The sequence below is a fragment of the Micromonospora sp. CPCC 205739 genome (assembly GCF_036906795.1).
Taxonomy (GTDB): domain Bacteria; phylum Actinomycetota; class Actinomycetes; order Mycobacteriales; family Micromonosporaceae; genus Micromonospora.
Genome location: NZ_JBAKHS010000002.1, coordinates 1 through 113,211, shown reverse-complemented (window position 1 = coordinate 113,211; position 113,211 = coordinate 1). Strand labels below are relative to the sequence as shown.

The following is a 113,211-nucleotide window of genomic DNA, read 5'->3' as shown; positions in this document are numbered from 1 at the left end:
CGTCCAGGCCGAGCCCGCCGGAGGCGCCGGCGACGGTGCCCGGGGCGGTGCGGCTGCGCGCCTGCAACCGGGCGCCGAGTCGTGCCGACGGGCGTTGCCACCAGGAGGGCAGCAGCACCCCGAAGCCGGCGGCGTGCAGCACCGGGGCGCCGTCGCGCAGGAACCGGTGCGCGCCCTCGACGTCCAGCTCCAACTCCTCCGGGGCCGGGGTCCGCAGCGCGGCGTCCAGCTCCGGCCAGAGCCGGCCGGCCCGGCCCAGCTCGGCCAGGAGCGTCTCCTGCGGGTCGTCGCGCCGGCCGGCGAGCGCGGGTACGGTCTCCGGCGCGCGCCAGACCTGGCCGGCGTCGACGTGCAGGCTCGGCTCGTCGGCGGCCTGCAGGCCGAACTCGACCCGCCAGCGACCGGCGGGCCGGACCACGGTGGCCGGGTCGGCGGGGACCACCACCAGCGGGTCGACGATCTCGTCGGGCGGCGGCTCGACCAGCCGGAAGCTGGCCCGTACCGCACCACCGGCGGCGTCGCGCTGCCAGTTGTCCAGCTCGGTGCGGAGGGTGGCCAGCGCGTCGGGGTCGGTGGTGAACTCCCGGTCCGCCTCGGACAGCGCGGTCAGCCAGTCGGCCACCACCCCGTCGCGGCGGCCGCCCCGGGCCAGGTCGGTGTCGGCCAGCGCGGCCCGGGCGGCGGCGTCGGTGAGCGCGTCCAGCGCGTCGGCCACCAGCCCGCCCGCCCCGGGATCCGCCGACCCGGGACTACCGGACGCATCGGTTCGCCCGGGTCCGCGCCCGTCGGTGAGCACCGGGCGGGCACCCTGCGACGCCGGTCCGGGGTCGACGGACAGCGGCCCGTCGGCGGACCGGGCGGCCGGGGGCAGGGCCAACGCCAGCGACCGGGCCCACCCGGCGTCGGTGCCGGTGAGCAGCGGCCGCCAGAGCGCCCGGGCCACCGTCACCGCCCCGCCGTCGGGCGGAGCCGACTCGGCCAGCCCGGGCAGGACCCGGCCCCGGGACACCAGGTCGACCGCGAACTCGGCCAGCTCGGCGAGGTGGCGCAGGGTGGCGCCCGGTACGGCGGCCGGCCCGTCGAGGGCGCGCAGCAGGGTCAGCGCCGCGTCCGGGCCGTACGTCAGGACGGGCACCCGCCAGCGGGCCAGGGTGACCGGGCCGCGGACCGGCTCGGCGACGGTGGTCCGCACCAGCTCGGGCGAGTCCAGCGGGGAACCGGCCCGGGTGGGCAGGGTGAGCGGCAGGGAACCGGCCTGGGCCGGGACGTCGCCCAGCGCGGTGGCGAGCGTGGCGTGGTCGGCGGCGAACGGGTGGGCGCGCTCGCGCGGGGCCCTTCCGGGCCGGCGGGGCGCCCGGGCGGGCGCGGCGCTGTCCTCCGCCCAGACGGCGAGACCGGCACCGACCAGCCACAACCCGTGGATGACCAGCAAAGCTCCCCCTCGTCGACGCCCGGGCCCAGGATAGGCCGCGCCCACCGGCTACCGTCGGCGCCATGTTCGACCTGCTCGTGATCGGCGGCCTGGGGGTGGATGTGCGGGTCCGGGTGCCCGCGATCCCGCCCCCCGCCGCCGACTCACTCATCGTCCCGGCGATCGAGTCGCGGATCGGCAACACCGGCGCGGGGGTGGCGCTCGCCGCACACGCGCTCGGGCTGCGGGTCGCCCTGGTGGACGTGCTCGGCACCGATCCCGCCGGTCAGGTGGTGCGCGCCGCACTGGCCCGGACCTCGGTGCACACGGTGCTGGTCGACAACCCGGGCGGCACCCGGCAGTCGGTGAACCTGGTCGACCCGGCCGGGCGGCGGATGTCCCTGCACGACCCGTCCCCGTGGACCGGCGCGGCGGCCCCGTTCACCGACGACGAGCTGACCAAGCTGGTCCGGGACGCCGCCCACGTGCACGTCTCGATCATGGACTGGGCGCGGGACGGGCTGCCGGTGCTGCGCGCGGCGCTGCCCGACGGGGTGTCGCTCTCCACCGACCTGCACGACTGGGACGGGGAGCAGCCCTACCACCGTCCGTTCGCCGAGGCCGCCGACCTGGTCCTGGTCAGCGGGGTACGGCTGGGCGACCGGGCCCCGGCGGTGGCGGCCGGGCTGGCGCCCCGCACGGTGGTGGTGACCCGGGGCGCGGACGGCGCCGACCTGCACCCGTGCGGCGGCGCGCCGGTGCGGGTGCCCGCCACCGTGCCGGCCGCGCCGGTGGTGGACACCAACGGCGCCGGGGACGCCTTCGCCGCCGGGCTGGTCGCCGGTCGGCTGCGCGGCGCGGCGCTGCCCGAGGCGGCGGCGTACGCGGCGGCGGTGGCCGCCGCGGCCTGCACCCACGACGGCATGGAGTACCCGCCGGGGCTGCTGCCGCGCGCCTGAGTCAGAGCACGCCGGTCTCGCCGTCGGTGAGTTCGCGGAGGATGTCGGCGTGGCCGGCGTGCCGGGCGGTCTCCTCGATCAGGTGCACCAGGATCCAGCGCAGCGACACCTCGCCGAGCTGGGGGTGCGGCACGACGTGTTCCAGCGGGAACCGGGCGGCCACCCTCCCGGGACCGCGCGCAGGCCCGCTCGTACGCCTCGACGAGGGCGCCCAGGGTCTCCCCCTCGGCCACGGCGAAGCTGGCCGCCGCGTCCTCTTCGGTGGTCGGGAAGACCTCGCCCGGGGCGGGGTCGAGCAGGATGGGGAACCAGTTCCGCTCGATCAGGGCCAGGTGCTTCAGCACCCCGGCGAGGGTGGTCGCGGAGGGCACCAGCCGGCGGCGGGCGTCGCCGTCGGCCAGGCCGCGCACCTTGCGCAGCACGATCCCCCGGTGGAAGTCGAGGAACGCCTCCAGCACGGCGCGTTCGTCACCGGTGCGGGCCAGGACCGGCGCGAGCGTCGGGTCGATCTCGATGTCGGCCATACCTGCACCGTAGTGCCGGTCCGGCAATTCCTGCGGGCCGGCGATCTCCGGGGCAGGATGGGCCCATGGCATCAACGGTGCGGATTCCCCTGGCGGACGGCCCGGCGGACGGCGAGACGGTCGACGTGGAACTGGACAGCAACAACCGTCCGCCGCTGACCCATCACCACCTCGGTCCGGAGGGGCTGATCGACGCGCAGATCTACGAGCTGGAGTCCGTCGGGGGCGAGTACTGCTACCGCTGGCGCGGCCCGGCGATTTGAGCCGTCCTGGCGGCGCGGTCAGGCGTCCATCCGGGCCAACGCCCGGGACCGCAGGCTGTCCAGCACCGCCCTGGTGACCTGGGAGGTGCCCCGGGCCTGGTCGCAGACCTCGGCGACCCGGCGGGCGGTGGCCTCCGCCCGGGATTCGCGTTCGTCCCAGAGCCGGTCGACCTCCGCGAGCAGCGGGCCCTCCACCTCCCGTTCCACGCCGCGCAGCGCCGGCACCCCGAGCCGCTGGGCCAGGTCGAAGACCTTTCCCGCGTACGGCAGGGGAAGGAACGGCGTGCCCACCATCGAGGCGAAGATCAGGAAGTGCAGCCGCATGCCGACCGCCAGGTCGAAGTGCTTCATCAGGCCGAGCACCTGCCGGGGCGAGTAGTCGCCGTGCAGGATCCGGCCCCGGTCGGCGGCGACCATGTGGGACAGCACGCCGTGCGAGTGCCGGATGTCGTCGCGTTCCATCGGAACGAAGAGCACGTAGGCGTCGATCCGTTGGACCAGGAAGTCGCCGATCTGGGCGAGCAGCCGGTGGTACCCGTCGACGTCGAGCCGCTCCGCGGCCCGGCCCGGCTCGCGGACGCTGAGGCCGATCAGGCGCTTACCGGCGGGCACGCCCTCCTCGCGCAGCAGCCGGTCGGGAAAGTCCTCGGGCTCCAGCAGGAACGCCGGGTCGGCGGTGACGGTGATCGGGTTGAGCAGCCCCGCCTCCTCCAGCACCATCCGGGACTCCTGGTCCCGTACGGTCACCTCGATGGCGCTGGCCAGGGTCTCCCGGACCATGCCGGTGTCGACGTTGTCGCTGAGCGGCCCGACCCCCACCGCGTACGTCAGCAGCGGCAGGCCCCGCTCCTGGGCGACCCGCACGACGCGCAGGTAGCGGCGGGCCTCCCGGTCGTACAGGATGCCGCCGCCGCCGAGGATGAGCAGGTCGAGCTGGGCGAGCACCTCCGCGGAGTCGACCCGGCTGACCCCCTCCCAGGGCACCGCCTCGACGTCGGGGTGGGCGAGCGCAGTGTGCGCCGGGTTGCGGGAGAAGACGATGATCCGGGCGTGGGGTTCCTGTTCGCGCAGGTCGGCCAGGAGGCCGGTGAGGATGGCCTCGTCGCCGAGGTTGCGTCCGCCGTACGAGCCGAGCACACCGATGGTCAGGCCGGCGCCGTCTCTCATCCGTCACTCCTCCCGGGGGTTCGTCCCGCAGGCGGTTTCCCGTTGCGGCCGGTGGCATACCTCGGGCCGGGCCGGGCGGCGGGTGCGCTCAGGCGCGGGCGACCAGCCGGGACACCAGGGCGGAGACCACCTCGTCCGGGTCGAATCCGGCGTCGATCGAGGTGGTGAGCAGGTCGAGCAGGAGGCCGTCCAGCGCGTAGTGCAGCAGGGCCACCTCGAACGCCCCGCCGGGCAGCCCGGCGGCGACGTGGAACGCGACGTCGTCGCGGTAGCCACGGCGCAGCGTGTCGCCGAGGATCCGGGCCAGCTCCGGCCGGCGCACCGCCTCCAGCCGCAGCTCGATCAGCGCCCGGGTCAGCTCCGGCTGGGCGGTGGTGCGCTCGACGATGTAGCGGACGTAGTCGGTGAACAGGTCCAGCGAGGGCTCCCGAGCGCCGAGTTCGGCGAGGGTGCCCTCGTCCGGGGCGAACCGTTCCATGATCCGTTCGCCGAGCGCGCCGAGCATGGCGTCGCGGGACCGGAAGTAGTTGGAGGCCGTACCGACCGGGACACCGGCCTCGGCGTCGACGGCGCGGTGGGTCAGGCCCCGCGCCCCGGTCGCCGCCAGCACCCGCAATCCGGCGTCGGCCAGCGCCGCCCGCCGTTCCACGTTTCTCGCCACGGATTCACCCTAGCGGAACCACGACAGGTGTTGTAGTTTCTCAACCACGACAGCAGTAGTGATTGGGGAGTTCGTTTGCGCAAGCTCGTGTACTACGTCGCCAGCACCGTCGACGGCTTCATCGCCGCCCCCGACGGGTCGGCCGACTTCTTCCCGCTCGACCCCGACGTGCGGGAGCACCTGGCGGCGACCTGGCCCCAGACGTTCCCCACCTTCACGCACGAGCGGTTCGGCATCGACCGGCCGCAGGGCCGCTTCGACGCGGTGGTGATGGGGCGCGCCACCTACGACCCGGGGCTCGCCATCGGTGTGACCAGCCCGTACGCCCACCTGACCCAGTACGTCTTCTCCCGCTCGCTGCCCCCGGCGGACTACCCCGACGTGCAGCTGGTCGACGCCGACCCGGTCGAGTTCGTCCGTGAGCTGAAGCGCCGCGACGGCGGCGACATCTGGCTCGCCGGCGGTGGACAGCTCGCCGGCCAACTGCTGCCCGAGGTGGACGAACTGGTGGTCAAGCTCAACCCGTTCCTGGTCGGCCGGGGCGTGCCGATCGTCGACCGGGAGTTCGACCCGCGCCGGTTCCGGCTGGTGGAGACCCGGCCCTTCGCCAGCGGCGTCGTCGTGCTGCGCTACCTCGCCACGTAACGCGGTTGCCCGCCGGCACCGCCCCGCACCACCCTGGACGGATGGATGAGCTGGTCAGGACCCGGATCGGCTGGGCGGACCTGCCCGGTGAGGTCCGCTCCGGCGTGCAGGACGTCCTCGGCGGCCGGGTGGTCGAGGCGGTGTCCCAGCCGGGCGGCTTCTCCCCCGGCACCGCCGACCGGGTCCGCACCGCCGACGGTCGACGCGCCTTCGTCAAGGCGGTCAGCCGGACGCGCAACGCGCACAGCGTCGCGCTGCACCGGGCCGAGGCGGCCGTCGCCGCCGCGCTGCCGGCGTCCGCCCCGACGCCCCGCCTGCTCGGACGGTACGACGACGGCGAATGGGTGGCGCTGATCTTCACCGACGTCGAGGGCCGGCACCCGGCCACCCCGTGGCGGACCGACGAGCTGACCGCCGTGCTCGACACGCTGGCGGCGATGGCCGCGGCGCTCACCCCCGATCCGGTCCGGCACGCGCCGACCGCTGCCGCACGCCTGGCGTACGACTTCCGCGGCTGGGAGCGGATCGCCGCCGACCCGCCCGCCGACCTCGACCCGTGGGCACGGGCGCACCTGGACGACCTGCGCGCCTCGGCCGCGCGGGGCCTGGCCGCCCTCGACGGGGACACGCTGTGCCACCTCGACCTGCGGGCCGACAACCTGCTCGTCGACCCGGCCGGCACCGTGACCGTGGTCGACTGGCCGCACGCCTGCCGGGGCCCGGCCTGGCTGGACACCGCGCTGCTGCTGGTCAACGTCGCGCTGCACGGCGGGCACGACACCGAGGCGCTGCTGCGCCGGCTCCCGCTCACCGCCGGCGTCGACCCGGACGCGGTGACCGGCGTATACGCCGGGCTGGCCGGCTTCTTCACCGACGGCGCCCGGCAGCCACCCCCGCCCGGCATTCCCACCGTCCGGGCGTTCCAGCAGGCCCAGGCGGACGCCCTGCTGCCCTGGGTACGCCGCCGGCTGCACTGACGTCGCGCCACGGATCGTCGGCCGCCGCTGCGGACCGCCGCCGTGACACCATGACGTGGTGATCTACCAGGGAGGTGCCGTCAGGTGAGCGACATGGACATCCCCCGGGCGGCCGGTGCGCCGGCCCGGCGCGCGCTGAGTGCAGCCGGCTGGATCCGGCTGGACCAGCTGACCGCCGTCACCGAGCGGGAGCTGCTGGCCCTGCACGGCGTGGGACCGAAGGCGATCGGCGTACTGCGGGCGGCGCTGCGGGATCGCGGCCTGAGCCTCGCCGGGGAGGAGACCGGCGCCTGACGACCGGGCGCCACGCACCGAACGAGGTGTCGACCCGGCGGTCGACCGCCCCGGGCGGGCCCGCCGCTTCCCGTCACTGCGGTGGGCGGACCTGGTGGGTGAGGAACGGCAGGACGGCGGCGGGCAGGGCCGGCGAGGCGACGATGTCGTAGTGGGTGAGGCCGGGCAGCACCGCCAGCCGGGCCGCCGGCCGGTCGGTGCCGTCCCAGCCGGCGTCGCGGTGGCCCCCGCCGAGCAGCCCGAAGAACTCGGCCATGTGGGTGACCGGGATCGAGTCCGCGTCGGCGTAGACCAGCATGGTCGGCACACTGAGCGCGGCGACCTCGGCCGACCAGTCGTACTCGTGGCGCAGCAGGTCACCGGTCCTGGCCCAGAGCCCCGGCCAGTCCCCGGGCCGGGGCGCGACCCGGGCGTAGAGCTCGTGCGCGGGCGTGCCCCGCATCTGCTCGCCGACCCGCTCGTCCTGGGCGGCCGTCGCGGCCAGCACCTCGGGATACCAGCCCCGCCGCCGGCACGGGGTGGAGACCAGCACCAGCCGCCGGACCAACGCCGGATGCTGGATCGCGGTACGCAGGGCCACCCCGCCGCCGAGGGAGTAGCCGAGCACGTCCGCCTCGGGCAGGTCGAGGTGCCGCAGCAACGCGACGATGTCCTCGGCCATCGTCTCGTACCGCAGTGGACGGTCCACGTCGGCGGTGCGCCCGTGACCCTGCAGGTCCACCGCGATCACCCGCCGCCGCCGCGTCAGGGCGGGCAGGATCGGGGCGAACGTCTCCACCGCGCCGTACCCGCCGTGCAGCAGCACCAGCGGGAGGCCGTCGCCGTGGACCTCGTACCAGAGGCGCAGCCCGTCGACCTCCGCGTAGCTCACGGTGCTGCCTCCCGGTTCGTCGCTGCCCACGCCTCACCCGTACAACGGGGGAACGGGCACGCCGGCGCGTGCCGCGCCCTCCCATCACGGGCAGGGCGCGGCGCTGGACGTCCCGCGCCGCTTCAGGGCAGATCCACCGGCCCGTACCGGGTCCGGGCGGCCCCGGTGCTCAGCGCCCAGTAGCGGTCGCCGAACGACCAGTGCCACCATTCGGTCGGGTAGTTGACCATGCCGGCGGACGACAGCGCCCGGCCCAGGATGCCGCGATTGGTGCGGGCCCGCGGGGAGATGTCGGGTGATCCCGTGAAGCAGGCGTCGGCGCTGTCCACCGGGCTGGCGTTGACGATCGTGCCCAGGTCCAGTTCGATCCCATCGGCCGTACAGAGCGTGAGGTCGACCGTCCCGCCGGTACTGTGCGGAGCCACCTCGGGCGGAGAGATGTACTTGCTGGCCTCCACGTGCCGGCGCGCCGAGTCCCACTCCGGGTACCTGCGGCGCAGTTCGTCCTGGTAGCTCTCGAAGTAGGTCGTCTGCAGGCTGAGCGGCCGGTACCCCTCGATGACCAGCAGCCGCAGCCCTCCGGGCAGGGTCCGCTGGGCGGCGAGCAGACGCTGCACCGTCGCCTCGCGCAGGTGCGCGTACGCGCCGGCCTCGTCGGCCAGCCGGTCGTCCACCCGGAGGTCCGCGACCTGGCGTAGGTCGACCATGGCCTCCCCGTTGTCGCCGAGCGGGATGGCCGAGATTCGCCGATCAGACAGCAGGATCATGACCGGTATCGCCCAGCGGCGTCGATGATCGCGCTGGCCACGGCGGTGGCCGCATGGGGCCGGCCGTGTCGACGGGCGGCGTCGGCCAGCTCCTGGCGTCGTTCCGGGTGGTCGAGCAGCACCATGATCTCCTCGTAGAGGCGGTTGGCGGAGGCGTCGGGCCCGGCGAGCATGCGGGAGGCACCGGCGTCGGCGAGGTGCCGTGCGGTCCGCCGTTGTTCGTCGCCGCCGGTGGGGATGAGCGGGATGAAGACGCATGCCTTGCCCAGGGCGGTGAGTTCGGCGACGGTGCCGGCGCCGCTGCGCGCGACGACGATGTCCGCGGCGCTCAGGACGTCGGGCAGCTCGCCGTGGACGTAGTCGACGACCCGGTACCTGCTGCGCAGGTGTTCCGGGAGGGCGGCCGCGACCTGCCGCATCCGGTCGAGGGAGTAGTCGCCGCACTGGTGCAGCACCTGACATCTCTGCAGGAGTCCCGGGAGGATGTCGGCGATCAGGTTGTTGACTTGGACGGCGCCCTGGGCGCCGCCGGTGACGTACACCAGCGGCAGGCGCGGATCCAGGTGGTACGCGGCGAGCGCCCGGTCGCGGTTGCCCGTGAGGATCTCGGGCCGGATCGGGTTGCCGGTGACCACCGCGCGGGTTCTCGCTCGGGCGGGCAGATGGTCGATGGAAGACTCGTGACTCAGCAGGACTCGATCGGCGAGGCGGGCGAGGATCCGGTTCGCCAGCCCGAGCGTGAGGATCTGCTCGTGCATGACCAGCGGGCGGCGGGTCATCCAGGCGGCGATCCCGATCGGGACGGAGACGTATCCGCCGGTGGAGAAGACCACCTCGGGCCGGGTGCGCACCACGATCCTGATGGCCTGGAAGATGCCGAGCGGCACCCGGAAGGCGTCGGCGAGGTTGCGGCCCCACTCGTGCAGGTTCGGCGAGCGGCGCAGCTTGCCGGTGGTGATCGCCGTGAAGGGAATGCCCTCCTGCCGGGCGATGCCGGCCTCCAGTCCGTGGGCGACGCCCACCCAGCGGACGTCCGGTGCGGTGCCGGCTGCCGCCAGCCGCTCGCGGAGCGTACGGATCGTGGTCAGCGCCGGGTAGGTGTGCCCGCCCGTTCCCCCGCCCGTGACGATCATGCGGAAACCACGGAGGTGTTCCGCGGTGTAGACGGCCATCAGCAGGGACTCGGGCAGAGGGAGACGGCGTCGCGTCGATGCAGTGCGCCCTGGATGAGGATGTCGAGCAGTGCCGAGTAGCCGACGCCGGCCCGCTGCCAGATCTGCGGGTACTGGGAGGCGGCGGTGAATCCGGGGAAGGTGTTGACCTCGTTGATCACCGGCTCCCGGTGGTCTCCGGTCCACCCGGTGCCGTGGTCGGCGTCCGGATCCGGGAGGAAGAAGTCGACGCGGAGCAGCCCACGGCAGCCGAGCGCGTGGAACGCCCGCACCGCCCGGTCCTGCAGTAGCCGGGTGGTGCCGGGGTCGAGCTGGGCCGGAATGTGGAAGACGGCACCGCCGTCGTACTTGGCGTCGTAGTCGAAGAAGGCGGCGTCCGCCACCCGTATCTCCAGCGGCGGCCCGGCCTCGACGCGACCGTCGGGGTGCTGAAGGACGCCGACGTCGATCTCGCGCCCGCGCACGGCGCGTTCGACGAGAACCTTCGCGTCGCTCTCGCGCGCGAGCCGCAGGGCGGCGGGCAGCTGCGCCCATTGTTCGACCTTGGAGACTCCCAGGCTGGAGCCGGCCCGGGCCGGTTTGACGAAGACGGGCAGCCCCAGCCGCTCCTGATCCCGCGACGACAGCTCCTCGTCGGGCCGCAGCGTCACCCCGTCGGCCACGCGCAGGCCGTCGGCGGCGAGGAGTTTCTTCGTGACCGGCTTGTCCATCCCCGCGGCGCTGGCGAAGACACCGTTTCCGACGAACGCGACGCCGAGCCACTCCAGCATCGACTGGACGGTGCCGTCCTCACCGTACGGCCCGTGCAGCGCCGGGAGCACCACGTCCTGGTCGCCGAGGGTCCGCAGCGCCTGCGCGAACGTGGCCCGGTCTCCGTTCACCCGCCACTGGCCGTCCCGCTCGATCAGCACCTCGGTCACCTGGTAGGCGGCGGGGTCGAGGTGAGCCAGGATGCTCTCCGCCGAGCGCCGGGAGACGTCGTGCTCCCCGCTGCGCCCACCGAACAGCACCGCCAGACGAACAGTCATGATGTTGCCGCTTCCGCGTGTAGGTGTACGCGCGCCACTCGCGCGCCGATTCCGGTCAGGACTTCGTGCGGGTTGGTGCCGGCCCACCGCGCCCACTCGGCGGCCGTCGGCTCGGCCGGGTCGGGCGAGCCGGGCTCGGCGCCGGGACCGAAGACGACCACCGGGTCGCCGAGCGCCACCGGCAGGTCGCCGACATCGACGACGCACTGATCCATGGCGATGCGCCCGACGATCGGGCAGCGCCGACCCGCGAGCCAGACCCACGCGCGGCCCTCGGCGGTGCGCGACAGGCCGTCGGCGTACCCGAGCGGCAGCAGGGCGAGCGTGGTCGGCCGATCGGTCACCCGATCGGGACCGTAGGACACGCCGGTACCGGCGGGCACCCGCTTCAGGTTGATCACCCTTGACCGCAGGGTCATGGCGGGTCGCAGGCCGTAGCGGCGGGGACCGGTCGCGCCGAACGGGTCGACGCCGTACATGGCCAGGCCGATCCGGCAGAGACCGAACCGGGTCTGCGGGGCGGCCAGTGCCGCCGCCGAGTTCGCCAGATGCACCACTTCGGGGTCGAGCCCGGTCTCCCGAGCGATCCGCAGCGCCTCCTGGAACGTCGACAGCTGCCGGGCGATGCTCGGGCAGCCCGGCACGTCGGCGTTCGTCAGGTGGGACCACACCCCGCGTACCCGGACGCTGCCCTCCGCCTCGTGCTTGCGGGCCCAGGCGGCCAGCTCGGGCCATTCGTCGCCGCCGGCACCGTTGCGGGACAGGCCGACGTCCGCCTTGAGCTGGACCGTGGCGGGCACCCCGAGATCCGTGGCCGCGGTGGCGATCGCGCGCAGGTGGGTCAGGGTCGACACCGCGATGTCGACGTCCGCGGCGATCAGGCGGGTGAAGTCCTCGTCCGGCCGGTGCAGCCAGCTCAGGACGGGCGCGTCGATGCCCGCCGAGCGCAGCGCCACCGCCTCCGTCGCCGAGGTCACACCCAGCCAGGCGGCGCCGGCGCCCAACGCCGCCCGCGCCACCGGCACCGCGCCGTGCCCGAAGCCGTCGGCCTTCACCACGGCCATCAGCCCGGTACGTGCGATCGCCGCGATCGTCCGGATGTTCTCCGCGATCGCCGCAAGATCGATCACGGCCTCGGCCAACGGGACAGTCTCGTTGCTCACACCGGTCCCCGCGCGCCGACCACGCGTACCCGGCGTCACCCCGGCAGCCCCGGGCTCGACGCGCGGTTCGTCCAGCGGTTCGGCGGCCCCGTGCCCGCCGACCGTGGCGGCCCGGCGCACCGCGAGCGTCTCCCGGATCCGCCGCCGGGCGGCCCGCCGCTGTTGCTCGTCGCGGCGGCCCGATTGTGCTGGTTCGAAGATCATGTCCGGCTCCTGACTGACACGAAGAGCACCGTAGGCAGCCGGTGGTGAAGAACCCTTGAAGAAGCCGTGGGCCGGCTGTGCGGATATCCCGCTCGCCGCTCTCCGAAGCCCGCCCACATCAGTTCTTCACGGGTTTCGGGTTTACTTGACCCCCGCCACCACCAGGCAGAATGGGGAAACATGAGCGCGCGGATCCTGGTCGCCGAGGACGACCCCAAGCAGGCCAACCTGGTACGGGTCTATCTCGAACGCGAGGGGCACAGCGTGCTGCTGGTCGGCGACGGGCGGGCCGCGCTGGACCAGTGCCGCTCCCGCCGGCCGGACCTGGTGGTCCTCGACGTGATGATGCCGGTCCTCGACGGCCTGGACGTGTGCCGGATCCTGCGCGCCGAATCGGAGATTCCGATCCTGCTGCTGACCGCCCGCACCACCGAGGACGACGTCCTGCTGGGCCTCGACGTCGGTGCCGACGACTACCTCACCAAGCCGTACAGCCCGCGGGAGCTGGCCGCCCGGGTACGGGCGCTGCTGCGCCGGGCGCGGGTGGTGAACGCCGACAACCGGGCGGTGCTACGCGTCGGCGATCTCGAGGTGGACGCCGGCCGGTTCGAGGTACGCGTCGGCGGGCGGCCGGTCGCCCTGACGGCCAAGGAGTTCGGCATCCTCGAGGTGCTCGCCGGCGAGCCCGGGCGGGCGTTCACCCGGGCGCAGATCATCGACCGGGCCTTCGGATTCGATCGTTTCGTGCTCGAACGCACCGTCGACGCGCACGTGATGAACCTCCGCCGCAAGATCGAGGACGACGTTGCCGAGCCGCGGTACGTGCAGACCGTCTACGGCCGCGGCTACCGGCTCGCCGAACCGGAGCAACTGGCGGCGGCGCCGACCCCCGAGGGCACGCCCGGAGCCGGCCGGTGAGTTTTCGGCTACGGGTGCTCTGGCTGGTCGTCCTCGTCGCGGTGAGCGCGACCGCGGCGACCGCGTGGCTGACCCTGCGGCAGGCCTCGCAACAGATCAGCGACTCGGCCACCACCGATCGGGCGCAACTCGATGAGGTCGTCGGCCGACTCACGACGTACGGCAGCCGGCACGGCACCTGGGAGGGCGTGCCCGACCTGGTTCGGGACCTGCGCGCCCAGACCGGTCAGCGGATCCACCTGGTCGCCGACACGGGCCAGGTGATCGTGGACACGGACACCCAGGAGGACCGCACCGCCCGGCCGCTCGGCACGATGGTCGGGGTCGTCGATCCGCGGCCGGTGCTGAACCTGGCCGCACTGCCGGCGGAGCCGGCGAGCCGGCAGAAAGGTGTGGCCGGTGCGATCGCCGGCTACCGCACCGGCGTGCGGTTCGCGGCCTGCCTGACACGGGCATCCGTCCCTGTTGTCGCTGCACCCACCAGCACGGGAGTTCCGCAGTTCGACGCCGACCTGAGCGCGGTCGACGTGCGCGATCGCCCTGGTGTCGCTGAGATCGTCGACGGCTGCGCCGACGTCGCGGCAGAGCCGGGCCGGAACCTGGCAGACGCCGCCTCGGTGCAGGTGTGCGGCGCCTCGACGGTGGAATCACTGGATTCCTGCCTGGCCCAGGCCTTCACCAACGACATCAGTGACGTCGCGCCGGTACCCGCCCGGGTCTATCTCGGTGCTCGCGGCGATCCGGCGTCCGTGTTGGCCGCCGGTCCACTGCTCGCCGCGGCAGCGGGCGTTGCGGCGGTCGCGGTCATCGGCACCGTGCTGCTGAGCCGGCGGGTGCTGCGCCCCATCGACACGCTCACCGCGGCCGCTCAGCGGCTCGGCCGGGGCGACCTCACCGGACGGGTTCCGGTGCGGGGCAACGACGAGTTGGCGGAGTTGGCCCGGTCGTTCAACCGGATGGCCGACTCCCTGCAGCGCGGGGAGGAGCGGCAACGCCGGCTGGTCGCCGACGTCGCCCATGAACTGCGCACCCCGCTGGCCAACCTGCGCGGCTATCTCGAGGCGCTCTCCGACGGCGTGATCACGCCGGACCAGGATCTCTTCGCGTCACTGCACGAAGAGGCGGTGCTGCAACAGCGCATCGTCGATGACCTGCAGGACCTGGCCCTGGCTGAGGCCGGCAGCCTGGCGTACCACCGGGTCGCCGTGGATCTGGCCGAACTACTGGAGACCTGCCGCACCGCCCACCACGCCCGGGCGGAGTCGGCCGGGGTGTCGTTGCGCGTGGCGGCCGAGCCGGTCGCGGTGCACGCTGATCCCGACCGGCTCCGCCAGGTGGTCGGCAACCTCGTCACCAACGCCCTCCGGGCGACCGCTGCGGGCGGCAGCGTCCGGCTGGTCGCGAGCCGCACCGACACGCAGGCGATCGTCCAGGTCGTCGACACCGGCTCGGGAATCGCAGCGGACGCGCTGCCGCATGTGTTCGACCGGTTCTGGCGGGCCGACGCCGCGCGCGGCCGCCGTACCGGGGGCAGTGGCCTCGGCCTCGCCATCGCCCGGCAGATCGTCACCGATCACAAGGGCACCATCACGGTCGCGAGTGAGGTCGCCGTCGGGACGACGTTCACCATCACGCTTCCCCGCGTCGACCAGCTTGACCGTCAGTTGAGCTGAGGTTCCCGCTGCTAAGACGAGGCAGGGGGCTGATCTTGTGATCGGCTCCCCTGCTGGTCATGGGTGGTGGGCGCGGCAGGTTTCGAACCTGCGACCCCTCGCTTGTAAGGCGAGTGCTCTCCCACTGAGCTACGCGCCCGGAACGCCCGTACGGCGGGCCGGAGGGTGGCAAGCTTACCTGCCGGCCTCCGGCCCGGTCGAACGGTGTGCCCGGTTCGGGCGTCAGGCCGCGACGGCCTCCGCGAGGGCCTTGCGCCAGCCCTCCTGGTCGCGCGCCTCGCCCGGCATGTTCATCTCGGCGAACCGGACGACACCGGCCTTGTCGATGACGAAGGTGCCCCGGTTGGCGATGCCGGCGACGTCGTTGAAGACGCCGTACGCCTGGGCGACCGCCCCGTGCGGCCAGAAGTCGGCCAGCAGCGGGAACTGGTAGCCCTCGCGCTCGGCCCAGATCTTGTGGCTGTAGACCGAGTCGACGCTGACCGTGAGCACCTGGACGTCGTCGTTGACGTACTCGTTGAGGTTGTCCCGCACCTCGCACAGCTCGCCCTGACAGATGCCGGTGAAGGCGAGCGGGTAGAAGACCAGCAGCACGGTGCGCTTGCCCTGGAAGTCCGAGAGCCGGACCTCCTGGTTGTTCTGGTCCTTGAGCACGAAGTCCGGCGCCTGGGCGCCAACCTCGATCGGCATGCGAGCTCCCTGGGTTGAGTCTGGAGGTGGCAACAGCGTGCCACACCCGGCGGCGGCAGCCGCCGGGTCACGGGGGGGACGGCTACTTCTTGCCCTTGGAGCCGCGCCGCAGCACGAGGCGGGCGCCGCTCCAGTCCCGGCCGGCGTTGACCGTCGAGGTCTGCTGCAGCCCTGCGGTCTGCGCCGACTCGGCGACCTCGCTCGGCTCGACGTGCCCGTCACGCCCGGCCTTCGGGGTCAGCAGCCACACGACTCCGGCGTCGGCCAGCGGGCCGAGGGCGTCGACGAGGAGTTCGAAGAGGTCACCGTCGCCGTCGCGGTACCAGACCAGCACCGCGTCGACCACCTCGTCGGTGTCCTCGTCGACCAGATCTCCACAGCGGTCGGTCAGGGCGTCCCGGAGATCCTGGTCGACGTCGTCGTCGTACCCCATCTCCATGACGACCATCCCCGGCTCGATCCCGAACCGGTCCGCCAGGCTGCGTACCCCGTCGGCGGCCTGACCTGCGGTCGCGCTCACTGTCGCGTGCCTCCTCATCTCATCCCTGCTCGCGACGTCGGGTGACGCCGTCAGGCAAAGTCCACACAGTTGCGGGCCCACGCGCAAGTGGCGCACCGGGTGGAACGGAATTTACCGTGCCAGCAGCGTACGGGCACCCTGGGTAATGGCTTCCTCGGAGACCAGAACCTGACGTGCCGCCGGACCTAATGGTACAAACGAGTCGACTCCGGCTACTCTCCGCGCGGCGCCCACATATCCGGCGTCCACCAGCGCCGCGATGATCCCCTCGCCGACCCCGCCGGACCGGCGTGTCTCGTCCACCACCAGCACCCGGCCGGTCGCCGAGGCCTCCCGGATGATGTCCGCCACCGGCAGCGGGGCCAGCCAGCGCAGGTCCACCACCCGGGTCCCGATCCCCTCGTCGGCGAGGACGGCGGCGGCCCGCAGCGACATCCGCACCCCGTTACCGAATGTGAGGATCGTGACGTCCTCGGCCGAGCCGACGCCGTAGACCCGGGCGCGGCCGATCGGCACGTGCTCACCCGCCCACGCGCCCGGTTCCGCGTACTCCCCCAGCCACTCGCCGTCGCCCGGTTCGTAGAGGTCGCGGGTGTGGTAGAGCGCGATCGGCTCCAGGAAGACGCAGACGGCGCCGTCCACCGCCGCGGCGGCCAGGCAGGTGCGCAGCAGCGGCGCGGCGTCGTCCGGCCGCGCCGGCACCGCGACCACCAGGCCGGGCACGTCCCGGAGTACGGCCACCGAGTTGTCGTTGTGGAAGTGCCCGCCGAACCCCTCCTGGTACGCCAGCCCCGGCACCCGCACCACCATCGGGTTGCGGAACGCGCCGGAGGAGAAGAACTGCATGGTGGCCGCCTCGCCGCGCAGTTGGTCCTCGGCGTTGTGCAGGTACGCCAGGTACTGGATCTCCGGTACCGGCAGCAGCCCGGCCAGCCCGGCGCCCAGGCCCAGCCCCAGCACCGAGGTCTCGTCGAGCAGCGTGTCGAAGACCCGCGCCGGGCCGAACTTCTCGCGCAGCCCCTTGGTCACGCCGTAGACCCCGCCCTTGACGGCGACGTCCTCGCCGAAGACCGCCAGCTGAGGGTGGGCGAGCATCCCGTCGGCCAGGGCGGCGTTGATGCTCTGCGCCAGGGTGAGCGGGCCGGCCAGCTCCGGCGGCTTCCCGCCGAACGCCTCGGCCCTGGCCCCCGCGCCCGGCCCGCCGGCCCGGGCCGCCGCCTCCGCCACCGCCGCGGCGATCCGCGCCGGCCGGCGGGGGGCGAGCGGGGCGACCACCTCCGCCGCCGTGGCGAGCTTGGGCTCGTCGAGCACCTCCTCGGCGATCCGGCGGATCTGCCAGCCGCGCTCGTCGTACCGGGACAGCAGCTCCTCGCCGGTCGCCAGTCCCGCCTCGACCAGCAGCCGGGCGGTGGCCAGCACCGGGTCGCGCGCCTCGTCGGCGGCGATCTCGGCGGAACTGCGGTAGGCGGTCTCCGCGTCGGCCCCGGCGTGCCCCATCAGCCGTACGGTGCGCAGGTGCAGCACCGCCGGCCTCCGGTGCCGGCGCACCCAGGCCGCCGCCTCGGCCGCCACCTCGTACGTCCCGACCGGGTCCGTACCGTCGGCGGAGAAGTAGCGCAGCCCTGGCCGGGCCCGCAGGCTCCGCTCGACCCAGCCCTGCGGTGAGCGGACGCTGATGCCCAGCCCGTTGTCCTCGCAGACGAAGAGCACCGGGATGCGCAGCCCGGTGTGGTCGTACCAGCCGGCGGTGTTGAGCGCGGCGGCGGCGCTGGCGTGGTTGACCGAGGCGTCGCCGAAGGAGCAGACCACGATGGCGTCCCGGGGCCACGGCGAGCGCGGCGGCACGTCGGCGCCGTCGCGGCGGCCGGCGGTCTCCACCCGGCGCAGCCGCTCCAGGGCCAGGCCCAGGCCGACCGCCCGGGGCAGGTGCGAGGCGATCGTCGAGGTGGTGGGCACGACGGCCAGGTCGGCCCGGCCGAAGACCTTGTGCCGGCCCCCGGCGATCGGCTCCCGCGCGGAGGCGACCATCCCGCGCAGCACGTCCCGCGCGGCGGCGGTATACGCGTCCGGCTCGGCTCCGCCGCTCGCCTGGGCTTCGAAGGCGGCGTCGGGTGCTGCGTCGTGGCCGACGCCGACGGGGTCCGGGGCGGGTACCGCCTCGGCGGTACCGTCCGCGCCGACCCGGTAGGCGGCCGCGCCCGTGCTGCCGGTGGAGGGTGCCGGGGAAGCTGCCTCCGGCGTCTGCCCGCCGCCCGCGACGGTCGAGGCACCGGAGCTGGCGGGGCTGTCGACGGGGTCGGCGTCGTCGGCGGAGGCGTCCGGAACGTCGGTGGAAGCGGCACCGCCATCGGAATCGCTGGGAACCCCGACGCCGGCTCGATCGCCGGGGACGCCGGGAACCCCGACGGGCTCGGCACCGCCACCGGAGAGGTCCGGGAAGCCGCTGGGGGCCACGCTGTCAGCGGGGTCGTCGGAGGTGGGCGTACCCCCGTCGGTGCCGGCGGCCGGGAACTCGCCGGCGGCGAGGGCGGCGCGGGCGCAGTAGAAGGCGCCGGAGCGGTAGTGCAGCAGCGCGGGATCGGTGGGGCGCAGTGCCGCGGCGACGGCGGCGTTGGCCTCGTGCCCGGCCGAGCCGATGGTGTAGAAACCCTCCCCGAAGCTGCGCAGCCAGCGTCCGGCCAGGTCGAGCTGGCGGCTGGTGACCTGGGCGTCGAAGAGGGCGAGCAGTTGCCGCCCGGTCAGCGCGGCGCCGTCGCGGACCGGCTCGGCCGGGTCACGCCGCCGCTCGGGCTCGGGCAGCGTCGCCCAGGCTCTCCCGGAACCGGTCGTCGAGATCCTGCGGGGTGGTCACGTCGATCAGCATTACCGACGAAGGCCAGGGTCGCCCACTTGGACACGATCCGCCCGGCCGGGCTCACTCCGGGGCGCACTGCTCCGGGCAGCCGCCGTCGGAGACCTTCCACACCAGCTCGCGCAGGGTGGCCAGCTCGTCGGTACTGAGGCCGGCGAGGAGCCGGGAGTCGGTCATCACCCGGTCCACCCGCTCGCGCATCCGGCGGCCGGCCGCGGTCACCACCAGCGTCTTCTGCCGCCGGTCGGCCGGGTCGACGCGGCGTTCGACCAGGCCGGCCTGCTCCAGCTTGTCGACCAGGGCGGTCACGTTGGACCGGTCGCAGCGCAGCTGCTCGGCGAGGTCGCGGGCGGGCAGCGGCCGGTCGGGGTCGAGTTCGTGCAGCGCGCGGGCCGCCGCCGGAGTCAACCCCAGCTCGGCGATCTCGACGTCCTGGTAGTGCCGGATGGCGGACGCGACGTGCATGATCCGGCGCACCGCGTCCCCGGCCAGCCCGGAGCGGTCGCCCAGGTCGGAGCCGGTGGGAGCGGTGCTCTGCGTCATGTCTCACATCCTACTTGCCAGCAGATAGTTGAGTAGCTCTACTATTGGCGAACTCAAGCATCTCCGATCGAAGGGTTTTCCCATGTCCGACTTCACCGTCCTGGCCATCTCCGGCAGCCTGCGCGAGGCGTCGTTCAACACGGCGCTGATCCGGGCCGCGCAGCGGCTCGCCCCGGCCGGCCTGACCATCGAGCAGTACACCGGCCTCGGCGCGATCCCGCCGTTCAACGAGGACGTCGAGCCCGAGCCGTCGGCGGCCGTGGTGGACCTGCGGGAGCGGATCGCCGCCGCGGACGCCCTGCTCATCGCCACCCCGGAGTACAACTACGGCGTCCCCGGCGTGCTGAAGAACGCCCTCGACTGGGCGTCGCGCCCGAGCTTCCCGATCACCTCGTGGGTCTCCCCGCTGGCGCACAAGCCGATCGCCATCGTCGGCGCCGCGCCGACCGGGATGGGCACCGTCCGCGCCCAGCTCCAGCTGCGTCAGCTCTTCCTCTGGACCGACTCCGCGGTGGTCACCAAGCCGGAGATCATCGTCACCAACGCCCACGAGAAGCTCACCGAGGACGGCTCGGTCAAGGACGAGACGACCGAGACCCTGCTGCGTGCCCTCCTCGACGCCCTGGTCACCAAGATCCGCGTCACCCAGCTCGCCGCCGCCTGACCCGGCGCCCTCGTCACCCCGAGCCCGCACTTTCCGCGAAGGAGTGGCTGTTCGGCGCGCAACAGCCACTCCTTCTCGTAAACAGGGGGCGGGGGTCAGGCGGGGAGGAAGGAGAAGCGGACCTGGCGGGTGGGGTTGTCGCCGTTGGGGTCGACCAGGGTGAGGGACTGCCAGGTGCCGAGCGCCAGGCGGCCGTCGAGCACCGGAAGGGTCGCGTACGGGGGGACGAACGCCGGGAGCACGTGGTCGCGGCCGTGCCCCGGCGAGCCGTGCCGGTGCCGCCACCGGTCGTCGGTGGGGAGCAGGTCGTCCAGCGCCCGCAGCAGGTCGTCGTCGGAGCCGGCGCCGGTCTCGATGATCGCCAGGCCGGCGGTGGCGTGCGGCACGAAGACGTGCAGCAGCCCGTCGCCCTGGCCGGCGACGAAGCGCTCGGCCTCGGCCGTGATGTCCTGGACGGTCGGCCGGGACCCGGTCCGGACGGTGATCACCTCACTGCGCATACCGCGCATTCTGCCGCACCGGCTCAGTAACTGCCGCCGCCACCGTCCGAGCCGCCGCCCCAGCTCGACCCGCCGCCGTCCGAGCCGCTGTGCGAACCCGAGCCACCGTCGGAGCCGCCCCAGAAGCCCGAGCCGCCGCTGCGGCCGGAGTCCGACGGAGCGGGGTCCGGGACGGCGCAGCCCGGGTCCGCGCCGGCGTCCGCGTACGGCGCCATCGAGTACCAGCCGACCGCGGCCTCGTCCGGGCGGGACCGGCGGCGGGGACGGCGGGCGTCCCGGGCCAGACCGGCGACGAGCAGCAGCGCGAACGCGCCGAGGACCAGAAAGCCCACCATCTCCGGTTTGCCCTTCATCAGGCCGGCGACCCCCACCGCGATGCCGGCCACGCCGGCGACGGTCGTCACGAGCCCCAGGAGCACCAGATGCCTTCGCATGCCCGAAGGGTAGGGACGGCGGACAAGCGTGAGTCGACTAGCGCATCCGGCGGTCGCGCAAAGTTACTGGTGGGTACCTGTGTTGAGCGTCGCGTCTGGGGGAGCTAGACGTGACGACCGGTGCCACCAGGGGGCAGGATGGCGCTAGAGACCTATCCCACACACACCCGAGGGAACGCCTGTGGCTACGGAACGCAAGCGCCCGGTGATCACCGCTGGTCTGCCGAGCCAGCTTCCGGACATCGACCCTGAAGAGACCGGCGAATGGGTCGAGTCGCTCGACGGTGTCATCGACGAGCGCGGAACCAAACGCGCCCGCTACGTCATGCTGCGCCTGCTGGAGCGGGCCCGCGAGCGCCAGGTCGGGGTGCCGTCGCTGACCACCACCGACTACATCAACACCATCGCTCCGGAGCGCGAGCCGTGGTTCCCCGGTGACGAGCACGTCGAGCGGCGGATCCGGGCGTACGTCCGGTGGAACGCGGCGATGCTCGTGCACCGGGCGCAGCGCCCGGAGATCGGCGTCGGCGGGCACATCTCCACCTTCGCCAGCTCCGCCTCGCTCTACGAGGTGGGCTTCAACCACTTCTTCCGGGGCAAGAACCACCCCGGCGGCGGCGACCACATCTACTACCAGGGTCACGCCTCCCCTGGCATGTACGCGCGGGCGTTCCTGGAGGGGCGGCTGACCGAGCACCAGCTCGACGGGTTCCGCCAGGAGCTGTCCCACCCGGGCGGCGGCCTGCCGTCGTACCCGCACCCGCGGCTGATGCCGGACTTCTGGGAGTTCCCCACCGTCTCGATGGGGCTCGGCGGCCTGAACGCCATCTACCAGGCCCGGTTCAACCGGTACCTGCACCACCGGGGCATCAAGGACACCTCCGACCAGCACGTCTGGGCTTACCTCGGCGACGGTGAGATGGACGAGCCGGAGACCCTCGGCGCGATCGGCGTGGCCGCCCGCGAGGAGCTGGACAACCTCACCTTCGTGATCAACTGCAACCTGCAGCGGCTGGACGGCCCGGTCCGGGGCAACGGCAAGGTCATGCAGGAGCTGGAGGCCTTCTTCCGGGGCGCCGGCTGGAACGTGATCAAGGTGGTCTGGGGCCGGGAGTGGGACCCGCTGCTCGCCGCGGACACCGACGGCGCGCTGGTGAACCTGATGAACACCACGCCCGACGGCGACTACCAGACCTACAAGGCGGAGTCCGGGGCGTACGTCCGGGAGCACTTCTTCGGCCGCGACCCGCGGACCCGCAAGATGGTCGAGCACCTCTCCGACGACGAGATCTGGAACCTCAAGCGGGGCGGCCACGACTACCGGAAGCTCTACGCCGCGTACAAGGCGGCGACCGAGCACACCGGGCAGCCGACGGTCATCCTGGCCAAGACGATCAAGGGCTGGACGCTCGGTTCGCACTTCGAGGGCCGCAACGCCACCCACCAGATGAAGAAGCTGACGCTGGAGGACCTGAAGACCTTCCGCGACCGCCTCTACCTCGACATCCCGGACAAGGTGCTGGAGGAGAACCCCTACACGCCGCCGTACTACACCCCGGGCGAGAAGTCCGACGAGATCGCGTACCTCAAGGAGCGGCGCCAGCAGCTCGGCGGCTACCTGCCGTCCCGGCGGACCAGCAGCAAGCGGCTGACCATCCCGGGCCCGGAGCGGTTCGCCGACGTCAAGCGCGGCTCGGGCAAGCAGAAGGTGGCCACCACGATGGCCTTCGTCCGCCTGCTCAAGGACGTGATGAAGGACAAGGAGTTCGGCAAGCGCTGGGTGCCGATCATCCCGGACGAGGCGCGCACCTTCGGCCTGGACTCGATCTTCCCGACCGCGAAGATCTACTCGCCGCACGGCCAGCGGTACACCTCGGTCGACCGGGAGCTGTTCCTGTCCTACAAGGAGTCGACCGCCGGGCAGATCCTGCACGAGGGGATCAACGAGGCCGGCTCGGTCGCCTCGTTCACCGCGGCCGGCACGTCGTACGCCACCCACGACGAGCCGATGATCCCGATGTACATCTTCTACTCGATGTTCGGGTTCCAGCGCACCGGCGACGGGATCTGGGCGGCCGCCGACCAGATGGCGCGGGGCTTCCTGCTCGGCGCGACCGCCGGCCGGACCACGCTCAACGGTGAGGGTCTGCAGCACGAGGACGGTCACTCGCTGCTGCTCGCCGCCACCAACCCGGCGGTGGTCGCGTACGACCCGGCGTTCTCGTTCGAGATCGCGCACATCATGGAGAACGGCCTGCACCGGATGTACGGGGACGCTCAGGAAAACGTCCTCTACTACCTCACGGTCTACAACGAGCCGATCCTGCAGCCGGCGGAGCCCGCCGGTGTGGACGTCGAGGGCCTGCTCAAGGGCATCTACCGCTACTCCCCGGCGCCCGAGGTGGGCGGGGACGCGCCGAAGGCCAACATCCTGGCCTCCGGCTCCGGCATGCAGTGGGCGCTGCGGGCGCAGGAGCTGCTCGCGCAGGACTGGGGGGTGGCCGCCGACGTCTGGTCGGTGACCTCCTGGAGCGAGCTGCGCCGCGACGCGGTGGAGTGCGAGGAGCACAACCTGCTCAACCCGGGCAGCGAGCCGCGGGTGCCGTACATCCAGCAGAAGCTGGCCGACGCCGACGGGCCGAAGGTCGCGGTCAGCGACTGGATGCGCGCGGTGCCGGACCTGATCGCCCGCTGGGTACCGGGCGACTACACCTCGCTCGGCACCGACGGCTTCGGCATGTCGGACACCCGGCACGCGCTGCGGCGGCACTTCCACGTCGACGCCGAGTCGGTGACGGTGGCGACGTTGCGGCAGCTCGCGCTGCGCGGCGTGGTGCCGGCGACCGTGCCGGCCGAGGCGGCCAAGAAGTACGCCCTCGAGGACGTCACCGCCGCTCCGGTCGGCGAGACCGGCGGCGACAGCTAGTCCCCGCGTACGACGGAAGGGCCCGGCGCACGACGCGCGCCGGGCCCTTCCTCGTCTGCGGTGGTGTCGCGGGCGACCGTGCCGTGGTGCGGCGGACCGGCCGGCCGGGGTACGAAAGCGGCGGTGGTCCGGAGCCCCTGGCGGGGACGCCGGGCCACCGCCGTCGCGGGTGACGCCGCAGGACGCGCCCGTCTCAGCCGACGGCGGCCAGGTCGGTGAGGCGGGCCAGCGAGTCCTCCAGGTCGGCGCCGACCCGACGCAGCCCGAGCCGGAGCAGGGCCGCCTTGACCGGACCGGCCGGCCACCGTACGACGATGAGCCGCACGATCGTCCCGCCCTCCTCCTCGTCGGGAGTGAGCTGGACGTAGATCTCGGTGCGCGCCTCGGCTCGGGCGCCGGCACCCCTGGCCCGCTCCCGCCACCCGATCAGGGTGGGTTCCTGATAGGCGATCACCTCGGCCTCGTGCGCCGCGCCGCGGCCGGCCTGCACGAGCTGTCGCCGGCCGAAGCCCTCCCCCGAGAGGACCTCGGCCGCGCGGACGCCCGCCAGCCAGGCCGGCAACTGCTCGGCCCGCTGCACGACGTCCCAGACCGCTTCCATCGGCGCCATCACGTGCGCACTGCGTTCGACGAGGATCATTTCTGTCTTCCCCCACTGAGGACATCCGCGATATTCCGCACTGTATGCGCAAATTCGGACGTACTGGGACGGGTTCGGAAAAGACACGCCGAAAACCCTTGTGCTGGCATCGCCGTGGGCCTATGGCACTTCCCGGGCCTGCGCCCTAGAGTCCCGAACACGCTTCATGTTTCTGGGAGGGTGACTGTGACGACCGCGCCGATGCCCGCGTTCCCCGCCGGCTTCCGCTGGGGGGTCTCCACCTCCGCATTCCAGATCGAGGGCGGCGCCGACGCCGACGGGCGCGGGCCGTCCATCTGGGACACCTTCGCGCACACCCCGGGGCAGATCGCCGACGGCAGCACCGGCGACGTCGCCTGCGACCACTACCACCGGCACCGCGAGGACGTCGCGCTGATGGCCGGGCTGGGCGTCTCGGCGTACCGGTTCTCGATCGCCTGGCCCCGGGTGCAGCCCGGCGGCAGCGGCGCGGCCAACCCGGCCGGTCTCGGCTTCTACGACCGGCTCGTCGACGACCTGCTCGCCGCCGGCATCGACCCGGTGGCCACGCTCTTCCACTGGGACCTGCCGCAGCCGCTGGAGGACGCGGGCGGCTGGCTGAACCGGGACACCGCGCACCGCTTCGCCGAGTACGCCGACCTGGTCGCCGCCCGCCTCGGCGATCGGGTGAAGCTCTGGATCACCCTGAACGAGCCGTTCATCCACATGAGCCTCGGCCACGGCACGGGCGTGCACGCGCCGGGCCGCTTCCTGCTCTTCGACGCGCTGCCGGTCGCCCACCACCAGTTGCTCGGGCACGGCCTCGCGGTCGCCGCGCTGCGCGCCCGCACCACCAGCCCGGTCGCCATCGCCAACAACTACTCGCCGGTGCGGCTGCTCGGCGGCACCGACGCCGACCGGGCCGCCGGGGCGGCGTACGACGCGCTGCACAACCGGCTCTTCACCGACCCGCTGCTCGGCCGGGGCTACCCGCCGGGGTTCACCGACGCCCCGGTGCGCGACGGGGACCTCGACATCATCGCCGCGCCGATCGACGTGCTCGGGGTGAACTACTACAACCCGACCGGGATCCGCGCGCCGGAGGAGGGCGCGCCGCTGCCGTTCGAGCTGGTGCCGCTGGAGGGCTACCCGAGGACGGCCTTCGACTGGCCGGTGGTCCCCGAGGGGCTGCGCGAGCTGCTCACCTGGCTGCGCGACACCTACGGCGAGGCGCTGCCCCCCATCCAGGTCACCGAGAGCGGCTGCGCCTACGACGACGTACCCGACGCCGACGGCCGGGTGCACGACCCGGAGCGGATCGCGTACCTCGACGGGCACCTGCGGGCCGTCCGGGCGGCCATCGACGACGGCGTCGACGTCACCGGGTACTTCGTCTGGTCCCTGCTGGACAACTGGGAGTGGGCGGAGGGCTTCACCAAGCGCTTCGGCCTGGTGCACGTCGACTTCGACACCCAGGTCCGCACGCCGAAGTCCTCGTACGCCTGGTACCGGGACCAGGTCGTCCGGCGATGACCACGGTCGACCCGACGCCGACCTCGCTGCCGGCGGCGCTCGCCGAGCCCGTGGTCCCGGTGCGTCGGGGCTGGATCGCGTTGATCTTCGCCGCCAACCTCGGCGTCTGGATGGCCTTCTTCACCCCGATCCAGGTGCTGCTGCCGCAGCAGATCGAGCGGATCGCGCCGGGCGACAAGGAGGCCATGCTGGCCGTCGTCACCGGCGTCGGCGCGCTGGCGGCGGTGCTGGCCAACCCGCTCGCCGGGGCGATGTCGGACCGTACCTGCCTGCGCATCGCCGGGCGGGAGTTCGGCCGCCGGCACGCCTGGACCGCGGGCGGTGCGGTGCTCGGCGCGCTCGCCCTGGTGCTGCTGGCCCGGCAGGACACCGTCGCCGGGGTGACGCTGGCCTGGGTGGCCGCGCAGGTCTGCTTCAACGCGATGCTGGCCAGCCTGACCGCGGCCGTCCCGGACCGGGTGCCGGTCGTCCAGCGCGGCGGTGTCTCCGGCTGGGTGGGCATCCCGCAGGCGCTCGGCCTGGTCCTCGGCGCGGTGCTGGTCACCGCCGTGGTCAGTGGCACCACCGCCGGGTACGCCGCCGTCGCGGTGGCCGTCCTGGTGCTCTCGCTGCCGTTCGCGCTGCTCACCGCCGACGACCCGCTGCCCCGGGCGCACCGGCCGGCGCTGCGCTGGCGGGCGCTGGCCGCCTCGATGTGGATCAGCCCGCGCCGGCACCCGGACTTCGCCTGGGCCTGGATCACCCGGTTCCTGGTCCAGATCGGCAACGCGCTCGGCACCCTCTACCTGCTGTACTTCCTCACCGACGGGGTGCGCCACCCCGACCCCGAGGGCGCGCTGCTGGTGCTGATCCTGCTCTACACACTGGGGATGATGCTGACCGCCGTGGTCGCCGGCCGGCTCTCCGACCGCTCCGGCCGGCGCAAGGTCTTCGTGATCGCCGCCGGGGTGATCATGGCGGTGGCGGCGCTGCTGCTGGCCGCCGCGCCGGTCTGGTCGACGGCGGTGGTCGCGGCGCTGCTGCTCGGCGCCGGCTACGGGGTCTACCTGTCGGTGGACGCCGCGCTGATCACCGAGGTGCTGCCCCGCGCCACCGACCGGGCCAAGGACCTCGGGGTGATCAACATCGCCAACTCCGCGCCGCAGGTGCTCGGCCCGGCGATCTCCGCCCCGATCGTGGTCCACCTGGGCGGCTACCCGACCCTCTACGCCGCCACCGCGGCCGTCACCCTCCTCGGCAGCGCCCTGGTCCTCAAGATCCGCACCGTCCGCTGACCCCTCGGCAGGGCGGGGCGGACCCCTGGGGGAATGGGGTCGCGGGCGGCCGTAGGCTGGAGGACGTGACGGTACGTGTGCGCTTCGCCCCTTCCCCGACCGGTATGTTCCACGTCGGCGGCGCCCGCTCGGCGCTGCAGAACTGGATCTACGCCAAGCAGCAGGGCGGGGTCTTCGTGCTGCGCATCGAGGACACCGACGCGGCGCGCAACAAGCCCGAGTGGACCGAGGGCATCCTCTCCGCGCTGGAGTGGATCGGCATCGCGCGGGGCAGCTACGAGGGCCCGTACTTCCAGTCGCAGTACGCCGGTGAGCACCGCGCCGCCGCCCAGCGGCTGTTCGAGGCCGGCCGGGCGTACTACTGCGACTGCACCCGGGAGGCCGTGCAGGCCCGCACCGGCTCGCAGTACCAGGGCTACGACGGCTTCTGCCGGGACCGGGGCCTGACCCCGGGCGAGGGGCGCGCGCTGCGCTTCCGCACCCCGGACGAGGGCGAGACCGTGGTGGTCGACCTGATCCGCGGCGAGCCGACCTTCGAGAACAAGCTGATCGAGGACTTCGTCATCGCTCGCGGCGACGGCTCCCCGGTCTTCCTGCTGGCCAACGTGGTCGACGACATGACCATGGGGATCACCCACGTGGTCCGGGCCGAGGAGCACCTGCCCAACACCCCGAAGCAGCAGCTGCTCTGGGACGCCCTCGGGGTCAAGCCGCCGATCTGGGCCCACGTGCCGGTGGTGGTCAACGAGAAGCGGCAGAAGCTGTCCAAGCGCCGCGACAAGGTGGCCCTGGAGGCGTACAAGGACGAGGGCTACCTCGCCGACGCGATGCGCAACTACCTGATGCTGCTCGGCTGGGCACCCTCGGGCGACCGGGAGATCGTGCCCTGGTCGGTGATCGAGGAGGAGTTCCGCCTGGAGGAGGTGAACCCCTCCCCCGCCTTCTTCGACGAGAAGAAGCTGCGCGCGTTCAACGGCGAGTACATCCGGGCGCTGCCGGTCGACGAGTTCGTGGCCGCCTGCCAGCCCTGGCTGACGGGCACCGACACCATCGCGCCGCCGCCGTGGCAGCCGGCGGAGTTCGACGCCGAGGCCTTCGCCGCGGTGGCGCCGCTGGCCCAGACCCGGATCGCGGTGCTCAGCGAGATCGTGCCGAACGTCGACTTCCTCTTCCTGGCCGACCCGCTGATCGACGAGGCCGCCTGGGCCAAGGCGATGAAGGAGGGCGCGGCCGAGCTGCTCGACGCGGCGATCGCCGCGTACCAGGGGCTGGAGTCGTGGGACGCCGAGTCGCTGAAGGCGACCCTGGAGGCGGTGGGCGCGGAGCGCGGCCTGAAGCTGGGCAAGGCGCAGGCGCCGGTCCGGGTCGCGGTCACCGGCCGCACCGTCGGGCTGCCGCTGTTCGAGTCGCTGGAGGTGCTGGGCCGGGAGCGCACCCTGAACCGGCTGCGCGCCGCCCGGGTCCGCCTGGTCTGAGCCGTACCCGCGAAAGGGCCCGCCGGCGAACCGGCGGGCCCTTCGCCGTACGCACACCGGGCCGGCGCGGCCCGGACGGCTCAGCCGCGGCTGGCGCGGCGGCGCAGCACGGCGGCGGCCAGTCCGGCCACCACCAGCCCGGCGACGAGCAACCAGGGCCAGACCGGCGCGCCGTCGTCGCCCGCGTCGGCGGCGGGGACGGCCGGCCCGGCCGTGGTCGCGGCACCCGGCGACGGCGAGGCGGACCCGGTGGACACCGACGGGGACGACGACGGCGGCAGGGCCGAGCCCGCGGGCGCCGACGGCGGTGACGCGGACGCCGACTCGGCCGGCGTGCCGGTGGTCAGGGTGAAGCGCACCTCGCCCTTGATCGGGTGGCCGTCGCTGGACGAGAGCTGGTAGCCGACGATGTAGAGGCCGGCCCGGCCGGGCTTGAACGGCACGGCGACCCGGCTGCCGGTGAAGCTCGGCGCGCCGCCGGCGGCCGGCACGTTGTCCGGTCCGACCACTGTGATCTTCGTCGTAGCCGGGTCGACCCTGGCCAGGAAACGCAGCTCGATCCGGGCGGGCGCCGCGGCGATCCGGGCGCCGTCGGCCGGATCGCTGCCGGTCAGCGAGTTGTGCGCGGCCGCCGGCGTCGCCGGCAGCAGCAACGACACACCGAGCGCCACGCCCATAACGGCTAGCGAGGTACGCGCCACCCGTGCGACCCTGCCCCCCATGAACCCCTCCGCAAAGATAAGATCCGCCCGCTGATCAACGGCTGATCCATTAGTCGGGCCCGGATCACAGATAGTTCCAGATAATGGTTCAGCAGCTGCAACCAAGCGCCGTTCTGCGGAGTCTTTGAGGTGGGGAACCCGCGATTCGCGGGCACGGTCACCGCCATCGACCGATCAACGCGTGACCTGCAGCACAGCCACCCATCGAACGGGGCGAGGAGGCGGCGATGGTCGGAAAGGTGAGGCGGCTGCTCGGCATGGTGGTCGCCGTGACGGCGGCGGCGGTGCTCAGCGTCGGGATGGCCGCACCCGCGGGGGCGAGCCGCTCGGGACGGGCCGCTCCGAAGCCGCCCCCCGCCGGGGTGGACATCACCGGCGACGGGCTGACCGAACCGCTGCGGCTGCGCGCCGACAGCCAGCCCGCCCACGTGCTCGCGGTCATCGACCAGGTCAACTGGTTCGGCCGCACCGGGGCCGCCTCCGGTCCCAAGCCCGCCGACCTCGGTCCGAAGTACACGATCGTGGTGCTCGCCGGCGACGCGCCGAAGCAGACCTTCGACCTCTACCCGCTCGCCAAGGGCGGGCCCCGGGCGTACCGGCCGGCGAAGCAGCCGGACTCCCGCAAGACCAGCGCCGGCTGGTTCCTCGGCCGGCTCAACATGTCCGAGACGCTGCGGACCGCCGGGGTGCCGCTGGAGCGGCAGTTCGACACGGTCAGCGGCGGCGTCGGCGGCGGCGAGCGGGTCATCCCGGAGGACTCCCTCAACCCGGGCCGGGACATCGACGCCGCGATCAGCGAGCTGCAGCGCCTGCTGCTGCTCAACGCCGGGGTGCTGCTGGTGATCACCGCCGGGCTGGCCGGGATCGCGCTGCTGATCCGCCGCCGCACCCGCTGACCCACCGCACCGGGCGGCTCAGACCTCCAGCACCACCTTGCCGCGGACGTGCCCCGCCTCCACCAGGCGCTGCGCGTCCGCGGCCTGCGCCAGCGGGAACGTCCGTGCAACGTGCACGGTCAGCCGGCCGGCATCGACCAGCCCGGCCAGCAGGGTGAGGTCCTGGGTGGACGGTTTGACGAAGACGTAGCTGCCGCCGAGCCGGGTCACGTGCTCCGGGTCGGCGGTGGAGACCAGGCGGGCCGCACGGGCCAGCAACGCGGCGGAGACGTCCAGCGCCTCCCCGCCGAAGAGGTCCAGCGCCACGTCCACCCCGTCGGGCGCGACGGCGCGGAGCCGGTCGGCCAGGCCGGCGCCGTAGCCGACCGGCTCCGCGCCGAGCGCGCGGACGAAGTCGTGGTTGGCCTCGCTCGCCGTGCCGATCACCCGGTCGGCGCCGAGCGCCCGGGCCACCTGCACGGCCAGGTGTCCCACCCCGCCCGAGGCCCCGTGCACCAGCACGGTGTCCCCCGCGCCGGTGCGGGCCAGCTGCAACGCCTGGTACGCGGTGAGCCCGGCCAGCGGCAGGCCGGCGGCCTCCGCCCAGGTGGCCTGCGCCGGCTTGTCGGCCAGGCAGCGCTCGGGGGCCGGGACGAGTTCGGCGTACGTGCCGTACTGGAGGTGGTCGCGGCGGACGTACCCGATCACCTCGTCACCCACCGCGAACCCGGCCACCGCCGGCCCGACCGCCACCACCTCGCCCGCCGCGTCCCAGCCGGGCACCAGCGGGAAGTGACCGGGGATCGCGGCGGCCAGGTGGCCCTCGCGGACCTTCCAGTCGACCGGGTTCACGCCGGCCGCGCGGACCCGCACCAGCACGGTGTCGGGGCCGACCGGTGGGTCCGGCAGGTCCCGCAGGGCGAGCTGCTCGGCCGGGCCGTACGCGTCGATCGCGATCGCCTTCACCCTGCTCACGCTAGCGGCCGGACGGCCGTCAGGTGGTCAGCACCAGCGGTGCGGGGGCCGTTCCCGGCGATCGGGGCGGCGGCTGGGGCGGACCGGGCCGTGCCGGTGCGCGCCGGCCCAGCCGGCCAGGTCGCTGCGGCAGGCCCGGGGGGCCGGCGCGACGGGCTCGGCCGACGGGTCCGGCTCGGCGCCGCGCGGGCGGGAGGTCGCCGGCTCCGGCGCGGCCGGCTCGGCGGACCGCTGCCGGGGCACCGCCACCTCCTCGTCGGCCCGCTCCGGTGCCCGGCCGGCCTGCTCGGTCGGGCAGGGCACCGCCGCGAGCCGGCGGTGGGGCCGCACCGGCCCCTGCTGCTCGTGGTGGCTGAGCCGGCAGGGCTCGCCCTGGGCGCAGCCGTGTTCGGCCTCCCCGTGCGCCATCCCCGGTCTCCTCACGCTCGCGTCGTGCGCCGGGAGGTCGCCCCGGCGCCCACGCCACCGTACTGGCCGGGACCGACGCCCCGTGCAGCGCGTACCCGGGAGTCAGCTCTTGGGGCGGCGCGGGAAGATCGTCTCCCAGACCGGGAAGGCGACCAGCCAGACCAGGATGGCCACGGTGAGGTTGCGGATCCAGTTCACCAGCTCGCGGGTGCGCTCGGCGTCGTCGACGTAGACGATGGCCGCGCCGAGCAGGGCGCAGGCGATCGCCCAGCCGAGCAGCGCCTTGCCCCACTCCCGCCACTCGTGCCGGGTGCGGGCCCAGCCGTGCCGGGGCGGCCGGACCGGCGGCGGCCCGCCGGCGAAGCGGTGGGCGAAGCGCTGGTCGGCCCAGCGGACCAGCGAGTGGCCGAAGGCCACCGAGAAGCCGAGGTACGCCGCCGCCAGCCCGTGGGTGACGTTCGCGGTCGCCCCCCGGCGCAGGTCCAGCACCGTCGCCACCAGCAGCACCAGGTCGACCAGGGGCACACAGACCAGCAGGGCCGCACCCAGCCGTGGCCGGCGCAGCAGGTACCGGGCGACCAGCCCGGCACCGAGCACCACCCAGAACCCGATCTCGCACGCGGCGATCACCGCCAGCAGCATCCGTACCTCCCCGTCGTCGGTCTCCAGCGTCCCCGGCGACGGGCGGCACCGCCTCGACGGCGGGAACGAGATCCGGGTCCATCCTTCGACGGACCCGGGCACGGCGACGCCGGACCGCGTACCTCCTTCGGCGGAGGCTCACGGTGCCGGGCTCCTCCCGCGGACGGAGGGCGGGCGGCGCCGGGTGTGGTGGGATCGGGTCATGCGGACGCCGGCCTGGATCGGCTCCGGCACGCCCGGGCGCGACCTGGCGCTGGCCGGGGTCGCGCTCGCCGGTGGTCTGGTCCTCTACGGCGTCGGGTTCCAGCCGCAGTTCCCCTGGCACCCGCCGACGCCGGAGGCGCTGTTCCTGGCGCCGCTGGCGGTGATCTGCGTCGCCGTCGGGCTGCGCCGGGCTGCTCCCCGGACCGGCCTGGCCCTCGGCACCGGCGCGGTGCTGGCCGACACGGCGCTCGGGGTCTCGCTGGGCACCCCGCTGGTCTACACCCAGGTGCTCTACGACGCCTGCGTGTACGGCCCGGCCCGGCTGTGGCGCCGGCTGGTGCGGGCCACGGTCGGGCTCAGCGCGGCCGGCGCGGTGGCCGGTGCGCTGCTGTGGGGCTGGCGCGGCGTCGCCCTGGGGGTGCCGTTCGTGCTGGCCGGCGTGCTGCCCGTGCTCACCGGGGTCAGCGTGCGCCAGTACCGGGACCAGGCGGCGGCGGAACGGGCCCGGGCCGAACAGACCGCCCGACTGGCGGAGCTGGACCGCCGCCAGGCGGTGCTGGCCGAGCGGGCGCGGATGGCCCGGGAGCTGCACGACGTGGTGGCCAACCACCTCAGCGCGGTGGCCCTGCACGCCACCGCGGTGCTCTCCGCGCCCGGGCTGAACCGAGACCGGGTGGACGCGGCGCTGCGGGTGATCCGGGAGAGCAGCGTGCAGGGCATGGCGGAGATGCGCCAGCTCATCGGCCTGCTCCGGGGCCCGGCCGGCGAGGACCCGACCGATGGCCCCACCCGGGTACGCCTCGACGAACTGGACCGGCTGATCGCGCGGATGACGGCGGCGGGCCTGACGGTGCGCGCCACCGTCACCGGGACGCCACGGCCGCTGCCGGTGGGGGTGGACCTGGCGGCGTACCGGATCGTGCAGGAGTCGCTGACCAACGCGCTGCGCCACGGCGCGGGCGCGGCGGAGCTGAGCGTCGCGTACGAGCCGGCGGAGGTCGTGGTGACGGTGCGGAACCCGATCGGCGGCGGGAACGGGCGGCTGCCGGGCGCGGGCGCCGGGCTGATCGGCATGCGGGAGCGGGCGGCGCTGCTGGACGGGCGGTTCTCGGCCGGGCCGGAGGACGGGCAGTGGCAGGTCCGGGCCGCCCTGCCCACCGGGGCGTCCGGATGACCGCCCCGGTCCGGGTGGTGCTCGCCGACGACCAGGACGCCGTCCGGGCCGGCCTGGCGCTGATCCTGTCCACCGCACCGGAGATCGACGTGGTCGGCGAGGCCGCCGACGGCGAGGAGGCGGTGCGGCTCTGCCGGGACCTGCGCCCCGACGTGGCGGTGCTGGACGTCCGGATGCCCCGGCTGGACGGGATCTCCGCCACCCGGGAGATCGTCGCCGATCAGCTGGCCGACGTGCTGGTGCTCACCACCTTCGACCTCGACGAGTACGTCTTCGCCGCGCTGCGGGCCGGCGCGGCCGGCTTCCTGCTCAAGGACACCGACGCGCCCGGACTGGTCGCGGCGGTGCGGACCGTCGCGCGGGGCGAGGGGATCATCGCCCCGGCGGTCACCCGGCGGCTGATCACCGCGTTCGCGCGCAGCGCTCCGGCCGCGCCGGCGGCGGCCCGGTCGGCGGTGGCGGCCCTGACCCCCCGGGAGCGCGACGTCCTGGCCTGCCTCGGCGCCGGGCTGTCCAACCAGCAGATCGCGCAGCGGCTGGCGATGGCGGAGAGCACCACCAAGACCCACGTCAGCCGGATCCTGGCGAAACTTCAGCTGCGCAGCCGGGTGCAGGCCGCCATCCTCGCCCAGGAGCTGGGGCTGACCGCGCCCCGCTGACCGCCCGCCGGGAAGGGCCAGGTCAGCACGTGTCAGGCTGGACCGGTGAGCGAGCCGAGCGGGATGGAGCTGTCGGCCACGCTGCGCCGGATCGAACGGGCGGCGGGGGCGTTGGCCACCGCCAGCGTGGCCCGGATGGACGAGACCCTGCCCTGGTTCCGCGAACTCCCCGCCGACCAGCGCTCCTGGGTCATGCTGGTGGCGCAGGCCGGCGCCCGGTCCCTGGTGCAGTGGCTGCGCTCCGGAGGCGGCAGCGCGGACAGCACCCAGGAGGTCTCCGACGAGGTCTTCGCCACCGCGCCGGAGGCCCTCGCCCGGTCGATCAGCCTCCAGCAGACGGTGGCGCTGATCAAGGTGACCATCGACGTGGTCGAGGAGCAGGTGTCGCACCTGGCCGCCCCGGGCGAGGAGCAGCAGCTGCGCGAGGCGGTGCTGCGGTTCTCCCGGGAGATCGCCTTCGCCGCCGCCCGGGTGTACGCCCGGGCCGCCGAGTCCCGCGGGTCCTGGGACGCCCGGCTCCAGGCGCTGCTGGTCGACGCGCTGCTGCGCGGTGACTCCCCCGACGTGCTGGCCAGCCGGGCGGCGGCGCTGGGCTGGACCGACGCGCCGCCGGTGTCGGTGGCGGTGGGCCGCTCCCCCGGCGGGGAGGTGGCCGCCGTGCTGCACACCGTCTACCGGCAGGCCCGACGCATCGGCGTGGAGGTGATCGGCGGCGTGCACGGCGACCGGCTGGTCATCGTGCTCGGCGGCGCGGCGGACCCGGTGGCCGCCACCGAGAAGCTGCTGCCCGCGTTCGGGGAGGGGCCGGTGGTGGTCGGGCCGGCCGTACCCAGCCTGGACGAGGCGACGGAGTCGGCCCGGGCGGCGCTCGCCGGGTTCCGCGCCGCACCGGCCTGGCCCACCGCGCCGCGCCCGGTGCCGGCGGCGGAGCTGCTGCCCGAGCGGGCCCTCGCGGGCGACGCCGAGGCCCGCCGGAGGCTGCGACACGACGTGTACGCGACGCTGGTCCGGGCCGGCGGCGAGCTGCTGGAGACCCTGGACGCCTTCTTCACCGCGGGCGGGACGCTGGAGAGCGCCGCCCGGTCGCTCTTCGTGCACCCGAACACGGTCCGCTACCGGCTGCGCCGGATCTCCGAGGTGACCGGCTTCTCGCCGCTGTCGCCGCGGGACGCGTTCGCCCTCCAGGTGGCCCTGACCGTCGGGCGGCTCGACCCGATCGTCCCGGGGGTCACTGCCGTCCCGACCCAGACAATGACCCCAGGCGTCAGGAAAACATCACAGACAGGTGATGATCGCCGTTGATTTTTGTAGGATCCCTCCAAAGGTCCTAGTGCGGTTTGGTCGGTGCCGACACAGCGCTACCCACAGGTATCCGGGAGAGTCATAGACGTGCTCGCCGTACTCTCTCCCGGCCAGGGTTCCCAGAAACCCGGCTTCCTGACTCCCTGGCTCGACCTGCCCGGCACCGAGGCCCGCCTGCGCTGGTGGTCCGCGCTCGCCGGCGTCGACCTGGTGCGCCTCGGCACCGTGGCCGACGCCGACGAGATCAAGGACACCGCCCGTACGCAGCCGCTGCTGGTCGCCGCGGCCCTGCTCGCCGCCGAGCACCTGCCGATGTACGACGTGGCGGTCACCGCCGGGCACAGCGTCGGCGAGCTCGGCGCGGCCGCGCTCGCCGGGGTGCTCCCGGCCGAGGCGGCGATCACCCTCGCCGGGGTACGCGGCCGGGAGATGGCCGCCGCCTGCGCCCTCGAGCCCACCGGCATGGCCGCCGTGCTCGGTGGCGACCCGGACGAGGTGCTCGCCGCCATCGCGGCGCACGGGCTGCACCCGGCCAACCGCAACGGCGCCGGTCAGATCGTCGCCGCCGGCGCGCTCGACGCGCTGGACAAGCTCGCCGCCGAGCCGCCGGCGAGGGCCCGGATCACCCGGCTCAAGGTGGCCGGCGCGTTCCACACCCCGTACATGGCCCCGGCCGAGGCCGCGCTGGCCGGCGTGGCCGCCGGGATCACCCCGGCCGACCCGGTCCGGATCCTGCTGTCCAACCTGGACGGCTCGGCGGTCAACCACGGCCGCGAGATGGTGCAGCGGCTGGTCCGCCAGGTCACCGCGCCGGTCCGCTGGGACCTGTGCATGCGTACCCTGGCCGACCTCGGCGTCACCGGCGTGGTCGAGCTGCCCCCGGCCGGCACCCTGGCCGGCCTGGTCAAGCGGGAGCTGAAGGCCACCGGCCTGCCCGAGATCGTCACCCTCAACACCCCCGACGACCTGCCCGCCGCGCGCGACCTGATCGCCCGGCACAGCGGGCTGCGCGGCCACGAGCCGGTGATCCAGTTCCGGGTGGTGGTCTCCCCCGCCGCCGGGATGTTCGCACCGGCCGCGGAGCTCGCCGAGGGCGCCGACCTCCGCGCCGGCCAGGTGATCGGCCACATCGACACCCGGCAGGGGCCGGTCGAGGTGACCGCGCACGACAGCGGCCTGCTCACCGAGTGGCTGGCCCACCACGACGACCCGGTCGCGCCGGGCCAACCCCTCGCCCGCATCGGAGGCCCCGCATGACCGGCAGTCGGATCCTCGCCATGGGCCACTACCAGCCCTCCCGCGTGGTCACCAACGACGACATCGCCCAGCTGGTCGACACCAACGACGAGTGGATCCGGGACCGGGTCGGCATCGTCACCCGGCGGATCGCCGACGGGGAGACCGTGGCCGACATGGCGACCGCCGCCGCCGGCAAGGCGCTGGCCAACTCCGGCCTCACCGCCGCCGACATCGACCTGGTCGTGGTGGCCACCTGCACGTCGGTCGACCGCAGCCCGAACGTGGCCTGCCGGGTCGCCGCCAAGCTGGGCATCACCGCCCCGGGCGCGTACGACATCAACACCGCCTGCTCGGGCTTCGCCTACGCCCTGGGCACGGTGGACCACGCGATCCGGGCCGGGGCGGCGCGCAACGCGATCGTCATCGGCGCGGAGAAGCTCTCCGACTTCACCGACTGGACCGACCGCTCCACCTGCATCATCTTCGGCGACGGCGCCGGGGCCGCGGTGGTCACCGCCACCGCCGAGGGCGAGCCCGCCGGGGTCGGCCCGGTGGTCTGGGGCTCGGTGCCGGAGAAGAGCGACGCGGTACGCATCGAGGGCTGGCGCCCGTACATCGCGCAGGAGGGTCAGGCGGTCTTCCGCTGGGCCACCACCGCGCTGGCCCCGCTGGCCCTGCAGGCCTGCGAGCGGGCCGGGGTCGACCCGTCCGAGCTGGCCGCGTTCGTGCCGCACCAGGCCAACGCCCGGATCATCGACGGCATCGCCAAGCGGCTGAACATCCCGCAGGCGATCATCGCCAAGGACATCGTCGAGTCCGGCAACACCTCGGCGGCGAGCGTGCCGCTGGCCCTGTCCAAGCTGATCGAGCGGCGGGAGGTGCCCTCGGGTGCCCCGGTGCTGCTCTTCGGCTTCGGCGGTGGCCTGACCTACGCCGGTCAGGTCGTCCGCTGCCCCTGATGACCCCCTGCGGCGCGCCAGCGCCGAGGAGCGGCGGTCGGCGTCGCCGGCCGTCGAGCAACCCCCGATGAAAGGAACCAACCGCAATGACCCGTGACGAGATCACCACCGGCCTCGCCGAGATCCTCGAAGAGGTTGCCGGGGTGAACCCGGACGACGTGGCCGAGGGGAAGTCCTTCACCGACGACCTCGACGTCGACTCGCTCTCCATGGTGGAGGTCGTGGTGGCGGCCGAGGAGAAGTTCGGCGTCAAGATCCCGGACAACGAGGTGCAGAACCTCAAGACCGTCGGGGACGCCGTCACCTACATCGAGGCGCAGTCCTGATATGAGTCGCACCGACGTCGTCGTCACCGGGCTCGGCGCGACCACCCCGCTGGGCGGGGACGTCGCGTCGACCTGGGACGCCATGCTCGCCGGCCGCTCCGGGGTGAGTGCGCTCACCCAGGAGTGGGCCGGGCAGTTGCCGGTCCGGATCGCGGCCCAGCTGGCGGTCGACCCGGCCGGCCTGCTGGACCGGGTCAAGCTGCGCCGGCTCGACCGTTCCGAGGCGATCGCGATCATCGCGGCGCAGCAGGCCTGGGCGGACGCCGGCCTGGCCGACTCCGGGCTGGACCCGGACCGGCTGGGCGTCAGCGTCGGCTCCGGCATCGGCGGCGCGCTGACCCTGCTCGCCCAGGACGACATCCTGGAGGCCTCCGGCCCACGCCGGGTCTCCCCGCACACCATCCCGATGCTGATGCCGAACGGCCCCGCCGCCTGGGTGGGGCTGGAGCTGGGCGCCCGGGCGGGCGTGCACTCGGTGGCCAGCGCCTGCGCGACCGGCGCGGAGGCCATCGCGCTCGGCATGGACATGATCCGTGCCGGCCGGGCCGACGTGGTGGTGGCCGGCGGCACCGAGGCGGTCATCCATCAGCTGCCGATCGCCGGCTTCAGCTCGATGCGGGCCATGTCGACCCGCAACGACGAGCCGGAGCGGGCCTCCCGCCCGTGGGACAAGGGCCGCGACGGCTTCGTCCTCGGCGAGGGCGCCGGCATCCTGGTGCTGGAGCGCGCCGAGCACGCCGCCGCCCGGGGCGCCCGGGTGTACGCGCGGCTGGCCGGCTCGGGCATCACCTCCGACGGCTACGACATCGTCCAGCCGCACCCGGACGGTGCGGGCGCGATCCGGGCCATCGCCAAGGCGATCGCCGACGCGGACGTGGCGAAGTCCGACATCGTGCACGTCAACGCGCACGCCACCTCGACCCCGGTCGGCGACATCGCCGAGATCAAGGCGCTGCACGTGGCGCTCGGCGACCACCCGGTGCTGACCGCCACCAAGTCGATGTCCGGGCACCTGCTCGGCGCGGCGGGCGCGCTGGAGTCGATCGCCACCATCCTGGCCATCCGCGACGGTGTCGTACCTCCGACGATCAACCTCGACGACCCGGACGACGGCCTCACCCTGGAGGTGGCCGCCAACAAGGCGCGCCACATGGACATCCCCGCCGCGCTGAACAACTCGTTCGGCTTCGGCGGACACAACGTGGCTCTCGTCTTCACGCGGGCCTGAGACCACAGCCTTGGAGGCTCACGTGACCACCACCGCCGTTGGTGCGGACACATCCACCGTGGACTACCGGGATCCGGAGCTGCGCCTCCGGGCCCTGTTCGACGCCGGCTCGCTGCGCCTGCTGGCGCCGCGGGACACCTCCGGCGTGCTCTGGGCGCGGGGTGAGATCGACGGCACGCCGGCGATCGCGTACGCCACCGACGCCACGAAGATGGGCGGCGCGATGGGCACCGAGGGGTGCCGGCACATCGTCGACGCGATCGACACCGCCGTGCGGGAGCGGGTGCCGGTGCTCGGCCTCTGGCACTCCGGCGGGGCCCGGCTCGCCGAGGGCGTGGTCGCGCTCGACGCCGTCGGGCAGGTCTTCGCCGCCATGGTCCGGGCCTCCGGCCGGGTGCCGCAGATCTCGGTGGTGCTCGGCCCGGCGGCCGGTGGTGCCGCGTACGGGCCGGCGCTGACCGACATCGTGGTGATGAGCGGCGCGGGGCGGATCTTCGTCACCGGTCCCGAGGTGGTCCGCAGCGTCACCGGCGAGCAGGTCGACATGGAGCGCCTCGGCGGCCCCGAGCCGCACGGCCGGCGCTCCGGCGTGGTGCACGTGACCTGCGCCGACGACGAGGCGGCGATGGTCGAGTCGCGCAAGCTCGCCGCGCTGCTCGGCCGCCAGGGTCGGCTCTCCCCGGACGACGTGCCGACCGGCGGCGAGGACGGGCACGACCTGACCGCCAAGATGCCGACCGAGACCAACCGGGCGTACGACGTCAAGCCCGTGGTCAAGGCGCTGCTGGACGCCCCCGGCGTGGAGCTGCACGCCAAGTGGGCCCCGAACGTCGTCACCACGCTCGGCCGGTTCGCCGGCCGGACGGTCGGCGTGATCGCCAACAACCCGCTGCGGCTGGGTGGCTGCCTCGACGCGTCCAGCGCCGAGAAGGCGGCCCGCTTCGTGCGGATGTGCGACTCGCTCGGGGTGCCGCTGATCGTGCTGGTCGACGTGCCCGGCTACCTGCCCGGCCTGGGCCAGGAGTGGGACGGCGTGGTCCGGCGTGGGGCGAAGCTGCTGCACGCCTTCGCCGAGGCGGTGGTGCCGCGGGTGACGCTGGTGACCCGCAAGGCGTACGGCGGGGCGTACATCGCGATGAACTCCCGCTCGCTCGGCGCGACCGCGGTCTTCGCCTGGCCGAACGCGGAGGTCGCGGTGATGGGCGCCAGCGCGGCGGTGAACATCCTGCACCGCAAGAAGCTTGCCGCCGCCCCGGCGGAGCAGCGCGAGACGCTGCGCGCGCAGCTGATCGAGGAGCAGACCCGGGTCGCCGGCGGGGTGAACCGGGCGCTGGAGATCGGCGTGGTGGACGACGTGATCAAGCCGGAGGAGACCCGGCGCCGGATCGCCGAGGCGCTCGCCGGTGCGCCGGCCGCGCGCGGCGCGCACGGCAACATCCCGCTGTAACACCGGTCGTACCCGTGGGGGCCCGCGCTCGTGCAGCGCGGGCCCCCACGGCGCGTCTGGGCTCCGGTTGCGGGGCTGCTGCGGGCGGCACCGGCCGGCGACCGCGCGGGCCGTTAGGGTGAGGGCCGCCGAACCCGCGAGGAGCACGCCCTGGAAGCGACAGAGATCCGCAAGCTCGCCGCGCTCGAGGACACCCACTGGTGGTACCGCGAGCGGCGGGCCCTGCTGGCCCGGTCGCTGCGCCGGTTGGCCGCCGCCGGGACCCGCCCCGGACGGGCCCTGGACGTGGGCGCGGCCGGCGGCGGCAACACCCGGGTGCTGCGGACGCACGGGTGGCGGCCGGTGGCGCTGGAGTACAGCGCCGAGGGCGCCGGGGTGGCCCGGGAACGCGGGCTCGACGTGATCCGGGCCGACGCCCGGCACCTGCCCGTCGGTTCGGCGAGCCTCGGCCTGGTGGTCGCCTTCGACATCCTGGAACACATCGACGAGGACCACCTGGCCGCCGCCGAGATCCGTCGCACGCTGCGCCCCGGCGGGACGGCCCTGATCGCGGTGCCCTGCGACATGGCGCTCTGGTCGGCCCACGACGTGGCGGTCGGGCACGTCCGCCGCTACGACCGGGAGTCGCTGCGGGCGGTGGTGGAGAAGGCCGGCCTGGTGGTCGACGAGCTGTGGAGCTGGAACGTGCTGCTGCGCCCGGTCGCCGCCTGGCGGCGCCGGACGTCCACCGGCAGCGACCTGGGTGACCTGCACCCGCTGGTCAACCTGGGGCTGCGCACGGTCGTCACCGCCGAGCGGTACCTGCCGGTGCGGTCGCTGCCCGGGGTCTCGCTGATGCTGCGCGCCCACCGCCCGGCCTGAACCGCCCACCCCCGCTGCCGGAGTAGTCGCCGCCGCGGGACACCGCCGGGTCCGCCGGTCGACTAGCATCGGCCGGCCGTCGCGCCGACGGCGCGAGATCCGACGGGGGACGTGACGCATGATCCGACGGGTGGCCGTACTGGCCGCGCTCACCCTGACCGTGGCGACCGGTTGCGGCGAGGACGGGAAGGCGCCCGCCGCCGCGCCGTCGCCGTCGCCGTCGGCGAGCCCGACCGCCTCGCCGGTCGCGGCCGGTGAACCCTGGTACGACGAGGTCGCCCCGGCCGCCGCCGCCACCACGGTCGGCCCGAAGGGCAGCACCTGCCCGCTGCCGATCACCTTCTCCGTGCCGGCGAAGTGGAAGGTCGAGGCGGTCACCTCCGGTAAGGACTTCCAGATCGGACCGGCCGTGCCGCTCTGCGAGATCGACGCGAAGCCGGCCGGGCACATCGGTTTCCTGCGGGTGTGGCGGATCGAGGGGGCGGCGCCCCGGACGCCGCAGATCACCCTGGACAAGTTCATCGAGGACTACGGCCCGGCCGAGGAGCGGCAGGAGCGGCAGTACCGGCGCACCAAGGCCGGCCCGCTGGACTCGTTCGAGGCGACCTGGACCGGTGACGACGGACGGAAGCGGGCGCTCCTGGTGTCCAGCCTCTACGGCAAGATCCTGATCACCCTCGGTGGGTCGGACGACGAGGAGTTCACCGCGATGCTCCCGGCGTACCAGCTGGTCAAGTCGAGCACCAACCTGCCGAAGTGACCGCCGGACGCCCGGCCCGCCGACGGGGCGGGTCGGGCGTCAGCGCAGGCGGTAGACGGCCATCCGGGCGTTCTCGTGGCGCAGATCGGCCAGCCCGGCCAGGTCCGGCGACTCCGGAGCGACCGCGCGGTCGACGACCAGCCAGCGGACGCCGTACCGGTCGCGCAGCTCGGCCAGGCCGGCCGCGGTGGGCGCGCTGAACGCGACGTCGTTGGCGCGCAGCCGCTCGGCGTCCCAGAACGGGGCGTACGGACCCTCGGGGAGCCCGACCATCCGGGGCGCGAACGCCCACCCCTCCACCAGCACCGGCCGCTCGGCGTAACCGCTGAGCCAGAACGACCGGGCGTCGCACCAGCCGCTCACCACCACCCTGCAGTGCACGTTGGTGGCCAGCACGTCCTGCGGCGCGGAGTGCGCGCGCACCCAGCGGGCCGCCTGCACCCGGGAGGCCGGCATCGCCTCCACCGCGTACGCCCCGCCGTTGGTGAAGTACCGGGCCGCCGCCGCGTCGAGCACCAGGCCGGGCGCACCGGCCACCAGCAGCGCGGTGAGCAGCACCAGCGGGCCCCGGCCGGCCAGTGCGGGCCAGCGGTCGACCAGTCCCGGCCAGAGCAGGGCCACCAGCACCACCGCCACCAGCAGCGCCCCCGCCCAGCAGAGCAGCGGCAGCACCGCGGCGTACGGCCGGTCGGGCGGCACGGTCGCCGGGAAGCGCAGCTGGTACGCGGTCAGCGCCACCGCCAGGCCGGCCGCGCCCGCGCCGAGCAGCGCCCGACCCCGGGCCGACAGGGCGGCCCGGTCCAGCAGCTCGACGAAGCCCCAGCCGGAGAGCAGCACCCCGAAGGCGAAACCGGTCCGGGTGAAGTACTGGTTGCTGCTGCCCGGGTGGGCGACCAGCAGGTATACCGCCGGACCGGCCAGCGCCCCGCCGAGCAGGAAGACCTGCACCGGCTCCAGCCGCCCCCGGCGCAGCCCGAGCAGCGCCACCACGCCGGCGAGGCGGAGCTGGAGGTTGAGCAGGAAGGCGACCAGCACCGCGGCCCAGAGCAGCGCGGTCAACGGACCGGAATGCCCCTCACCGACGTACGGGCGCAGCCCGGAGAACGGCTCCACGGTGACGCCGTGGCTCTCGAAGGCGAAGAGCACGGCGGTCGCGAACACCTGGGCCGCCAGGGCCAGCGCGCCCGCGAGCAGCACCGCCCGGGGCAGCCGCCGCCGGGTCGTCAGGGTCACCGCGGCGGTGAACGCCAGTGCGGCCAGCACCACCGGCACCGAGCTGGCCTTGGCGCCGGTGGAGGCGGCGAGCAGCAGAACCGCCAGCACCCAGGCGCCTCGCCCCACCGGTGGGACGGTGCTGCCCCGGGCCCGGCCGACGATCTCGGCGAGCACGGCGATCAGCGGCAGCAGCAGCACCCAGCTGTACGTCATCGACGGGCTGCCCCAGACGATGAAGGTGACCTGGCTGCCGAAGAGCTGCCGCAGGCCGTTCTCGAAGCCGAACTCGCCCACCGTGAACATCAGCCCGGCGGCGACCACCCCGGCGTACGGCCGGCCGGTGACCCGCCAGCCGACCACCGCCACCAGCACGACGGCGAGCGCGCAGAGCGCCGGCACGGCGAGGCGGAAGAAGACCGTGGGCAGGTCGACGCCGCTGACCAGGCTCGCCGCCGCGAGGTGGGCGAAGCCGAACCAGTGGTAGTGCAGCGGTTCCCCCGCCACCTGGGGGACCTCCGGCGGCACCTGGTGGGTGGCCGCCCCGGCCAGCGAGAGCTGGAACGCCAGGTCGATGTACTGGGCCTGCCCCTCCTCGGTGGGGAGCACCGGGTTGACCCGCAGGAACGACTCATAGAGATAGAGCGTGAACCCGGCGACCACCGCGGCGACCGACCAGGCCCAGCCGGTCGGCACCGGGGTCGTCGCGCCGGCCCGCCAGTGCCGACGCAGCCGGGGCAGGGCGGCGTACGGTGCCAGCACCGCCACCGGCCAGAGCCGCAGCCAGCCCGGCAGGCCGGCGGCGGTGCAGGCGGCCCAGGCGGCCAGCTCCAGCACCAGCCCGAGGGCGGCGCCCATCGCGACGTCCTCGACCAGGGTGTGCGGGCGGCGGCGCAGGGTGCGCCAGAGCAGCGTGCCGGGCAGCGCCACGGCGAGCGCGCCGTAGAGCGTGTACCGGATGAGGTCGGGCGCGGGCGTGCCGGTGGCGAGCAGGATGACCGCGACGAAGGCGTAGCCGAACAGTGCCGGCGCGAAGCGGGCCGGGGCCGGCTGACGGCGGGGCGTGGCGGCGGCCGGGGTGGCGTCGCCGGTGGCGAGGGCGGTCACCGCAGGCTGTCGGCCAGCTCGCCCGCACCGGCCGGCCCGGCGGCCTCCGCCGACCCGGCGGTCCCGTCGCCGGCTCCGTCGGCGCTGTCGGCGGCGGGTCCGTCCGCGCTGTCGGCGGCGGGTCCGGCGGGTCCGTCGGCGCTGTCGGCGGCGACGGAGTACGTCGGCCGGCCCTGCACGGCGGTGTAGATCCGGGCCACGTACTCGCCGAGCAGGCCGAGGCAGAGCAGCTGCACCGCGCCCAGGAAGAGGACCGCCACGTAGAGCGAGGGCCAGCCGGAGACCGTGGACCCGGCCAGCCAGGCGAGCACGGCCACCACCACCAGCACCCCGCAGACCGCCACGCCGGCCAGCCCCAGCCAGGTGGCGAAGCGCAGCGGCGCGGCGGAGAAGCTGGTCACGCTCTCGGCGGCCAGCCCGGCCATCCGGGACAGCGGGTACTTGGTCCGCCCGGCAGCCCGCTCCCCGCGCTGGTAGCCGACCTCGCCGCTGGGGAAGCCGAGCCAGGGCACCACCAGTCGCAGCACCGGGCTGCGCTCGGGCAGCTCGCGCAGCGCCTCGACGGCGGCGCGGCTGAGCAGCCGGAAGTCGCCGGCCTCGGCGGGGACCTGCTTGCCGACCAGGCGGCGCATCAGCCGGTAGTAGCCGGTCGCGGTCCACCGCTTGAACGCGCTGTCGGTGCGGCGGTCGGCCCGGACGCCGTAGACGACGTCGAGGTCCTCGGCGCGGGCGAGCCGGAGCATCTCGACGATCGTCTCGGGCGGGTCCTGGAGGTCGGCATCGATGCTGACCACGTACCGGCCGCGGGCCCGGAGCACCCCGGCGACCAGGGCCGCCTGGTGACCGCTGTTGCGGCGCAGCCGCAGCACCCGCAGCTCGGGCCAGGAGGCGCGCAGCGCGGCCAGCCCGGCACCGGTGCCGTCGGTGCTGCCGTCGTCGACGGCCACCACCTCGTACGCCTCACCGAGGCCGTCGAGGACCGCGCGCAGCCGCCGGGCGAACAGCGGCAGGACGCTCTCCTCGTCGAACATCGGCACCACCACCGAGAGAGCCGGCTCGGGTCGCGTCACGGCGCTCGCCCCTCCCCTGCGTCTTTCCCCTGGTGGACCACCGCACGCTATCAGCCGGACGGGCGCCGTCCGGGCCGGTCGCGGGCGGACCTCAGGTCGCGCAGGTGGTGGCCGGCAGCCCCGGCACCCGTACCGGCGACCGGCCGCCCGGGCGCTGCCGCCCGGCGAGCACGTCGGCGAGGGCGGTCATCGAGGTACGGCTGGAGGAGTAGGTGGCCAGCAGGGTCGGCGAGGTCGCCTTCTCCAGCACGTACGGGGTGTCCATGGCCACCGTCACCGCCGCGTCGGCGCTCAGGTCGCCCGCGCCGTCGCCGTACCCGACCAGGTGCACCTTGGTGCCGCCGCTCGGCACCACGGTCACCCCGGCCGCGGTCAGCGCCTCGGTCAGCGCGGCGCGGGTGCGGTCCCGGCCGGCGGAGGAGGTGACGGTCACCGGGCCACGGACCGGGCCGCCGCAGGAGCCGCGCAGCACGGTCACCGCCGCCGCCGCGAGATCCTGCGCCGCCTTGCGGTGCTCGGCGCTGTTCAGAGTGGACATCGCCGGGGCCGGCCGGTCGGCGAGCTGGAACTTCATGGTGAGCACCCGGGTGGCCGCCTCGACCAGCCGGGGCCGGGGCAGCGACCCGTCGCGCAGCGCGGCGAGCAGCCCGTCGTACGCCTGGCCGACGTGCGGCGTCATCAGGATCAGGTCGTTGCCGGCCAGCAGCGCCCGGACCGCGGCCTCGCCCGGGGACCAGCGCTTGGCCGGCGCCATGTTCATGCCGTCGGTGATCACCACGCCCCGGAAGCCGAGCTGACCGCGGAGCACGTCGGTGAGGAGCTTGCGGGAGAAGGTGGCCGGGGTGCCCGGGTCGACCGCCTTGACGTCGAGGTGGGCCGACATCACCGCCATCGTCCCGGCGTCGATGCCGGCGGTGAACGGCGGGAAGGCGGTGGCGTCGAGCTCCTTGCGCGGCTGGCCGATCACCGGCAGGTCCTTGTGCGAGTCGGCGGCGCTGAGCCCGTGCCCGGGGAAGTGCTTGACGCTGGCCGCGACGCCGGCGCTCTGCAGACCCTTCACCGCGCCGGCGACCTGGGCGGACGCCCGCTTCGGGTCGGCGCCGAAGGACCGGGAGCCGATCACCGTGCTGCGGGTGGCCAGCACGTCGGCGACCGGGGCGAAGTCGAGGTTGATCCCCATCGCGGCCAGCTCGGTGCCGGCGGCGCGCCAGGCGGCCTCGGTCAGCGCCGGGTCGTCGGCCGCCCCGGCGGCGAGCGAGCTGGGCAGGGCGGTCACCCCGTCGGTGATCCGGGTCACCACGCCGTACTCCTGGTCGGTGCCGACCAGGAAGGGCGCCGCTCCGGCGGGGAGCTTCGCCGCGGCGGCGCGCAGCCCGGTGGTGAGGTCGCGCACCTGTGCCGGGTTGTCGACGTTGGTGGTGGCCTGGTTGCCGGCGGTCGGGTCGTCGGCGCTGAAACCGACCAGGATCAGCCCGCCGAGGCGGTACTTCGCGATCATCTCGGCGGGGGTGTCGACCCCGGCGAGGGCGCGGTTGCCGGCGGCGGAGGCGGGGGTGACCTTCGTCGCCGAGCTGCCGTACGCGTAGGGCATCAGCACCTGGCCGACCAGGTCCTCGTCGGCGAGCGTGCCGACCAGCGCGGCGGCCCGCGCGGCCGGGTCCGCCGCCGGCGTGCCGGCCGGGCTCGGCGCGGTGGAGGCCGACGGGCTCGGTGCCGGGCGCGACCGTTCCGGTTCCGCCGAGCACCCGGAGACGAGCAGCGCGGTCAGGGCGGCGAGGGCGACGCCGGCACGTCGCGGTGAGGTCGACACGGGCCCATCAAACCCGTTGCCGACTTATCGGGGCAACCTGGGCCCGGCACCCGGCGAGTCGGCTGTGCCGGTCCACCCCCGGGTGTCCGGGTGCGCCGCCGGGCTCAGCCGACCCGGGTGAGCAGCGTCACCGGGGCGCCGTCCCCGGCGTACCGGTAGGGCTCCAGCTCGGCGTCCCAGGCGGTGCCGAGCGCCTTGTCCAGGGCGTGCGCCAGCGCCTCCGGGGCGCGGGCGGTCGCCATGATGCTGCGCAGCCGGTCCTCGCCGAGCTGGATGTCGCCGGCCGCGCCGACGGTGGCCCGGAACAGGCCACGGCCGGGGACGTACATGAAGCGTTCACCGTCGGCGCCCGGACTGGGCTCCTCGGAGACCTCGAAACGGATCATGGGCCACTGCCGGAGGGCAGCAGCCAGCTCGGCGCCCGTCCCCGGGCGACCGGTCCACCCGCACTCGGCCCGGCGGGCGCCGGGATCGACGGGCTGGGCCGTCCACTGCAGGTTGACCGGCGCGGCGAGGACGCGCGCGATCGCCCACTCGACGTGTGAGCACACGGCGAGCGGGGTCGAGTGGACGTATACGACGCCACGCGTTGGCACGGTGACCTCCCGGAGACCGAGGTGCGTCTTCCCCTACGACCTCGACCACCCGAGTGGTTCCTGCAACACATGATGACTGGTGGGGCGGATGGTGCGCCAGGGAATCGGAAAATTCGCCGGGCGGAAATACCCGGACCGGTGAACCCGGTTGTGCTCTCCGACAGGCACGGTGGCCAGCAGGTCATCCTGTTCGTGTACAGTTCTCTGGGCGGTTCTGCGCCGTCGTACATCTTCGCGGGCCGAGGCTCAAACGGGCGTCTCCCGCACAGCCCCCGGACGTTTCCGTCCTCCCGTACGTCTTGCAAGGAGTACCTCCGTGGCGAGCAACACCTCTAAGACCGCGCGCGCGTCAGTCCGGGCCGGCCAGGCTGGCCAGGGTGGCGCCCTCAGCGTGCTGGGCGAGTTCAAGTACCTCATCCCGCTCAACGGCGGCAAGCACGCCTACGTGCGGAACCTGACCAACGGCAAGACCGCGCACCTGCGCACCGACTCGGACGCCTTCGTCGAGGAGATCCGCGTGCTGGCCGCTGCCGGCCACGCCGCCAAGATCCGCGCCGAGATCAACAACCTCGCCGCCGCCCACCCGGGCGACGGCTGGGACAAGACCGAGAAGCGCCTCGTCGAGGCCGGCGTCTTCGAGGGCTGAGCCCTCCCCCCAAGCGCCACCTGGAACCGCCCGTCGGGTCACCCCGGCGGGCGGTTCTGTCTGTCCCGGGCACCGCGCCGGCCTTGATCGACACCGTTTGCGGCGTGTCGGGGTGTCCCAGCGGCGGGACACCCCGACACGCCGCAACTTGCGTTGATCTTGGCGGGGCCCGGGACCGGCGGCCCGGTCAGTGGTCGAGCAGGGCGACCTCGCCGGTCGCCAGGTCGTAGAGGGCGCCGACCACGTCCACCCGGCCCTCGGCGACCGGCCCGGTGAGCAGGTCGTCGGCGCGCAGGGCGGCCACCGTGCGCAGCACGTGCCGGCGTACCGCCATCGGATGCGCCTGCGGATCGTCCACCCCCACCTCGGCCACCGCCGGGGCGATCTGGTCCACCACGTACGCCAGCGAGCCGCCCGGCCGGTCCCCGGTGCGCAGGCTCTGCACCGCCGAGGCGACCGCCCCGCAGCGCTCGTGCCCGAGCACCATCACCAGCGGCACCCCGAGCTGGCCCACCACGTACTCGATGGAGCCGAGGACCGCCCGGTCCAGCACGTGCGCGCCGGTGCGGATCACGCAGATCGAGCCGAAGGTCTGGTCGAAGATCGCCTCCAGCGGCACCCGCGAGTCGATGCAGCCGAGCAGCACCGCGTACGGCTGCTGGTCGCCGGAGGCGACGGCCGCGGCGGCGGTGACATCGTGGCCGTGCACCGGCTGGCCGCTGACGAAACGGCGATTGCCGGCCAGCAGGTCGGCCAGCGCGGCCCGGGGCGTCCGCCCCGCTCCCGTGCCCGCACCGGTCATGTCTCCCAGCCTGGCCACGGATCCGACCTCGCGGGGCGGGATGCGAATCTTCTCACCAGCACGGTTCGCGTGGTGTCATGACGGGTAGCCGGTGTTACCGCCGGGTCAACCCGGTGTCAGGGGACCGGGCGGCCCGGGGAGGTAGCGATGCCGGAGCACCAGCAGGTACGGCTTCCCGACGACGTGCGCCTGCACGTCGAGGCGACCGGGCCGCCGGACGCCGAAGTCACCGTGGTCCTGCTGCACGGCTGGACGCTGGACGGGCGGGCCTGGCACCGCCAGCTCGCCGACCTGACGGCCCGCTTCGGCGAGCGGGTCCGGGTGGTCACCTACGACGCCCGCGGGCACGGCCGCTCCAGCTGCATGGCCCTGCGCACGGCGACCCTGGCCCAGCTCGGCGACGATCTCGCCGCGGTGCTGGACGCGGTGGCGCCCACCGGCCCGGTCGTGCTGGTGGGGCACTCGATGGGCGGGATGACCGTGATGGAGTACGCCCACCGCCACCCGGAGCACTTCGCCGCCCGTACCGCCGGGCTGGTCTTCGTCTCGACCACCGCCGAGGGGCACACGCACACCGCCTACGGGCTGTCGCCACGCATCGCCCGGCTGATCCGCCTCGCCGAGACCACCGGCGCCGGGGTGCTGGCCCGCTGCGGCTCCTGGCGCCCACCCCGGGCGCTGCTGCGCGCGCTCCGACCGAGCATCCGCTGGATGCTCTTCGGCGACCGCTGCGACCCGTCCGACATCCGCCTGGTCACCTCCGCCGTGGCCCGCGCCTCGCTGCGCTCGATCGGCGGGTTCCGCGCCTCGATCGGCACCCAGCACCGGCTGGAGACCCTGGCCGAGCTGGCCCACCTGCCGGCGGCGGCGCTGGTCGGCGACCGGGACCGGCTCACCCCGCCGCCCTGCGCCGAGTCGATCGCCGCCGCGCTGCCGGCGACCGAGCTGACCGTCTGCCCGGGAGGCGGGCACATGCTGATGATGGAGCGGCCGGACGAGGTGAACGCCGCACTGGCCGGAGTGCTGGGGAGGGTGCTGGCCGACGCGGCGGAGATCGGTGCGACCGCCCCGGGGACGACCGAGACCACACCGACGAAGACGGGCGCGACGGAGCCGACGCCGGCCGGCTGACCGGCCGGTGGAGGGTGTCCGACGTCGCGGTACGCGGCATGGCCCCGACAGGGGGTGGCAGGCTGCCCGTACCCTCATTCCGCCCGGCGTGCGCCCGCGCCCGGCCGCCGCCGTCGCACAGGAGTCCTCACGTTGACCGACCAGACCACCCTGGAGCAGGAGATCGCCGCCGAGCAGCGGCATCTCGACCGGGTGTACGCCCGCCTGGCCGAACTGCGCCGTTCCGCGGCCCAGGCCGAGAAGGAGGGCTACCGGCTGGCCCGGGTGGGCAACTTCGGCGCGCTGGTCGAGCGGGACGCGATGGTCTTCCACGCCGCGCAGCGGCGGCACGTGCTGGACGCCGAGCACGAGGGGCTGGTCTTCGGCCGGCTCGACCTGCGTACCGGGCAGGTGCTGCACGTGGGCCGGCTCGGCGTGCGCGGCGAGAACGCCGAGACGCTGGTGGTGGACTGGCGGGCCCCGGCCGCCGCCGCGTTCTACCAGGCGACGCCGGCCGAGCCGCTGGGCGTGGTGCGGCGGCGCACCATCCAGTCGTCGGCCGAGAAGGTCACCCGGATCGAGGACGACCTGCTGGACCCGGAGGCGGCACCGGCCGACATGACGGTGGTGGGTGACGGCGCCCTGCTGGCGACCCTGTCCCGGGCCACCGGCCGGGGGATGCGCGACATCGTGGCCACCATCCAGCGGGAGCAGGACGAGGCGATCCGCTCCCCCGGCTCCGGGGTCACCATCGTCTCGGGCGGCCCGGGCACCGGCAAGACGGCCGTCGCCCTGCACCGGGCGGCGTACCTGCTCTACTCCGACCGCAGCCGGTACGCCGGCGGCGGCATCCTGGTGGTCGGCCCGTCCTCGGTCTTCGTGGAGTACATCGCCTCGGTGCTGCCCTCGCTCGGCGAGGAGGCCGCCACCCTGCACTCGCTGGGCTCGCTCTTCCCGGGCATGTCGGCGACCCGCACCGACCCGCCGGACGTGGCCGCGGTGAAGGGCTCGCTGCGGATGCGGAAGGTGCTGGAGCGCGCGGTCCACGACGCGGTGCCGGACGGCCCCGACGAGCTGCGCCTGCTCTACCGGGGCACGCTGCTGCGGCTGGAGCGCCGCGAGCTGGACGGCATCCGGGACCGGACGCTGTCCCGGGGCGCCCGGCGCAACGAGGTGCGCCGGATGGCCTTCGACGCGGTCCTCGGGGCGCTGTTCACGCAGGCCCGCCGGCTGGCCGTGCCCCGCCTGCCCGAGCAGCGCGCCTTCGAGGACGAGATCATCGAACGGTCGGAGTTCCGGGAGTTCCTCAAGGCGTGGTGGCCCCGGCTGCACCCACGGCACGTGCTGGGCTGGCTGGCCCGGCCGGAGCGGCTGCGCCGGTACGCCGGGGGCATCCTGTCCCGGGCGGAGACCGCGCTGCTGGCCGAGGCGTACCGGACGCTGGACGCGCAGGGGCCGACGGTGGCCGACATCGCCCTGCTCGACGAGTTGGACGCCCTGCTGGGCAAGCCGGTGCGGCCGGCGAAGGCGAAGCGCGACCCGTACCAGCTGGCCGGCGGCGTCCGCGAGCTGAGCACGTTCGCCGATCGGCAGCGCGCCGCCCGGGCGGCGGCCCGGGAGCGCCCCGAGGACTACCGCGACTACGCGCACGTGGTGGTCGACGAGGCGCAGGACGTCTCGCCGATGCAGTGGCGGATGGTCGGCCGGCGCGGCCGGCTCGCCTCCTGGACGGTGGTCGGTGACCCGGCGCAGACCGCGTGGACCGGCGACCCGCAGGAGCTGGACCGGGCCCGGGAGCAGGCGCTGGGCCGGCGTCGGCGGCACCGGTTCGCGCTGACCACGAACTACCGCAACTCGGCGGAGATCTTCGCGGTGGCGGCGGCGGAGATCCGCCGGCTCTACCCCGACCTGGCGCTGCCGACGGCGGTCCGCTCCACCGGCGTGGAGCCGGTCGCGCTGACCGTCGACGCGGACCGGCTGGCGGCGACGACCGCCGAGGCCGTCGACACGCTGCTCGGCGAGGTGGAGGGCACCGTCGGCGTGATCACGCCGGTGCCGCGCCGCGACGAGGTCGCCGGTTGGCTGGGCGGGCGCGGCGGCGGCCGGCTCCAGGTGGTGACCAGCCTGCAGGCCAAGGGGATGGAGTACGACGGCGTCGTGCTGGTCGCCCCCAGCGAGATCCGCGCCGACCCCGGCTCGGGCGTCCGCACCCTCTACGTCGCCCTCTCCCGCGCCACCCAACGCCTCACCACCATCGACCCCACCCCCTGACCCCCACCCCCTCCCGCACCCCCGCTCCGGATCGCGCAGTTTCGGAGAAGGAGGGGCCTCCGCGCGCGGAACAGCCACGCTTCTTCTGAAGGTGCGGCCCGACGGGGTGGGTGAGGTGGACCGGTCAGTTGCACATATAGCGATGTGAGCATAGGTTGGGCTCGGGGCGCGGTGGCGACGGAAGGTGTGGGCGTGGGCGCAGGTCATGACCACCACGGGTCGGTGGCGAACGCCGCGCACCGCCACCGGGGCCGGCTCTGGGCGGCCTTCGCGCTGCTCGCCGCGCTGATGGTGGTCGAGGCGGTCGCCGCGTTCGCCACCGGTTCGCTGGCCCTGCTCTCCGACGCCGGGCACATGTTCACCGACGTGCTCGGCATCGGCATGGCGCTGGCCGCCATCACCGCCATCCGGCACGGGGACCGGGACCCGCAACGCACCTTCGGGCTCTACCGGCTGGAGGTGCTGGCCGCGCTCGCCAACGCCGTCCTGCTCAGCGGGGTGGCGGTCTACGTGCTGGTCGAGGCGGTACGCCGGTTCGAGGATCCGCCGGAGGTACGGACCGGGCCGATGCTGGCCGTGGCGGTGCTCGGCCTGCTGGCCAACCTCGTCGCGTTCGCGCTGCTGCGTCCGGGGGCGCAGGAGAGCATCAACCTGCGCGGGGCGTACCTGGAGGTGCTCGGCGACCTGCTCGGCTCGGTCGGCGTGATCGGCGCCGCGCTGCTCATCGCCGGCACCGGCTGGTGGTGGGCCGACCCGGCGGTGGCGGTCGCGATCGCCCTGTTCATCCTCCCCCGGACCTGGCGGCTCGGCCGGGCGGCGGTCCGGATCCTGGTCCAGGCCGCCCCGGAGCACCTCCAGGTGACCGCCGTGCACGACCGGCTGATCGCCGTCCCCGGCGTCGCCGAGGTGCACGACCTGCACGTCTGGACGCTCACCTCCGGCATGGACGTCGCCTCCGCCCACCTCACCATGGCCCCCGGCGCCGAGGTCGGCACCGTGCTCGCCGCCGCCCGCACCGCCCTGCACGAGGACTTCCACATCGACCACGCCACCCTGCAGATCGAGCCCGGCGCCGCCCCCGGCGCCTGCGGGCAGGTCGAGTGGTGACGAAATCGGACACCTATTGTCCTGTTGTGCCACCTACACCAGGATTCACTCCCGTACCCTGAGTCACGAACCGGGCGGGCGTCACTTCCGTACCGGTAGGCTCGGTCCCGGCCTCCGCCAGGCGGCACCCACCGGTGCCGGCGGTGGCCGCCGCCTAATCGCCCGCCAGGGCGAGCCGGGGAACCAAGTTCGTGGGGTGCATCCGCGTCAGCGGTAGGGATCTTCCGTCCCGAACCCGTCAGCTAACCCGGTCGGCGGCTGACGGAAGGACATGTGCATGCACGTACGACGTACCACTGCCCGGCTGGCGGCCGCGGTCGTCGCGGCGCTCGCCCTCGGCGTGTCGTCCGCGCCGCTCCCGGCGACCGCCGCTCCCCCCGCCACCCGGCTCGCCGCCCCCGGCGACCCCGAGGGCGGCACCCCCGCACTGCGCGCCCAGCTCGACGCGGCGGGCAAGGGCTGGATCGACGCCAAGGCGGCGCTGGAACGCTCCACCAAGCGGCAGCGGGAACTGAACGACCAACTCAAGAACATCGAGTCGGAGCTGACCGTCCGGCACGGCAAGGTCGGCGAGATCGCCGGCGTGGCGTACCGGACCGGGCGCCTCGGGCCGGTGTCGGCGCTGCTCAACAGCACCAGCCCGGAGGGCTTCCTGGACCGGGCGGCGGCCCTGGAGACCGTCGCCAGCAACGAGGACCGGGAGCTGCGCAACCTGATCCGCACCCGCGACGAGGCCAGCCGCACCCGGGCCGCGCTCGACAAGGAGATCGTCGAGGAGCGCAAGCAGGTCGCGGTGATGGCCAAGCGCAAGCAGCAGGCCGAGCGGGCGCTCGCGGTGGCCGCCGCCGACAAGCCCGCCGCCCGTGCCGGCGGCGGCGCCAACCGGGGCACCTCCACCGCCAACGCGCGGCCGGCGCCGCGCAACCCCGACGGGTCCTGGCCCTCGGAGTCGTGCAGCGTCAACGACCCGACCCCGGCCAACGGCTGCATCACCCCGCGCATGCTCAACGCGCTCAAGCAGGCCCAGGCGGCCGGCTTCACCCGGTACGTCTCCTGCTACCGCCCCAGTGGCGCCGGCGAGCATCCCAAGGGCCGGGCCTGCGACTTCGCCGCCCAGAAGAACGGCTTCGGCGGCGACGCCACCGGCGGCGACCGGACGTACGGCAACAACCTGTCCGCGTACCTGATCCGCAACGCCGACCGGCTCGGCGTGCTCTACGTGATCTGGTACCGGCAGATCTGGCTGCCCAGCAGCGGGTGGAAGTCGTACAGCGGGGCGGGCGGCGACCCGTCCAGCGACCACACCAACCACGTGCACCTGTCGGTCTACTAGACCGACCCGGCGGGGCCCGTCCGGCACGGACGGGCCCCGCCGTACGCGCGCCGACGTACGCGCGATGTCGTCGGTCGGCCCACGACGGACCGCGGCGGCCGGACGAGCATCGGGGGCATGAGCCGACTCTCCCCCCACGCCCGTAAGGCCCTGCTCACCCTGCACCTGGTGACCGCGCTGGGCTGGCTCGGCGCGGACCTCGTGCTGCTCACCCTCGGCGTCGCCGGGTTGCGCGGGGCCGCCCCGGGGGTGGTCTACCCGGCGGCGGCGCTGGTGGTCACCTGGCTCTTCGCGCCGCTGAGCGTGCTGGTCTGGCTGGTCGGCGTGGCCAGCGCGCTGCTGACCCCGTGGGGGCTGCTGCGCTGGCGCTGGGTGGTGGTCAAGCTGGTGCTCACCACGGTGATGACCGGCCTGGTGCTGTTCGCGCTGACGCCGAACGTGCGCGCGGCGGCCGGACCGGACGCCACCGCACACCAGCGGATCGACGTGGTGGTCGCGCCGGCGGTCTCCACCACCCTGCTGGTCACCATGGCCGTGATCTCCACCTGGAAGCCGTGGGGCCGGACCCGCCGCGCCGTCCCGCCCCGCCGGACGGCGGCGGCCACGCCGGCCGGCCGTCGCTGAGCGGGGGTCGGCGGCTCAGTTCGGCACCGGGCCCCCGTCGGCCTCCCGGTCCAGCGCCGCGCCGAGCCGGCTGGCCAGGCCCAGGTGCGCGGCCCGGGCCTGGCGGAACGCGTACCCGAACAGGGGCGCCGGCGCGGAGAGAGTGATCTCCACGTCGATCCGCAGCAGGTCGCCCTCCGCTCGCAGCCGGGTGTGGTTGCGCACCGTCGTCCCCGGCTGCTGCCGGGCCACCGTGACGATCTCGCCGTCGGAGACCACCAGGACGTCGGCCTGGTAGGTGACCGGGAAGCGCAGCGGCCCCAGCTCCAGCCGGTCGGTGATGGCGTAGCTGGCCCGCGCGCCGGGACGGGTGGGCAGCCGGCGCACCCGGACGATCAGCGGGTGCAGCTCCCCCTGCCGGGCCGGATCGCTCAACAGCGCCACCGCGTCCGCCCGTGAACAGCGCGCCTGCACCGTGTAGCTGAACGACTCCCGCCGGACCACTCCACCCTCCCACCCCTCGTCGGTCGCCCGATCGTCCCGTACGGCGGCCGGGCTGGCAACGCCAGGCGGCATGACGCTGCTCCGGCGGGGAACCCGGCCCGCGACGGCGCACGGGAGGCGGGGCATGGACGGGTACGAAGGATGAGCGGGCACGTGATGGTCTTCGCGCCGACGCCACGGCTGACGGTGACCGTGGAGCAGCCCAGCGAGCAGCCGGAGCTGCACCTGCATCCGGGTGGGCAGGGCGTCTGGCAGGCCCGGATGATCCTGTCGCTGGGGGTGCCGGTGGTGCTCTGCACGACGCTGGGCGGCGAGATCGGCCAGGTGCTGGAGCCGCTGCTGGCCACCGAGGGGGTGGACCTGCGGGTGGTACGGCGGGACTCGGGCAGCGGCGGCTACGTGCACGACCGCCGCGACGGCGCCCGGCACGAGATCGTCGACGTGGCCGGCGCGCCGCTGAGCCGGCACGAGCTGGACGAGCTCTACAACCTCTCGCTCGGTGAGGGGCTGCGCGCCCCGGTCAGCGTGCTCAGCGGCCCGAACGAGCCCTCGCTCGTCCCGGCCGAGCTCTACCGCCGGTTCGCCGCCGACCTCGGCGCCAACGGCGGGCGGGTGGTGGTGGACCTGGCCGGCGAGCACCTGACCGCGGTGCTGTCCAGCGGGGTGTTCTTCCTCAAGGTCAGCCACGAGGAGCTGATCGCCGACGGGCGCGCCACGGGCGCGGAGGAGGACGAGCTGACCCGGGCCATGTACGACCTGCACGCCTCCGGCGCGGAGAACGTGGTGGTGAGCCGGGCCGACCGGCCGGCGTTGGCGCTGGTGGACGGGGAGGTGTTCGAGGTGGAGATGCCCCGGCTGGAGGCGGCCGACCCGCGGGGGGCCGGCGACTCGATGACCGCCGGGGTGGCCGCGGTGGTGGCCCGGGGCGGCGACGTGCGGACCGCGATCCGGACCGGCGCGGCGGCCGGGGCGCTGAACGTCACCCGGCACGGCCTCGGCACCGGCCGCCTGGACACCATCACCGGCCTGGTGGACCGGGTCCGCCTGGTTCCCGCCGGCAGCCGGCCGCAGGAACGGACCACCCCGGACGAGTTGGCCGGGCGGGCGGTGGAGCGGTGACGCTGCGGGTACTGGTGACCAACGACGACGGGATCGCCGCGCCGGGCATCCTGGCGCTGGCCCGGGCGGCGGTCGACCGGGGCCTGGACGTGGTGGTGGCCGCCCCGCTGGAGGAGGCGAGCGGCACCAGCGCCTCGATGACCGCGATCGAACGCGAGGGGCACGTCGTGGTCCGCGACCATCCGCTGCCGGAACTGCCCGGGGTGCCCGCGTACGGGGTGGGCGGCTCGCCCGGCTTCATCGTGCTGATCGCCGTCCACGGGGCCTTCGGGCCGCCGCCGACGGTGGTGCTCTCCGGGATCAACCGGGGCGCCAACGCCGGCCGGGCGGTGCTGCACTCCGGCACGGTCGGTGCGGCCTTCACCGCCGCCGCCAACGGCTGCCGCGCCATGGCCGTCTCGCTGGACGTGCTCTCCGTCGGTGAGGCCACCGCGGCCAGCGGCGGCGCCGCGGTCTCCGCCGCCGCCCGGGTACGCGACGCGGAACGGCACTGGGACACCGCCGCCCGGGTCGCGCTGGATCTGCTGCCCCGGCTGACCGCCGGGCCGGTGGAGAGCGTGCTCAACGTCAACGCGCCGGACGTGCCGCACGGGCGGCTGCGCGGGGTGCGCCCGGCCACCCTGGCCAGCTTCGGCCAGGTGCAGATGACGGTGGCCGAGTCGGGGCACGGCTTCGTGCGGACCTCGCTGGAGGAGCCGGGGCAGGCGGTGCAGCCCGGCACCGACCTGGCCCTGCTGGCCGACGGGTACGCCTCCGTCACCGCCGTCCGGGCGGTCACCGAAGTCGCCGACGTGGACCTCTCCGGGCTGGCCGGGGACCGGAGCTGACCGGAGCGCGGCGGTGCCGGTGTCGGCACCGCCGGGTGGCGGTCGCCACGTCGACGGGCGGTGGCCGGCGACCAGCGCCGCACCGGCAACAGCAGCGGTGGGGGCGGGCAGGGCGGTCAGGCGCCGGGAAGGACCTCGGGGGTCGCGGCGCCGGCGAAGTAGGGCTCCGGGGCGCCGAAGAGGCCGAGCAGGCCGGTGACCCAGAGCTGCCGGTGGACGAACCGGCTGGGCTCGGTGACCACCAGCTTGACGCCGCTGACCTCGGCGGTCTGGAACCCGGCGACCATCGCGCTGATGCCGACGGAGTCGATGAAGGTGACGAGCCGCATGTTCAGCTCAATCCGGGACGGAAGCCCCTTCGCGAGCACCTCGGCGATCGCCTCACGCACCTCGTACGCGGTGTCGACGTCGATCTCCCCTCGCGGAGCGATCTCGATGACACCACCCGGCAGAACCGACTTCACGATCGACAGGCTCACGCGAGCACCTCCACTCGCCCGTCCACGGGCGCCTCATCAGTACGCGGGCCGCGACCGAGAGTATTCCTCCGACGGCCTCGGTCGCCACCCCCCGGGATGAGCAATTCGCGGAACCGGACGGACCGGACCGCCCTGCCCCGCGTTCTTCCTGGTCCCGTTCACTCCAACGAGCGACCGGGGTCGGCCGCTCCAACCGCCCAGAGTACCGACCCCCGTCCAGTCCGACCGGTACCCGGTTCGCCGGGAGCCTCCCGGCCGCGCGGCGGGCGGGCGGAGTTGCCCGCGCCGCCTAGGGTCGGCGGGCGAGGGGTTCCACCACGACGGAAGGAACGATCGATGCTCAAGAGACTGCTCGGCCTGGCCGGTGTCGGCGCGCTGCTCGCCCTCGTACTGGCCTGCGGCTTCGGCGGCGGGGGCGGCGACGACGATGACGACGACGACGATTTCGCCCGCGGCGTCGCGGTGGTCATGGTCCGCTGAGCCTGCGCCGCGGGTTTGCGGCGCGTCCCGGCTGGGCACTGGCGGGACAGGCGGACCGTGACGCGCCGCAGACGTCGACGTCCGAAGTGGCCGCAGACTTCGGCACCCCCGAGGAGGTACCCATGTTCGGCAGCAACCTGCTGGAACGCCGCAGCAAGCCGGAGCGGATCGCCGACCAGGCCTGGCAGCAGCTGGTTTCGGCGGTCGGTTCCGCCGGTGACAGCGTCCGCGACACCGCCCGGTCGGTCCGCGGCGGCGCCCATCTCTCCGATGCCGGGGACCTGGTGGGCTCGGCGGCGGACGAGGCCCGGCGTCGGGCCACGCTCGCCTTCGACGCGCTCGCCGGGCGCCGGCCGGCTCTGCCGTGGACGCTGCTGATCGGCGCGGCGCTGGTCGGGGCCGCGATCGGCTGGGCCGCCGGTACGGCCGCGCGCGCCGCCGGCAGCCGGGACTCTCGGACGGTCGACGACATCGAGTTCGTCGACGTGGACCGGCCGAACTCCCCGGTCGGCCTCGACGGCTGACCGACGCACACCCGGGGAACGGTCCCCGGCGGATCGACACGCGTGGCGGTGTCCGGGAACTCCCGGACACCGCCACGTCGCGCGTGCGGGGTCGGCCACGACGACCGACCACGACCGGCCCCGCGGGGGTCAGCGGCTGGTGCAGGTGACCGCCGGTACGCCGTTGCCGCCGCTGACGCTGCCGAGGAAGCCGACGCTGGTGGTGGCCCCGGCGCCGAGCGCGCCGTTCCAGCCGGCGTCCCGCACCGACACGCTCGCCCCCGTCTGGGTGTACGAGCCGCCCCAGAGCTGGGTGATCCGCTGCCCGTCGGCGAAGGTCCAGCCCAGCGTCCAGCCGGCGATCGACGCGGTGCCGGAGTTGCGCACCACCACCTCGCCCTGGAAGCCGCCCTGCCACGACCCGGTGACCCGGTAGGTGGCCGCGCAGCCGCTCGACGGCGGTGACGTCGGGGTGGGCGTCGGGGTGGGGCTGGGTGAGGTCGGGGCCGGCGTCGGGCTGGTCGGCGTCGGGCTCGGCGTGCCGCCGAGCCGGTCGGCGACCAGGATGCCGCGCCCGTTGGTGCCCAGGTACACCCGGCCGTGGACCCGGGGGTCGCCGGTCAGCGCCTCGCCCGCGTTGCCGTACTGGTGCCGGTCGTCGTTGATCCGCACCCAGCTGCCGCCGGCGTCGTCCGAGCGGTACACGCCGTGCCGGCCGTCCACCGTGCCGATCACGAACACCGCCGGGTACGGCTGCCCCGGTGCCGCCTTGCCGAAGCCGACGTTGCCCGCGGTGGTGACGCCGCCGAGCCTGGTGAAGCTGGCCCCGGCGTCGGTGGAACGCCACAGGCCGCCCTCGCCGGCCAGCCAGATGTCACCCGCGCGGCCGGGCACCGCCTTGAACTTGACGCCGCCGCTGGGCAGCCCGGTGGCGGAGGTGGCGGTGAAGCTGGCCCCGCCGTCGGTGCTGACGTGGAAGCGCCCGCCGGCGACACCGTAGAACCGGTTCGGGTCGACCCGGTCGGACTCGATGACCGCGTTGGCCGGGATGCCGGTGGCGGCGGTCCAGGAGGTGCCGAAGCCGACCGAGCGGACCACCTGCTGGCCGGGGTCGCCCGGCGCCCAGACGAACCGGCTGCCGTCGGCCGACGCGGCGACCGTGCCGCCACTGTCGATCCCGGACGGCTCGGTGCCCTGGAACCAGTTCGCCCCGCCGTCGGTGGAGAAGGCGACGTGGCTGTCGCCCGGCCGGTCCGCGTCGGTGAAGTTGCCGGCCCGCACCATGACGGCCGGCCTGGTCTCGGCGTAGTCGAGGCTGGTGGTGCTGGTGAAGTGCGGCTGGGTGAACATCATCGGCGGCACGGCGGCGAGGTCGGTGTGGCGGAAGCCGCCGATGTCGCCGAGGGCGCTGACCAGCGGCGCGCCCGAGGGCGGGCTGATCAGGTCGAGGACGGCGGTCTCCTCCAGGCCCTTGACCATCGGCTTGATGGTGAACTGCGCGCCGCTGTCCCACCTGGTGAGGTCGGTGCTGCCGTAGATGGTCGCGCCGGTGCCGTACAGGAAGCGGTTGGAGTCGAACGGGTCGATCTCCACCGACTCGTTCATCCAGCCCAGCTTCGGGGTCTCCTCCGGCGGGGAGGGGTTGCCGCCGAAGGTCAGCCACGGCACCGAGCTGACGTCCATGGTGTAGCGCTTGGTGCGGTTCGGGTAGCTGCCGAACTCCCAGATCCGGGTCCAGGTGGCGCCCCCGTCGGTGCTGCGGAAGAAGATCGCGTCCGGCCACCAGGAGACCTGGGTGGCGACCATCAGGGTGTTCGGCCGCTGCCGGTCGATGGTCAGGCCGGAGTAGCCGAAGTAGTTGTCGGTGCTGGTCGACGGGATCGGGCTGATCCGCGTCCACGCGCCGGTCGCCCGGCTGAACTTCCACACGTCGCCCTTGCCGCCGTCGTACGGGCCGCCGGTGTCGCTGGTGGCGATGTAGAGGTGGCCGCCGACCGGGTCGACCACGCCCTTGTGGGCCAGGTAGCCGGTGGGCTGGCCGGCGATCCGCTCCCAGGTGGCGCCCGCGTCGGTGCTGCGGTAGACCGGGTTCTCCTTGTCGGCCACGCCGACGTAGATGGTCTTCGTGGCGGTGCCGGGGGTGCCGGTGCTCTTGTCGAAGCTCACCCAGGTCAGGCCCTGGTTCTGGCCGTTGTAGCCGCCGGGGTCACCAGGGTCGGCCCGGTAGTTGCCGACGTTGGGGAAGTTCGCCACCTTCGCCCAGGTCGCCCCGAAGTCGGTGCTGCGCCACAGCCCGTTGCCGCCCTCGGCGCCGTAGTACAGGACGCTGTTGCGGTTGGGGTCGACGGCCAGCCGCTCCCCCATGCCCCGGCCGGGCATGTTGCCGCCGTTCTTGAAGGGCAGTTCGGTGACCTGCCAGGTGGCGCCCTTGTCCGACGAGCGCAGGATCGCGCCGTTGTTCGGGTCCCAGTCGTTGGTGTACATCCCGACCGCCGCGTACACCCGGTTGGTCTGCACCGGGTCGGTGGCCATGCTGACCACGCCGTTGTAGCCCCACCGGGCCGGGCCCACCCAGTCCAGCAGCGGCGTCCACGACTGGCTGGCCTGCTCCCAGCGGTACGCCCCGCCGATGTCGGTGCGGGCGTAGATCAGGTTCTTCTCGGTCTGGTTGAAGATGATGCCGGGGACGAAGCCGCCACCGTCGATCCGGACGTTGCGCCAGTGGTACGGCTCGGCGGCCGCCGCGGCGGCCGGGGTGGACGGTGCGACGGTGACCTGCACGGCCACGACGGCGGTGGCGGCGGCGAGCACGGACGTGACCGCGCCGGCGAGACTTCTCCGCATCTGCGGTTCCTCTCGGGGATGCCAGGTGGGGACGCGACGGCCCGAGGGGGACGTCGACGGGTGCGGGAAGCTGCCCTGGCTTCCCGCCGGCACGCTGGCTCCCGCGGCCGAGGAAGGCATTCACCCTAACCGCTGCGACATCCTCTGTGGAAGCGCTCCCAGTCACTCCGTCGGGTCGAGCCGGTAGACCACCCCGTCGGCCGCCGGCTCGCGGCTGATCCCCAGCCCGTCGACCGGCCGGGCCGCCGCGTCCTGCCAGGGAGTTCCGGCCGCGTACCCGGGCAGCAGCACCACCGTGCGCACCCCGACCGCCCGCAGGTACGCCACCGACGCCGCGTCCGGGAAGCCCGTCGCGGCATCCCGGATCCGCTGCTGACTCTCCGGCGTGAACGAGGCGAGCCCGTTGACCGTGCGCGGGAAGCCGTCGGTCGACCAGAGCATCACGTGGTACTCGCGGATCCCACCCAGCGGCAGCACCAGCACCGGCCCCGCGACGCCGCGCAGCGCCGCCGGCTGCGCCGGCACCGGCACGTGCGGGGTCCGGTTCACCCCCTCCACCAGCACCAGCAGCACCGGCAGCACCGGCAGCACCAGCGCCACCCGCGTCCACCGGCGCCAGCCCCTGGGACTCGTCCCCGTCGGCGACCGGTCCTGAACCGTCAGCACCCCGGCGGCCAGCACGCCCAGCAACAGCGTCGTCCAGAGCACCAGCCGGCCCGGGGTACGCAGGGCGTCCCAGCCCGGCAGGTGCCGCATCAGCGTCAGATAGCCGGGGTGGCCGTCGCCGCCGAAGCTGCTGCCCGCCGCGAGGGCGAGGCTGACCAGCACCCCGACGGCCAGCGCGATCCGCTGCCGCAGCCGCCAGACCGAGAAGACGAGCCCGGCCGCGGCCAGCGCGATCAGCACCACGCCGGGCAGCAGGGTCATCTCCCCCGGGAAGCCGAGCGTCGCCCGGGCCGCCCCGTGCCGCTCGCCCCAGAGCCAGGACTCGGGCGGGGCGATCAGGAAACCCCGGGCCGGCGGGGAGAACATGTCGACCTGCGCGGCCGTCCGCCGGCCGGCCGGGTGGCGGGCCACCACCTCCAGGTACGGCGCCGCCATCAGCAGGGTCACCCCGGCGAAACCGCTGACCCCGGCCAGGTCGGCCAGGAACAACCCGCGCGGGACCGCCGGCCGCGTCCGGCGCCGCCACCAGGTCACGCCGTACGCCACCGCGACGGCGAGGCAGAGCAGGACGAGGACGTACGCGAAGGGCAGGCCGATGCCGAAGCCGAGGGTGATCTGCCAGGCGGCGACCGCCCAGCCCGCCGCCGCCCAGCCGGGGCGGACCCGGTCGGGCCGGTGTCCGTGCCGCAGCGACCAGCCGTGCCCCCGGGCCAGCATGGCCAGCGCCAGGGCCACCCCGCCCACGCTCAGCACGTGCAGGTGCCCGGCCTGGGCCAGCTTCCACGGCGCGTACGCGAACGACGCCCCGGCCACCGCCGACCCCGCCCGCCCGGCCCCCAACTGCCGGGACAGCGCGTACGCCCCGACGAAGGCCAGCGCGTGCACCAGCACGTAGAGCAGGTTGTACCGGACGACGGCGGCCACCGGCCCCTCGCCGACGAGGCCGAACGGGGCGAAGCCGAGCAGGGTGTCGGAGTAGGCGTAGGTGTACGGCTCGGGGAAGAACGTGTTCGAGTGCCACAGGTGCGCCGGGTCGGTCCGCAGGGCGTGCCCGCCCCAGGCCACCTGCCACGCCTGCAACGTCGGGTCGCCGGTGTCCTGCGGGATGGTGCCGGCCGGGTCGCGCAGCGTCGGCCAGGTCAGCGCGGCGGCCAGCGCCAGCGACCCGAGCACGACGACGGTCCATTCGTGCCGGGCCACCCGCCACAGCGCCCGCGCCGCCCGGCGCATCCCGTCCATCGCTCCCGCCCCTCGCCGACCGCCAGATCGTGCCCGAGCCGACCCCCGATTGTCGACGCCCGGCACGCGGCCGGTCACCCGGTGCGGGTGACGGCGGTTCATCCGATGCGGCGACAGGATCGCGGTCGGCGGGCTCAGCACCCGCCTAGTGCCCCGATCCCGGGAGGAGTGAGCGCATGGCCAGCGCGACCACCGTCACGCGTACCGACCAGGACATCCAGACCGACGTGCTCGACGAGCTGACCTGGGAACCCCGGGTGAGCCCGGCCGAGGTGGGGGTCACCGTCGCCGAGGGGGTGGTGACCCTGACCGGGCGGGTGGACAGCTACGCCGCCAAGTGGGCCGCCGAGCGGGCCGCGCACCGGGTGGCCCGGGTCCGGGCCGTCGCCAACGACCTGGCGGTGCGGCTCGGCCCGTCGGCCGAGCGGACCGACACGGAGATCGCCGGGGCCGCCGAGCGGGCCCTGGAGTGGGACGCCTTCGTGCCGGTGGAGGACCTGGCGGTGACCGTCGCCGACGGCTGGGTGACGCTGCGCGGCGGGGTCGAGTGGGAGTACCAGCGCCGGGCCGCCGAGCGCGTGGTCGGCCGGCTCACCGGCGTACGCGGGGTCAGCAACGGCATCACCGTCCGGCCGCCCACCCCGCCGAGCGGCGCCGAACTGCCCGACCGGATCGTCGACGCGCTCGCCCGCAGCGGCGCCACCGAGCCGGACCGGATCAGCATCCGGGTCTACGGCGACACGGTGGTCATCGACGGCCTGGTGCACTCCGTGCCCGAGCGCGACGAGGTGGAGCGGATCGTCTGGTCCGCCCCTGGCATCCGCGAGGTGCACAACCACGTCACGGTGGCGGCCCGCTGAGACCACCCGGGCCGGGTGATCCGCCGTCACCCGGCCGGCGGGCACCGTGGGAGTCATGACTGATTCGGACGGGCTGATCAGATCTGGGAGCCGGGCGCCCGACTTCACCCTGCCGGCCACCCCGGACGGGCGGCGCATCGGCCCCGGGCAGTTCCGCGGCCGGCCGGTGGTGCTCGCCTTCTACCCCGCCGACTGGACCCCGGTCTGCGGCGACCAGATGACGCTGTACCAGGCGGCGATGCCGGAGTTCGACCGGTACGACGCGGTGCTGCTCGGCATCTCCGTCGACAGCGTCTGGTCGCACCAGGCCTTCGCCGAGGCCCGGGGCATCGCGTTCCCGCTGCTGGCCGACTTCGAGCCCAAGGGCGAGGTGTCCCGCCGGTACGGCGCCTACACCTCGCAGGGGCAGTCGGCGCGGGCGCTGGTGGTGCTCGACCCGGACGGGATGGTGGCCTGGAGCCAGCTGTCGCCGCCGGAGGTCAACCCGGGCGCCGACGGCATCCTCGACGCGCTGGAGGAGATCGGGTCGGATCGGCGGGTGGTGACCCGATGACGACACCGCTCCAGGTCACCTCCCGGCTGCGCACGCCGGTGGACGAAACCGACCACGTCCGGGGTCCGGCGGACGCGCCGGTCACCATCGTCGAGTACGGCGACTTCCAGTGCCGGTACTGCGGGGCGGCGTACCCGAACCTGGCCGAGGTGCTGCGCCAGCGCAGCGCCACCGTCCGGCTGGTCTACCGGCACTTCCCCATCGCCAACGTCCACCCGTACGCGGAGAGCGCCGCCGAGGTCGCCGAGGCGGCCGCGCGCCGGGACCGGTTCTGGGACATGCACGACTGGCTCTACGAGCACCAGGACCAGTTGGACCCGGTGCACCTGTCGCTCGGCGTCGAACAGCTCGGCCTCCCGCCCGACGAGGTGAGCGCGGAGGTCGAACGGCACGCGTACGCCGACCGGGTGCGGCGGGACTTCGTCGGCGGGATCCGCAGCGGGGTGAACGGCACACCCACCCTCTTCGTCAACGAGATCCGCCACGAGGGCGGGCACGACCTGCCGGAGCTGCTCGCCGCGGTGGACGCGGCGGCCGGCGCCTGACCCCACCACCTCGCCGACCACCGCCGGGATCGCACCGCCCGGCGGTGGTCGGCGCGACGGGTCAGATCAGCCGCAGCTCGCGGGCCCGCCGCACCGCCTCGCGCCGGCGGGTCGCGTCGAGCTTGCGGTAGATGTTGCGGACGTGCGTCTTGACGGTGTTGACCGACAGGGACAGTTCGCTGGCGATCTCCACGTTGGACAGGATGCTCTGCAGGTAGCGCAGGATGGTCAGCTCCCGCTCGGTCAGCGGCTCGTCCAACGCCGACTCCGGCCCCGCCGCGCCCCGTTCGCCGGGCTCGTCGGCGCCCCGGACCAGGTCGCTCACCGTCGGCCAGTGCGCGGTGCCGGAGTCCAGGTGGGCGGCGAGCAGGTCGCGCACCACCGGCTCCGCCCGGGTGAACACCCGCCGGTGGCCCTCCGGACCGGCCAGGTCGAGCACCCGTTCCAGCAGCCGCCCCGCGCGCCGGACATCGCCGCCCCGGCGGGCCAGCACCGCCTCCAGCACTCCGGCCCCGAGGCGCACCGGCAGCGGCCAGTCCTCGGCGACCGGGGCGTCCCAGTCCGGCAGGGCGTAGCCGGCCGCCCGTACGTCGCCGGCCCGCAGCTCCGCCTGGGCGAGGGCCAGGGCCAGCGCCGGCGCCGGCTCGGGTGCCCGCGCCCGATCGGCGAGCAGCCCCCGGGCGGTGTCCACGTCGCCCTGCTCACCACGCAGGTCCGCCTCCAGCGCGAGCAGCCGGTCGGCGAGCTCCCCCGCGACGGACCGGGACGCCAGCTCCTCCCGGGCCCGCGCGACCAGTTGCGTCGCCGCCGCCGGCTCCCCCGCGTCGCGCAGCAGCCCGCCCCGGCACAGCGCCGCCGCGGCGGCGACCGTCGCGTCCCCGCCGGCCGGGCCGGTCAGCGCCAGGTGCGCGGTGGCCTCCTCGGGCTGGTCGCGGTGCAGCGCCACCAGGGCCAACGCCAGGTGGGCGTGGGCGCACTCGGTCCGGCTGGACCAGCCCTGGCAGGACGGCATCTCCAGCGCCCTCCGGGCGGTCCGCTCCGCCGCGCGCAGCTCCCCGGCGAGCGCGTGCAGCACCGCGTACCGCGCCGCGCAGACCAGCTCGGTGCGGGGCCGCCCGGCCCGGCGGGCGGCGTCGAGCGCCGCGCCGAAGCTCGCCGACGCCGCCGGCAGGTCGCCCTCGGCGAGGTCGACCAGGCCGAGTGCGGTGCCGGCCACCGCGCGCACGTCGGCGTCCTCACCGGTACGCGGGTCGTCGGTGTCCGGGCTGTCGACCTGCGCCGGGTCGCGGGTGGCGAGCAGTCGGGCGGCGGCGGCGCGTACCTCCCGGTGATCCCCGGCGAGCCGGGCCAGGGTGAGTTCCAACGCGGTGGCCAGCCGACGGAACCGGTCCCGGCGCGGCGCGGCCAGCGACCCGGCCGCCGCCACAGCCTCGCGCAGCCGGGCGGCGGCGGCTCCGCTGTCGCCCGCGTACGCCCGTTCGGCCGCGCCGGCCAGGGCCAGCTCCGGGTCGCGGCGGACCGCCTCGGGCGGCGGCGCCGGTGGCGGCGGGCCGGCGGCGGCCTCCGGGTCGTACGGGACCAGCTCCGGCCAGCCGGTGAGCAGCAGCTCGCTGGCCCGATCCCACTCGCCGGCGGCGAGCGCGTGGCGCAGCGCCTCGGCCGGGCGGTCGTGACCGGCGTACCAGCCCGCCGCCCGCCGGTGCAGATCGCGCCGCTCGTCCTCGCCCAGCCCGTCGAGCTCCTCGCGGAGCAGGTCGGCCAGGAGCGGGTGGGCCCGGTACCAGGGCGGCTCGCTGTCGTCGCGGTGCACGAAGCCGCTCTCCCGGGCCAGCCCGGCGAGCAACTGGCCGCCGTCACCCCGACCGGTCAGCGCGTCCGCCAGGTCGGCGCGGACCGCCGGCGCGACCGCCGCCCGCAGCAACAGGTCCCGCGCCGACGGCGGCAACCCGGCCAGCACCTCCGCCCGCAGGTACGCGGCGACGTCCGGCTGGTCGCCGCCGAACCGCTCGGCCCAGCGTTCCGGGTCGGCGCGATCCCCGGCGGCGAGCGCGGCGAACCGCAGCCCGGCCGGCCAGCCACCGGTCCGCTCCCGCAGCCGGGCGACCGCCGTGGCGGGCAGCGGTGCGCCGTGCGCGACCAGCAGGTCGGCGACCTCGTCTTCGGTGAAGGCCAGCTCGTCGGGGCCGATCTCGGTCAGCTCGCCCGCCAGCCGCAGCCGGTGCAGGGCCAGCGGCAGGTCGGTGCGCGCCCCGGCGACCAGGCGCAGCCGCCCGTCGGTGTGCCGCAGCAGGAACTCCAGCCCGGTCAGCGCGGCCGGGTCGGTGACCCGGTGCAGGTCGTCCAGGACCAGCAGCACCGGCCGCTCCCGGGCGGCCAGGCCGGCGGCGAGCAGCTCCAGCTGGTCGGGGCGGGGCGGGGTCGCCGGTACGGCCGGTTCCGCCGCCGGCTCCGCCACCCCGCGCAGCGCCGCCGCCAGGTACGCCCAGAGCCGCTCCCCGGTGTCACCATCCTCCACCTGCACCCACGCCGGCCCCGGTTCCGGCGCGGCACCCGCCCAGGCGGCGAGCAGGGTGGTCTTGCCCCAGCCGGCCGGTGCGCGGACCAGGGTGACCGGCCCGGCGACCCCGGCGTCCAGCCGGGAGATCAGCCGCGGCCGCAGCAGCACCGGCTCGGGCAGCGCGGGCGGAGCCAGCCGGGAGGCGAGCAGCGGCGGCGGGCCGGCCGACGCCTCGGCGATCCCGTTGCTGCTCAGCTGCCGCTGCGGCATGCACCCACCCCCGTCGACGCGTTCCTCCCCAGGTCGGCGGCGCTTACCCGGCCCGGCCGGGTTCACCCCTTCGGGGGGAGCACGGCTCACCCGGGCCACCCCGACCCTGGGCGTACACGGGCGACCGGCCGCGCGTGACCGGTCGCCCGTACCGCAACCGGCCCGGGCAGCGGGAGGGGCAGGTGGTACGGATGGGACGGCGGGTCGCGCTCACCCTCGTGGCGGCCACCGCGGGCGCGGCGGCGCTGCGCGCGCTGGTCGTACCCCGGAGGGGGAACTGGCCCCGCGCGGCCGGCGCCGACCCGCGGCCCGGCCGCTGGCAGGTGGTGACGGTCGACCGGCCACCGGCGGAGGTGCTGCCCGGCGGCGGGTGGCCGGAGCCGCTGCGCCCGCTGGACGGCGCGGTCGAGCTGCACCTGCGCCCGGCCCCCGGCGGGCGCGGCAGCGAACTGGCCGTCCGCCCGCTCGGCGGGGTGACGACCCTGCCCGGAATGGCGGCGCACCTGGTCGGCGACGACCCGGGCCTGTACCTGCGCGGCGTGCTGCGCCGGGTCAAGCAGCTCGCCGAGACCGGCGAGGTGCTGCGCGCGAACCGCTCGCCGCTGGAGGGTCCGGGATGAGCGCGCTCTGCCGGGAGGATCTTCGTTCCGCAGCGGTGAAAACGTCCTCGCGGGTGGCACACTCGGCGGATGCCTGACGACCGCCCGTACGACATCGTCCTGTTCGGCGCGACCGGCTTCACCGGTGGCCTGACCGCCGAGTACCTGGCCCGGCACGCCCCCGCCGGGCTGCGCTGGGCCCTCGCCGGGCGCAACCCGACCAAGCTGGCGGCGGTCCGCGACCGGCTCGCCGACATCGACCCGGCGCTGGTCGAGCTGCCGCTGCTCACCGCCGACGTCACCGACGCCGCGTCGCTGCAGATGGTCGCCGAGAGCGCCCGGGTGGTGGCCAGCACCGTCGGCCCGTACGTCCACCACGGGGAGCCGCTCGTGGCCGCGTGCGCCACCGCCGGCACCGACTACCTGGACATCACCGGCGAGCCGGAGTTCGTCGACCGGATGTACGTGCGACACCACGCCGAGGCGGTGCGCACCGGGGCCCGGCTGGTGCACGCCTGCGGCTTCGACTCGATCCCGCACGACCTGGGGACCTGGTACACCGTCAAGCAGCTCCCGTCGGACGGGCCGATCACGGTGGACGGCTTCGTCCGGGCGGGCGGGCGGTTCTCCGCCGGCACGTACCACTCGGCACTGACCGCGTTCTCCCGCACCGGCGAGACGAACCGGGCGGCGAAGGAGCGCAAGGCGGTCGAGCCCCGGCCGGAGGGGCGCCGGGTTCGCGCGGTGCCGGGCAGGGTGGGCCGGTCGAAGGAGATCGGCATGTGGGCGGTGCCGCTGCCCACCATCGACCCGCAGGTGGTCCGCCGGTCCGCGGCGGCCCGCCCGGAGTACGGCCCGGACTTCCGCTACCGGCACTTCGCCGCGGTGAAGCGACTGCCCACGGTGCTGGCCAGCGGGGTCGGGCTGGCCGGCCTGGTCGGCCTGGTGAAGCTGCCGCCGACCCGGCGCTGGCTGTTCGGCCGGCTCGCCTCCGGTCAGGGGCCGACCGCCGAGCAGCGGGCGAAGTCCTGGTTCCGGGTGCGCTTCCTCGGCTCCGGCGGGGGCCGGCGGGTGCTGACCGAGGTCTCCGGCGGCGACCCCGGATACGACGAGACGGCGAAGATGCTCGGCGAGTCGGCGCTCTGCCTGGCCTGCGACGATCTGCCGGCCACCGCGGGGCAGGTCACCCCGGTCACCGCGATGGGCGACGCGCTGCTGGACCGGCTGGTGAAGGCGGGCATCACGTTCCGGGTGCTGGACGCGCCGCGGTGAGCGCCGACCGCCCCGCCGCTTGACCCTCGACCTGGTTGAGACGACAGGATCACCGTCGTGGAGAGCGAGCTGCGCAGCATCGGTGAGCTGGCCCGGGCCAGCGGCCTGACGGTCAGCGCCCTGCGGTTCTACGACCGCTGCGGGGTGCTGACCCCGGCGCTGGTGGACCCGGTGACCGGCTACCGGTGGTACACCGACGAGCAGGTGGCCCCGGCACGGCTGGTCGCCGGCCTGCGCCGGGTCGGCATGCCGCTGACGGGGATCTCCGAGGCGCTGCGCCACCGGGCCGAGCCGGCGGTGGTGGGGCGGCTGCTCGACGCGCACCTGCGCCGGCTGGAGGACGGCCTGGCCGACGCCCGCCGCGAACTCTCCCGGATCCGTGCCCTGCTCGATCCCGAGGAGACCCCGATGACCACCCGTATCGTGCTGTCCCGCGTCGACCTGGCCGCCGCCGTCGACGCCGTCCGCTTCGCCGTCGGCGCCGACCCGGAGCTGCCGGTCCTGGCCGGTGTACTCCTCGACGTGGAGGCCGACGGCGTACGGCTGGTCGCCACCGACCGGCACCGCCTGGCGCTGGCGCGTACCCCCGGGCGGGTGGACGGCCCGGCGGTGCGCGCGCTGCTCCCGGTCGGCGCGGTGGACGAGATCCGCGCGCTGCTGGACACCGGCGCCGGGGCGACCCCCGAGGCGCACCTGAGCCTGGCCGGAGCCGAGGTGACGGTCAGCGTGGCGGGTCGGGCGGTCACCGCGACCGCCCTGCCGTACGACTTCCCCGACTACCGCCGGCTGCTGCACCGGGCGGCCGGCGAGGCCCCCGTCCGGCGGATCCCGGTCGACGCGCCCGCCCTGCGCGCGGCGCTGCGCGACGGCGGGGCGCCCACCGTCACCCGCGACCACGAGGGCGTGCCGCTGGCGGTGACCGTGCTCGGCCTCGACGAGCGGGACGGCCTGCGCCTGCTCGGCCCGGACGACCTGGCCGCGGGCCCGGACGGTGCCGCCGCCGCCATCAGCCCCGGCGAGCTGCGGGTCGGCGTGAACGGCGACTACCTGCTGGACGCGCTGGACGCCGCGGGCGGCCCGCAGCTGGTGCTGGAGCTGGACGGCCCGATCGCCCCGCTGGCGATCCGCCGCCCCGACGACGAGGACGCCTTCTCGATCCTGATGCCCATCCGGCTCTGACCTCGGCCCTGATCCTCGGCCCTGATCCTCGTCCGGCGCTGACCTGGCGGATCGCGCCGCCCGTCGGACGCCCTGCGGCGCCGGGAGGCCCGGCGGGGCGGCTCGTCCGGGCCGTACCGGCGGCGGGGAGGCGCGACGGTAGCATCTGGTGGTCTCACCTGACATCCCGGACGGAGGCGTACGGAGCAGCATGCTCGACATGGAGTTGATCCGGAAGGATCGCGAGGCGGTGGCGACCGCGCTGGCGAAGCGACTGGATCCCGCCGAGGTCAATCGGGTCCTGGACGAGATCCAGCGACTCGACCAGGAGCGCCGCGCCCTGATCACCGAGATCGACGCCGAGCGGCAGCGCCGCAAGGCGGAGGCCCGGGCGTACGCGGCGGCGAAGCGCGCCGGCGCCGAGCCGGAGGTCTCCGCGCCGGAGGCCGGCCGGAAGCAGCTCGCGGAGCTGGAGTCCGAGCTGGACGAGGTGCAGTCCCGGCTGCGCGGCACGATGAGCGAGCTGCCCAACATGCCCGCCGACGACGTGCTGCCCGGCGGCAAGGAAGCCAACCGGGTGGTGAAGACCTTCGGTGCGCCACCGGCGATCGAGAAGGTCCGCGACCACGTCGAGCTGAGCCGGATGCTGGGCCTGGTCGACCACGAGCGCGGGGTCAAGCTCGGCGGCTCGGGCTTCTGGATGTACACCGGCCTGGGTGCCCGGCTGGAGTGGGCCCTCATCAACTGGTTCATCGACGAGCACGTCAAGGCTGGCTACGAGTTCCTGCTCCCGCCGCACCTGCTGCTGGACACCGCCGGCTTCGCCGCCGGACAGTTCCCCAAGTTCTACGACGACGTCTACCACCTGGACCGGGAGTCCGCCCCGCGCGGGCAGTTCCTGCTGCCCACCTCGGAGACGGCGATCCTCGGGGCGTACCAGGACGAGATCCTGGACACCGGGAAGCTGCCGTTGAAGGCGTTCGCCTACACCCCGTGCTACCGCCGCGAGGCCGCCGGCTCGCACTCCGACGAGCGCGGCACCGTGCGCGGCCACCAGTTCAACAAGGTGGAGATCTTCCAGTTCTGCCTGCCGGAGCAGGCCGACACGGCGCTGGAGGCGATGCTCGCCCACGCCGAGAGCCTGGTCGAGAAGCTGGGCCTGCACTACCAGCGCACCCTGCTCTCCGCCGGTGACGCCAGCGCGTCGATGAAGAAGACCCTCGACATCGAGGTCTGGATGCCGAGCACCGGCAAGTACAAGGAGGTGTCGTCGGTCTCCTGGGCCGGCGACTACCAGGCCCGCCGGGCGGCCATCCGCTACCGCGAGCCGGGCGGCAAGCAGACCCGGTTCGTGCACACCCTCAACGGGTCGGCGCTGGCCACCAGCCGGCTCTTCCCGGCCATCCTGGAGCAGTTCCAGCAGCCCGACGGCTCGGTGCTGCTGCCGGAGGTGCTCCACGACCGGCTCGGCACCGACCGGCTCACGCCGAGCCGCTGACCGCCTCGACGTCGGCGGGGACCGGGTCTCCCGGTCCCCGCCGTCCGTCTCCGGTCGCCGGGTCGACCCGCTCCGCCGGCCGGGCGCGGCGCCGCGCCAGCACTGCCGCCGTCAGCAGGCCCACCAGCATCGCCGCGAGCACCGCCGGGCCGACCGCGTCCAGCGCGGTGACCAGCGCCCGCTGGACCCGGGCCGCGCCCACCACCACCGGATCACCGAACGCGTCGCGCCGGCCCTGCGCCAGCCGGACCTCGTACCAGCCGTACCAGGCGACGTAGCCGCCGGCGAGAAGCAGCACCAGCCCGCTGAGCCGGGGCACCCACGCGCCGGCGGCGCGCAGCCGGGCCACCACCGCACCGCGCAGCAGCGCCACCCCGAGCGCGGCCACCGCCGCCACCAGCCCCATCCCGATCGCGTACGCGACGAAGAGCGCCAGCCCGCGCAGCGTCGAGCCGGCCTGGAGGCTGGTCACCACGATCGCCAGGAACGGGGCGATGGTGCAGGTCAGCGAGGCCAGCGCGTACGCCATCCCGAACAGCGCCATGGACGCCCAGGAGCGGGTGAGCCGGGGCGCCCGGCCGGCGAGACCGCCGGGGGCAGGTAGCCGGCGGCCGGCGAGCAGCCAGCAGCCGAGCGCCAGCAGCCCCAGCCCGAGGGTGACCGTCAGCCAGGGCAGCCGGGGGCGCAGCCAACCGGCCAGCGGCGCCACGGCCATCCCGAACGCGCCGAAGACCACGACGTACCCGCAGGTCAGGCCGGCGGCGGCGGTGAGCGCGCGGCGGACCGGGCCACGTCCGTCGCCGGCGACCAGCAGCGACAGGTACGCCGGCAGCATCGCGAAGCCGCACGGGTTGACCGCGCCGAGCATGCCGGCGGTCAGCGCGAGCAGCAGCGGGGTCTGCATCTAGCCGGCCAGCGCGGCGACCCGGCGGGTCAGGTCCTCGCCGTCCAGGAAGCCCTGGTGGACGACCTTCCCGTCCCGGTCGATCACCAGGAAGGTGCTCTGTTCGACGACCTCGAAGCGGCGCCACAGCGCCCCGGCGCGGTCGTCGAGCTGTGGCGTGCCGGCCAGGTCGAACTCCTCGACGAAGTCCTTCATGGCCCGCTGCTCACCCAGGCCGGCCACCCCGACGATCGGCACGGTGTCGCGGTACTTCGGGGCGATCTCGGCCACCGTCCACGCCTGGCTGGCGCAGGTCGCGCACCACGGCGCCCAGAACCAGAGCACCACCGGCCGGCCGGCCAGGTCCGCCGCCGAGAAGGCCGTACCGTCCAGGGTCTTCGCGGTGAAGCGCAGCGTGTCGGGCACCCGGGCCGGGGCCGCCGGGCTCGCCGGGCCGGCCGGGGTGGGGCCGGTGGGCAGCGGCGAGGCGGTGGCCGCCGGGACGGCGACCTCGGCGGGCGGTCCGGCCGGCTCCGGGCCGACCGCGCAGCCGCCGGCGGCGGCGAGCAGGGCAGCGGCCAGCGTGACGCCGACGGCGGCCCGCCGGCCCACGCCGGGCGGTCGTCCACCCGGGTCGATCCTGGGGTACGACCGCATGGCGCGTCTCCTCTCGGTGGTGCTGCTACTCGGCCTTGGCCAGCCGCAGCGCGAGCTCGGGGCAGACCTTGACCGCCTTGAGCGCGCCCTCCTTGAGCCAGGTCGGCACGGGGGTGGACGGGAAGGCGGGGTATCCGTTGGCGTCCAGCCGGATGAAGTCGGGCACGACGTGCGCGCAGAGCCCGTGCCCGTCGCAGCGGGACCAGTCGAGGGTGAGCTTCTGCGGGTTGCCGTCGGGCGCGCCGGGCAGCCCCAGCACGCCCTTGACCCGCCGGCCGCAGCCGTCCCCGGTGGTGTGCAGGCGCAGGTCCTCGGCGAAGACCTCCATCGCCGACAGCGCGAACCGGGCCGTACCGTCGGGGTGGCTGCACGCGCCGCGCCCCTTGACGTCGCCGGCGGCGGCCCGGACGACCTCCACCGGCGCGCTGCCGGAGACCGCCAGGTCGATGGCGCGGGCCAGGTCGGGCAGCCCCATCTTGCACGGGCCGCACTGGCCGGCGGACTCGCCGGCGAGGTAGCGGACCACCTGCGCGGCCTCGCCGAGCGGGCAGGTGTCGTTGCTCAGCGGCACGATGATGCCGGCGCCGAGGGTGCCGCCGACCGCGGTGAGCCCCTTGCGGGACACCTCCGCCCGGTCCGCGGCCTCCTGGGTGATCCACTTGCCGTGGTAGCCGCCCATCAGGATGCCCGGTGAGTCCGGCACCTCGCACAGGTCGAGGATCTCCCGCAGCGGCGTGCCGGCGGCGCACTCCACCACGGCGGGGCGCTTCGCCGCGCCAGTCACGGTGAGCAGCAGGGTGCCGGGCTCGTCGTCGGTGCCGAGCGCCGCGTACTCGTACGGGCCGAGCCGGGCGGCGACCGCCAGCTGCGCGTACGTCTCGGCGTTGGAGAGCAGGGTGGGCAGGTTGTTCACGCCGGAGTCGCTGGAGCGCTTCTTGGTGCCGGGCGGGATGTGCGGCAGCCCGTTGATCCCGTTGACCAGCGCGCCGCCCTCGCCGGAGATGAACCGGTGCGGCACGGTGACGATGCTGGCCGGCACCGGCATCCGGCGCTCCTGGAGAGCCTCGGTGAGCGAGTCGCGGCCGATGCCGTGGTCGGACACCCCGATCACGATCTCCTCGGCGTCCAGCGCGTACGCGGCCAGCGCGGCGCCGTCGAGGATCAGGTGCGGCGCCCGGGTGAGCAGGACCTTGTCCTTCCAGCTCGCCGGCTCGCCCTCGCTGGCGTTGACCACCACCACGGCGGGCAGGTCCTGCCGCTCGCAGGACTCCAGCACCGCCTTGATCTTGCGGGCGAACGGGAAACCGGCCCCGCCCTTCCCCTTGAGCTGCACGCTCTCGGCCAGCCGGAGCAGGTTGGCCGGCTCCATCGGGCCGATCGGGCCGTGCACCTCCTCGTGCGCGACGAGGTCGAGCCGGCCGAACTCGGCGAACCCGGCGGTGAGCCGGGGCTCGCCGACACAGGCCACCGGGGGCACCTTGGTCCGCATCACTTCGCCTCACCCCGCAGCCCGGCCCAGTACGCCCCGTCCACCGCGTCCGCTTCGGCCCGCCGGCGGCGCCGACGGCTGTCGCCGGTGGCCTTCCGGGCGCGACGGGAGGCCAGGTCGACCAGGGTGGGGGTGTCGTCGACCGGCACCTCGTCCGGGACGTACCGGGCCGGCGGCCGCCAGTAGTCCGCCTCCTCCGGCACCTCGTCCTCGACGCTGTGCCGACCGGCGCCGCTGCGCGGCGTGGCGGAGATGGGCTCGGCCGACACCGGCAGCGAGTTCTCCCAGCGGCGCGGGCTGTCCCACGGCTCCTCGGGCTCCTCGGTGCGCCGGCGGGGCGGCGCGGAGTAGGACGCGGCGAGGTCGTCGTCGTCCCGCCGGGCACGGCGGCCGGTGGAGACCGGCGCCACGTCCTCCTCGTAGCGGGCGCGGCGACCGCCCGAGACCGGGGCGGTCTCCTCGTCGTACCGGGCGCGGCGGCCACCGGAGACCGGGGCCACGTCCTCGTCCCGGCGGCGGGTGCGCTCGGCGTCCCGGCGCCGCTCGGCGGGTTCCGCGCGGCGCGCGGCCGGCTCCAGGTCCTCCCGGCGGCGCGGCGGCGCGTCCTCGACGTCGCGGCGGGACCGGCCGCCCCGGACGGGCTCGCGCAGGGTGCCGGGCTCGGGCACCACCGGCACGGTGAACCGCTCGGGGTCGCGGCGTCGGGCGGTGCCGGTCGGCGCGCTCCAGGACGCGGTGGCGGTGGCCTCGGCCCACCCGCCCCGGGTGTCCTTCTCCTCCGCCTCGGCCTTGCGCCGCCCGAGCCCGGCGAGCCGGGTCCGGCCCTTGCCCTCCTCGGTCGCCGTGACGGCCATCGCCTTGTTGATCGCGGCGGCCTGTTGCTGCTCGCGGCTGCGCTTGCCGAGGTAGACGGAGAGCCGCACCATCAGCGCCACCACCACCAGCAGCACGCAGGCGAGGTAGCTCAGCGTCACCCAGGACGCCGCCGCCCGGCCGGCGTTGAGGCCGTGGACCAGCGCGAACGGCCAGGAGACGTACGCCATGGAGTGCAGGGCCCGCCAGAACCACTTCGGGCCGACGCCGGCGAAGCGGACCCGGATGATGCCGGTCCAGAAGACGCTCACCATGAGGAACGCGGCCACCGTGCCGAGCCCGACGTAGAGCCCGCGCCCGCCGATGAACGGCACCATGGCGTCGGTCGGTGCGGCCCGGCCGATGGCGATCTTGGTGATGACGTGGAAGACCAGCCCGGCCACGCCGAGCACGCCGGTGGCCCGGTGCGCGGACTGCAGCAGCACCCGGTGCCGGATCTGCAGCACCAGCCGGTCGGTGGCGAGCAGCCCCATCATCACGGTGAGGCTGAGCGCGACCAGGGCCACCACCCCGGCGAAGAACTCGGTGAAGAAGAAGCCGTACGCGTACATCGCCCCGCCGGCGCCGCTGAGTTCGAGTCCGGCCCACACCAGGGCGAGCGCGGACGCGATCAGCAGGGCCATCGCGGGTTTCGACGTGGTCCGTACCCCACGGCTGGTGGTGGTGGTCCGGACGGTCGTCACCTTCTGGTTCTGCTTTGCCCGGCCCATCTGCTCCTCGATCGCGACTCACGGCGGCACCACCACCGGCCGACCTGCTCCTTCCTCCAGTACGGACGTCCGGGCCGTACGGATCAGTGTGGGTGGCGAATTTCTCCGGCGATCCGTCGAACCGGGGCGGCCCGGGACGCGTGTAGCGCCCAGCGCAACGACGCATCTCCATCCATTGACAGCATTTGCAACACGCTTGTAACCTTGCCGAAAATTTTCAGCCTGACTGCAAGAAGCCGTCAGCTGAAACTCCCTCCCCGCGTCGCCACCGTCCCCCGACCCCCAGGGAGTACCGATGCATCGACGTCGATGCCGCGCGGCGGTCCTCGCCCTCGGCGTGATCGCCAGCCTGCTCGTACCCACCACCGTGGCGGCACCCCCGGCCGCCGCGGCACCGTCCGGCGCCCGGAACGTCATCGTCCAGCTCTTCGAGTGGAACTGGCCGTCGGTGGCCAGCGAGTGCACCAACGTGCTGGGCCCCAAGGGCTACGGCTACGTCCAGGTCTCCCCGCCCCAGGAGCACGTACGGGGCAACCAGTGGTGGCTGGCCTACCAGCCGGTCAGCTACCGGATCGAGTCGCGCAAGGGCACCCGGGCGCAGTTCCAGTCGATGGTGAACACCTGCCACGCCGCCGGGGTGAAGGTCATCGTCGACGCGGTGATCAACCACATGTCCGGCCAGGACACCCCCGGCACCGGCTGGGCCGGCTCGTCCTACAGCCACTACGACTACCCGGGCATCTACCAGACCCAGGACTTCCACCACTGCGGCCGCAACGGCGGCGACGACATCGCCAACTACAACGACCGGTACGAGGTGCAGAACTGCGAGCTGGTCAACCTCTCCGACCTGAAGACCGAGTCCGACTACGTCCGGTCGAAGATCGCGGCGTACCTCAACGACCTGCTCTCCCTCGGGGTGGACGGCTTCCGGCTGGACGCCAGCAAGCACATGCCGGCCGCAGACATCGCCGCCATCAAGGGCAAGCTCTCCCGCTCGACGTACCTGGTGCAGGAGGTCATCTACGGCGCCGGTGAGCCGATCGGCCCGGGTGAGTACACCGGCAACGGCGACGTGCACGAGTTCCGGTACGGCAAGGACCTGGCCCGGATGTTCAACAACGAGCGGCTGGCGTACCTGCGCAACTTCGGCGAGGCGTGGGGCTACCTGCCCAGCGGCTCGGCCGGGGTGTTCGTCGACAACCACGACACCCAGCGCGACGGCAACGTGCTGACCTACCGCAACGGGGCCGCCTACGCGCTGGCCAACGCGTTCATGCTGGCCTGGCCGTACGGCGCCCCGACGGTGATGTCCAGCTACACCTTCAGCTCCCGCGACCAGGGCCCGCCCTCGGACGCCGGCAACAAGACCTTGAACACCACCTGCTACTCCGGCTGGCAGTGCGAGCACCGCTGGCGGGTCGTCGCCAACATGGTCGGCTTCCACAACGCCACCCAGGGCACCGCCGTCGCCAACTGGTACGACAACGGCTACCAGCACATCGCCTTCAGCCGGGCCGGCAAGGGGTACCTGACCATCAACGACGAGGGCTCGGCGATCAACGGCCGGTCCTACTACACCGGGCTGCCCGCCGGCCGGTACTGCGACGTGATCCACGGCGACTTCGCCAACGGCTCGTGCTCCGGACCGGTGATCACGGTCGACTCCAACGGCTGGTTCGCGGCCAACGTCCCGGCCCACGACGCGATCGCCATCCACGTCGGCGCCAAGCTGTCCTGACCGCTCCCGGGAGGGCTCCCGTCCGGCGCATTTTCCGCCGGGCGGGAGCCCTTCGCCCTTTATGTCGCTTAGAGTGATTTCGTGCTCTTTGACCGATTGACATCCCGCTTCGGCCTCGCGTGGCTGGGCGCCGCGTTCGGCGTACCGGCGCTGCTCGCGCTCGCGCTGCTGGTCAACTCGGCGCTGCACCACGACGGAACGCCCACGCCGAGCCGCGCCCTGCCGGCCGGCCCCACCGCCGAGCCCACCGTCGAGCCGACGCCCGAGGAGACGGTACCCGTCGCGGCACCCGCCCCGGCCGGCCTCCCGGTGGTCGACTACGACCCGGCGCCCGCCGGCTTCCCCTCCGACCCGCGCCCGCACGACACCACGCCGCTGACCGAGGGGCTGACGCCGACGAGGCGGATCGCCGCGTACGACGCCCCGGGCGGACGCCCGCTGGCCCTGCTCGCCCCGACCATCAGCGGCGTGGAGGTGACGATGCCGGTGGTGCAGCGCCGGACGGGCTGGACGGCGGTGCTGCTGCCGTCGGCGAACCGGCGGATCGCCTGGCTGCCGGAGGGCGGCTGGAGCACCGTCGTACTGCGCGACCAGATCGTGGTGGAGCGCCGGGCGCACCGGCTGACCTGGTACCGGCACGGCCAGGCCACCAAGTCCTGGCCGGTCAGCCTCGGCATGCCGGGTCAGTCCACCCCGCTCGGCCGGACCTTCGTCCTCGGCCGCACCCCGCCGCCCGAGGCGGTGTACGGCGGCGTCGACATCTTCGCCCTCGGCTCGATCCCCGACGACCCCGACGCGGTGCCTCCGGGCCTGCGCGGCGCGCACATCGGCCTGCACAGCTGGCACAACGACGACACGCTCGGCCAGGACGTCACCAACGGCTGCATCCGGCTGACCCGCAGCGCCCAGCGGGAACTGCTCGCCGAGGTGCCCCCCGGTACGCCGTTCGTGGTGGTCGACGCGCTGCCCACCCCACCACCCACCGCCTGACCACCCGCGGGCGCAACCCGCGGCGCCGGGGCGTGACCCGTGATGGCCCCCGCGGAACGCGCAGATGTGAGCCTCGCCGGTTCCGGTGGCGTCTGGCGGGTATGCCGCCGGGTCCGCACACACCGGCAGCCGGGGAGGTACGCCAATGGGCACCGCGCCGACCGGACGGGTCGACACGATCGTGCTGATCCACGGCCTCTGGATGACGTCGCGCAGTTGGGAACGCTGGGCGGGGCGCTACCGCTCCCTCGGATTCCGCGTGCTCACCCCCGCCTGGCCGGGGATGGAGGCGGAGGTGCAGGCGCTGCGCGACGATCCCGCCCCGATCGCCGGGCTGACCCTGGGTCAGGTCGTCGACCACCACGCGGCGCTGGTCCGGGAGCTGCCGAACCCGCCACTGATCATGGGGCATTCGTTCGGCGGGCTGGTCGCCCAGGTGCTGCTCGACCGGGGGCTCGGCGCGGCCGGGGTGGCGATCGCCCCGACGGCGCCCAAGGGCGTGGTCCGGCTGCCGGTGAGCACCCTGCGGTCGGCGTACCCGGTGCTGCGCAGCCCCGCCAACCGGCACAAGGCCGTGCCGATCACGCCCGACGAGTTCCGGTACGCCTTCGGCAACACCCTCACCCGGGAGGAGTCCGACCGGGCCTGGCAGCGGTACGCCGTGCCGGCGGCCGGGCACGTGCTCTTCGAGGGGGCGTTCGCCAACCTCGACCCCCACTCCGCCGCGCGGGTGGACAACAGCCGGGACGACCGGGCGCCGCTGCTGCTGATCGCCGGCGGCGAGGACCACGTGTCGCCGCCGGCCCTGGTCAAGTCGAACGCCACGCTCTACCGCAGGTCCCGGGCGGTCACCGACTACCAGGAGTTCCCCGGGCGGTCGCACTTCACCGTCGGCGAGCCGGGCTGGGAGAAGGTGGCCGACCGCGCGCTGGACTGGGCGGTGGAGATGGCCACGACCCGCTCACCGGCGATCGTCGGCGACACGCCCCGCTGGTGACCCGGGCATGGGACGGCGTCGGCGGGGTATGACGCAGCCATGAGGGCGAGCTTCCGGCTTGGCCGGATCGCGGGGGTACCCGTCGGGGTCAACTGGAGCGTCCTGGTCATCTTCCTGCTGATCGCCTGGGGGCTGTCGGCCAACCAGTTCCCCGAGGCGTACCCGGGCCGTTCCACGGCCGCGTACGTCCTGGCCGGGCTGGCCGCCGCGGTGGTCTTCTTCCTCGGCCTGCTCGCCCACGAGGTCTCCCACGCGGTCGTCGCCAAGCGCAACGGCCTGCACGTCGAGGGGATCACGCTGTGGCTCTTCGGCGGCGTCGCCGAGCTGCGCGGCGAGGCGAAGAACCCGGGGGCGGAGCTGCGCATCGCCGGGGTCGGGCCGCTGGTCAGCCTGCTGATCGGGCTCTTCTTCGGCGCCATCGCGATGGTGCTCGCGCTGGCCGGGCAGACCGGCCTGCTGCTCGGCTCGCTGGCCTGGCTGGCCGGCATCAACGTCCTGCTGGCGATCTTCAACGTGCTGCCGGCCGCGCCGCTGGACGGCGGGCGGCTGCTGCGCGCGGCGGTCTGGAAGGCCACCGGCGACCGGACGAAGGCCTCCGTGGTGGCCGCCCGGGCCGGCTGGGTCCTCGGGGCGCTGCTGATCGGCCTCGGGCTGATCCAGTTCCCGACCGGTTTCGGGGTGGGCGGGCTCTGGCTGGCGCTGATCGGCTGGTTCCTGATCGGCGCGGCCGGCATGGAGGAACGCCAGGCCCGGATGGGCAGCGCCCTGCACGGGGTCCGGGTGAGCGACGTGATGACGCCGCAGCCGCAGACCGCCTCGGCGGAGATGACGGTGGCCGACTTCGTGGACCACTACCTGTTCGCGTACCGGCATTCGACGCTGCCGCTGACCGAGGACGGCCGGCCGGTCGGCCTGGTCACCCTCGACCGGGTACGCGGCATTCCGGCCGACCGGCGGGGCAGCACCACGCTGGCCGAGGTCTCCTGCCGGGCCGACGACCTGGTGCTCGCCCGGCCGGAGGAGCAGCTCAACGACCTGCTCCCCCGGCTCAGCGAGTGCGCCGACGGCCGCGCGCTGGTGGTCACCGACCAGCGGCTGGTCGGCATCGTCTCGCCCAGCGACATCAGCCGCGCGGTGCAGCGCGGCAGCCTGCGCGACCAGATGGCCGGCAGCCGGCACTAGGCCCCCGCCCGCTCCACCGGAATCCACAGCTCGGCGTCCACCTGCCTGCCGTCCGCCGAGATCCGGTTCCGGGAGATCTCCGGCCCGGGCCGGCTGCGGTACGCGTTCGACGGGAACCACTGGGTGAACACGTCGCGCCACAGCTCCTGCACCGCGGCCGGGAACTCGCCGGAGGTCTCGAAGACCGCCCACGTCCCCGCCGGCACGGTCGTCGCGTCCAGGTCGGCCGGGGCGTCCGCGCCGGTGACCACCCCGTGCCAGTAATCCAGCTCGGTGCCCTCGGCCCGGTCGTCGGCCACCTTGTCGCTGACGTTGACGATCCCCGCCGGCTCCTGGTCCGACAGGGCCGCGATCCGGGCCACGGTCTCCTTCGGGATGCCCCGGATGAACTCCACGATCGCCGGGTTCATCCCCTGGTGCACCAGGGGCACCCGGGCCCGCCGACCCACCAGCCGGAACTCCGGCTTCTCCACCACGCGATAGCGCATGCTGCCACTCCCTTCGACGACGAGGCGGAAGGACAACCGCTGCTGCGAGCGCAGCGCCGCGCCGGTCCGCCGGGCCTCGCCGGGCCCGACGCCGTGCAGCGCGCGGAACGCCCGGGTGAACGCCTCGGTCGAGCCGTACCCGTAGCGGACCGCGATGTCGAGCAACGTCCGCTCGCCGGCCGTCACCTCGGCCGCCGCCACCGTGAGCCGCCGGCGGCGGACGTACTCGGACAGCGGCATCCCGGCCAGCGCGGAGAACATCCGCCGCAGGTGGTACTCCGACGTGAGCGCGATCCGCGCCAGGTCGGCCACCTCGATCCGCTGGTCGAGGTGCCGCTCGATGTGGGCCATCGCCTCGTTCAGTCGCTCCAGCACCCGGTCTCCTTCCCGATGCCCCGACGCTAGGCCGACGGGTGGGCGCCCGACCCGACATCCGGTGCCCGCTCCGGTCGGGTCGGTCGTCCGCCGGGTCGGCCCCGACCGCGCGGCCCGGCGGGCAGCGCACCGGCTCGGCGCCAGCGGGGTCAGCGCGGAAAGTAGCGGTCGAGCAGGTCGGTGCGGAACTTCCCGCCCGGGTCCAGCTCCGCCAGCAGGGCCGCGAAGTCGGCGTACCGGGGGAACGCGGCGGCGACGGAGGACGGGTCGAGGGTGAACACCTTGCCCCAGTGCGGGCGGGGCGCGAAGGGGGCCAGCCGCTGCTCCACCTCGGCCACCACCGGCAGCACCGCCGCCGGGTCGGCGACCCAGGTGAAGTGGACGGCCAGGCTGTCGCGCCCCTGGTTGGGGCTGAGCCAGAGGTCGTCGGCGGCGACCGTACGCAGCTCGCAGACCTGGAGCACGGCGGCGATCCGGTCCCGCATTCCGTCCAGCGCGGCCAGCGCCCCGGCCGCCGCGGCCCGGGGCAGGTGGTACTCGGACTGGAGTTCGTCGCCGCTGCTCGGGGTGAAGCCGAACCGGAAGTGCGGCAGCCGCTCGTACCACGGGCCGGGCTCGCCGAGCTGGGCGGTGCAGTGCACCGGGTCCATCCCGGGCACCGGGTGCTGCGGGGCGTCGGCGGCGGTGGTGCCGAGCCAGTCCGCCGGGGGCGGCGGCTGGTCGGCGAGCTGCTTGCGCCAGACCTGGTCGATCCCGGACGACCGCCAGGAGGTGAACCCGCTGACGCTGTACGCCGAGGCGAACGCCGCGTCGAGCCGGTCGACGGGCAGGTCGTGACGGACGTACTGGCGGATCGTGAAGGTCGGCACCACGTCCAGGGTGACCCGGGTGACGACGCCGAGCGCGCCGAGCGACACCACCATGCCGGCGAACCGGTCGCCGTCGGCCCGGCTCACGGTGAGCAGGTCACCGTCGGCGGTGACCAGTTCCAGCGCGGCCACCGCGGCGGCCAGGTTGCGGTGGCCGTCGCCGGAGCCGTGGGTGCCGGTGGCCACCGAACCGGCCACCGCGATGTGCGGCAGGGAGGCCAGGTTGCCCAGCGCCAGCCCTTCGGCGTGCAGCCGGGTCGCCACGTCCCCGTACCGCAGGGCGGCGGCGACGGTGACCGTGCCGCGCTCCCGGTCCACCTCGACGGTGGGCGGCAGGCCGGCCAGCGAGACCAGGTCGCCGGTGGTGTCGCCGAGCCGGTTGAAGGAGTGCCCGGTGCCGACCGCCCGGATCCGCTCGCTGCCGGCCACCAGCCGGCGCAGCTCGTCCAGGCTGGACGGCCGGTGGAAGCGGCGGGCGGCGTACGCGACGTTGCCGGCCCAGTTGCGGCAGGGTGCCTCCGTCACGAGGCGTCCCGGTCGGCGGCCTCGTCGGCCAGCGCCAGGCCGAGGGCGTCCAGCGCCTCGTCCACCTGCAGCGTGCTGTAACCACGCAGGTCGACCGGCAGACCGGCCTGCCGGGCCCGGGCGATCTCGGACCCGGCCGCCCGGCGCCGCGCCGGGTCGCCCGAGGCGAGCGCCGCCTGCCCCTGCCGGATCAGCGCGTCGACCACGTCGACCCGGTAGCCGCGCAGGCCGACGGCGAAGTCGGGGTCGGGGAACGCGCCGGCGTGCAGCGCGCGGGCGTCGAGGAAGCGGTCTCCGGCGTACCGGGCCAGCGCTGCCGCGATCTCCGCCGACGACTCCCGGATCCCGGCGAGGTCGAGCAGGACGACCGCCGGACGCTCGTCGAGCGGGTGCCGGGCATCCAGCGTGCCCAGGTCCGTACCGGTGGCCGGCACGGCGAGCAGCCGCGGCGCGGCCGGTACGCCCGAGCGGGGCGCCGGCTGGTCGAGCACCACCGCGGCCAACTCCGGCCAGCGGACGGTCCGGCGCAGGCCCGGACGCCGGACGGTCAGCCCGTCGTCGTCGACGACGAACCGGAACGGCCGCAGCGCGCCGACCAGCACCACGCCGCCGAGCGCGATCCCACCGACGGCCACCAGAGTCCGCAGCAGCCCACCGCCGTCACCGACGGTCAGCAGCACCGCCCCGGCCAGGATGCAGATCGCCGGCAGCAGCAGCCGGCCCGTCCTGCGGTGCAGTTCCACGTCGTACCCCCGTCCACGATCACATCGGAGTGCATCATCCGGCACGCGTGTCGGCGGCGTCCATGGGAACAATGGGTGGATGAGCAGCTACCGCGACCCGACCCTGCACGGCGACGTCTACCCGTCCGAGGAGGAGATCGACCCGACGGGCGTGGGCCTGGAGCCGATGAGCGCGCCGACGGCGACGACCCCGGGTCCGACCGGGCCGGTGCCGCCGCCCACGCCCGAGCCGGAGCCCACGCCGCCGACCCCCGGCCCGCCGCCGCGTGCGGCCGGACCGGGTGCGGTCTCGATCGTCACCCACCACGTGGACGGGTCGACCCAGGTGGTCACCGACCTGGACGGCGACGGGATCGCCGACGTGGTCCAGTTCGACCTGGACGGTGACGGCGTCCCGGACATCACCTACCTGGACAGCGACCGGGACGGCCGGCTGGACACCGTGCTGCGCGAGCCCGGCGGCACGCGGGTGCGCTGACCCGGGCCCCCTCAGAGCTGCGGCATCACCTCGGCGGCGACCAGCTCCAGGTGGTCCAGGTCGCTGAGGTCCAGCACCTGGAGGTAGATCCGCTCGCTGCCGGCCTCGGCGTACCGGCCGATCTTGTCGACCAGTTCGGCCGGCGTGCCGGCGAGGCCGTTCTCGCGCAGTTCGGCGGGTTCCCGGCCGATCGCCTCGGCCCGGCGGGCGACCTCGGCCTCGTCGCGCCCGCAGCAGAGCACCAGGGCGTTGGACCAGCGCATGGTGGCCGGGTCCCGGCCGATCTCGGCGCAGGCCGCGCGGACCCGGGCGATCTGCACCACGGTGTCGTCGACGGAGGCGAAGGGCAGGTTGAACTCGTCGGCGTAGCGGGCGGCCAGCCGCGGGGTGCGCTTCGGCCCCATGCCGCCGAGCAGGATCGGCGGGCGCGGCTGCTGCACCGGCTTGGGCAGCGCCGGCGAGTCGGTGACCGGGTAGTACGTCCCCGGGAAGTCGAAGGTCTTGCCGACCGGGGTCTCCCAGAGCCCGGTGATGACCGCCAACTGCTCCTCCAGCCGCGCGAACCGCTCCCCCAGCGTCGGAAAGGGGATGCCGTACGCGGTGTGCTCCTCGGCGTACCAGCCGGTGCCGATGCCCAGCTCCACCCGGCCGCCGCTCATCTGGTCCACCTGCGCGACGGTGATGGCGAGCGGGCCGGGCAGCCGGAAGGTGGCCGCGGTCATCAGCGTGCCGAGCCGGATCCGGGAGGTGTCCCGGGCCAGGCCGGCCAGCGTGGTCCAGGCGTCGGTCGGGCCGGGGTCCCCGCTCACCGAGCCCATCTTCAGGTAGTGGTCGGAGCGGAAGAAGGCGCCGTACCCGGCGTCCTCCGCGGCGCGGGCCACGGCGAGCAGCTGGTCGTAGCCGGCGCCCTGCTGGGGTTCGGTGAAGATCCGCAGTTCCATGTCCCGAGCATATGGAGCGGGCGGTGCCGTCGCCCCCGTACCCGGTCGGCAGGCCCACCCGGCGACCCGCCTTCATGCCTTGACACGCATATACCTGACAGGGCATATTACGGAGGTGTCCGTCGACGCCTTCGCCGTGCTCGCCGAGCCGACCCGCCGCCGGATCCTCGACGCGCTGCGGCGCTCGGAGTGCAGCGTCGGTGAGCTGGTCGACGCGCTGGGGATGAGCCAGCCGGCTGTCTCCAAGCACCTCAAGGTGCTGCGCGAGACCGGTTTCGTCACCTGCCGCACGGCGGCGCAGCACCGCATCTACCGCGTCGACCCACGCGCGTTCCGGGCGGTGGACGGCTGGCTCGCGCCGTACCGGGAAATGTGGGCCGCCCACCTGGACGCCCTGGAGCGCCATCTCGACAAGGAGTGACCATGCACCGCGACTCGTACCGCCCCGGCCCGCCGGCCGAGATCGCCGCCGAGCCCGCCGGCGACCGGTGGACGCTGCTCTTCGTCCGCGAGCTGCGGCACGCGCCGGAGAAGGTGTGGGCGGCACTGACCGACCCCGCCCGGCTGCGTGAGTGGGCGCCGTTCCTGGCCGACCGCGACCTCGGCGCCCCGGGGGCCGCGACGCTCACCCTGGTCGACGGCGAGACGGCCGTGGCGCACCCCGCGACGGTACGCCGGGCCGAACCGCCCCACCTGCTCGAGTACACCTGGGGCGACGACCTGCTCCGCTGGGAGCTGACCCCGTCCGGCACCGGCACCCGACTGCTGCTGCGACACACCCTCGGCGAGCGGGGCATGGTGCCGATGGTGGCCGCCGGCTGGCACCTCTGCCTCGACGTCGCCGACCACCTGCTCGCCGGCGACCCGGTCGGCCCGATCCGGGGCGCGGAGGCGAAGGACTTCGGCTGGGCGGAGCTGCGCGACGCGTACGCCGAGCGACTCGACGGCCGACCGCCGCGCGCCTGAGCCGTCGGGCGGTCCCGGCGCCCCTCGCGTCAGCGGGCCGGGTCGGTGGTCCCCGGCGGGATCACGGCGCCGGCCGCCCTCAGACGTACGGCCTGGTCGCGTACGCCGCCCGCAGCGCCGCCAGCCCGTTGGTGCGCGGGGCGAGCGAGCCCCAGCTGGAGTTGAAGTAGTTCGTCCGAACAATCCGCGGGCCGCGCTCGGCGTTGAGCTGGGCGACGGCCGCCGGCACGGTGGCGATCCAGGCCGCCTGGTCGGGAATCTCGGCGGCCCGCACCCCCCACTCGGCGATGATCACGGGTCGGGAGAGCGCCACCGGCCCGAGGTCGGCCACGGCCCAGTCCTTGGTGCGGCGGAACCGGGCGAGCGCGGTGTGGCTCGGGTCGGTGGCGTAGGCGTTCCACTGGAGGAAGTCCAGCTTCGCCATCAACGCCTCCGGGTGGGTGCGCCGGAAGCAGGCCCGGTCGAAGCCGCCGGAGCCGACCGAGAAGGTGGTGCCGGCGGGCAGCGTGCGGGCCCGGAACCAGTTCACGATGTAGGTCATCGCCTGCACCGCGCGGGCGTCCGACTCCGCCCAGCCGTACGACACCCCGGACTCCGTGGTGCCGAACTCGTGGTCGGTGTCCAGTTCGGAGGCGAGCTGGATATTCACCCCGAAGCCCATCGTCCGGTACTGCGACAGCGCCCGGGCGAAGAGCCCGTCGCAGAGCCCGGCGAGCACCTGGCCGTACCCGTACGCCCTCGGCCAGGTCGTCCCGGGCCGCTGCTGGATGGTCATCGCGGGCGCCGGGACGGTGTGGCTGACGCCGTCGACGGTGAAGGTCTGCGCCGCCATGGTGGCCACGCCGTAGTGCTTCAGCTCCAGCACCATGTTGATCGCGAACCCGCTGCGGCCCAGGCTGAGCAGCCAGGGCTTGTTGTAGCCCGGGAACGTGAACCCGTCGGCCAAGCTGCGGTACTGGGTCAGCGAGCGGAAGTTGCCGCCGGCCATGTCGGCCGTCGGGTCGGCGTTGCCGGCAAGGTAGTAGCCGCCCAGGACCGGCGGGGCGAGGACGTAGTCGGCGGTCGCGGTGGCGGTGCGCCCGCCGTTGTCGCGGACGGTCACGGTGACCCGGGGCATCACGCCACCGCCCGGTAGACGGCCACCGACCCGTTGTCCGACACCCTGGTCCAGGTACGCCCGGAGTCGTCGGTGACGGTGAGGGTGAGCGGGTCGATGACGGCGGTGACCCGCACCGGGGCGCTGCTGTTGCCCTGGGCGTCGGTCACCACCACGGTGACGGTGAGGGGCCTGGTGTCCGGGTCGCTGTAGGTGACCGTGAGGGTCATCTGGTCGCCGGGCGAATAGGTCGCGGCGTTCAAGCTCGCGGTGACGGTGGGAGCGGCCATGTCCGCCCCCTCCTCTCTTGCTCGTACGCCCGGCTCTCGCCGGTGCGCCCGGTCGAGGCGCGCGGGGCTGCGCCGGTCGGGCGGAGCGCTGCCGACGGCGACGACCGGAGGTGGTGACGTCCTTGTCCGGTAACGAGCTGACCCGGCCCTGGCACCCGGGACGGGGGTCGACCGGGACACGACGTGGCCGTGGGCGCGGTCGGACCGGCGCGGGCCGTGTCCGCCGCGGCGGCCGGGCCGGGCCCGGCGATGGCGGCGTCCAGCAGCGACCGTGCTGTCGCCGCCGGGCCGGAGGGATGGGATGCGGCCCGCCACCCGCAGCCCCTCCACCTGCATAAACAATGCGTCGGCAGGGGGTACGGCGTCCTGTCGGCTATCCGTCGCCGGGGGTGGCCGAGCGGGCGATTGCGCCCGGACCGGGGGCGTGCGGGTGCCGGCTCAGTCGAGGTGGTCGGCGGGTGAGGTCTGCAGCAGCCAGGCCAGCGGCATCCTCGCCCGCTCCTCGTACCCGCCCTGCCCGGTGAGCCGGTGCAGAGTGACGGTCTGCCCGCCGTCCCGGTCCACCACCCAGTACTGCGGGATGCCCGCCCTGGCGTACTCCCGGACCTTCGTCACGGAGTCCATGGCCTCCGACCCGGGCGAAACGATCTCGATCACCAGAGCGACGTCGGCCACCGCCGACCAGACCCCGCGAGGCGGGGGCTTGCGCCACACGGTCAGGTCGGGGATCCGGCCGCCGTCACCGTCCGGGCCGGGAATGCGCACTCCGGCCGCCTGGAGCACCTGCTCGGCGGGCCACCCGGCCATGATCAACCAGGCGAAGAGGCGGCTGGCGATCATCGCGTGTTCCGAGTCGGGCGGCGGCATGACCGACAGGACCCCCTCGGGGCTCGTCTCGTAGCGATGACCGTTGGGGTCGGCGGCGTTCATCGCCGCGACGTCGTCGAGCGTGACGACGGCGGGCATGTGCATGCCGACGGCCTCAGCGCTCATGAGCCCCATCCTAGGCGAACAGCGACGCCGACCCGGTCAGCGCGACACCGGCCACGACCGGTCGCGCCTCCGGCGTCCCGGCTCTCAGCCCCGCCGGCGCCGCAGCAGGTGGGCGACCGTGCTCACCACCGTCGTCCCCAGCCCGGTGCCGATCAGGACCAGCCCCGCCCCCACCGCCCAGAGCCCGCTGTCGTCGGTCGAGGCCGCGTGCACCGTCCAGGCGGCGGTGAAGGCGACGGTCAGCACCGGGGCGACCAACCACGGGCGGAGCCGCCAGCCGGCGACGGCGGCGATCAGGGCGAGGGTGAGCACGCAGCCGGCCACCTGCCACGGCTGGTACGGCCCGCTGACGGCACCGGTCTCGGGGTCGGTGGTGTAGCCGGTGTCCCATCCCAGCCAGGCCCACCAGGTGGCGACGGCCGCCACGGCGAGCACCAGAGCGGCGACGAGGGCCCGCGTCATGCTGTTCACCACCCGATCCTCGCCCGCACGGGCCGGCTGCGGATGAGCATTCGTACTCACGACGGTCGGGCCGGCGCGGTCCCCCGGACGGCCCAGGCACGGGCGGTGAGCCGGATCGACCCGTCCGGTTCGGTCGGCACCCGGGCGCGCAGCAGCTCGCGCAGCTCGGCCCGGTCCGGTTCCGCGAGGGAGCTGACGTAGCCGGGCGCGGACCCCTGCCCACCGAGGAACGGCGTCCAGTAGTCGGCGAAGTCGGCGAAGACCGTGGGCACCTCGACGGGCCGCACGGACACGTCGCGCAGCCCGGCGTCGGCCCAGAGCGCGCGCAGCGGCTCGGGCCGGCACATCGTGTAGCGGCGGCCCTCGTCCAGCTTTCCCGCGGCCGGGTGGTGCGCCGCCGCCGCGTCCCAGAAGTACCGCATCATCGCCATGCCGTCGGCGTAGTCCCAGACGTAGGCGGCGGCGACGCCGCCCGGCGCGAGGACGCGGGCGAACTCGGCCACGGCGCGCGCCGGATCGGGTACGAAGTTCAGCGCCAGGCCGCTGACGACCACGTCGACGGCGGCGTCGGGCAGCGGCAGCGAGCGGGCGTCGCCGACATGGAAGACCACGCGCGGGTCGGCGACCCGGGTACGGGCGTGCGCCACGAAGCCCTCGGAGGGGTCGACGCCGTCCACCCGGGCCGGGTCGGTGCGGGCCAGCACCGTCGAGGTCAGCGCGCCGGTGCCACAGCCCACGTCCAACCAGCGCAGACCGGGCGGTTGGTCCAGCCCGTCCAGGAACTCGGCCGCCACGAGGCGACTCCACCGGCCCACGTACGCCTCGTACGCCGCACCGTCGGCCCATACCTCGTGCGCCATGCCGACACCCTACGACCCGGCGGGCGGGCAGCGGGCCCCTCGAAACCGTCGATGCCCGTCGACGCTCCACTGCGGACGGGCGACATGTGGACGAATGCCACTGAACTTCCGCTTGGCATTATCGAACTTTTGTATCCATGAACGAAAGATGTAGCCGTCCGGATAGAAGTTTGTTAATGTTGCCCCGCACCGCAGCTCCGGGCAGGTCACTCGTCGGCGTCGATGACCGAACCGGGCTCGACCGGCGGCTGTCGCTCCCCCACCGCTGTTTCTGGCAGGCCGCCGGACCCCCACCCCGACCCTCCCAGGAGGAGCAATGGGCACACGGCTGCTGCGCCGATTCCGCAGTCCTGTCCTGACCACCGCCGCACTCGTCATCGCCACCGGCATCTGGGCCGTCCCCGCCCAGGCCGCCCCCGCCCAGGAACCGGGCGTCACGTTGCGCGTCTTCGACGTGCAGGTGCCGCTGAACGAGATCTGCACCCTCAAGCCGGGGCAGACGCCGAACGTCGACAAGCTGATGCCCACCATCAACTGGACGTCGACCACCGACTTCGGCTTCGACCAGAACTTCGTCTCCCAGGTGCTCGGCAACCTCAACATCAGCCAGGCCGGCAGCTACACCTTCCGGCTGACCAGCGACGACGGCTCCCGACTGGCCATCGACGACAAGGTGATCATCAACCACGACGGGCTGCACGGCCCGACTCCGCCGAAGGAGGGCAGCGTCACCCTCACCGCCGGGCTGCACCCGCTGCGCATCGACCACTTCGAGCGCGACGGTGGGCAGCAGATCACCCTGGAGTGGAAGACCCCGGGTTCGTCGTCCTTCGTCGTGGTGCCCAACTCGGCGCTGAGCACCGACGCCGGCGTGGTCCGGGTGACCGCACCGGGCAAGAAGGAGTGCGAGGGCGTCACCGACTCCCCCGGCGACGGGCTGCCGCTGAGCGGCGTATATCCCGGCTACACCCTGACCAACCTGCGTCCCAGCGGCTTCCAGCCGAAGGTGACCGGGATGGACTGGCTGGCCGACGGCCGCCTGGTGATCTCCACCTGGGGCGGCAGCGACCAGTCCGGCACCTCCCAGGACGGCGAGGTGTACATCCTCAACAACACCGGCGGCTCGACCGGCCCGGGCAGCGTGACCACCAAGAAGATCGCCGGGGGGCTCAAGGAGCCGATGGGGCTCAAGGTCGTCGACGGCGTGGTCTACGTGTCGGAGAAGCAACGGCTGACCAAGCTGGTCGACACGAGCGGCGACGAGGTCGCCGACCGTCTCGACACGGTCGCCACCTGGCCGTACGGGGGGAACTTCCACGAGTTCGCCTTCGGCCTGCTCTACGACGCCGGCTACTTCTACCTGAACCTGTCGGTCTCCATCAACTACGGCGGCGCGACGACCAACCCGCAGCCGGCTGCCAACCGGGGCACCACCATCAAGGTGAACAAGGACACCGGCGCGGTCTCCTACGTCGCCGGCGGTCTGCGCACCCCGCATGGCATCGGCTGGGGCCCGGAGGGCGGCATCTTCGTCACCGACAACCAGGGCGGCTGGCTGCCGTCGTCGAAACTGGTGCACGTCAAGCAGGGCCGCTTCTTCAACCACTACATGAACCCCGCCGGCCCGTTCGACGCCAACCCGGTGACCCCGCCGGTGCTCTGGATGCCGCAGAACGAGATCGCCAACTCCCCGAGCACCCCGCTGTACCTGAAGTCCGGGCCGTTCACCGGGCAGTTCGTCATCGGCGACGTGACCTACGGCGGGCTCCAGCGCGCGTACGTGGAGAAGGTCAACGGCGAGTACCAGGGCGCCCTGTTCCGGCTCACCCAGGGCCTGGAGGCGGGCGTCTCGGAGGTCAACGTCGGTCCGGACGGCGCGATCTACGTCGGGGGCCTCGGCGCCGGCGGCAACTGGGGTCAGAGCGGCAAGCTCTCGTACGGCCTGCAGAAGTTGACCCCGAACGGCACCACCGCCTTCGACATCCTGGCCATGCGGGCCACCACCACCGGCTTCGAGCTGGAGTACACCCAGCCGCTCTCCACCGACACCGCGGCGAACCTGGCCGGGCACTACAAGGTGAAGCAGTGGCGCTACCAGGCGACGGCCGGCTACGGCGGCCCGAAGATCGACGAGGAGACGCTGACGGTCACCTCGGCCACCCTCTCCGCCGACCGCAAGAAGGTCAGCCTGGCCGTCGCCGGACGCAAGGCCGGGCACGTGGTCTACGTCCGCTCGCCCCGCCCGTTCACCTCCGACAGCGGACAGTCGCTGTGGAGCACCGAGGCCTGGTACACCCTCAACGCCATCCCCGGCAGCACCCCGCCGCCGACCGGCGGCACCAACCTGGCGCTGAACAAGCCGGCCGCGGCGGACAGCTCCTGCGCCGCCACCGAGGGCCCGGACAAGGCAGTCAACGGCTCCGTCACCGGCGGCAACACCGACAAGTGGTGCTCGAAGGGCACCACGAAGTACCTCCAGGTCGACCTCGGGGCCAGCACCAACGTGAACCGGTTCGTGGTCAAGCACGCCGGCGCCGGCGGCGAGAACACCGCCTGGAACACGAAGGACTTCACCATCGCCACCAGCCCCGACGGGTCCACCTGGACGACCCGGGCGACGGTGACCGGCAACACCGCCAGCACCACCACGCACGACATCACGTCGGTCTCGGCCCGCTACGTACGCCTCAACATCACCGCGCCGACCAGCACCACCGATCCCGCGGCCCGCGTCTACGAGTTCGAGGTCTACGGCCCGAGCGGGTCCGGCACCATCACCGGTGTCGGCGGCAAGTGCCTGGACGTCAGCAACGGGGGCACCGCCGACGGCACGAAGATCCAGCTCTGGACCTGCAACGGCACCAACTCGCAGAAGTGGAGCCGGGTCGGCGACACCTACCGGGCGCTGGGCAAGTGCCTGGACGTCGACAACGGCGGCACCGCCGCCGGCACCAAGGTGCAGCTCTGGACCTGCAACGGCACCGCCGCGCAGGTCTGGCAGCCGCAGACCAACGGATCGCTGCTGAACCCGCAGTCCGGCAAGGTCCTGGAGACGGCCGGCGCCGGCACCGCCGACGGCACCCAGGCCCAGATCGGCACGTACGCCGGGGGCGCCCACCAGCACTGGGTCGTCAACGGCTGAGCAACGACGGTGGGCCACCGGCGGAGGGGTTTCTCCGTCGGTGGCCCACCGGTTTTCACACACCGGTCCAGTGCTCGAAGGCGCGGTCGGCGGCATGGGTCAGCGTCGTCGCGGCCGGAGGTACCACCAGGCGAACCCGGCCAACATCATCGGCGACCCGATGCCCAGACGTTTGCGTAGGTCACGGGTCGGGCCGTGTCCGATGAACGTCGAAGCCGGATGACCCCCGGCCGAGAACCCGTGGCAAAGGGAGATCAGCGGCTATCCGGCGTCAGGCGAACACGACATCGTCGATGTCGATGGTGACGAGCTCGATGTCGCGCACCACGGTTCCGTCCTCAGACAGCGGGTAGACGCACCGCCGGGTCGGCACCATGATGCCGCCGAACTCCTTGTGGTCGTAGCAGTAGTGCGCGGCCGGCCCGGCATTCAGGACCTCGGCCGTGTAGTCGTGCCGGCGCAGCAGCCCGTCCTGGTCGAAGTAGAACGTCTGCTCACGGGAGTGGGTGGCGATGTCGTCGGGGAAGGTGACCTTGAGACGGTTCCAGGTCTCCCCCTCCTCGGTCACGGGAGACAGGTTCTCGGTCTGGAAGTCGGGCCTTGCGAAGGTGAACGGGGACGTCAGGTACGTCCACATGGCGTACCCGGCGAAGTAGGCGACGTCCAGGTCGTCCCAGGGGGTTTCGAGGACGTGGCCCGCGAAGGAGGCACGGGGGTTGAGGCGCTCGGCCTTCACCTCGCCGGTGTCGCCCTCCACGGCCACTCGCTGCGCCGTGAACGAGGTGCGCAGATCAGGCGCCTTGAAGGGGAAGTGACTGGCGAACTGCCGGCGCAGGTCGACCCGTACGGCAGCCCGGTCGAAAATCCCTTCCTGGCCCTTGATTGCCCACAGCGCTCCTCCTGAGCGGAAGTGGACCGTGGCTGAGCTGAACTGCTGATAGCGGTCCAAACCGCCGTGGGCCCTGATGACGGCGTGCGTAAGGTCGCTCACGATGAATTTCTCCTCGGTGATGTGGGTCGGGTCGCCCCGGGTAGACACGGTTCCACCAGGCGTTACTTACCCGGCCACCGATTCAATATGACCGGTCGTCTTAGCGAGGGCAAGGAGCGCTGGATCACAGCGCCGTGGGCTTGACCCAGCCAAGACGACCGGTCATATTTGCCGCGGAGGTGGTCCGCTTTGGCTAGGAAGAGCACGCGCGAAGAGATCGTCACGGCCGCGCTCGACCGGTTCCACGCCCGCGGTTACAACGCCGCTGGCGTCAACGACATCACCCAGGCGGCCGGCGTACCGAAGGGGTCGTTCTACAACCACTTCGACAGCAAGGAAGCCCTCGCCATCGTGGCGCTCGAGCGGTACGGCGCCGGACGCCGGCTCGAGGACCTCACCGACAGCTCAGTACCGCCGGTGCAGCGGCTCCGGGCGCACTTCGAGTTCCTCCGCGACGAGGTCGTCCAATACGGGTACAACCGCGGCTGCCTGTACGGCAACTTCGGCACCGAGATCGTCGACCACCGGGACGCCATCCGGGACGCCGTACGGGACAGCCTCGACAAGTGGGGCAGCCTCATCGCGACAACCCTGGCCGAGGCGCAGCGCGCCGGGACGGTCCGCGCGGACGTCGACCCCGAGGTCACCGCCGGGTTCCTCGTCAACGCCTGGGAAGGCACGCTCATCCGGGCGCGTACCGACCGCTCCCCCGCCGCCTTCGCCGCCTTCTTCTCGGTATTCGACACCTTGCTTGCGCCGGCCTGAAGCGCGCCTGCGTGGTGGCCGCTGAAGCCATGCATGCGCCGCCGCGGCGGGCGCACGGGGCCCGCCAGTTGAACAGCGAGGCTGTGAGAAACGTAAGAAGAAGATCGCGGACGGCTGGTCAGGTGGCTGCGTCCCTGGTCAAACCGTCCGTCGTTGTCGGCACGGACTTGGCTGTACGGATGGCTGTACGGGGATCATCTGATCCCTAGGCTTGGCCAGACCGTCCGATGAGAAGGAAACCTGTGCGGGTGCTGACCCGAGGGAAGCGTCGAGTAGTGCTGGTGGCGGGACTGCTGCTCAGCCTCAGCCAGCTCGGCGGCGCCTGCCTGCACCCGCCGCGCCCCGACTACCAGGTGGGCTTCGTGCGGATCGGCGACCGGCTGGCTGTCTACACCCCGATCTGCCCCGGCGACACGATCGAGGCGGTGCAGATCCACGCGCTGCCCGAGGTGGGCAAGAGTGGCGACTACGTGCTGATCTGGGACGCCGAGGGCCCAACCGACCAGAGCACCCGCGCCGGGCTGATCGTCCTAGGCGAGGGCTTCGGCACCGTCCGGCAGGCGCCGCCGGCCCATTTCGGCCGGACGCTCTCAGTGGCGGTCGACACGACCGGCGGGAAGGGGTACTCCTACGCGGGCGCCCTGCCGGAGCATGTGGCCCAGTACCCGGCCGGCACATCGGTAACCGGGATGTCGTTCGAGACCGACGGTGGGCAGGTCAGCTACGACACGCTCCGGGCCCACTTTGAGACCGAGTTCAGGAAGTGCGGCTGAGCGATCGACGGGGTGTTCAACGCTGCCTGGCGGACCGAAGCGTCAGCTTGGAAATTGGACAAGATCGGGCCCTGGCACCGCGTGTCGCCTGGTCGACAGGGCCGACTGCAGGGCGAGCACCCTGCCTCCGCGCGAGCCTCCAGATCGATCCCCAGCTCCGCCGCATCCTGTCGGGAATAGTCGGTGGGCGGCAGGCCGAGCCGGTGGTACGGCTTCTCCTCGCCGAGGAGCATTCGACCCACCCATACGTCGATGGCGAAGATGAGATGACGCAGCGTCTCGGCAAAGGACCACTCGTCGTCGGCCCGTTCGTGGCGCACCGCCTCGGGCAGCTGCTCGGCGCGGGCGAGGGTGTCCGACCAGAGGCGTTCGAGGGCGTCCCACATCGCCCGGTAGTCGTCGGCCGTCCGCATCGCTCGCACCTGTAAGCGCTCGGGGTGTCGCCGATCGAGCTCGGCCGCCACGAACGCGGTGACGTCGACGTCGTCAACGACCACCGTGCCGACGCGTCCGCGAGGTCTTCTAAGTTCTGGCCGCCCCAATCGTGGCCGGCCGGCCCGGCCGATGCCGGCCGGAGGTCGCCAGCAGGCCGGGGCCGGGCCGGCGCGGCCCGCTTGCGGGCCGCCTTGATCCGATAGAGCGCAATTCGGCAACCGCTACCGGTCGGCCTGGTGTCGCGTCCCGGCAGATGCTTGGACCGAGGGATATGAGATCAAGTTGCCCGCCCCGCCGGCCTGGGCGCATGAGGATCTAGCAGCGAAAATACCTCTCGACATCTCGCACCGCTCCCGCCTGTCCGTCGACCTCTTGCGGACTAATTGCGGACCGCTCGGCTGGGAGCTCAAGCAGACGGCGTGACCGGGGACCGCAGGCCGAGCCACTGCTCGGCGCCCCAAGCCTCGAACCGCTCTACCTCAGAGAACCCCAGCTTCGCCGCGAGACGCATCGAGCCGACGTTGGCGGTTTGGGTGGTGAGCACCACCGGCTCGCCGGGAAGGACGCCGTCGAACCAGTCGAGTGCGGCCGCGCACGCCTCGGCGGCGTACCCGAATCCCCACGCCCGCGGCAGGAACAGGTAACCGAGATCGGCCTTCCCGACGGCAGCCGGGCGACGGTGCCCCGTTGCTCTCCTGAGCAGGATCTGGCCGATCATCGCCCCGTCGAGATCAACGACGAAGCTCCCGGGCCACCGCTCGGGCACCCCGGGCATCTCGCGCTCAAGCTCGTCACGCGGCCGGGGGCCGCCAAGGTAGGTGTTCACTTCTGGCGACGCCAGCAGCTCGATGAACGCCGCACGGTCCCGGGCCTCGGACTCACGGAGCACGAGCCTCTCGGTCCGGATCGGCTCAGGCGGCCAGGCGACGGGTCCGAGCTCAGTCATGTCGGCCAGCCAATCAGCAGACTCGGCAGCGAGCCAAGACTCGTGGACCGATCAACCCACCGGCCGGTCCGGGTCGCCGGCAGCATGACTGACCAGGGGTTTTGCGTGGTGGGGCGGGCGGGACTCGAACCCGCGACCGAGGGATTATGAGTCCCCTGCTCTAACCGGCTGAGCTACCGCCCCGATACCGCGCCGGATCGTAACCCGCTCGACGGATCACCGGCCACCACCGAAACGGCCGACAAGAGGCACCCGACCGGCACGATGGGCTACGCGAGGATAACAGTCAGCAGCGCTCGGCACGGTCCCCCGCACCGCACCGGATCATCCGGCCGCGCGCAGCTCCGCCAGCACCGCTCCCGCCGTACGCCAGCCGCTGGCCAGCGCTCCCTGGATCGACGGACTGTCCCGGTGGTCGCCGGCCACGAACAGGCCGTCGCCGAGCGCCACCGGCTTGCGCAGCCGCCCCTGCGGCGGCGGCGCGGCGGGCAGCGCGTCGGGGACCTCGACGGTCGTCAGGTGGGTCCAGTCCGCTGTCGAGCGTCCGTAGAGCCGGTCCAGTTCGCGCCGGATCGCCGGCTCCGGCGGGGCGCTGGGGCCGACCACGGAGGTGGCCACCAGGTGCCAGCCGGCCGGCGCGTACGTCGGCGCGGCGTTGCTGACCACGACGGTGTTGGCGACCAGCTCGCGGCGGTCCCCGTCGACCAGCAGGATCGGCTCGTCCAGGGGCGCCTCGGGGGCGCTGTGGTAGTAGGTCGTGTAGCTGTGCATGCGTACCCGGGCCAGGGTGGGCAGCAGCATGCCCGCCGCGGGCGGGTCGACGGCGACCACGACGGCCCGGCAGCCGATGTCGCCGGCCTGGGTGCGGACCTGGCCGGGCGCCACCTCGGCGACCGGGGTGTCCAGCTCGATCAGGTCGGCGGGCAGCGGTTCGGCAATGGCCCGGGGCAGCGCGGCCATCCCCCGGGCGGGCAGGCCGATCCGGCCGCGCGCGAAGGACCGCATGATCATCGCCAGCACGTGGCTGGAGGTCTCCAGCTCGCGGTCGATGAGGACGCCGGAGAGGAAGGGCCGCAGCAGCTCCTCGATGATCGCGTCGGAGAGCCCGGCCCGGCGCAGCGCCGCCTCGGTGGTGGTTTCCGGCGCGCTGAGCAGCCGGCTCTTCGGCAGGGTGGCGCAGCCGGTGGCGAGCGCGGCGAAGCGGAGCCGGTCGAGCAGCGAGCCGGTGCCGGCCAGGGCCGTGCCGGGCGCGCCGCCGGGCTCGCGCAGCGGGTTGACCAGCCGGTCGAGGCGCTCGCCGCGGCGCACCAGCACGCCGGAGGTGAACCAGCCCAGCTCCAGGATGCCGACGTCGAGCAGGGTGCCCAGCCGTGGGTAGGCGGTGTTCAACACCTGGAAGCCGCGGTCCAGCAGGTAGCCGTCGACCGCGTCGGTGGCGACCCGGCCGCCGAGCCGGTCGTCCGCCTCCAGCAGCCGCCAGGGCACGCCGGCGCGGTGCAGCCGCCGGGCGGCGGCCAGCCCGGCGAGGCCGCCGCCGACGATCACGACGTCCGTCTCAGCCAGCATGTCCGGCCTCCGTCCCGGTCCGGACCGTCCGCGACAGCCGGCTGGGCCACCAGATCTTCGGCCCGATGTCGTACGACAGCGCGGGCACCAGCAGCGAGCGGACCACGATGGTGTCCAGCAGTACGCCCACCGCGACCGCCACGCCGAGTTCCACCAGCACCACCAGCGGCAGTACGGCCAGCGCGGAGAAGGTGGCGGCGAGCACGATGCCGGCGGAGGTGATCACCCCGCCGGTGACGGCGAGGCCGACCAGCACCCCGCCCCGGGTGCCCCGCTTGACCGACTCCTCGCGGACCCGGCTCATCAGGAAGATGTTGTAGTCGATGCCGAGGGCGACCAGGAAGACGAACGCGAAGAGCGGGAAGGACGCGTCGACCCCGGGGAAGTCGAAGGCGTACCGGAAGATCAGCGCGCAGAGGCCGAGGGTGGCCAGGAACGACAGCAGCACGGTGGCGATGAGCAGCACCGGGGCGAGCAGGGCCCGCAGGAGCAGGGCCAGGATCACCGCGATGACCACCAGCACCACCGGGATGATCACGTTGCGGTCCCGGGTGGACGCGGCGGAGGTGTCCACGTTGATCGCGGTGAACCCGCCGACCACGGCGTCCGCGCCGGCGACCCGGTGCACGGCGGCCCGCAGGTCGCGGATGGCCTGTTCCGCGCCGTCGCTGTCCGGCGGGTCGGCGAGGGTCGCCTCCAGCTGCACCTTCCCGTCGACCACCTTGGGCGGCGCGTTCTCCTCGGGTGGACCGGTCCGCTGGTCGGTGACCGGGCGTACGGCGGCGACGCCCCGCACGCCCTGCGCCACCCGGGCGACCTCCTGGGCGGCCTGCTGGTTGGTGAAGACGGTCGCCGGGCTGCCGGTGCCGGCCGGGTAATGCCGGGCGATGACCTCCTGGCCGGCGACCGAGTCGGTGCGCTCGGTGAACAGGTCGGACTGGCCGAGGGTGGTGACGCCGAGCTGGGTCAGGCCGAGGGTGAGCAGGGCCAGCCCCGCCGCGGTCGCCAGCCAGACCGGCCGGGCGTGCCGGGCGACGAACCGGGCGACCGGGCTCCAGATGCCGTGCTCGGTCTGCGGGTCGGCCTGGTCGATCCGGGGCCGGCGGGGCCAGAACGCCCACCGGCCGCCGAGCAGCAGCAGCGCGGGCAGGAAGGTGAGCATCACGAGCAGCGTGGCGGCGATGCCGACGGCGGAGACCGGGCCGAGCGCCCGGTTGGAGTTGAGGCTGGACAGCAGCAGGCAGAGCAGGCTGACGATCACGGTGGCGCCGGAGGCGACGATCGCCGGGGCGGCGCCCCGCCAGGCGGTCTTCATCGCGTCCCAGGGGCGCTCGTGCCGATGCAGTTCCTCCCGGTAGCGGGCGATCAGCAGCAGCGCGTAGTCGGTCCCGGCGCCGAAGACCAGCACGGTCAGGATGCCCTGCGCCTGCCCGTTCAGCTGGATCACGTCGTGCTTCGCCAGGTAGTAGACGAAGACCGCCGCCAGCGCGTACGACAGGCCCGCCGCGAGCAGTGGGAAGAGCCAGAGCACCGGGCTGCGGTAGACGATCAGCAGGATCACCAGCACCACGACGAGGGTGACCAGCAGCAGCGGCCCGTCGATCGCGCCGAACACCTCGATCAGGTCGGCGAGCAGCCCGGCCGGTCCGGCGACGGCGACGGTGAGTCCGTCCCGGTCGTCGCCGGCGATCCGGCGCAACTCCTCGACCACCCGGCCGATTTCCTCGCCCTCGGAGTCGTCGATCGGTACGACCACCTGCAGCGCCTGACCGTCCTGGCTGGGGATCGGCGGCGGCAGCGGCCCGATCACGCCCGGGACCTGGCCGAACCGCGCGGCGTCGGCGGCCGCCCGCTGCTTGTCGGCGTCGGTGACGCCGGAGCCGCGTTCGTAGACCACCAGCGCCGGGGTGCTCTGCCGCTCCACGAAGCCGCCGGCCAGGTCCTGCGCCCGGGTGGCCTCGGCGTCGGCGGGCAGGAACGAGGCGTTGTCGTTGGTGGCGACCTCGCCGAGCTTCCCGGAGTACGGCCCGGCGATCCCGCCGACCACCAGCCAGCCGAGCACCACCAGCACCGCGATCAGCGTGGCCGCGCCCGCGCCCCGTCTTCCGGCCATCTCCACCCGTCCCCTGAATCGACGCACCAATCGACGCATCGAAAGACTAAGTCGACATCGCCCATCCTGCCGCCCGAGCCCACCCTGCCGGGCCGAAACCGGACGCCCATGCCCCGCGCCCCTCCCCCGCCCCCTGACCGGCCCCACAGGTCACCCCTCCCCGGTGATCAAGAAGTTTGCGTCTACCGAGGGCACGCCGGTGACGCAAACTTCTTGATCACCGGGGAGGGTCGCGGCCCGGGCGGGCGGGGGTGGGGTCGGTCCGGTGCGGCCGGGAGGTGCGGCGGCGAGGCGGGCGGGCACCCCGTCGGCGGGGGCGGTCGCGAGCGCTGGCCGGCGCGACGGGCGGGATGGTGAACCGGGGGCAGGAACGAGAAACGCCCGTCGGCGGGGCCGACGGGCGCGGGTGGAACGTGAGCTCCCCCGTTTGGACTCGAACCAAAAACCTGCCGGTTAACAGCCGGCTGCTCTGCCAATTGAGCTACGGGGGACTGCTTGGCACCGCACTCCGGATCTCTCCGGCGCTCGGCGACGGCACAAGAGTACAGGATTCCCGGGGGGTCTGGTCCAGGGGGTTACCTTCGTCGGTCCGCGCCGCCGGGAGCCGCGAGCCACGCGGAACAAAAACGGACAAATCGTCATCACGGCACAAGCAGGCATGAGCGCGGAGCAGGATGGGTAGTTAGCTGCCGACAGAGGACTAGGGCGCGACATGGTCGGTCCCGGCCGGATCTCGGACGGGAACGGCGGAGCGTCAGGTACGAAAGGAGCCGCCATGCGCGGAAAGATCATGTTCCTTGGCGGGCTGGCTGCGGGCTTCGTCCTGGGCGCCCGTGCCGGCCGGGAGAAGTACGAGGAGCTGGTCGTCCGGGGCCGTAAGGTGCTCGACCACCCCACCGTCCAGGAGGCGGCGGGTGTCGCACAGGCCCAGGCGACCCGGCTCTACAGCGAGGGCAAGGACAAGCTCGGCCAGTCCAAGCTCGGCGAGAAGCTGGGCACCGGCAACGGCAACAAGCAGGAGCTGACCGCGGCGGACGACGCCTTCGCGGGCACGCCGGCCACCATCGGCGCGAAGTCGGGCGGCAGCTCGTCGAGCTCCACCTCGTCGTCGGCCACCACCACCCCGCGGCCCAAGCCGTCGGGCACCGGCACCAACGCCAGCACCCTCTAGACGCACCTTCCAGCGGGCCGGTCGTCATCGACGACCGGCCCGCTGGCGCGTGGAGGAGGAAGAGGGGCAGGTCAGGCCCGGCCCACCCTCCATCGAGGCCACTTTCGGCGATTTGAAGCAAAAGTTCGCACCAAACCTCGGAAACTTCTGCCCTCAACCTCTTCTCTTTGGTCCCAGACGCAAATATCGTCCTGCGTAGAACCTGGCCAGGCTCTTGGTACTCGAAGCGACCCTCCTCAGCGACGGCGCTGAGGCGGACCCGCCCCGACCAGAGCGAGGTTCGATGCGCAGACCCACCGGCCGAAGAGCCACCGCCTACCTCAGCCTTCTCACCCTCGTCGGCGCGACCCTCGTCGCGACCGCGCCACCGCAGCCGACGCCGGCGCTCGCCGCCCCGGCGCCCGCCAGCAACGGCATCGACTACAAGGTCCTCGTCTTCACCCGCTCCGCCGGCGGCAGCCACGCCGCCACCGCCGCCGGAGTCGCCGCGATCCGGCAGCTCGGCAACGACCGGCGGTTCACCGTCGAGGTGACCGACGACGCCCGCAAGTTCGACGAGCCGCATCTCAAACAGTTCCGCGCCGTGGTGTTCCTGAACACCTCCGGCGACGTCCTCACCGACGGCCAACAGGCCGCCTTCGAGCAGTACTACCGCGACGGCGGCGGCTTCGTCGGCGTCCACTCGGCCATCGAGGCCGAGCCCGGCTGGTCCTTCCTGGACAACGTCCTGGGTACCCGGGCGACGGGCGCCGCCACGTCGGCGAGCCCGGCCACCGTCACCGTGGCCGACCGGGTGCACCCCGCCTCGGAGCGGCTGCCGGAACGCTGGCGGCACACCGACCGCTGGTACAACTTCGCCGCCAACGTCCGGGGCGTGTCGCACGTGCTGGCCACCGTGGACGAGAAGACGTACGCGGGCGGGTCGATGGGCTTCGACCACCCGGTCACCTGGTGCAAGGACTACCAGGGCGGCCGTTCCTTCTACACCGGACTCGGCGCGACGCCGGAGAGCTACGGCAGCACCGACCTGCGCGCCCACCTCGGCGGGGCGATCCAGTGGGCGGCCGGCGTGACCGACGGCGACTGCGGCGCGACCGTGCTGGCCAACTACCAGATGACCGTGATCGGGGCCCAGCCCAACGTCAACGAGCCGATCGGCTTCGACGTGCTCCCCGACGGCCGGGTGATCCAGACCGACCGCCGCGGCGGCGTACGCCTGCACGACCCGGAGAGCAACGAGACCACCGTGCTGGCCCAGATTCCGGTCTACACCCACAGCGAGGACGGGATGTACGGCCCGGCGATCGACCGGGACTTCGCCACCAACCGGTGGGTCTACCTGTACTACGCGCCCCCGCTGGACACCCCCGCCGGAGGCGCGCCGACCACCAGCACCGACCCGGCCACCTGGGACCGGTGGAAGGGATACTTCCAGCTGTCCCGGTACAAGTTCGTCGACGGTGACACGCCCTCGCTCGACCTGAGCACCGAGCAGAAGATCCTCCAGGTGCCGGTGGACCGGGGTGCCTGCTGCCACGTGGCCGGCGACATCGCGTTCGACTCGAAGAACAACCTCTGGCTGGTCACCGGGGACGACACCCCGTCGGGCGCGGGCGGCTCGGGTGGCTTCTCGCCGCACAACGACTCGGTCAGCGCGACCGGGGTCTACCAGGCGCCGTTCGCGGACGCCCGGCGCAGCTCGACCAACACCAACGACCTGCGGGGCAAGGTGCTGCGGATCGCGGTGGGGGCGGACGGCTCGTACACCGTGCCGGAGGGCAACCTCTTCCCGGCCGGCACCGAGAAGACCCGGCCGGAGATCTACGCGATGGGGCTGCGCAACCCGTTCCGGATCACGCTGGACAAGAACGACGTCGCGTACGTCACCGACTACTCCCCCGACTCCTCGACGGCCGCGGTCGGCCGGGGACCGGCGGGCACCGGCCGGATGATGGTGATCGACAAGCCGGCGAACTACGGCTGGCCGATGTGCGTGCAGCCGAACCTGCCGTACGTCGAGATGAACTGGACCACCAGCCCGATCTCGCCGGTCGCGCCCTTCGACTGCGCGGCGCCGAAGAACACCTCCCGGCACAACACCGGCCTGACCGACCTGCCGGCGGTCGAGAAGTCCGAGCTCTGGTACTCGTTCCAGGCGCCGACCCCGTGCCCGGAGTCCTACCTGTCGACACCGACGCAGACCTGCCCGGTGCTCTTCCCCGAACTCGGCACCGGCGGTGTCGGGCCGCACGGGGCCGCCCGCTACGACTTCGACCCGGAGCTGAGGTCGGAGACGAAGTTCCCCGAGTACTACGACGGCGCGGTCTTCTTCGGCGAGTTCACCCGGGACACCCTCAAGGAGGTCCGGCTCGACGCCAAGGGCGACATCCTGAAGATCAACAATGTGCTGAACTGCGGCCAGGCGCCCACCACCGCGACGAAGCCCTTCCTCTGCGACAACCCGATGGACATGAGGTGGGGCGCGGACGGCAACTTCTACCTGCTGACGTACGGCGACGGGTTCTTCAACGTCAACCCGGACGCGGCGATGCTGAAGTTCAGCTACGTCAAGGGGCTGCGGGCGCCGAACGCCGTGCTCACCGCGACGCCCACCAACGGCATCGCGCCGCTGACCGTCGCCTTCTCCAGCGAGGGCTCCAGGGACCCCGACCCGGCGGACTCGATCTCGTTCGCCTGGGACTTCGACGGCAACGGCAGCACCGACTCGGTCGACCCGAACCCGTCGCACACCTACACCGCCAACGGCGTCTACACCGCCCGCCTGACGGTGACCGACTCCAGCGGCAAGAGCGCGTCGGCGAACACCACCATCACCGTCGGCAACACCGCGCCGACCGTCACGGTGACCACCCCGCTCGAAGGCGGCTTCTTCAGCTGGGGCGACGACATCCCCTGGTCGGTGACGGTCACCGATCCGGAGGACGGGCCGGTCGACTGCGCCAAGGTCGAGGTGACCTTCGTCCTCGGCCACGACCAGCACGGCCACGGCGAGGCCAACCAGTTCGGCTGCTCCGGGGTGCTGCCCACCGACCCGGACGACGCGTCCCACGGCGGCTACATCTACGGCGTGGTCAGCGCGTCGTACACCGACGGCGGGGCCAACGGCCAACCGGCACTGACCACCGTCGACCAGCAGATCATCCAGGCCAAGCGGCAGGAGGTCGAGTTCGCCGCCAACGACTCCGGCACCACCGTCGGGACCAGCGCCGACACCGGCGGCGGGCAGCAGCGCGGCAGCCTCGACCCGGGCGACTGGATCGCGGTCAACAACACCGTCAACCTGCAGAACATGCAGTCGGTGACGCTGCGCACCTCGGGCGGCAGCGCGGCCACCGCTGGGCAGCCCCGGTTCGGCGTCGAGTTCCGGCTCGACTCCCCCACCGGGCCCCTGCTGACCACGGCCACGGTCAACGCGACCAGCGGCAACAACGCCTTCACCAGCACCACCGTGCCGATCACCGACCCGGGCGGCACGCACCGGCTCTACCTCGTGTTCAAGACCGTCCCCGGCGGCCCGACCGGCGGTTTCGGCAACCTCAACTGGGTCGAGTTCACCGGCCAGGGCATCGGCGTCGCTCCATAGCGCCGCCGTCGCCGCGGGCCGCCGTCCGGTGGCCCGCGGCCCTGGACACGATCACCCGTCATCGCACCGAGAGAGGCAGCAGCAGATGAACGACAGACAGCACGGAATGAGCCGTCGCCGGATCCTCGGCGCCTTCGCCGGCGTCGCCGGCGCGGCCGCCGTCGGAGCCGCCGGCTGGGCGCCCGCCGCCGGAGCCGCCGGCAACGGACTGCTCGTGCCGACCGGCAAGCGGGGCATCATCCTCTACAGCGTCCGGGACCGGATCGGCGCGGCACCGGACGCCACCGGAGTGCCGTACGGCTTCGAGCGGGTGCTCGCCCGGCTCGCCGAGATCGGCTACAAGGAGGTCGAGTTCGCCGGCTACAACCAGCACGTCTCGATCCTGGGCCGGCAGATCACCGCAGCCGAGATCCGCAAGATCCTCGACGACAACGGGCTGCGGGCCAACGGCTCGCACGCCTCCATCCCGAGCACCATCAACCCGACCACCCTCGCCGCGTTCGAGCAGCAGCTCGACATCGCCGAGACGCTGGGGATGACCCACATCGGCACCGGCAACGACCCGACCGGCAGCAACTACAAGGCCGACTGGGACGCCGCGGCGGACCGGTGGAACACCCTCGGCCAGCTGGCCGCCGCCCGTGGGCTCAAGCTCTACACACACAACCACGACGCGGCGTACAACTTCCTGCTCGACAGCGGGCCGCCGGACGCGCTGGGCCGGCCGACCCGGTCCTCCGGCGTCCGGAAGCTGGAGTACTTCATCGGGCTCACCGACCCGGAGTACGTCTGGTTCGAGATGGACATCTACTGGGCGCACGTGGCCCAGCACCGGTTCCGCAGCTACACCGACCCGGACGGGGTGACGCAGACCGACGTCTTCGACCCGCTGGCCACGGTGGCGGCCCAGCCGATCCGGTTCCCGCTGTTCCACGCCAAGGACGGCGCGTTCAACCCGAACACCACCAGCGGGTACGACATGGTGCCGCTCGGCCAGGGCGACATCGACTACGGCACCTTCTTCGCCAACATGGGTGCCAAGGGCTACCACAACCCGATGTGGGAGCAGGACAACGCGCCGGGCGGCAGCGCCGACCCGGGCCGCTCGCTGCGCTACGCCGAGGTGAGCTACCAGCACATGTCGGGTCTGCGGGGCTGACGGACCCGAGGTGTCGATCGAGTGGCCGCACCCGGGCGTTCCGGGTGCGGCCACTCGCGCCATCAGCCGTAACACCGCCGTGGCAGACTCCGGCCGGAGGTGGTGGCGATGGTTCCCGTCCGACCGGAGAACGCGTACCAGGCACGACTGCTACGGCTGCTGCGCGACGACGGCCCGCGGTCGCGGGTGGAGCTGGGCGACGCGGTGGGCCTGTCCCGGTCGAGGCTGATCGCGGAGGTGGACCGGCTCGTGGAGCTGGGCCTGGTCGAGACCGCCGGGCCGGCGGCCTCCCGTGGCGGCCGACGGTCGTCGCTGCTCCGCATCGCCGGCACGGTCCGCTTCGCCGGCGTGGTGATCGGCACGGACCGGCTCACCGTCGCCGTCACCGACGGCGAGCTGAACGTGCTGGCCGAGCTCCGCGAGCCGGCCGACGTCCGGTCCGGTCCAGCGCCGGTGGTCGCCCGGGCCGGGGAACTGGTCGGCAAGCTCCGCGCCGAGCTGGGCCTGGCCCAGCTCACCGGGGTCGGTGTCGGCCTGCCCGGGCCGGTCGCCTTCCGGGAGGGCACCCCGCTCGCTCCCGGCGCCCTGCCCGGCTGGCACGGGTTCCCGGTGCGGGACACCCTCGGCGCCGAGCTGGGCTGCCCGACCCTGGTCGACAACGACGCCAACGTGATGGCGCTCGGCGAGCAGCACGCCGGGATCGGCCGCACCTTCGAGGACTTCCTGTACGTGAAGCTCGGCACCGCCATCGGCTGCGGCCTGGTGCTGCGGGGCGCTCCGCACCGGGGCGCGACGAGCGGCGCCGGCGACATCGCCCACCTCCGGATCGGCGACGACGGCCCGGCCTGCGGCTGCGGCGAGGCGGGATGCCTGGAGGCGTACTGCGGCGAGGCCGGGCTGGTCGGCGCGGCGCTCGACGCGGCGCGGTCGGGCCGCTCCCCCGCCCTGGCCGACCGGCTGGCCGCCACCGGCACCCTGACCATGGCGGACGTCACCGGGGCGGCGGCCGGCGGCGACCCGGCGGTCCAGGCCGTGGTGCGCGACGCCGCCCGCCGGCTGGGCCAGGTGCTGGTCGGGCTGGTGAGCTTCGTCAACCCCGGCATCGTGATCATCGGCGGCGCCCCGGACGGCCTCGGGCACACCCTGCTGGCCGAGATCCGGGCCGTGGTCTACCGCCGGTCGGCGCCGCTGACCACCGGCACGATGCCGATCGTCCTGTCCGACCTCGGCGAGCGGGCCGGCGTGGTGGGCGCGGCCCGGTTGATCAGCGAACAGGCCTTCGCCGCCGACTGACCGGACCGGGCCCCGCGAACCCGACCGACCCCGGGTGCCGCCCGCCGCACGGCGAGGTCAGCCAGGGGTCGGTCGGGCCGGGCTAGGTCACTCCTTGCTGCTGAACGCGGCGTCGAAGGCCGCCGTGGGGGCGTCGAAGGCGAGCCGGCGGACGAACTGCAACGCCTCCGGCGCGCCCACCAGCCGGTCCATTCCGGCGTCCTCCCACTCGATGGAGATGGGCCCGTCGTAGCCGATCGCGTTGAGCGCCCGGAAGCAGTCCTCCCAGGGCACGTCGCCGTGGCCGGTGGAGACGAAGTCCCAGCCCCGGCGCAGATCGGCCCAGGGCAGGTGGGACGAGAGCCGGCCGCGCCGCCCGTCGCCGGTGCGCACCTTCGCGTCCTTGCAGTCCACGTGGTAGATCCGGTCGGCGAATTCCAGGATGAAGTTCACCGGGTCCAGCTCCTGCCAGACGAAGTGCGACGGGTCCCAGTTGAGCCCGAACGCCGGCCGGTGGCCGATCGCCGCCAGCGCCCGCCGCGTCGTCCAGTAGTCGTAGGCGATCTCGCTGGGGTGCACCTCGTGGGCGAAGCGGACGCCGACGGAGTCGAAGACGTCGAGGATCGGGTTCCACCGGTCGGCGAAGTCCCGGTAGCCCCGCTCGATCATCTCCGGCGGCACCGGCGGGAACATCGCCAGGGTGTGCCAGATGGACGAACCGGTGAACCCGACCACCGTCTTCACCCCGAGCTTCGCCGCCGCGCGGGCGGTGTCCTTCATCTCCTCGGCGGCGCGCCGGCGTACCCCCTCGGGTTCGCCGTCGCCCCAGATCCGGGCGGGCAGGATGCCCTGGTGCCGCTCGTCGATCGGGTGGTCGCAGACCGCCTGGCCGACGAGGTGGTTGGAGATGGCGTGGACGCTGAGGTGGTGCTTGGCGAGGGTCTCCTTCTTGCGCTCGACGTACGAGTCGTCGGCGAGGGCCTTGTCGACCTCGAAGTGGTCACCCCAGCAGGCGATCTCCAACCCGTCGTAGCCCCACTCGGAGGCGAGCCGGCAGACCTCGTCGAACGGAAGATCGGCCCACTGGCCGGTGAAGAGCGTGATCGGTCGCGCCATCGTCGTTGTCTCCCCTGTCGTGATGGGGATTCCTCAGCGTGGGCGGGGCGAGGGGCCACCGGTGCGGAAGCGGTCACGGGTCACCGGTGGGTGCGGCACACACCTGGGCCCGACGGGTTGCGCCTCCCGCCGGGTCACCGGCCACCTCGCGGTCGCCGCCCTCACTCTAGGACCGTCGGGACCGGCTGGGAAGGGCCCGCTTCACGGCCGGTGGCGGCCTCGCCGACCACCTCCAGGTCGGCGGCCGAGTCGACCGGCACCCGGAACCCGACCCTGATCAGCTTCTGGTCGTCGGCGAGCAGACGGTCACTCGGCCGCCTCCTCGGGTGCGGGCAGCTCGGCCCGGACGGCCCAGCCCCCCTCCGGGTGCGGGCCGGCGGTGAAAGTGCCGCCGACCGCCTCGGCCCGCTCGCGCATGGCGAGCAGGCCCAGGCCCGGGCTCGGGGTGGGTGCCGGGGACGCCTCGGCGCCGGACTCCCGTACCTCGATGGTGACGCCGTGGGGGTCGTAGCGCAGCCGGACCGCCACCGCCGCGCCCGGCGCGTGCCGGTGGGCGTTGGTGAGCGACTCCTGAATGATCCGGTACGCCGCGACGTCCACCGCGGTGGGCAGCGGGCGGGGCTGGCCGGCGACGGTCCAGCGCACCGGCTGGCCGGTGCTGAACCCCTCGACCAGGGCGTCCAGCCGGTTGAGGCTGGGGGCCGGCTCGGTGGGCAGCGCCTCCTCCTCGCGGATCTGCTCGGCGCGCCGGGCCCGCTCCTCCAGCACCGCCACGTAGGCCCGCCGGCTGCGCACCGCGTCACCGGAGGCCACCGCGACGCCGAACCAGAGCAGCAGCACCACCACCGCCGGGTCCAGCCAGGCCACGCCCAGCGTGGCGATCGCCGCCGCGCCGACCGCGAGGGCGCTGACCGCGCCCGCGACGGCGGCGGTCCGCCGGTCGGTGCGGGTGGCGACGGTGTACGCGGCGATCGCCATGGTGATCACGAAGGGCCCCCCGGCCAGGCCGGTGAGCTGGGCGAGCACCACGGTGCCGGTGGTCACGGCGAGCACCGGCAGCGGGTGGCGGCGGCGCACCGCCAGCGCCCCGCAGCCGAGCGCGGCGAGCAGCACCGCGCCGACGGCGAGCGGCGCCCGGGGCGGCCCGCCGGGCGGGTTCGCCGGCAGCAGGCTGACCACGAAGAGCGCGGCGGCCAGCACCGCGTCGGCGACCGCCGGATGCGCCCGCGCGACCCGGTGCCACTGCGCGAGGCGTCCCATGCGGTCAAGGTACGGCAGCCGCCCGGCCCTGGACGCGGCACCGCCGGGGCGCGTGGGCACCCCGGCGGGGTCGGTGTCGACCGGGCCGGCCCGCTGGGCGGGCCGACCCGGTCAGCGGGATGCTCCTATGGATGTCAAGTGGTGTTGAGGGCGGCGAAGTCGGCCATGAGTGCGGCGTGGATTTCACGGACGATGTAGCGCTT

Annotated in this window: 103 protein-coding genes, 3 tRNA genes, 1 pseudogene and 1 riboswitch (1 of these 108 only partly in view); of the genes and pseudogenes, 54 read left to right on the top strand and 53 right to left on the bottom strand. The window is 73.9% G+C overall.

The genetic code is table 11. The annotated features are described in order from the left end of the window. On the bottom strand, positions 1-1,432 hold the start of the coding sequence (locus V6U88_RS04480; protein WP_334450061.1) for a DEAD/DEAH box helicase. Its footprint begins 1,757 nt before the window's first position; 1,432 of the gene's 3,189 nt are visible here — the first part of the coding sequence; the start codon lies at positions 1,430-1,432; its stop codon lies beyond the left edge, outside the window. A gap of 62 nt (positions 1,433-1,494) precedes the next feature. Here V6U88_RS04480 and V6U88_RS04475 point away from each other — a divergent pair, with 62 nt between their 5' ends. Further along, on the top strand, positions 1,495-2,370 hold the full coding sequence (locus tag V6U88_RS04475; protein WP_334450060.1) for a carbohydrate kinase family protein: 876 nt from the start codon (positions 1,495-1,497) through the stop codon (positions 2,368-2,370). 1 nt (position 2,371) lies between these two features. Here the strand turns inward: V6U88_RS04475 and V6U88_RS04470 are convergent. Beyond that, positions 2,372-2,894 (bottom strand): annotated as a pseudogene (locus tag V6U88_RS04470) (DinB family protein). Between the two features lie 65 nt (positions 2,895-2,959). Between V6U88_RS04470 and V6U88_RS04465 the strand changes: the two are divergent. Next, on the top strand, positions 2,960-3,157 hold the full coding sequence (locus V6U88_RS04465; RefSeq protein ID WP_334450059.1) for a hypothetical protein: 198 nt from the start codon (positions 2,960-2,962) through the stop codon (positions 3,155-3,157). 18 nt (positions 3,158-3,175) lie between these two features. On the opposite strand, the gene V6U88_RS04460 is transcribed toward V6U88_RS04465, so the two are convergent. Both V6U88_RS04460 and V6U88_RS04455 read right to left on the bottom strand, forming a co-directional pair. Beyond that, a complete protein-coding gene (locus V6U88_RS04460; protein WP_334450057.1) occupies positions 3,176-4,324 on the bottom strand; it encodes a polysaccharide pyruvyl transferase family protein in 1,149 nt (382 codons plus the stop codon). Between the two features lie 88 nt (positions 4,325-4,412). Next, positions 4,413-4,985 carry a TetR/AcrR family transcriptional regulator gene (locus V6U88_RS04455; RefSeq protein WP_334450056.1) on the bottom strand — a complete coding sequence of 191 codons (573 nt, stop codon included), beginning with the start codon at positions 4,983-4,985 and terminating at the stop codon, positions 4,413-4,415. Between the two features lie 75 nt (positions 4,986-5,060). On the opposite strand from V6U88_RS04455, the gene V6U88_RS04450 reads away from it, so the two are divergent. From V6U88_RS04450 to V6U88_RS04440, 3 genes are all read left to right on the top strand, one after another. Beyond that, positions 5,061-5,630, top strand: a complete 570-nt coding sequence (locus V6U88_RS04450) for a dihydrofolate reductase family protein (RefSeq protein ID WP_334450055.1) — start codon at positions 5,061-5,063, stop codon at positions 5,628-5,630. A 41-nt stretch (positions 5,631-5,671) separates the two neighbouring features. Further along, the gene (locus V6U88_RS04445; protein ID WP_334450054.1) at positions 5,672-6,607 is read left to right on the top strand and encodes a phosphotransferase family protein; all 936 of its coding nucleotides are present in this window, start codon (positions 5,672-5,674) and stop codon (positions 6,605-6,607) included. A gap of 84 nt (positions 6,608-6,691) precedes the next feature. After that, complete coding sequence (locus tag V6U88_RS04440) at positions 6,692-6,901, top strand: DNA-binding protein (protein WP_442934562.1); 210 nt, start codon at positions 6,692-6,694, stop codon at positions 6,899-6,901. Between the two features lie 73 nt (positions 6,902-6,974). Here the strand turns inward: V6U88_RS04440 and V6U88_RS04435 are convergent, their stop codons facing one another. The 5 genes from V6U88_RS04435 to alr form a co-directional block, all read right to left on the bottom strand. Further along, on the bottom strand, positions 6,975-7,772 hold the full coding sequence (locus tag V6U88_RS04435; protein WP_334450053.1) for an alpha/beta fold hydrolase: 798 nt from the start codon (positions 7,770-7,772) through the stop codon (positions 6,975-6,977). Between the two features lie 122 nt (positions 7,773-7,894). After that, positions 7,895-8,539: a M15 family metallopeptidase gene (locus V6U88_RS04430; RefSeq protein ID WP_334450052.1), complete on the bottom strand. Its 645-nt coding sequence runs from the start codon at positions 8,537-8,539 to the stop codon at positions 7,895-7,897. Further along, positions 8,536-9,711: a UDP-N-acetylglucosamine--N-acetylmuramyl-(pentapeptide) pyrophosphoryl-undecaprenol N-acetylglucosamine transferase gene (locus V6U88_RS04425; protein WP_334450051.1), complete on the bottom strand. Its 1,176-nt coding sequence runs from the start codon at positions 9,709-9,711 to the stop codon at positions 8,536-8,538. Before V6U88_RS04425 ends, V6U88_RS04430 begins: the two co-directional genes overlap by 4 nt. Then, positions 9,711-10,739: a D-alanine--D-alanine ligase family protein gene (locus V6U88_RS04420; RefSeq protein ID WP_334450050.1), complete on the bottom strand. Its 1,029-nt coding sequence runs from the start codon at positions 10,737-10,739 to the stop codon at positions 9,711-9,713. Before V6U88_RS04420 ends, V6U88_RS04425 begins: the two co-directional genes overlap by 1 nt. Then, positions 10,736-12,106 carry an alanine racemase gene (gene alr, locus V6U88_RS04415; RefSeq protein WP_334450048.1) on the bottom strand — a complete coding sequence of 457 codons (1,371 nt, stop codon included), beginning with the start codon at positions 12,104-12,106 and terminating at the stop codon, positions 10,736-10,738. Before alr ends, V6U88_RS04420 begins: the two co-directional genes overlap by 4 nt. Positions 12,107-12,286: 180 nt before the next feature. On the opposite strand from alr, the gene V6U88_RS04410 reads away from it, so the two are divergent. Continuing rightward, positions 12,287-13,024: a response regulator transcription factor gene (locus V6U88_RS04410; protein ID WP_334450047.1), complete on the top strand. Its 738-nt coding sequence runs from the start codon at positions 12,287-12,289 to the stop codon at positions 13,022-13,024. Between the two features lie 266 nt (positions 13,025-13,290). After that, entirely contained in the window at positions 13,291-14,697 is a 1,407-nt protein-coding gene (locus tag V6U88_RS04405; protein ID WP_334450046.1) for a sensor histidine kinase, read from the top strand. 64 nt (positions 14,698-14,761) lie between these two features. Here the strand turns inward: V6U88_RS04405 and V6U88_RS04400 are convergent. The 5 genes from V6U88_RS04400 to V6U88_RS04375 form a co-directional block, all read right to left on the bottom strand. Further along, positions 14,762-14,836: transfer RNA gene (locus V6U88_RS04400), tRNA-Val, on the bottom strand. A gap of 83 nt (positions 14,837-14,919) precedes the next feature. Continuing rightward, positions 14,920-15,387 (bottom strand): peroxiredoxin, encoded by a 468-nt coding sequence (locus tag V6U88_RS04395; protein ID WP_334450045.1) that lies wholly within the window; start codon positions 15,385-15,387, stop codon positions 14,920-14,922. 82 nt (positions 15,388-15,469) lie between these two features. Beyond that, positions 15,470-15,907, bottom strand: coding sequence for a DUF3052 domain-containing protein (locus V6U88_RS04390; RefSeq protein WP_088975454.1), 438 nt, complete (start codon positions 15,905-15,907; stop codon positions 15,470-15,472). A 111-nt stretch (positions 15,908-16,018) separates the two neighbouring features. Continuing rightward, positions 16,019-18,361, bottom strand: a complete 2,343-nt coding sequence (locus V6U88_RS04385) for a transketolase C-terminal domain-containing protein (protein ID WP_334450591.1) — start codon at positions 18,359-18,361, stop codon at positions 16,019-16,021. A gap of 460 nt (positions 18,362-18,821) precedes the next feature. Next, positions 18,822-19,301 carry a MarR family winged helix-turn-helix transcriptional regulator gene (locus tag V6U88_RS04375; RefSeq protein WP_334450044.1) on the bottom strand — a complete coding sequence of 160 codons (480 nt, stop codon included), beginning with the start codon at positions 19,299-19,301 and terminating at the stop codon, positions 18,822-18,824. A gap of 82 nt (positions 19,302-19,383) precedes the next feature. Here V6U88_RS04375 and V6U88_RS04370 point away from each other — a divergent pair, with 82 nt between their 5' ends. Continuing rightward, positions 19,384-19,965 carry an NADPH-dependent FMN reductase gene (locus V6U88_RS04370; RefSeq protein WP_334450043.1) on the top strand — a complete coding sequence of 194 codons (582 nt, stop codon included), beginning with the start codon at positions 19,384-19,386 and terminating at the stop codon, positions 19,963-19,965. Positions 19,966-20,060: 95 nt separating this feature from the next. On the opposite strand, the gene V6U88_RS04365 is transcribed toward V6U88_RS04370, so the two are convergent. Together V6U88_RS04365 and V6U88_RS04360 are read right to left on the bottom strand one after the other, a co-directional pair. Further along, a complete protein-coding gene (locus V6U88_RS04365) occupies positions 20,061-20,465 on the bottom strand; it encodes a YjbQ family protein (protein WP_334450042.1) in 405 nt (134 codons plus the stop codon). A 23-nt stretch (positions 20,466-20,488) separates the two neighbouring features. Then, positions 20,489-20,899 carry a hypothetical protein gene (locus V6U88_RS04360; protein ID WP_334450041.1) on the bottom strand — a complete coding sequence of 137 codons (411 nt, stop codon included), beginning with the start codon at positions 20,897-20,899 and terminating at the stop codon, positions 20,489-20,491. Between the two features lie 181 nt (positions 20,900-21,080). Between V6U88_RS04360 and aceE the strand changes: the two genes are divergently transcribed. Further along, positions 21,081-23,825: a pyruvate dehydrogenase (acetyl-transferring), homodimeric type gene (aceE, locus tag V6U88_RS04355; RefSeq protein ID WP_334450040.1), complete on the top strand. Its 2,745-nt coding sequence runs from the start codon at positions 21,081-21,083 to the stop codon at positions 23,823-23,825. Between the two features lie 193 nt (positions 23,826-24,018). On the opposite strand, the gene V6U88_RS04350 is transcribed toward aceE, so the two are convergent. Beyond that, positions 24,019-24,465 (bottom strand): SRPBCC family protein, encoded by a 447-nt coding sequence (locus V6U88_RS04350; protein WP_088960933.1) that lies wholly within the window; start codon positions 24,463-24,465, stop codon positions 24,019-24,021. Between the two features lie 201 nt (positions 24,466-24,666). On the opposite strand from V6U88_RS04350, the gene V6U88_RS04345 reads away from it, so the two are divergent. From V6U88_RS04345 to gltX, 3 genes are all read left to right on the top strand, one after another. Further along, positions 24,667-25,977, top strand: a complete 1,311-nt coding sequence (locus tag V6U88_RS04345; RefSeq protein WP_334450590.1) for a GH1 family beta-glucosidase — start codon at positions 24,667-24,669, stop codon at positions 25,975-25,977. Next, the gene (locus V6U88_RS04340; RefSeq protein ID WP_334450039.1) at positions 25,974-27,251 is read left to right on the top strand and encodes an MFS transporter; all 1,278 of its coding nucleotides are present in this window, start codon (positions 25,974-25,976) and stop codon (positions 27,249-27,251) included. The genes V6U88_RS04345 and V6U88_RS04340 overlap by 4 nt, the downstream gene beginning before the upstream one ends. A gap of 65 nt (positions 27,252-27,316) precedes the next feature. After that, on the top strand, positions 27,317-28,726 hold the full coding sequence (gltX, locus tag V6U88_RS04335) for a glutamate--tRNA ligase (protein WP_334450038.1): 1,410 nt from the start codon (positions 27,317-27,319) through the stop codon (positions 28,724-28,726). An 80-nt stretch (positions 28,727-28,806) separates the two neighbouring features. Here the strand turns inward: gltX and V6U88_RS04330 are convergent, their stop codons facing one another. After that, positions 28,807-29,403, bottom strand: a complete 597-nt coding sequence (locus tag V6U88_RS04330) for a copper resistance CopC family protein (RefSeq protein ID WP_334450589.1) — start codon at positions 29,401-29,403, stop codon at positions 28,807-28,809. Between the two features lie 272 nt (positions 29,404-29,675). Here V6U88_RS04330 and V6U88_RS04325 point away from each other — a divergent pair, with 272 nt between their 5' ends. Next, positions 29,676-30,344, top strand: a complete 669-nt coding sequence (locus V6U88_RS04325) for a hypothetical protein (protein WP_334450037.1) — start codon at positions 29,676-29,678, stop codon at positions 30,342-30,344. Between the two features lie 18 nt (positions 30,345-30,362). Here the strand turns inward: V6U88_RS04325 and V6U88_RS04320 are convergent, their stop codons facing one another. The 3 genes from V6U88_RS04320 to V6U88_RS04310 all read right to left on the bottom strand — a co-directional run bounded on the left by V6U88_RS04320 (position 30,363) and on the right by V6U88_RS04310 (position 32,348). Beyond that, entirely contained in the window at positions 30,363-31,289 is a 927-nt protein-coding gene (locus V6U88_RS04320; RefSeq protein WP_334450035.1) for an NADP-dependent oxidoreductase, read from the bottom strand. 36 nt (positions 31,290-31,325) lie between these two features. Continuing rightward, the gene (locus V6U88_RS04315) at positions 31,326-31,706 is read right to left on the bottom strand and encodes a hypothetical protein (RefSeq protein WP_334450034.1); all 381 of its coding nucleotides are present in this window, start codon (positions 31,704-31,706) and stop codon (positions 31,326-31,328) included. Between the two features lie 102 nt (positions 31,707-31,808). After that, positions 31,809-32,348: a hypothetical protein gene (locus tag V6U88_RS04310; RefSeq protein WP_334450032.1), complete on the bottom strand. Its 540-nt coding sequence runs from the start codon at positions 32,346-32,348 to the stop codon at positions 31,809-31,811. A 202-nt stretch (positions 32,349-32,550) separates the two neighbouring features. On the opposite strand from V6U88_RS04310, the gene V6U88_RS04305 reads away from it, so the two are divergent. From V6U88_RS04305 to V6U88_RS04260, 10 genes are all read left to right on the top strand, one after another. Then, on the top strand, positions 32,551-33,726 hold the full coding sequence (locus V6U88_RS04305; RefSeq protein WP_334450031.1) for a sensor histidine kinase: 1,176 nt from the start codon (positions 32,551-32,553) through the stop codon (positions 33,724-33,726). Next, on the top strand, positions 33,723-34,385 hold the full coding sequence (locus V6U88_RS04300; protein ID WP_334450030.1) for a response regulator transcription factor: 663 nt from the start codon (positions 33,723-33,725) through the stop codon (positions 34,383-34,385). The genes V6U88_RS04305 and V6U88_RS04300 overlap by 4 nt, the downstream gene beginning before the upstream one ends. A gap of 63 nt (positions 34,386-34,448) precedes the next feature. Further along, a complete protein-coding gene (locus V6U88_RS04295; protein ID WP_334450588.1) occupies positions 34,449-35,687 on the top strand; it encodes a PucR family transcriptional regulator in 1,239 nt (412 codons plus the stop codon). Positions 35,688-35,774: 87 nt separating this feature from the next. Then, positions 35,775-36,944 carry an acyltransferase domain-containing protein gene (locus tag V6U88_RS04290; RefSeq protein ID WP_334450029.1) on the top strand — a complete coding sequence of 390 codons (1,170 nt, stop codon included), beginning with the start codon at positions 35,775-35,777 and terminating at the stop codon, positions 36,942-36,944. Continuing rightward, entirely contained in the window at positions 36,941-37,885 is a 945-nt protein-coding gene (locus V6U88_RS04285) for a beta-ketoacyl-ACP synthase III (protein ID WP_334450028.1), read from the top strand. The genes V6U88_RS04290 and V6U88_RS04285 overlap by 4 nt, the downstream gene beginning before the upstream one ends. An 86-nt stretch (positions 37,886-37,971) precedes the next feature. Next, positions 37,972-38,211, top strand: a complete 240-nt coding sequence (locus tag V6U88_RS04280) for an acyl carrier protein (protein ID WP_088960922.1) — start codon at positions 37,972-37,974, stop codon at positions 38,209-38,211. A gap of 1 nt (position 38,212) precedes the next feature. Beyond that, on the top strand, positions 38,213-39,439 hold the full coding sequence (fabF, locus tag V6U88_RS04275) for a beta-ketoacyl-ACP synthase II (RefSeq protein WP_334450023.1): 1,227 nt from the start codon (positions 38,213-38,215) through the stop codon (positions 39,437-39,439). Between the two features lie 22 nt (positions 39,440-39,461). Continuing rightward, the gene (locus V6U88_RS04270; RefSeq protein ID WP_334450022.1) at positions 39,462-40,886 is read left to right on the top strand and encodes an acyl-CoA carboxylase subunit beta; all 1,425 of its coding nucleotides are present in this window, start codon (positions 39,462-39,464) and stop codon (positions 40,884-40,886) included. Between the two features lie 150 nt (positions 40,887-41,036). Continuing rightward, positions 41,037-41,747 (top strand): class I SAM-dependent methyltransferase, encoded by a 711-nt coding sequence (locus V6U88_RS04265; RefSeq protein ID WP_334450587.1) that lies wholly within the window; start codon positions 41,037-41,039, stop codon positions 41,745-41,747. 118 nt (positions 41,748-41,865) lie between these two features. Then, the gene (locus tag V6U88_RS04260) at positions 41,866-42,507 is read left to right on the top strand and encodes a lipoprotein (protein WP_334450020.1); all 642 of its coding nucleotides are present in this window, start codon (positions 41,866-41,868) and stop codon (positions 42,505-42,507) included. 39 nt (positions 42,508-42,546) lie between these two features. Here V6U88_RS04260 and V6U88_RS04255 read toward each other — a convergent pair whose 3' ends face one another. The 4 genes from V6U88_RS04255 to V6U88_RS04240 form a co-directional block, all read right to left on the bottom strand. After that, complete coding sequence (locus tag V6U88_RS04255) at positions 42,547-44,826, bottom strand: hypothetical protein (RefSeq protein ID WP_334450019.1); 2,280 nt, start codon at positions 44,824-44,826, stop codon at positions 42,547-42,549. Further along, positions 44,823-45,896, bottom strand: coding sequence for a glycosyltransferase family 2 protein (locus V6U88_RS04250; RefSeq protein WP_334450018.1), 1,074 nt, complete (start codon positions 45,894-45,896; stop codon positions 44,823-44,825). Before V6U88_RS04250 ends, V6U88_RS04255 begins: the two co-directional genes overlap by 4 nt. 91 nt (positions 45,897-45,987) lie before the next feature. Continuing rightward, entirely contained in the window at positions 45,988-47,706 is a 1,719-nt protein-coding gene (locus V6U88_RS04245; protein ID WP_334450016.1) for a glycoside hydrolase family 3 protein, read from the bottom strand. A gap of 104 nt (positions 47,707-47,810) precedes the next feature. Then, the gene (locus V6U88_RS04240; protein WP_334450015.1) at positions 47,811-48,302 is read right to left on the bottom strand and encodes a DUF3145 domain-containing protein; all 492 of its coding nucleotides are present in this window, start codon (positions 48,300-48,302) and stop codon (positions 47,811-47,813) included. Positions 48,303-48,618: 316 nt separating this feature from the next. Between V6U88_RS04240 and V6U88_RS04235 the strand changes: the two genes are divergently transcribed. Beyond that, entirely contained in the window at positions 48,619-48,948 is a 330-nt protein-coding gene (locus V6U88_RS04235) for a hypothetical protein (protein ID WP_091291747.1), read from the top strand. Positions 48,949-49,135: 187 nt separating this feature from the next. Here V6U88_RS04235 and V6U88_RS04230 read toward each other — a convergent pair whose 3' ends face one another. Continuing rightward, entirely contained in the window at positions 49,136-49,750 is a 615-nt protein-coding gene (locus tag V6U88_RS04230) for a carbonic anhydrase (RefSeq protein WP_334450014.1), read from the bottom strand. A 147-nt stretch (positions 49,751-49,897) separates the two neighbouring features. Here V6U88_RS04230 and V6U88_RS04225 point away from each other — a divergent pair, with 147 nt between their 5' ends. From V6U88_RS04225 to V6U88_RS04205, 5 genes are all read left to right on the top strand, one after another. Continuing rightward, positions 49,898-50,881: an alpha/beta fold hydrolase gene (locus tag V6U88_RS04225; protein WP_334450013.1), complete on the top strand. Its 984-nt coding sequence runs from the start codon at positions 49,898-49,900 to the stop codon at positions 50,879-50,881. Between the two features lie 132 nt (positions 50,882-51,013). Continuing rightward, positions 51,014-53,131 carry a HelD family protein gene (locus tag V6U88_RS04220; RefSeq protein WP_334450010.1) on the top strand — a complete coding sequence of 706 codons (2,118 nt, stop codon included), beginning with the start codon at positions 51,014-51,016 and terminating at the stop codon, positions 53,129-53,131. Positions 53,132-53,323: 192 nt separating this feature from the next. Continuing rightward, positions 53,324-54,238 carry a cation diffusion facilitator family transporter gene (locus V6U88_RS04215; RefSeq protein ID WP_334450008.1) on the top strand — a complete coding sequence of 305 codons (915 nt, stop codon included), beginning with the start codon at positions 53,324-53,326 and terminating at the stop codon, positions 54,236-54,238. Between the two features lie 141 nt (positions 54,239-54,379). Continuing rightward, a riboswitch (cyclic di-AMP (ydaO/yuaA leader) is annotated at positions 54,380-54,511 on the top strand. A 4-nt stretch (positions 54,512-54,515) separates the two neighbouring features. Continuing rightward, complete coding sequence (locus V6U88_RS04210; RefSeq protein WP_334450007.1) at positions 54,516-55,571, top strand: coiled-coil domain-containing protein; 1,056 nt, start codon at positions 54,516-54,518, stop codon at positions 55,569-55,571. Positions 55,572-55,688: 117 nt separating this feature from the next. Then, entirely contained in the window at positions 55,689-56,195 is a 507-nt protein-coding gene (locus V6U88_RS04205; RefSeq protein ID WP_334450005.1) for a hypothetical protein, read from the top strand. Positions 56,196-56,210: 15 nt separating this feature from the next. Here the strand turns inward: V6U88_RS04205 and V6U88_RS04200 are convergent, their stop codons facing one another. Then, a complete protein-coding gene (locus tag V6U88_RS04200) occupies positions 56,211-56,750 on the bottom strand; it encodes an SRPBCC family protein (RefSeq protein ID WP_334450004.1) in 540 nt (179 codons plus the stop codon). 69 nt (positions 56,751-56,819) lie between these two features. Here V6U88_RS04200 and V6U88_RS04195 point away from each other — a divergent pair, with 69 nt between their 5' ends. After that, a complete protein-coding gene (locus tag V6U88_RS04195) occupies positions 56,820-57,797 on the top strand; it encodes a 1-phosphofructokinase family hexose kinase (RefSeq protein WP_334450002.1) in 978 nt (325 codons plus the stop codon). Continuing rightward, positions 57,794-58,624 (top strand): 5'/3'-nucleotidase SurE, encoded by an 831-nt coding sequence (gene surE, locus V6U88_RS04190; RefSeq protein ID WP_334450001.1) that lies wholly within the window; start codon positions 57,794-57,796, stop codon positions 58,622-58,624. The genes V6U88_RS04195 and surE overlap by 4 nt, the downstream gene beginning before the upstream one ends. Before the next feature lie 116 nt (positions 58,625-58,740). Here the strand turns inward: surE and V6U88_RS04185 are convergent, their stop codons facing one another. After that, complete coding sequence (locus V6U88_RS04185; RefSeq protein WP_334449999.1) at positions 58,741-59,103, bottom strand: STAS domain-containing protein; 363 nt, start codon at positions 59,101-59,103, stop codon at positions 58,741-58,743. Between the two features lie 336 nt (positions 59,104-59,439). Here V6U88_RS04185 and V6U88_RS04180 point away from each other — a divergent pair, with 336 nt between their 5' ends. Together V6U88_RS04180 and V6U88_RS04175 are read left to right on the top strand one after the other, a co-directional pair. Beyond that, on the top strand, positions 59,440-59,583 hold the full coding sequence (locus V6U88_RS04180) for a hypothetical protein (RefSeq protein WP_334449997.1): 144 nt from the start codon (positions 59,440-59,442) through the stop codon (positions 59,581-59,583). Between the two features lie 122 nt (positions 59,584-59,705). Beyond that, complete coding sequence (locus tag V6U88_RS04175) at positions 59,706-60,107, top strand: hypothetical protein (protein WP_334449995.1); 402 nt, start codon at positions 59,706-59,708, stop codon at positions 60,105-60,107. Positions 60,108-60,236: 129 nt separating this feature from the next. Here V6U88_RS04175 and V6U88_RS04170 read toward each other — a convergent pair whose 3' ends face one another. Both V6U88_RS04170 and V6U88_RS04165 read right to left on the bottom strand, forming a co-directional pair. Continuing rightward, on the bottom strand, positions 60,237-62,930 hold the full coding sequence (locus V6U88_RS04170; RefSeq protein ID WP_334449993.1) for a cellulose binding domain-containing protein: 2,694 nt from the start codon (positions 62,928-62,930) through the stop codon (positions 60,237-60,239). A gap of 162 nt (positions 62,931-63,092) precedes the next feature. Further along, positions 63,093-64,835, bottom strand: a complete 1,743-nt coding sequence (locus V6U88_RS04165; RefSeq protein ID WP_334449991.1) for a hypothetical protein — start codon at positions 64,833-64,835, stop codon at positions 63,093-63,095. A 176-nt stretch (positions 64,836-65,011) separates the two neighbouring features. On the opposite strand from V6U88_RS04165, the gene V6U88_RS04160 reads away from it, so the two are divergent. From V6U88_RS04160 to V6U88_RS04150, 3 genes are read left to right on the top strand one after another with little or no spacing between them, the layout of a single operon-like run. After that, entirely contained in the window at positions 65,012-65,695 is a 684-nt protein-coding gene (locus V6U88_RS04160; RefSeq protein WP_334449989.1) for a BON domain-containing protein, read from the top strand. Between the two features lie 55 nt (positions 65,696-65,750). Next, positions 65,751-66,248 (top strand): redoxin domain-containing protein, encoded by a 498-nt coding sequence (locus V6U88_RS04155; RefSeq protein ID WP_334449987.1) that lies wholly within the window; start codon positions 65,751-65,753, stop codon positions 66,246-66,248. Continuing rightward, complete coding sequence (locus tag V6U88_RS04150) at positions 66,245-66,793, top strand: DsbA family protein (protein ID WP_334449985.1); 549 nt, start codon at positions 66,245-66,247, stop codon at positions 66,791-66,793. The genes V6U88_RS04155 and V6U88_RS04150 overlap by 4 nt, the downstream gene beginning before the upstream one ends. Before the next feature lie 61 nt (positions 66,794-66,854). Here the strand turns inward: V6U88_RS04150 and V6U88_RS04145 are convergent, their stop codons facing one another. Next, positions 66,855-69,560, bottom strand: coding sequence for a LuxR C-terminal-related transcriptional regulator (locus V6U88_RS04145; protein WP_334449983.1), 2,706 nt, complete (start codon positions 69,558-69,560; stop codon positions 66,855-66,857). A gap of 191 nt (positions 69,561-69,751) precedes the next feature. On the opposite strand from V6U88_RS04145, the gene V6U88_RS04140 reads away from it, so the two are divergent. The 4 genes from V6U88_RS04140 (at position 69,752) to serS (ending at position 74,087) form a co-directional block, all read left to right on the top strand. Further along, positions 69,752-70,180: a hypothetical protein gene (locus tag V6U88_RS04140; protein ID WP_334450585.1), complete on the top strand. Its 429-nt coding sequence runs from the start codon at positions 69,752-69,754 to the stop codon at positions 70,178-70,180. 69 nt (positions 70,181-70,249) lie between these two features. Beyond that, positions 70,250-71,431, top strand: a complete 1,182-nt coding sequence (locus tag V6U88_RS04135; protein ID WP_334449982.1) for a saccharopine dehydrogenase family protein — start codon at positions 70,250-70,252, stop codon at positions 71,429-71,431. 69 nt (positions 71,432-71,500) lie between these two features. Further along, a complete protein-coding gene (locus V6U88_RS04130; protein WP_334450584.1) occupies positions 71,501-72,610 on the top strand; it encodes a DNA polymerase III subunit beta family protein in 1,110 nt (369 codons plus the stop codon). 190 nt (positions 72,611-72,800) lie between these two features. Further along, positions 72,801-74,087 carry a serine--tRNA ligase gene (gene serS / locus V6U88_RS04125; RefSeq protein WP_334449981.1) on the top strand — a complete coding sequence of 429 codons (1,287 nt, stop codon included), beginning with the start codon at positions 72,801-72,803 and terminating at the stop codon, positions 74,085-74,087. Here the strand turns inward: serS and V6U88_RS04120 are convergent. Genes V6U88_RS04120 through V6U88_RS04105 form a run of 4 tightly spaced genes read right to left on the bottom strand, consistent with a single transcriptional unit; the run spans position 74,071 to position 78,672 of the window. Beyond that, positions 74,071-74,991: a cytochrome c biogenesis CcdA family protein gene (locus V6U88_RS04120; protein ID WP_334449979.1), complete on the bottom strand. Its 921-nt coding sequence runs from the start codon at positions 74,989-74,991 to the stop codon at positions 74,071-74,073. The two genes, serS and V6U88_RS04120, sit on opposite strands and share 17 nt — an antisense overlap. Then, positions 74,992-75,627 (bottom strand): TlpA family protein disulfide reductase, encoded by a 636-nt coding sequence (locus tag V6U88_RS04115; RefSeq protein ID WP_334449978.1) that lies wholly within the window; start codon positions 75,625-75,627, stop codon positions 74,992-74,994. 25 nt (positions 75,628-75,652) lie between these two features. Beyond that, a complete protein-coding gene (locus tag V6U88_RS04110; protein WP_334449976.1) occupies positions 75,653-77,119 on the bottom strand; it encodes an NADH-ubiquinone oxidoreductase-F iron-sulfur binding region domain-containing protein in 1,467 nt (488 codons plus the stop codon). Further along, positions 77,116-78,672 carry a hypothetical protein gene (locus V6U88_RS04105; protein WP_334449974.1) on the bottom strand — a complete coding sequence of 519 codons (1,557 nt, stop codon included), beginning with the start codon at positions 78,670-78,672 and terminating at the stop codon, positions 77,116-77,118. The genes V6U88_RS04110 and V6U88_RS04105 overlap by 4 nt, the downstream gene beginning before the upstream one ends. A gap of 322 nt (positions 78,673-78,994) precedes the next feature. Here V6U88_RS04105 and V6U88_RS04100 point away from each other — a divergent pair, with 322 nt between their 5' ends. From V6U88_RS04100 to V6U88_RS04085, 4 genes are all read left to right on the top strand, one after another. Then, the gene (locus tag V6U88_RS04100) at positions 78,995-80,440 is read left to right on the top strand and encodes an alpha-amylase (RefSeq protein WP_334449973.1); all 1,446 of its coding nucleotides are present in this window, start codon (positions 78,995-78,997) and stop codon (positions 80,438-80,440) included. Positions 80,441-80,521: 81 nt separating this feature from the next. After that, the gene (locus tag V6U88_RS04095; RefSeq protein ID WP_334449972.1) at positions 80,522-81,430 is read left to right on the top strand and encodes a L,D-transpeptidase; all 909 of its coding nucleotides are present in this window, start codon (positions 80,522-80,524) and stop codon (positions 81,428-81,430) included. A gap of 145 nt (positions 81,431-81,575) precedes the next feature. Further along, positions 81,576-82,427, top strand: coding sequence for an alpha/beta hydrolase (locus V6U88_RS04090; protein WP_334449971.1), 852 nt, complete (start codon positions 81,576-81,578; stop codon positions 82,425-82,427). Between the two features lie 39 nt (positions 82,428-82,466). Next, positions 82,467-83,609, top strand: a complete 1,143-nt coding sequence (locus V6U88_RS04085; protein ID WP_334449969.1) for a site-2 protease family protein — start codon at positions 82,467-82,469, stop codon at positions 83,607-83,609. On the opposite strand, the gene V6U88_RS04080 is transcribed toward V6U88_RS04085, so the two are convergent. From V6U88_RS04080 to V6U88_RS04070, 3 genes are all read right to left on the bottom strand, one after another. Beyond that, complete coding sequence (locus tag V6U88_RS04080; protein WP_334449967.1) at positions 83,606-84,472, bottom strand: AraC family transcriptional regulator; 867 nt, start codon at positions 84,470-84,472, stop codon at positions 83,606-83,608. The two genes, V6U88_RS04085 and V6U88_RS04080, sit on opposite strands and share 4 nt — an antisense overlap. A gap of 149 nt (positions 84,473-84,621) precedes the next feature. Further along, a complete protein-coding gene (locus tag V6U88_RS04075; RefSeq protein WP_334449965.1) occupies positions 84,622-85,866 on the bottom strand; it encodes an FAD-binding protein in 1,245 nt (414 codons plus the stop codon). Continuing rightward, on the bottom strand, positions 85,863-86,609 hold the full coding sequence (locus tag V6U88_RS04070; RefSeq protein ID WP_334449964.1) for a hypothetical protein: 747 nt from the start codon (positions 86,607-86,609) through the stop codon (positions 85,863-85,865). Before V6U88_RS04070 ends, V6U88_RS04075 begins: the two co-directional genes overlap by 4 nt. Positions 86,610-86,688: 79 nt before the next feature. Between V6U88_RS04070 and V6U88_RS04065 the strand changes: the two genes are divergently transcribed. After that, on the top strand, positions 86,689-87,087 hold the full coding sequence (locus tag V6U88_RS04065; RefSeq protein WP_334449963.1) for a hypothetical protein: 399 nt from the start codon (positions 86,689-86,691) through the stop codon (positions 87,085-87,087). Positions 87,088-87,098: 11 nt separating this feature from the next. Here V6U88_RS04065 and V6U88_RS04060 read toward each other — a convergent pair whose 3' ends face one another. Next, positions 87,099-88,028 carry an LLM class F420-dependent oxidoreductase gene (locus V6U88_RS04060; protein ID WP_334449961.1) on the bottom strand — a complete coding sequence of 310 codons (930 nt, stop codon included), beginning with the start codon at positions 88,026-88,028 and terminating at the stop codon, positions 87,099-87,101. Positions 88,029-88,143: 115 nt separating this feature from the next. Between V6U88_RS04060 and V6U88_RS04055 the strand changes: the two genes are divergently transcribed. Then, positions 88,144-88,449 carry an ArsR/SmtB family transcription factor gene (locus V6U88_RS04055; protein WP_334449960.1) on the top strand — a complete coding sequence of 102 codons (306 nt, stop codon included), beginning with the start codon at positions 88,144-88,146 and terminating at the stop codon, positions 88,447-88,449. 2 nt (positions 88,450-88,451) lie between these two features. Next, a complete protein-coding gene (locus V6U88_RS04050; RefSeq protein WP_334449959.1) occupies positions 88,452-88,994 on the top strand; it encodes an SRPBCC family protein in 543 nt (180 codons plus the stop codon). 79 nt (positions 88,995-89,073) lie between these two features. Here V6U88_RS04050 and V6U88_RS04045 read toward each other — a convergent pair whose 3' ends face one another. The 5 genes from V6U88_RS04045 to V6U88_RS04025 all read right to left on the bottom strand — a co-directional run bounded on the left by V6U88_RS04045 (position 89,074) and on the right by V6U88_RS04025 (position 92,695). Beyond that, positions 89,074-90,111, bottom strand: a complete 1,038-nt coding sequence (locus V6U88_RS04045) for a hypothetical protein (RefSeq protein ID WP_334449958.1) — start codon at positions 90,109-90,111, stop codon at positions 89,074-89,076. After that, the gene (locus V6U88_RS04040; protein ID WP_334449956.1) at positions 90,111-90,380 is read right to left on the bottom strand and encodes a hypothetical protein; all 270 of its coding nucleotides are present in this window, start codon (positions 90,378-90,380) and stop codon (positions 90,111-90,113) included. The genes V6U88_RS04045 and V6U88_RS04040 overlap by 1 nt, the downstream gene beginning before the upstream one ends. A 438-nt stretch (positions 90,381-90,818) precedes the next feature. Continuing rightward, positions 90,819-91,373, bottom strand: coding sequence for a Uma2 family endonuclease (locus V6U88_RS04035; RefSeq protein ID WP_334449954.1), 555 nt, complete (start codon positions 91,371-91,373; stop codon positions 90,819-90,821). A gap of 84 nt (positions 91,374-91,457) precedes the next feature. Continuing rightward, positions 91,458-91,835 (bottom strand): hypothetical protein, encoded by a 378-nt coding sequence (locus V6U88_RS04030; protein WP_334450583.1) that lies wholly within the window; start codon positions 91,833-91,835, stop codon positions 91,458-91,460. Between the two features lie 56 nt (positions 91,836-91,891). Then, positions 91,892-92,695: a class I SAM-dependent methyltransferase gene (locus tag V6U88_RS04025; RefSeq protein ID WP_334449952.1), complete on the bottom strand. Its 804-nt coding sequence runs from the start codon at positions 92,693-92,695 to the stop codon at positions 91,892-91,894. 316 nt (positions 92,696-93,011) lie between these two features. On the opposite strand from V6U88_RS04025, the gene V6U88_RS04020 reads away from it, so the two are divergent. Then, positions 93,012-95,837 carry a ricin-type beta-trefoil lectin domain protein gene (locus V6U88_RS04020; RefSeq protein WP_334449950.1) on the top strand — a complete coding sequence of 942 codons (2,826 nt, stop codon included), beginning with the start codon at positions 93,012-93,014 and terminating at the stop codon, positions 95,835-95,837. Positions 95,838-96,108: 271 nt separating this feature from the next. Here V6U88_RS04020 and V6U88_RS04015 read toward each other — a convergent pair whose 3' ends face one another. Continuing rightward, entirely contained in the window at positions 96,109-96,828 is a 720-nt protein-coding gene (locus V6U88_RS04015) for a hypothetical protein (RefSeq protein WP_334449949.1), read from the bottom strand. A 189-nt stretch (positions 96,829-97,017) separates the two neighbouring features. Here V6U88_RS04015 and V6U88_RS04010 point away from each other — a divergent pair, with 189 nt between their 5' ends. Further along, positions 97,018-97,593 (top strand): TetR/AcrR family transcriptional regulator, encoded by a 576-nt coding sequence (locus V6U88_RS04010; protein ID WP_334449947.1) that lies wholly within the window; start codon positions 97,018-97,020, stop codon positions 97,591-97,593. A 248-nt stretch (positions 97,594-97,841) separates the two neighbouring features. Further along, positions 97,842-98,366, top strand: coding sequence for a hypothetical protein (locus V6U88_RS04005; protein WP_334449945.1), 525 nt, complete (start codon positions 97,842-97,844; stop codon positions 98,364-98,366). Here the strand turns inward: V6U88_RS04005 and V6U88_RS04000 are convergent. The 6 genes from V6U88_RS04000 to V6U88_RS03975 form a co-directional block, all read right to left on the bottom strand. Next, positions 98,315-98,863 carry a DinB family protein gene (locus V6U88_RS04000; protein WP_334449944.1) on the bottom strand — a complete coding sequence of 183 codons (549 nt, stop codon included), beginning with the start codon at positions 98,861-98,863 and terminating at the stop codon, positions 98,315-98,317. The genes V6U88_RS04005 and V6U88_RS04000 overlap by 52 nt on opposite strands. A gap of 344 nt (positions 98,864-99,207) precedes the next feature. Next, positions 99,208-99,747: a GNAT family N-acetyltransferase gene (locus tag V6U88_RS03995; RefSeq protein WP_334449942.1), complete on the bottom strand. Its 540-nt coding sequence runs from the start codon at positions 99,745-99,747 to the stop codon at positions 99,208-99,210. Between the two features lie 106 nt (positions 99,748-99,853). Beyond that, a tRNA-Ile gene (locus V6U88_RS03990) sits at positions 99,854-99,930 on the bottom strand. A gap of 141 nt (positions 99,931-100,071) precedes the next feature. Next, positions 100,072-101,313: an NAD(P)/FAD-dependent oxidoreductase gene (locus V6U88_RS03985; RefSeq protein WP_334449940.1), complete on the bottom strand. Its 1,242-nt coding sequence runs from the start codon at positions 101,311-101,313 to the stop codon at positions 100,072-100,074. Further along, positions 101,303-103,426, bottom strand: coding sequence for an MMPL family transporter (locus V6U88_RS03980; RefSeq protein WP_334449938.1), 2,124 nt, complete (start codon positions 103,424-103,426; stop codon positions 101,303-101,305). Before V6U88_RS03980 ends, V6U88_RS03985 begins: the two co-directional genes overlap by 11 nt. 418 nt (positions 103,427-103,844) lie before the next feature. Then, positions 103,845-103,917 (bottom strand) — tRNA-Asn (locus V6U88_RS03975). A 284-nt stretch (positions 103,918-104,201) separates the two neighbouring features. Between V6U88_RS03975 and V6U88_RS03970 the strand changes: the two genes are divergently transcribed. The 4 genes from V6U88_RS03970 to V6U88_RS03955 all read left to right on the top strand — a co-directional run bounded on the left by V6U88_RS03970 (position 104,202) and on the right by V6U88_RS03955 (position 110,653). Then, the gene (locus tag V6U88_RS03970; RefSeq protein ID WP_334449936.1) at positions 104,202-104,597 is read left to right on the top strand and encodes a hypothetical protein; all 396 of its coding nucleotides are present in this window, start codon (positions 104,202-104,204) and stop codon (positions 104,595-104,597) included. A gap of 283 nt (positions 104,598-104,880) precedes the next feature. After that, positions 104,881-108,201, top strand: a complete 3,321-nt coding sequence (locus V6U88_RS03965; RefSeq protein WP_334449934.1) for a ThuA domain-containing protein — start codon at positions 104,881-104,883, stop codon at positions 108,199-108,201. An 85-nt stretch (positions 108,202-108,286) separates the two neighbouring features. Continuing rightward, the gene (locus tag V6U88_RS03960; protein WP_334449932.1) at positions 108,287-109,360 is read left to right on the top strand and encodes a sugar phosphate isomerase/epimerase family protein; all 1,074 of its coding nucleotides are present in this window, start codon (positions 108,287-108,289) and stop codon (positions 109,358-109,360) included. 108 nt (positions 109,361-109,468) lie between these two features. Further along, on the top strand, positions 109,469-110,653 hold the full coding sequence (locus tag V6U88_RS03955) for an ROK family transcriptional regulator (RefSeq protein WP_334449931.1): 1,185 nt from the start codon (positions 109,469-109,471) through the stop codon (positions 110,651-110,653). 87 nt (positions 110,654-110,740) lie between these two features. Here V6U88_RS03955 and V6U88_RS03950 read toward each other — a convergent pair whose 3' ends face one another. Next, positions 110,741-111,748: a sugar phosphate isomerase/epimerase family protein gene (locus V6U88_RS03950; RefSeq protein WP_334449929.1), complete on the bottom strand. Its 1,008-nt coding sequence runs from the start codon at positions 111,746-111,748 to the stop codon at positions 110,741-110,743. A 306-nt stretch (positions 111,749-112,054) separates the two neighbouring features. Further along, a complete protein-coding gene (locus tag V6U88_RS03945) occupies positions 112,055-113,008 on the bottom strand; it encodes a sensor histidine kinase (RefSeq protein ID WP_334449928.1) in 954 nt (317 codons plus the stop codon). Between the last annotated feature and the right edge of the window lie 203 nt (positions 113,009-113,211).

What these genes read in the sequence shown, in the direction of transcription:
- V6U88_RS04430 (WP_334450052.1), bottom strand. Translation starts at nt 8,539, where the DNA reads ATGATCCTGCTGTCTGATCGGCGAATCTCGGCCATCCCGCTCGGCGAC.
- V6U88_RS04280 (WP_088960922.1), top strand. Translation starts at nt 37,972, where the DNA reads ATGACCCGTGACGAGATCACCACCGGCCTCGCCGAGATCCTCGAAGAG.
- V6U88_RS04065 (WP_334449963.1), top strand. Translation starts at nt 86,689, where the DNA reads ATGAGCAGCTACCGCGACCCGACCCTGCACGGCGACGTCTACCCGTCC.
- V6U88_RS04195 (WP_334450002.1), top strand. Translation starts at nt 56,820, where the DNA reads ATGAGCGGGCACGTGATGGTCTTCGCGCCGACGCCACGGCTGACGGTG.
- V6U88_RS04120 (WP_334449979.1), bottom strand. Translation starts at nt 74,991, where the DNA reads ATGCAGACCCCGCTGCTGCTCGCGCTGACCGCCGGCATGCTCGGCGCG.
- V6U88_RS04210 (WP_334450007.1), top strand. Translation starts at nt 54,516, where the DNA reads ATGCACGTACGACGTACCACTGCCCGGCTGGCGGCCGCGGTCGTCGCG.
- V6U88_RS04425 (WP_334450051.1), bottom strand. Translation starts at nt 9,711, where the DNA reads ATGGCCGTCTACACCGCGGAACACCTCCGTGGTTTCCGCATGATCGTC.
- V6U88_RS04305 (WP_334450031.1), top strand. Translation starts at nt 32,551, where the DNA reads ATGCGGACGCCGGCCTGGATCGGCTCCGGCACGCCCGGGCGCGACCTG.
- V6U88_RS04160 (WP_334449989.1), top strand. Translation starts at nt 65,012, where the DNA reads ATGGCCAGCGCGACCACCGTCACGCGTACCGACCAGGACATCCAGACC.
- V6U88_RS04360 (WP_334450041.1), bottom strand. Translation starts at nt 20,899, where the DNA reads ATGCGAAGGCATCTGGTGCTCCTGGGGCTCGTGACGACCGTCGCCGGC.
- V6U88_RS04170 (WP_334449993.1), bottom strand. Translation starts at nt 62,930, where the DNA reads ATGCGGAGAAGTCTCGCCGGCGCGGTCACGTCCGTGCTCGCCGCCGCC.
- V6U88_RS04165 (WP_334449991.1), bottom strand. Translation starts at nt 64,835, where the DNA reads ATGGACGGGATGCGCCGGGCGGCGCGGGCGCTGTGGCGGGTGGCCCGG.
- V6U88_RS04175 (WP_334449995.1), top strand. Translation starts at nt 59,706, where the DNA reads ATGTTCGGCAGCAACCTGCTGGAACGCCGCAGCAAGCCGGAGCGGATC.
- V6U88_RS04365 (WP_334450042.1), bottom strand. Translation starts at nt 20,465, where the DNA reads ATGCGCAGTGAGGTGATCACCGTCCGGACCGGGTCCCGGCCGACCGTC.
- V6U88_RS04295 (WP_334450588.1), top strand. Translation starts at nt 34,449, where the DNA reads ATGGAGCTGTCGGCCACGCTGCGCCGGATCGAACGGGCGGCGGGGGCG.
- V6U88_RS04475 (WP_334450060.1), top strand. Translation starts at nt 1,495, where the DNA reads ATGTTCGACCTGCTCGTGATCGGCGGCCTGGGGGTGGATGTGCGGGTC.
- V6U88_RS04150 (WP_334449985.1), top strand. Translation starts at nt 66,245, where the DNA reads ATGACGACACCGCTCCAGGTCACCTCCCGGCTGCGCACGCCGGTGGAC.
- V6U88_RS04100 (WP_334449973.1), top strand. Translation starts at nt 78,995, where the DNA reads ATGCATCGACGTCGATGCCGCGCGGCGGTCCTCGCCCTCGGCGTGATC.
- V6U88_RS04140 (WP_334450585.1), top strand. Translation starts at nt 69,752, where the DNA reads ATGGGACGGCGGGTCGCGCTCACCCTCGTGGCGGCCACCGCGGGCGCG.
- V6U88_RS03960 (WP_334449932.1), top strand. Translation starts at nt 108,287, where the DNA reads ATGAACGACAGACAGCACGGAATGAGCCGTCGCCGGATCCTCGGCGCC.
- V6U88_RS04060 (WP_334449961.1), bottom strand. Translation starts at nt 88,028, where the DNA reads ATGGAACTGCGGATCTTCACCGAACCCCAGCAGGGCGCCGGCTACGAC.
- V6U88_RS04260 (WP_334450020.1), top strand. Translation starts at nt 41,866, where the DNA reads ATGATCCGACGGGTGGCCGTACTGGCCGCGCTCACCCTGACCGTGGCG.
- V6U88_RS04020 (WP_334449950.1), top strand. Translation starts at nt 93,012, where the DNA reads ATGGGCACACGGCTGCTGCGCCGATTCCGCAGTCCTGTCCTGACCACC.
- alr (WP_334450048.1), bottom strand. Translation starts at nt 12,106, where the DNA reads ATGATCTTCGAACCAGCACAATCGGGCCGCCGCGACGAGCAACAGCGG.
- V6U88_RS04340 (WP_334450039.1), top strand. Translation starts at nt 25,974, where the DNA reads ATGACCACGGTCGACCCGACGCCGACCTCGCTGCCGGCGGCGCTCGCC.
- V6U88_RS03980 (WP_334449938.1), bottom strand. Translation starts at nt 103,426, where the DNA reads ATGGCCGGAAGACGGGGCGCGGGCGCGGCCACGCTGATCGCGGTGCTG.
- V6U88_RS04315 (WP_334450034.1), bottom strand. Translation starts at nt 31,706, where the DNA reads ATGGCGCACGGGGAGGCCGAACACGGCTGCGCCCAGGGCGAGCCCTGC.
- V6U88_RS04025 (WP_334449952.1), bottom strand. Translation starts at nt 92,695, where the DNA reads ATGGCGCACGAGGTATGGGCCGACGGTGCGGCGTACGAGGCGTACGTG.
- V6U88_RS04375 (WP_334450044.1), bottom strand. Translation starts at nt 19,301, where the DNA reads ATGACGCAGAGCACCGCTCCCACCGGCTCCGACCTGGGCGACCGCTCC.
- V6U88_RS04200 (WP_334450004.1), bottom strand. Translation starts at nt 56,750, where the DNA reads ATGCCGCCTGGCGTTGCCAGCCCGGCCGCCGTACGGGACGATCGGGCG.
- V6U88_RS04445 (WP_334450054.1), top strand. Translation starts at nt 5,672, where the DNA reads ATGGATGAGCTGGTCAGGACCCGGATCGGCTGGGCGGACCTGCCCGGT.
- V6U88_RS04370 (WP_334450043.1), top strand. Translation starts at nt 19,384, where the DNA reads ATGTCCGACTTCACCGTCCTGGCCATCTCCGGCAGCCTGCGCGAGGCG.
- V6U88_RS04085 (WP_334449969.1), top strand. Translation starts at nt 82,467, where the DNA reads ATGAGGGCGAGCTTCCGGCTTGGCCGGATCGCGGGGGTACCCGTCGGG.
- V6U88_RS04345 (WP_334450590.1), top strand. Translation starts at nt 24,667, where the DNA reads ATGCCCGCGTTCCCCGCCGGCTTCCGCTGGGGGGTCTCCACCTCCGCA.
- V6U88_RS04090 (WP_334449971.1), top strand. Translation starts at nt 81,576, where the DNA reads ATGGGCACCGCGCCGACCGGACGGGTCGACACGATCGTGCTGATCCAC.
- V6U88_RS03995 (WP_334449942.1), bottom strand. Translation starts at nt 99,747, where the DNA reads ATGACTGAGCTCGGACCCGTCGCCTGGCCGCCTGAGCCGATCCGGACC.
- V6U88_RS03970 (WP_334449936.1), top strand. Translation starts at nt 104,202, where the DNA reads ATGCGCGGAAAGATCATGTTCCTTGGCGGGCTGGCTGCGGGCTTCGTC.
- V6U88_RS04115 (WP_334449978.1), bottom strand. Translation starts at nt 75,627, where the DNA reads ATGCGGTCGTACCCCAGGATCGACCCGGGTGGACGACCGCCCGGCGTG.
- V6U88_RS04205 (WP_334450005.1), top strand. Translation starts at nt 55,689, where the DNA reads ATGAGCCGACTCTCCCCCCACGCCCGTAAGGCCCTGCTCACCCTGCAC.
- V6U88_RS04285 (WP_334450028.1), top strand. Translation starts at nt 36,941, where the DNA reads ATGACCGGCAGTCGGATCCTCGCCATGGGCCACTACCAGCCCTCCCGC.
- V6U88_RS04460 (WP_334450057.1), bottom strand. Translation starts at nt 4,324, where the DNA reads ATGAGAGACGGCGCCGGCCTGACCATCGGTGTGCTCGGCTCGTACGGC.
- V6U88_RS04230 (WP_334450014.1), bottom strand. Translation starts at nt 49,750, where the DNA reads ATGACCGGTGCGGGCACGGGAGCGGGGCGGACGCCCCGGGCCGCGCTG.
- V6U88_RS04395 (WP_334450045.1), bottom strand. Translation starts at nt 15,387, where the DNA reads ATGCCGATCGAGGTTGGCGCCCAGGCGCCGGACTTCGTGCTCAAGGAC.
- fabF (WP_334450023.1), top strand. Translation starts at nt 38,213, where the DNA reads ATGAGTCGCACCGACGTCGTCGTCACCGGGCTCGGCGCGACCACCCCG.
- V6U88_RS03955 (WP_334449931.1), top strand. Translation starts at nt 109,469, where the DNA reads ATGGTTCCCGTCCGACCGGAGAACGCGTACCAGGCACGACTGCTACGG.
- V6U88_RS03945 (WP_334449928.1), bottom strand. Translation starts at nt 113,008, where the DNA reads ATGGGACGCCTCGCGCAGTGGCACCGGGTCGCGCGGGCGCATCCGGCG.
- V6U88_RS04180 (WP_334449997.1), top strand. Translation starts at nt 59,440, where the DNA reads ATGCTCAAGAGACTGCTCGGCCTGGCCGGTGTCGGCGCGCTGCTCGCC.
- V6U88_RS04330 (WP_334450589.1), bottom strand. Translation starts at nt 29,403, where the DNA reads ATGGGCGTGGCGCTCGGTGTGTCGTTGCTGCTGCCGGCGACGCCGGCG.
- V6U88_RS04145 (WP_334449983.1), bottom strand. Translation starts at nt 69,560, where the DNA reads ATGCCGCAGCGGCAGCTGAGCAGCAACGGGATCGCCGAGGCGTCGGCC.
- V6U88_RS04035 (WP_334449954.1), bottom strand. Translation starts at nt 91,373, where the DNA reads ATGAGCGCTGAGGCCGTCGGCATGCACATGCCCGCCGTCGTCACGCTC.
- V6U88_RS04040 (WP_334449956.1), bottom strand. Translation starts at nt 90,380, where the DNA reads ATGGCCGCTCCCACCGTCACCGCGAGCTTGAACGCCGCGACCTATTCG.
- V6U88_RS04135 (WP_334449982.1), top strand. Translation starts at nt 70,250, where the DNA reads ATGCCTGACGACCGCCCGTACGACATCGTCCTGTTCGGCGCGACCGGC.
- serS (WP_334449981.1), top strand. Translation starts at nt 72,801, where the DNA reads ATGCTCGACATGGAGTTGATCCGGAAGGATCGCGAGGCGGTGGCGACC.
- V6U88_RS04465 (WP_334450059.1), top strand. Translation starts at nt 2,960, where the DNA reads ATGGCATCAACGGTGCGGATTCCCCTGGCGGACGGCCCGGCGGACGGC.
- V6U88_RS03965 (WP_334449934.1), top strand. Translation starts at nt 104,881, where the DNA reads ATGCGCAGACCCACCGGCCGAAGAGCCACCGCCTACCTCAGCCTTCTC.
- V6U88_RS04420 (WP_334450050.1), bottom strand. Translation starts at nt 10,739, where the DNA reads ATGACTGTTCGTCTGGCGGTGCTGTTCGGTGGGCGCAGCGGGGAGCAC.
- V6U88_RS04410 (WP_334450047.1), top strand. Translation starts at nt 12,287, where the DNA reads ATGAGCGCGCGGATCCTGGTCGCCGAGGACGACCCCAAGCAGGCCAAC.
- V6U88_RS04325 (WP_334450037.1), top strand. Translation starts at nt 29,676, where the DNA reads ATGGTCGGAAAGGTGAGGCGGCTGCTCGGCATGGTGGTCGCCGTGACG.
- V6U88_RS04155 (WP_334449987.1), top strand. Translation starts at nt 65,751, where the DNA reads ATGACTGATTCGGACGGGCTGATCAGATCTGGGAGCCGGGCGCCCGAC.
- V6U88_RS03950 (WP_334449929.1), bottom strand. Translation starts at nt 111,748, where the DNA reads ATGGCGCGACCGATCACGCTCTTCACCGGCCAGTGGGCCGATCTTCCG.
- V6U88_RS04045 (WP_334449958.1), bottom strand. Translation starts at nt 90,111, where the DNA reads ATGCCCCGGGTCACCGTGACCGTCCGCGACAACGGCGGGCGCACCGCC.
- V6U88_RS04310 (WP_334450032.1), bottom strand. Translation starts at nt 32,348, where the DNA reads ATGCTGCTGGCGGTGATCGCCGCGTGCGAGATCGGGTTCTGGGTGGTG.
- V6U88_RS03985 (WP_334449940.1), bottom strand. Translation starts at nt 101,313, where the DNA reads ATGCTGGCTGAGACGGACGTCGTGATCGTCGGCGGCGGCCTCGCCGGG.
- V6U88_RS04350 (WP_088960933.1), bottom strand. Translation starts at nt 24,465, where the DNA reads ATGATCCTCGTCGAACGCAGTGCGCACGTGATGGCGCCGATGGAAGCG.
- V6U88_RS04300 (WP_334450030.1), top strand. Translation starts at nt 33,723, where the DNA reads ATGACCGCCCCGGTCCGGGTGGTGCTCGCCGACGACCAGGACGCCGTC.
- V6U88_RS04030 (WP_334450583.1), bottom strand. Translation starts at nt 91,835, where the DNA reads ATGACGCGGGCCCTCGTCGCCGCTCTGGTGCTCGCCGTGGCGGCCGTC.
- V6U88_RS04050 (WP_334449959.1), top strand. Translation starts at nt 88,452, where the DNA reads ATGCACCGCGACTCGTACCGCCCCGGCCCGCCGGCCGAGATCGCCGCC.
- V6U88_RS04225 (WP_334450013.1), top strand. Translation starts at nt 49,898, where the DNA reads ATGCCGGAGCACCAGCAGGTACGGCTTCCCGACGACGTGCGCCTGCAC.